The sequence below is a fragment of the Staphylococcus sp. GDY8P119P genome (assembly GCF_017892075.1).
Classification (GTDB): domain Bacteria; phylum Bacillota; class Bacilli; order Staphylococcales; family Staphylococcaceae; genus Staphylococcus; species Staphylococcus ureilyticus.
The window spans coordinates 980,418-1,095,760 of the sequence record NZ_JAESKJ010000006.1 but is presented as its reverse complement, the minus strand read 5'-3'; the positions used below and the strand labels follow the sequence as shown (position 1 = coordinate 1,095,760).

At 31.5% G+C, this 115,343-nt stretch carries 122 protein-coding genes and 2 riboswitches (2 of these 124 cut by a window edge); of the genes, 109 read left to right on the top strand and 13 right to left on the bottom strand.

The features are described from left to right. From KA830_RS09395 to holA, 23 genes are all read left to right on the top strand, one after another. On the top strand, window positions 1-766 hold the 3' portion of the coding sequence (locus tag KA830_RS09395) for a peptidase U32 family protein (protein WP_210134198.1). Its footprint begins 158 nt before the window's first position; the window shows 766 of its 924 coding nt (coding positions 159-924); its start codon lies off the left edge, out of view; it ends in the stop codon at window positions 764-766. A gap of 14 nt (window positions 767-780) precedes the next feature. After that, window positions 781-2,049: a peptidase U32 family protein gene (locus KA830_RS09390; RefSeq protein WP_064208881.1), complete on the top strand. Its 1,269-nt coding sequence runs from the start codon at window positions 781-783 to the stop codon at window positions 2,047-2,049. Further along, entirely contained in the window at window positions 2,049-2,672 is a 624-nt protein-coding gene (gene udk / locus KA830_RS09385; protein ID WP_046208114.1) for a uridine kinase, read from the top strand. Before KA830_RS09390 ends, udk begins: the two co-directional genes overlap by 1 nt. 25 nt (window positions 2,673-2,697) lie before the next feature. Continuing rightward, on the top strand, window positions 2,698-3,174 hold the full coding sequence (greA, locus tag KA830_RS09380; RefSeq protein ID WP_019469406.1) for a transcription elongation factor GreA: 477 nt from the start codon (window positions 2,698-2,700) through the stop codon (window positions 3,172-3,174). A gap of 284 nt (window positions 3,175-3,458) precedes the next feature. Next, a complete protein-coding gene (pxpB, locus tag KA830_RS09375; RefSeq protein WP_204180114.1) occupies window positions 3,459-4,190 on the top strand; it encodes a 5-oxoprolinase subunit PxpB in 732 nt (243 codons plus the stop codon). Beyond that, entirely contained in the window at window positions 4,180-5,187 is a 1,008-nt protein-coding gene (locus KA830_RS09370; protein WP_204180115.1) for a 5-oxoprolinase subunit C family protein, read from the top strand. The genes pxpB and KA830_RS09370 overlap by 11 nt, the downstream gene beginning before the upstream one ends. Next, on the top strand, window positions 5,187-5,621 hold the full coding sequence (locus KA830_RS09365; protein ID WP_046208117.1) for an acetyl-CoA carboxylase biotin carboxyl carrier protein: 435 nt from the start codon (window positions 5,187-5,189) through the stop codon (window positions 5,619-5,621). The genes KA830_RS09370 and KA830_RS09365 overlap by 1 nt, the downstream gene beginning before the upstream one ends. A 20-nt stretch (window positions 5,622-5,641) precedes the next feature. Further along, window positions 5,642-7,000 (top strand): acetyl-CoA carboxylase biotin carboxylase subunit, encoded by a 1,359-nt coding sequence (locus KA830_RS09360; protein WP_204180116.1) that lies wholly within the window; start codon window positions 5,642-5,644, stop codon window positions 6,998-7,000. Continuing rightward, window positions 7,000-7,758: a 5-oxoprolinase subunit PxpA gene (gene pxpA / locus KA830_RS09355; protein WP_046208119.1), complete on the top strand. Its 759-nt coding sequence runs from the start codon at window positions 7,000-7,002 to the stop codon at window positions 7,756-7,758. The genes KA830_RS09360 and pxpA overlap by 1 nt, the downstream gene beginning before the upstream one ends. Window positions 7,759-7,761: 3 nt before the next feature. Beyond that, window positions 7,762-8,994 carry an NRAMP family divalent metal transporter gene (locus KA830_RS09350; RefSeq protein ID WP_046208120.1) on the top strand — a complete coding sequence of 411 codons (1,233 nt, stop codon included), beginning with the start codon at window positions 7,762-7,764 and terminating at the stop codon, window positions 8,992-8,994. Window positions 8,995-9,284: 290 nt separating this feature from the next. Next, complete coding sequence (locus tag KA830_RS09345; protein WP_064208885.1) at window positions 9,285-9,971, top strand: 5'-methylthioadenosine/adenosylhomocysteine nucleosidase; 687 nt, start codon at window positions 9,285-9,287, stop codon at window positions 9,969-9,971. An 18-nt stretch (window positions 9,972-9,989) separates the two neighbouring features. Then, the gene (locus KA830_RS09340) at window positions 9,990-10,517 is read left to right on the top strand and encodes a YqeG family HAD IIIA-type phosphatase (RefSeq protein WP_046208122.1); all 528 of its coding nucleotides are present in this window, start codon (window positions 9,990-9,992) and stop codon (window positions 10,515-10,517) included. A gap of 9 nt (window positions 10,518-10,526) precedes the next feature. Then, window positions 10,527-11,624, top strand: coding sequence for a ribosome biogenesis GTPase YqeH (yqeH, locus tag KA830_RS09335; RefSeq protein WP_406992545.1), 1,098 nt, complete (start codon window positions 10,527-10,529; stop codon window positions 11,622-11,624). A 12-nt stretch (window positions 11,625-11,636) separates the two neighbouring features. Continuing rightward, window positions 11,637-12,434 carry a shikimate dehydrogenase gene (aroE, locus tag KA830_RS09330; RefSeq protein WP_204180117.1) on the top strand — a complete coding sequence of 266 codons (798 nt, stop codon included), beginning with the start codon at window positions 11,637-11,639 and terminating at the stop codon, window positions 12,432-12,434. A 12-nt stretch (window positions 12,435-12,446) separates the two neighbouring features. Beyond that, the gene (gene yhbY / locus KA830_RS09325; protein ID WP_204180118.1) at window positions 12,447-12,737 is read left to right on the top strand and encodes a ribosome assembly RNA-binding protein YhbY; all 291 of its coding nucleotides are present in this window, start codon (window positions 12,447-12,449) and stop codon (window positions 12,735-12,737) included. Continuing rightward, on the top strand, window positions 12,737-13,309 hold the full coding sequence (gene nadD, locus KA830_RS09320) for a nicotinate (nicotinamide) nucleotide adenylyltransferase (RefSeq protein WP_046208126.1): 573 nt from the start codon (window positions 12,737-12,739) through the stop codon (window positions 13,307-13,309). Before yhbY ends, nadD begins: the two co-directional genes overlap by 1 nt. After that, window positions 13,299-13,883 (top strand): bis(5'-nucleosyl)-tetraphosphatase (symmetrical) YqeK, encoded by a 585-nt coding sequence (gene yqeK / locus KA830_RS09315; RefSeq protein ID WP_204180119.1) that lies wholly within the window; start codon window positions 13,299-13,301, stop codon window positions 13,881-13,883. Before nadD ends, yqeK begins: the two co-directional genes overlap by 11 nt. Then, window positions 13,884-14,237: a ribosome silencing factor gene (rsfS, locus tag KA830_RS09310; RefSeq protein WP_046208128.1), complete on the top strand. Its 354-nt coding sequence runs from the start codon at window positions 13,884-13,886 to the stop codon at window positions 14,235-14,237. Between the two features lie 2 nt (window positions 14,238-14,239). Next, the gene (locus tag KA830_RS09305; protein ID WP_107365392.1) at window positions 14,240-14,959 is read left to right on the top strand and encodes a class I SAM-dependent DNA methyltransferase; all 720 of its coding nucleotides are present in this window, start codon (window positions 14,240-14,242) and stop codon (window positions 14,957-14,959) included. A 48-nt stretch (window positions 14,960-15,007) separates the two neighbouring features. Continuing rightward, window positions 15,008-15,712 carry a helix-hairpin-helix domain-containing protein gene (locus KA830_RS09300; protein WP_245337234.1) on the top strand — a complete coding sequence of 235 codons (705 nt, stop codon included), beginning with the start codon at window positions 15,008-15,010 and terminating at the stop codon, window positions 15,710-15,712. A 79-nt stretch (window positions 15,713-15,791) separates the two neighbouring features. Continuing rightward, window positions 15,792-16,253 carry a ComE operon protein 2 gene (locus KA830_RS09295; RefSeq protein WP_046208130.1) on the top strand — a complete coding sequence of 154 codons (462 nt, stop codon included), beginning with the start codon at window positions 15,792-15,794 and terminating at the stop codon, window positions 16,251-16,253. Between the two features lie 131 nt (window positions 16,254-16,384). Then, window positions 16,385-18,292 carry a ComEC/Rec2 family competence protein gene (locus KA830_RS09290; protein WP_245337233.1) on the top strand — a complete coding sequence of 636 codons (1,908 nt, stop codon included), beginning with the start codon at window positions 16,385-16,387 and terminating at the stop codon, window positions 18,290-18,292. A gap of 256 nt (window positions 18,293-18,548) precedes the next feature. Continuing rightward, on the top strand, window positions 18,549-19,523 hold the full coding sequence (gene holA, locus KA830_RS09285) for a DNA polymerase III subunit delta (RefSeq protein ID WP_046208131.1): 975 nt from the start codon (window positions 18,549-18,551) through the stop codon (window positions 19,521-19,523). A gap of 225 nt (window positions 19,524-19,748) precedes the next feature. On the opposite strand, the gene rpsT is transcribed toward holA, so the two are convergent. Then, window positions 19,749-20,000: a 30S ribosomal protein S20 gene (gene rpsT, locus KA830_RS09280; RefSeq protein ID WP_046208132.1), complete on the bottom strand. Its 252-nt coding sequence runs from the start codon at window positions 19,998-20,000 to the stop codon at window positions 19,749-19,751. 319 nt (window positions 20,001-20,319) lie between these two features. Between rpsT and lepA the strand changes: the two genes are divergently transcribed. The 19 genes from lepA (at window position 20,320) to recO (ending at window position 38,673) form a co-directional block, all read left to right on the top strand. Continuing rightward, window positions 20,320-22,143, top strand: coding sequence for a translation elongation factor 4 (lepA, locus tag KA830_RS09275; RefSeq protein WP_204180120.1), 1,824 nt, complete (start codon window positions 20,320-20,322; stop codon window positions 22,141-22,143). A gap of 100 nt (window positions 22,144-22,243) precedes the next feature. Beyond that, window positions 22,244-23,368: a radical SAM family heme chaperone HemW gene (gene hemW / locus KA830_RS09270; protein ID WP_107526301.1), complete on the top strand. Its 1,125-nt coding sequence runs from the start codon at window positions 22,244-22,246 to the stop codon at window positions 23,366-23,368. Window positions 23,369-23,467: 99 nt separating this feature from the next. Next, on the top strand, window positions 23,468-24,448 hold the full coding sequence (gene hrcA, locus KA830_RS09265) for a heat-inducible transcriptional repressor HrcA (protein WP_046208135.1): 981 nt from the start codon (window positions 23,468-23,470) through the stop codon (window positions 24,446-24,448). Window positions 24,449-24,474: 26 nt separating this feature from the next. Next, window positions 24,475-25,101, top strand: a complete 627-nt coding sequence (grpE, locus tag KA830_RS09260) for a nucleotide exchange factor GrpE (protein WP_064208889.1) — start codon at window positions 24,475-24,477, stop codon at window positions 25,099-25,101. Window positions 25,102-25,152: 51 nt separating this feature from the next. Further along, window positions 25,153-26,997, top strand: coding sequence for a molecular chaperone DnaK (gene dnaK / locus KA830_RS09255; protein ID WP_046208137.1), 1,845 nt, complete (start codon window positions 25,153-25,155; stop codon window positions 26,995-26,997). A 137-nt stretch (window positions 26,998-27,134) separates the two neighbouring features. Beyond that, the gene (gene dnaJ / locus KA830_RS09250; protein WP_046208138.1) at window positions 27,135-28,265 is read left to right on the top strand and encodes a molecular chaperone DnaJ; all 1,131 of its coding nucleotides are present in this window, start codon (window positions 27,135-27,137) and stop codon (window positions 28,263-28,265) included. Between the two features lie 5 nt (window positions 28,266-28,270). After that, window positions 28,271-29,209: a 50S ribosomal protein L11 methyltransferase gene (gene prmA / locus KA830_RS09245; protein ID WP_046208139.1), complete on the top strand. Its 939-nt coding sequence runs from the start codon at window positions 28,271-28,273 to the stop codon at window positions 29,207-29,209. 3 nt (window positions 29,210-29,212) lie between these two features. Next, window positions 29,213-29,965 carry a 16S rRNA (uracil(1498)-N(3))-methyltransferase gene (locus KA830_RS09240; protein WP_192945958.1) on the top strand — a complete coding sequence of 251 codons (753 nt, stop codon included), beginning with the start codon at window positions 29,213-29,215 and terminating at the stop codon, window positions 29,963-29,965. Window positions 29,966-29,970: 5 nt separating this feature from the next. Next, entirely contained in the window at window positions 29,971-31,317 is a 1,347-nt protein-coding gene (gene mtaB, locus KA830_RS09235; RefSeq protein WP_204180122.1) for a tRNA (N(6)-L-threonylcarbamoyladenosine(37)-C(2))-methylthiotransferase MtaB, read from the top strand. Window positions 31,318-31,492: 175 nt separating this feature from the next. Further along, entirely contained in the window at window positions 31,493-31,669 is a 177-nt protein-coding gene (gene rpsU, locus KA830_RS09230) for a 30S ribosomal protein S21 (protein ID WP_002483157.1), read from the top strand. A gap of 377 nt (window positions 31,670-32,046) precedes the next feature. Beyond that, entirely contained in the window at window positions 32,047-32,739 is a 693-nt protein-coding gene (locus KA830_RS09225) for an NfeD family protein (RefSeq protein WP_371090943.1), read from the top strand. A 6-nt stretch (window positions 32,740-32,745) separates the two neighbouring features. After that, window positions 32,746-33,732 carry a flotillin-like protein FloA gene (gene floA / locus KA830_RS09220; RefSeq protein ID WP_026034799.1) on the top strand — a complete coding sequence of 329 codons (987 nt, stop codon included), beginning with the start codon at window positions 32,746-32,748 and terminating at the stop codon, window positions 33,730-33,732. A gap of 17 nt (window positions 33,733-33,749) precedes the next feature. Continuing rightward, complete coding sequence (locus KA830_RS09215) at window positions 33,750-34,406, top strand: hypothetical protein (protein WP_064208894.1); 657 nt, start codon at window positions 33,750-33,752, stop codon at window positions 34,404-34,406. A gap of 335 nt (window positions 34,407-34,741) precedes the next feature. After that, window positions 34,742-35,689 (top strand): PhoH family protein, encoded by a 948-nt coding sequence (locus KA830_RS09210; protein WP_046208145.1) that lies wholly within the window; start codon window positions 34,742-34,744, stop codon window positions 35,687-35,689. Beyond that, window positions 35,690-36,151 (top strand): rRNA maturation RNase YbeY, encoded by a 462-nt coding sequence (gene ybeY / locus KA830_RS09205; protein WP_070039383.1) that lies wholly within the window; start codon window positions 35,690-35,692, stop codon window positions 36,149-36,151. It abuts the gene before it with no gap. An 8-nt stretch (window positions 36,152-36,159) separates the two neighbouring features. Continuing rightward, a complete protein-coding gene (locus KA830_RS09200) occupies window positions 36,160-36,498 on the top strand; it encodes a diacylglycerol kinase family protein (protein WP_070039382.1) in 339 nt (112 codons plus the stop codon). Between the two features lie 91 nt (window positions 36,499-36,589). Beyond that, complete coding sequence (gene cdd / locus KA830_RS09195; protein WP_046208148.1) at window positions 36,590-36,994, top strand: cytidine deaminase; 405 nt, start codon at window positions 36,590-36,592, stop codon at window positions 36,992-36,994. Further along, complete coding sequence (era, locus tag KA830_RS09190) at window positions 36,994-37,893, top strand: GTPase Era (RefSeq protein WP_046208149.1); 900 nt, start codon at window positions 36,994-36,996, stop codon at window positions 37,891-37,893. The genes cdd and era overlap by 1 nt, the downstream gene beginning before the upstream one ends. A gap of 21 nt (window positions 37,894-37,914) precedes the next feature. Further along, the gene (gene recO, locus KA830_RS09185; protein ID WP_046208150.1) at window positions 37,915-38,673 is read left to right on the top strand and encodes a DNA repair protein RecO; all 759 of its coding nucleotides are present in this window, start codon (window positions 37,915-37,917) and stop codon (window positions 38,671-38,673) included. 124 nt (window positions 38,674-38,797) lie between these two features. Here the strand turns inward: recO and KA830_RS09180 are convergent, their stop codons facing one another. Then, entirely contained in the window at window positions 38,798-40,189 is a 1,392-nt protein-coding gene (locus KA830_RS09180; RefSeq protein ID WP_210134196.1) for a glycine--tRNA ligase, read from the bottom strand. 341 nt (window positions 40,190-40,530) lie between these two features. Between KA830_RS09180 and ccpN the strand changes: the two genes are divergently transcribed. The 30 genes from ccpN to gcvPB all read left to right on the top strand — a co-directional run bounded on the left by ccpN (window position 40,531) and on the right by gcvPB (window position 67,780). Further along, window positions 40,531-41,154, top strand: coding sequence for a transcriptional regulator CcpN (gene ccpN, locus KA830_RS09175; protein ID WP_075100076.1), 624 nt, complete (start codon window positions 40,531-40,533; stop codon window positions 41,152-41,154). Window positions 41,155-41,168: 14 nt separating this feature from the next. Then, window positions 41,169-41,990 (top strand): pyruvate, water dikinase regulatory protein, encoded by an 822-nt coding sequence (locus KA830_RS09170; RefSeq protein ID WP_046208151.1) that lies wholly within the window; start codon window positions 41,169-41,171, stop codon window positions 41,988-41,990. 46 nt (window positions 41,991-42,036) lie between these two features. Further along, window positions 42,037-43,821, top strand: a complete 1,785-nt coding sequence (dnaG, locus tag KA830_RS09165; protein WP_046208152.1) for a DNA primase — start codon at window positions 42,037-42,039, stop codon at window positions 43,819-43,821. Window positions 43,822-43,959: 138 nt separating this feature from the next. Further along, complete coding sequence (gene rpoD / locus KA830_RS09160; RefSeq protein ID WP_046208153.1) at window positions 43,960-45,066, top strand: RNA polymerase sigma factor RpoD; 1,107 nt, start codon at window positions 43,960-43,962, stop codon at window positions 45,064-45,066. A gap of 66 nt (window positions 45,067-45,132) precedes the next feature. Continuing rightward, entirely contained in the window at window positions 45,133-45,813 is a 681-nt protein-coding gene (locus KA830_RS09155; RefSeq protein ID WP_204180123.1) for a tRNA (adenine(22)-N(1))-methyltransferase, read from the top strand. Continuing rightward, on the top strand, window positions 45,814-46,917 hold the full coding sequence (locus KA830_RS09150; protein ID WP_204180124.1) for a Nif3-like dinuclear metal center hexameric protein: 1,104 nt from the start codon (window positions 45,814-45,816) through the stop codon (window positions 46,915-46,917). It abuts the gene before it with no gap. A gap of 205 nt (window positions 46,918-47,122) precedes the next feature. Next, window positions 47,123-48,457: a DEAD/DEAH box helicase gene (locus KA830_RS09145; RefSeq protein ID WP_210134194.1), complete on the top strand. Its 1,335-nt coding sequence runs from the start codon at window positions 47,123-47,125 to the stop codon at window positions 48,455-48,457. A 16-nt stretch (window positions 48,458-48,473) separates the two neighbouring features. Continuing rightward, window positions 48,474-49,364 carry a deoxyribonuclease IV gene (locus tag KA830_RS09140; protein WP_070039373.1) on the top strand — a complete coding sequence of 297 codons (891 nt, stop codon included), beginning with the start codon at window positions 48,474-48,476 and terminating at the stop codon, window positions 49,362-49,364. Window positions 49,365-49,540: 176 nt separating this feature from the next. After that, window positions 49,541-50,314: a metal ABC transporter ATP-binding protein gene (locus KA830_RS09135; protein WP_210134192.1), complete on the top strand. Its 774-nt coding sequence runs from the start codon at window positions 49,541-49,543 to the stop codon at window positions 50,312-50,314. Next, window positions 50,311-51,174, top strand: a complete 864-nt coding sequence (locus KA830_RS09130; protein ID WP_204180125.1) for a metal ABC transporter permease — start codon at window positions 50,311-50,313, stop codon at window positions 51,172-51,174. Before KA830_RS09135 ends, KA830_RS09130 begins: the two co-directional genes overlap by 4 nt. Continuing rightward, window positions 51,161-51,574: a Fur family transcriptional regulator gene (locus KA830_RS09125; protein ID WP_046208160.1), complete on the top strand. Its 414-nt coding sequence runs from the start codon at window positions 51,161-51,163 to the stop codon at window positions 51,572-51,574. The genes KA830_RS09130 and KA830_RS09125 overlap by 14 nt, the downstream gene beginning before the upstream one ends. A 278-nt stretch (window positions 51,575-51,852) precedes the next feature. Next, window positions 51,853-52,452 carry a superoxide dismutase gene (locus KA830_RS09120; protein ID WP_046208161.1) on the top strand — a complete coding sequence of 200 codons (600 nt, stop codon included), beginning with the start codon at window positions 51,853-51,855 and terminating at the stop codon, window positions 52,450-52,452. A gap of 120 nt (window positions 52,453-52,572) precedes the next feature. Continuing rightward, window positions 52,573-54,624 (top strand): peptidoglycan D,D-transpeptidase FtsI family protein, encoded by a 2,052-nt coding sequence (locus tag KA830_RS09115; RefSeq protein ID WP_210134190.1) that lies wholly within the window; start codon window positions 52,573-52,575, stop codon window positions 54,622-54,624. Window positions 54,625-54,753: 129 nt separating this feature from the next. After that, a complete protein-coding gene (rpmG, locus tag KA830_RS09110; protein WP_019469354.1) occupies window positions 54,754-54,903 on the top strand; it encodes a 50S ribosomal protein L33 in 150 nt (49 codons plus the stop codon). A 134-nt stretch (window positions 54,904-55,037) separates the two neighbouring features. Further along, a complete protein-coding gene (locus tag KA830_RS09105; protein WP_204180126.1) occupies window positions 55,038-55,580 on the top strand; it encodes a 5-formyltetrahydrofolate cyclo-ligase in 543 nt (180 codons plus the stop codon). Between the two features lie 11 nt (window positions 55,581-55,591). After that, window positions 55,592-57,043: a rhomboid family intramembrane serine protease gene (locus KA830_RS09100; RefSeq protein WP_210134188.1), complete on the top strand. Its 1,452-nt coding sequence runs from the start codon at window positions 55,592-55,594 to the stop codon at window positions 57,041-57,043. Next, entirely contained in the window at window positions 57,027-57,233 is a 207-nt protein-coding gene (locus KA830_RS09095) for a YqgQ family protein (RefSeq protein ID WP_239436892.1), read from the top strand. Before KA830_RS09100 ends, KA830_RS09095 begins: the two co-directional genes overlap by 17 nt. A gap of 306 nt (window positions 57,234-57,539) precedes the next feature. Next, the gene (locus KA830_RS09090; protein ID WP_073341930.1) at window positions 57,540-58,526 is read left to right on the top strand and encodes a glucokinase; all 987 of its coding nucleotides are present in this window, start codon (window positions 57,540-57,542) and stop codon (window positions 58,524-58,526) included. Further along, window positions 58,526-58,849, top strand: a complete 324-nt coding sequence (locus KA830_RS09085) for an MTH1187 family thiamine-binding protein (protein ID WP_064208909.1) — start codon at window positions 58,526-58,528, stop codon at window positions 58,847-58,849. The genes KA830_RS09090 and KA830_RS09085 overlap by 1 nt, the downstream gene beginning before the upstream one ends. A gap of 2 nt (window positions 58,850-58,851) precedes the next feature. After that, a complete protein-coding gene (locus KA830_RS09080; protein WP_046208168.1) occupies window positions 58,852-59,475 on the top strand; it encodes an MBL fold metallo-hydrolase in 624 nt (207 codons plus the stop codon). 59 nt (window positions 59,476-59,534) lie between these two features. Further along, complete coding sequence (gene comGA / locus KA830_RS09075; RefSeq protein ID WP_064208910.1) at window positions 59,535-60,509, top strand: competence type IV pilus ATPase ComGA; 975 nt, start codon at window positions 59,535-59,537, stop codon at window positions 60,507-60,509. Next, window positions 60,481-61,548, top strand: a complete 1,068-nt coding sequence (gene comGB, locus KA830_RS09070; protein WP_343283707.1) for a competence type IV pilus assembly protein ComGB — start codon at window positions 60,481-60,483, stop codon at window positions 61,546-61,548. Before comGA ends, comGB begins: the two co-directional genes overlap by 29 nt. Before the next feature lie 19 nt (window positions 61,549-61,567). Beyond that, on the top strand, window positions 61,568-61,885 hold the full coding sequence (gene comGC / locus KA830_RS09065; RefSeq protein WP_204180130.1) for a competence type IV pilus major pilin ComGC: 318 nt from the start codon (window positions 61,568-61,570) through the stop codon (window positions 61,883-61,885). Then, on the top strand, window positions 61,875-62,315 hold the full coding sequence (gene comGD, locus KA830_RS09060) for a competence type IV pilus minor pilin ComGD (protein ID WP_204180131.1): 441 nt from the start codon (window positions 61,875-61,877) through the stop codon (window positions 62,313-62,315). Before comGC ends, comGD begins: the two co-directional genes overlap by 11 nt. Then, the gene (locus tag KA830_RS09055; protein ID WP_204180132.1) at window positions 62,296-62,589 is read left to right on the top strand and encodes a hypothetical protein; all 294 of its coding nucleotides are present in this window, start codon (window positions 62,296-62,298) and stop codon (window positions 62,587-62,589) included. The genes comGD and KA830_RS09055 overlap by 20 nt, the downstream gene beginning before the upstream one ends. Further along, window positions 62,567-63,010, top strand: coding sequence for a ComGF family competence protein (locus KA830_RS09050; RefSeq protein WP_064208913.1), 444 nt, complete (start codon window positions 62,567-62,569; stop codon window positions 63,008-63,010). Before KA830_RS09055 ends, KA830_RS09050 begins: the two co-directional genes overlap by 23 nt. Window positions 63,011-63,174: 164 nt before the next feature. Then, window positions 63,175-63,699 (top strand): shikimate kinase, encoded by a 525-nt coding sequence (locus tag KA830_RS09045; RefSeq protein ID WP_046208175.1) that lies wholly within the window; start codon window positions 63,175-63,177, stop codon window positions 63,697-63,699. After that, window positions 63,686-63,782, top strand: a riboswitch (glycine riboswitch). (Overlaps the previous gene by 14 nt.) Window positions 63,783-63,856: 74 nt before the next feature. Continuing rightward, entirely contained in the window at window positions 63,857-64,948 is a 1,092-nt protein-coding gene (gcvT, locus tag KA830_RS09040) for a glycine cleavage system aminomethyltransferase GcvT (RefSeq protein WP_064208915.1), read from the top strand. Between the two features lie 17 nt (window positions 64,949-64,965). Beyond that, window positions 64,966-66,318: an aminomethyl-transferring glycine dehydrogenase subunit GcvPA gene (gene gcvPA, locus KA830_RS09035; RefSeq protein WP_046208177.1), complete on the top strand. Its 1,353-nt coding sequence runs from the start codon at window positions 64,966-64,968 to the stop codon at window positions 66,316-66,318. Next, entirely contained in the window at window positions 66,305-67,780 is a 1,476-nt protein-coding gene (gene gcvPB / locus KA830_RS09030; protein WP_046208178.1) for an aminomethyl-transferring glycine dehydrogenase subunit GcvPB, read from the top strand. Before gcvPA ends, gcvPB begins: the two co-directional genes overlap by 14 nt. Window positions 67,781-68,132: 352 nt before the next feature. Here the strand turns inward: gcvPB and KA830_RS09025 are convergent, their stop codons facing one another. Beyond that, window positions 68,133-68,519, bottom strand: a complete 387-nt coding sequence (locus tag KA830_RS09025) for a rhodanese-like domain-containing protein (protein ID WP_046208179.1) — start codon at window positions 68,517-68,519, stop codon at window positions 68,133-68,135. A 172-nt stretch (window positions 68,520-68,691) separates the two neighbouring features. On the opposite strand from KA830_RS09025, the gene KA830_RS09020 reads away from it, so the two are divergent. Beyond that, on the top strand, window positions 68,692-69,522 hold the full coding sequence (locus KA830_RS09020; protein ID WP_046208180.1) for a lipoate--protein ligase family protein: 831 nt from the start codon (window positions 68,692-68,694) through the stop codon (window positions 69,520-69,522). A gap of 107 nt (window positions 69,523-69,629) precedes the next feature. On the opposite strand, the gene KA830_RS09015 is transcribed toward KA830_RS09020, so the two are convergent. Both KA830_RS09015 and KA830_RS09010 read right to left on the bottom strand, forming a co-directional pair. Further along, window positions 69,630-69,845 carry an SA1362 family protein gene (locus KA830_RS09015; protein ID WP_046208181.1) on the bottom strand — a complete coding sequence of 72 codons (216 nt, stop codon included), beginning with the start codon at window positions 69,843-69,845 and terminating at the stop codon, window positions 69,630-69,632. 27 nt (window positions 69,846-69,872) lie between these two features. Then, window positions 69,873-70,454, bottom strand: a complete 582-nt coding sequence (locus KA830_RS09010; RefSeq protein ID WP_046208182.1) for a hypothetical protein — start codon at window positions 70,452-70,454, stop codon at window positions 69,873-69,875. Window positions 70,455-70,557: 103 nt separating this feature from the next. Here KA830_RS09010 and KA830_RS09005 point away from each other — a divergent pair, with 103 nt between their 5' ends. The 18 genes from KA830_RS09005 (at window position 70,558) to KA830_RS08920 (ending at window position 87,940) form a co-directional block, all read left to right on the top strand. Further along, entirely contained in the window at window positions 70,558-71,616 is a 1,059-nt protein-coding gene (locus KA830_RS09005) for a M24 family metallopeptidase (RefSeq protein ID WP_046208183.1), read from the top strand. 27 nt (window positions 71,617-71,643) lie between these two features. Further along, complete coding sequence (gene efp, locus KA830_RS09000; RefSeq protein ID WP_046208184.1) at window positions 71,644-72,201, top strand: elongation factor P; 558 nt, start codon at window positions 71,644-71,646, stop codon at window positions 72,199-72,201. Window positions 72,202-72,456: 255 nt separating this feature from the next. Beyond that, complete coding sequence (accB, locus tag KA830_RS08995; RefSeq protein WP_073341962.1) at window positions 72,457-72,930, top strand: acetyl-CoA carboxylase biotin carboxyl carrier protein; 474 nt, start codon at window positions 72,457-72,459, stop codon at window positions 72,928-72,930. After that, the gene (gene accC, locus KA830_RS08990; RefSeq protein WP_046208186.1) at window positions 72,930-74,279 is read left to right on the top strand and encodes an acetyl-CoA carboxylase biotin carboxylase subunit; all 1,350 of its coding nucleotides are present in this window, start codon (window positions 72,930-72,932) and stop codon (window positions 74,277-74,279) included. Before accB ends, accC begins: the two co-directional genes overlap by 1 nt. Window positions 74,280-74,300: 21 nt before the next feature. Next, entirely contained in the window at window positions 74,301-74,663 is a 363-nt protein-coding gene (locus tag KA830_RS08985) for an Asp23/Gls24 family envelope stress response protein (RefSeq protein ID WP_070658616.1), read from the top strand. A gap of 112 nt (window positions 74,664-74,775) precedes the next feature. Beyond that, on the top strand, window positions 74,776-75,162 hold the full coding sequence (gene nusB / locus KA830_RS08980) for a transcription antitermination factor NusB (protein WP_046208188.1): 387 nt from the start codon (window positions 74,776-74,778) through the stop codon (window positions 75,160-75,162). Window positions 75,163-75,176: 14 nt separating this feature from the next. Then, window positions 75,177-76,517 carry an exodeoxyribonuclease VII large subunit gene (gene xseA / locus KA830_RS08975; RefSeq protein ID WP_070038263.1) on the top strand — a complete coding sequence of 447 codons (1,341 nt, stop codon included), beginning with the start codon at window positions 75,177-75,179 and terminating at the stop codon, window positions 76,515-76,517. After that, window positions 76,507-76,752 carry an exodeoxyribonuclease VII small subunit gene (locus tag KA830_RS08970; RefSeq protein WP_103161483.1) on the top strand — a complete coding sequence of 82 codons (246 nt, stop codon included), beginning with the start codon at window positions 76,507-76,509 and terminating at the stop codon, window positions 76,750-76,752. Before xseA ends, KA830_RS08970 begins: the two co-directional genes overlap by 11 nt. Continuing rightward, a complete protein-coding gene (locus KA830_RS08965; RefSeq protein ID WP_204180134.1) occupies window positions 76,739-77,626 on the top strand; it encodes a polyprenyl synthetase family protein in 888 nt (295 codons plus the stop codon). Before KA830_RS08970 ends, KA830_RS08965 begins: the two co-directional genes overlap by 14 nt. Window positions 77,627-77,945: 319 nt before the next feature. Next, window positions 77,946-78,398: a transcriptional regulator AhrC/ArgR gene (ahrC, locus tag KA830_RS08960; RefSeq protein ID WP_210134186.1), complete on the top strand. Its 453-nt coding sequence runs from the start codon at window positions 77,946-77,948 to the stop codon at window positions 78,396-78,398. Between the two features lie 20 nt (window positions 78,399-78,418). Beyond that, on the top strand, window positions 78,419-80,098 hold the full coding sequence (gene recN / locus KA830_RS08955) for a DNA repair protein RecN (protein WP_073341972.1): 1,680 nt from the start codon (window positions 78,419-78,421) through the stop codon (window positions 80,096-80,098). 73 nt (window positions 80,099-80,171) lie between these two features. After that, window positions 80,172-81,080, top strand: a complete 909-nt coding sequence (locus tag KA830_RS08950) for a phosphate acyltransferase (protein WP_064208922.1) — start codon at window positions 80,172-80,174, stop codon at window positions 81,078-81,080. 493 nt (window positions 81,081-81,573) lie between these two features. Further along, window positions 81,574-82,995, top strand: coding sequence for a dihydrolipoyl dehydrogenase (gene lpdA, locus KA830_RS08945; protein WP_064208923.1), 1,422 nt, complete (start codon window positions 81,574-81,576; stop codon window positions 82,993-82,995). Between the two features lie 16 nt (window positions 82,996-83,011). After that, window positions 83,012-84,010 (top strand): thiamine pyrophosphate-dependent dehydrogenase E1 component subunit alpha, encoded by a 999-nt coding sequence (locus KA830_RS08940; RefSeq protein ID WP_046208195.1) that lies wholly within the window; start codon window positions 83,012-83,014, stop codon window positions 84,008-84,010. Further along, window positions 84,003-84,986 carry an alpha-ketoacid dehydrogenase subunit beta gene (locus KA830_RS08935; protein ID WP_046208196.1) on the top strand — a complete coding sequence of 328 codons (984 nt, stop codon included), beginning with the start codon at window positions 84,003-84,005 and terminating at the stop codon, window positions 84,984-84,986. The genes KA830_RS08940 and KA830_RS08935 overlap by 8 nt, the downstream gene beginning before the upstream one ends. Window positions 84,987-84,998: 12 nt before the next feature. Next, window positions 84,999-86,279: a dihydrolipoamide acetyltransferase family protein gene (locus KA830_RS08930; protein WP_046208197.1), complete on the top strand. Its 1,281-nt coding sequence runs from the start codon at window positions 84,999-85,001 to the stop codon at window positions 86,277-86,279. Window positions 86,280-86,494: 215 nt separating this feature from the next. Further along, a complete protein-coding gene (gene brxB, locus KA830_RS08925) occupies window positions 86,495-86,932 on the top strand; it encodes a bacilliredoxin BrxB (protein ID WP_046208198.1) in 438 nt (145 codons plus the stop codon). Between the two features lie 12 nt (window positions 86,933-86,944). Then, on the top strand, window positions 86,945-87,940 hold the full coding sequence (locus KA830_RS08920; RefSeq protein ID WP_046208199.1) for an aromatic acid exporter family protein: 996 nt from the start codon (window positions 86,945-86,947) through the stop codon (window positions 87,938-87,940). A 170-nt stretch (window positions 87,941-88,110) separates the two neighbouring features. Here KA830_RS08920 and prli42 read toward each other — a convergent pair whose 3' ends face one another. Continuing rightward, window positions 88,111-88,209: a stressosome-associated protein Prli42 gene (gene prli42 / locus KA830_RS08915; RefSeq protein WP_150822912.1), complete on the bottom strand. Its 99-nt coding sequence runs from the start codon at window positions 88,207-88,209 to the stop codon at window positions 88,111-88,113. A 201-nt stretch (window positions 88,210-88,410) separates the two neighbouring features. On the opposite strand from prli42, the gene KA830_RS08910 reads away from it, so the two are divergent. The 3 genes from KA830_RS08910 to KA830_RS08900 all read left to right on the top strand — a co-directional run bounded on the left by KA830_RS08910 (window position 88,411) and on the right by KA830_RS08900 (window position 93,233). Continuing rightward, complete coding sequence (locus KA830_RS08910; RefSeq protein WP_204180135.1) at window positions 88,411-89,550, top strand: M20/M25/M40 family metallo-hydrolase; 1,140 nt, start codon at window positions 88,411-88,413, stop codon at window positions 89,548-89,550. Between the two features lie 68 nt (window positions 89,551-89,618). Continuing rightward, window positions 89,619-91,028: an NADP-dependent phosphogluconate dehydrogenase gene (gene gndA / locus KA830_RS08905; protein WP_046208201.1), complete on the top strand. Its 1,410-nt coding sequence runs from the start codon at window positions 89,619-89,621 to the stop codon at window positions 91,026-91,028. Between the two features lie 555 nt (window positions 91,029-91,583). Next, complete coding sequence (locus KA830_RS08900) at window positions 91,584-93,233, top strand: glycoside hydrolase family 13 protein (RefSeq protein WP_204180136.1); 1,650 nt, start codon at window positions 91,584-91,586, stop codon at window positions 93,231-93,233. Window positions 93,234-93,351: 118 nt separating this feature from the next. Here the strand turns inward: KA830_RS08900 and KA830_RS08895 are convergent, their stop codons facing one another. Then, on the bottom strand, window positions 93,352-94,221 hold the full coding sequence (locus tag KA830_RS08895) for an AraC family transcriptional regulator (protein WP_204180137.1): 870 nt from the start codon (window positions 94,219-94,221) through the stop codon (window positions 93,352-93,354). A gap of 288 nt (window positions 94,222-94,509) precedes the next feature. Continuing rightward, a complete protein-coding gene (gene zwf, locus KA830_RS08890) occupies window positions 94,510-95,994 on the bottom strand; it encodes a glucose-6-phosphate dehydrogenase (RefSeq protein ID WP_046208204.1) in 1,485 nt (494 codons plus the stop codon). 148 nt (window positions 95,995-96,142) lie between these two features. Between zwf and rnz the strand changes: the two genes are divergently transcribed. After that, window positions 96,143-97,063: a ribonuclease Z gene (gene rnz / locus KA830_RS08885; protein ID WP_064208927.1), complete on the top strand. Its 921-nt coding sequence runs from the start codon at window positions 96,143-96,145 to the stop codon at window positions 97,061-97,063. Window positions 97,064-97,195: 132 nt separating this feature from the next. On the opposite strand, the gene proC is transcribed toward rnz, so the two are convergent. Then, window positions 97,196-98,011: a pyrroline-5-carboxylate reductase gene (proC, locus tag KA830_RS08880; RefSeq protein ID WP_064208928.1), complete on the bottom strand. Its 816-nt coding sequence runs from the start codon at window positions 98,009-98,011 to the stop codon at window positions 97,196-97,198. Window positions 98,012-98,156: 145 nt separating this feature from the next. On the opposite strand from proC, the gene KA830_RS08875 reads away from it, so the two are divergent. Then, window positions 98,157-98,915 (top strand): SDR family NAD(P)-dependent oxidoreductase, encoded by a 759-nt coding sequence (locus tag KA830_RS08875; RefSeq protein WP_204180139.1) that lies wholly within the window; start codon window positions 98,157-98,159, stop codon window positions 98,913-98,915. A 260-nt stretch (window positions 98,916-99,175) separates the two neighbouring features. On the opposite strand, the gene KA830_RS08870 is transcribed toward KA830_RS08875, so the two are convergent. Further along, a complete protein-coding gene (locus KA830_RS08870; RefSeq protein ID WP_046208208.1) occupies window positions 99,176-100,090 on the bottom strand; it encodes an aldo/keto reductase in 915 nt (304 codons plus the stop codon). Between the two features lie 198 nt (window positions 100,091-100,288). On the opposite strand from KA830_RS08870, the gene KA830_RS08865 reads away from it, so the two are divergent. From KA830_RS08865 to xerD, 3 genes are all read left to right on the top strand, one after another. Continuing rightward, window positions 100,289-100,831: an NUDIX hydrolase gene (locus KA830_RS08865; RefSeq protein ID WP_046208209.1), complete on the top strand. Its 543-nt coding sequence runs from the start codon at window positions 100,289-100,291 to the stop codon at window positions 100,829-100,831. A gap of 104 nt (window positions 100,832-100,935) precedes the next feature. Further along, entirely contained in the window at window positions 100,936-101,382 is a 447-nt protein-coding gene (fur, locus tag KA830_RS08860) for a ferric iron uptake transcriptional regulator (protein WP_019468360.1), read from the top strand. A gap of 36 nt (window positions 101,383-101,418) precedes the next feature. After that, entirely contained in the window at window positions 101,419-102,306 is an 888-nt protein-coding gene (xerD, locus tag KA830_RS08855) for a site-specific tyrosine recombinase XerD (protein ID WP_064208929.1), read from the top strand. A 97-nt stretch (window positions 102,307-102,403) separates the two neighbouring features. Here the strand turns inward: xerD and KA830_RS08850 are convergent, their stop codons facing one another. After that, window positions 102,404-102,904 carry a DUF309 domain-containing protein gene (locus tag KA830_RS08850; protein ID WP_204180140.1) on the bottom strand — a complete coding sequence of 167 codons (501 nt, stop codon included), beginning with the start codon at window positions 102,902-102,904 and terminating at the stop codon, window positions 102,404-102,406. A 91-nt stretch (window positions 102,905-102,995) separates the two neighbouring features. On the opposite strand from KA830_RS08850, the gene KA830_RS08845 reads away from it, so the two are divergent. The 6 genes from KA830_RS08845 to KA830_RS08820 all read left to right on the top strand — a co-directional run bounded on the left by KA830_RS08845 (window position 102,996) and on the right by KA830_RS08820 (window position 108,572). After that, entirely contained in the window at window positions 102,996-103,730 is a 735-nt protein-coding gene (locus tag KA830_RS08845; protein WP_046208212.1) for a segregation and condensation protein A, read from the top strand. After that, window positions 103,714-104,262 (top strand): SMC-Scp complex subunit ScpB, encoded by a 549-nt coding sequence (gene scpB / locus KA830_RS08840; RefSeq protein ID WP_080937836.1) that lies wholly within the window; start codon window positions 103,714-103,716, stop codon window positions 104,260-104,262. The genes KA830_RS08845 and scpB overlap by 17 nt, the downstream gene beginning before the upstream one ends. Next, entirely contained in the window at window positions 104,255-104,992 is a 738-nt protein-coding gene (locus tag KA830_RS08835; protein WP_046208213.1) for a pseudouridine synthase, read from the top strand. Before scpB ends, KA830_RS08835 begins: the two co-directional genes overlap by 8 nt. A gap of 135 nt (window positions 104,993-105,127) precedes the next feature. Then, a complete protein-coding gene (locus KA830_RS08830; RefSeq protein WP_046208214.1) occupies window positions 105,128-105,853 on the top strand; it encodes a response regulator transcription factor in 726 nt (241 codons plus the stop codon). Further along, window positions 105,837-107,609, top strand: coding sequence for an ATP-binding protein (locus tag KA830_RS08825; RefSeq protein ID WP_064208930.1), 1,773 nt, complete (start codon window positions 105,837-105,839; stop codon window positions 107,607-107,609). The genes KA830_RS08830 and KA830_RS08825 overlap by 17 nt, the downstream gene beginning before the upstream one ends. Window positions 107,610-107,825: 216 nt before the next feature. Next, window positions 107,826-107,962: riboswitch (FMN riboswitch) on the top strand. Between the two features lie 64 nt (window positions 107,963-108,026). Next, window positions 108,027-108,572, top strand: a complete 546-nt coding sequence (locus KA830_RS08820) for an ECF transporter S component (protein WP_046208216.1) — start codon at window positions 108,027-108,029, stop codon at window positions 108,570-108,572. A gap of 484 nt (window positions 108,573-109,056) precedes the next feature. On the opposite strand, the gene KA830_RS08815 is transcribed toward KA830_RS08820, so the two are convergent. Beyond that, window positions 109,057-109,305, bottom strand: a complete 249-nt coding sequence (locus KA830_RS08815) for a ferredoxin (protein ID WP_019468351.1) — start codon at window positions 109,303-109,305, stop codon at window positions 109,057-109,059. Between the two features lie 109 nt (window positions 109,306-109,414). Between KA830_RS08815 and KA830_RS08810 the strand changes: the two genes are divergently transcribed. From KA830_RS08810 to ypdA, 4 genes are all read left to right on the top strand, one after another. Continuing rightward, window positions 109,415-110,380: a helix-turn-helix domain-containing protein gene (locus tag KA830_RS08810; RefSeq protein ID WP_204180009.1), complete on the top strand. Its 966-nt coding sequence runs from the start codon at window positions 109,415-109,417 to the stop codon at window positions 110,378-110,380. Next, entirely contained in the window at window positions 110,367-111,746 is a 1,380-nt protein-coding gene (locus KA830_RS08805) for a RecQ family ATP-dependent DNA helicase (RefSeq protein ID WP_204180010.1), read from the top strand. Before KA830_RS08810 ends, KA830_RS08805 begins: the two co-directional genes overlap by 14 nt. A 147-nt stretch (window positions 111,747-111,893) precedes the next feature. After that, complete coding sequence (locus KA830_RS08800) at window positions 111,894-113,357, top strand: LysM peptidoglycan-binding domain-containing protein (RefSeq protein ID WP_204180011.1); 1,464 nt, start codon at window positions 111,894-111,896, stop codon at window positions 113,355-113,357. Between the two features lie 231 nt (window positions 113,358-113,588). Further along, window positions 113,589-114,575, top strand: a complete 987-nt coding sequence (gene ypdA / locus KA830_RS08795) for a bacillithiol disulfide reductase YpdA (RefSeq protein WP_070658583.1) — start codon at window positions 113,589-113,591, stop codon at window positions 114,573-114,575. An 85-nt stretch (window positions 114,576-114,660) separates the two neighbouring features. Here the strand turns inward: ypdA and KA830_RS08790 are convergent, their stop codons facing one another. Beyond that, on the bottom strand, window positions 114,661-115,343 hold the 3' portion of the coding sequence (locus KA830_RS08790; RefSeq protein WP_210134184.1) for an asparaginase. Its footprint extends 292 nt past the window's final position; only the last 683 of its 975 coding nucleotides appear in the window; its start codon lies off the right edge, out of view; the stop codon is at window positions 114,661-114,663.

The window sequence follows — 115,343 nt, the reverse complement described above, 5'->3', positions numbered from 1 at the left end:
TAATCATGGTAAAAAAGTCTACGTAGCAGTAAATGGTATTTTTCACAATTATCATTTAAATGCACTAAAATCATATATAGATTTTTTACACGAAGTAAGCGTTGACCGCATCATATTTGGCGATCCAGCAGTAGTTATGTATGTGAATGAACAACCAAATCCGATTCCATTAAATTGGGATGCAGAAGCACTAGTCACAAATTATTTCCAGTGTAACTTTTGGGGGAAAAAAGGTGCACAACGTGCGCAATTAGCTAGAGAATTAAGTTTAGATGAAATATTAAATATAAAACAAAATGCAGATGTAGAGATTGAAGTACAAGTACATGGTATGACTTGCATGTTTCAATCAAAACGTATGTTATTAGGTAACTATTTTACTTTCCAAGAAAGACAAATGAAAATTCAACGAAATAAAGAAGCGAATGAGTTGCTTTTATATGATGAAGAACGGGATAACAAATATCCTGTTTTTGAAGATTATAATGGAACGCATATAATGTCACCTAATGATATTTGTTTGATCGAAGAGTTAGATCAGCTTTTAGCAGCCAATATTGATGCATTCAAAATCGATGGTGTATTACAAACTGAAGAATATATCAATGTATGTACAGAGCAATATAGAGAAGCGATTGATTTGTTCAAAGAAGATCCTGAAACCTATGATGATGAAAAATTTATGCTTGTAGATCCGATTGAGGCCATTCAGCCTGAGCACCGTCCGTTTGATGAAGGATTCTTGTATAAACAAACAGTCTATTAAAGGAGGTTTAAGTAATGGAATTATTAGAAAAAGTTGAAAATCGTACTAATAATAAGATTAAAAAACCTGAACTACTTGCACCAGCAGGTAATTTAGAAAAACTCAAAATAGCAGTACATTATGGTGCTGATGCTGTATTTTTAGGTGGACAAGCATACGGTTTAAGATCAAATGCAGATAATTTTACGTTGGAAGAAATAAACGAAGGTGTGACATTCGCTCAGCAATATGGGGCGAAAATTTACGTTACGACTAATATTATTGCTCATGATGAAAATATTGAAGGATTGGACGAGTATTTAAAAAATATTGAGTCAGCAGGCGCCACCGGTATTATTGTTGCAGATCCACTTATTATTGAAACCTGCAAGCGTGTAGCGCCGAACTTAGAAATTCATTTATCAACACAACAATCTCTTTCGAATTATAAAGCTGTAGAATTTTGGAAAAATGAAGGTCTAGATCGTGTAGTATTAGCACGTGAAACTGGTGCTATGGAAATGAAGGAAATGAAAGACAAAGTAGATATTGAAATTGAATCATTTATACATGGTGCGATGTGTATTGCGTATTCTGGTAGATGTACATTAAGTAATCACATGACTGCTCGAGACTCTAACAGAGGCGGTTGTTGTCAAAGTTGTAGATGGGATTATGATCTGTTGGAAGTTGATGAAGATGGTGAATTAGATTTATATTATGACGAAAATGCAGTGACTCCATTTGCAATGAGTCCAAAAGATTTGAAACTTATTGAATCAATCCCTAAAATGATGGATATTGGTGTGGATTCACTTAAAGTTGAAGGACGCATGAAATCAATACACTATATTGCAACTGTAGTGTCTGTATATCGCAAAGTCATCGATGCTTATGCAGAAGATCCTGATAACTTTAAAATTAAGCCAGAATGGTTAACTGAGCTGGAAAAATGTGCTAATAGAGATACTGCTTCTGCATTTATTGAAGGCACACCTGGATATGAGGAACAAATGTTTGGGCAACAAAATAAAAAGAACTCAGCTTATGATTTTTGTGGATTGGTTCTGGCTTATGATGAAACAACTAAGCTTGCTACGATTCAACAGCGGAACAAATTTGAACCTGGAGACGAAATAGAGTTTTTTGGTCCTGAAATCGATACATTTAGACAAGTTGTTGACACTATCTATGATGAAGAAGGTAACCAACTTGATGCTGCACGACATCCATTGCAAATCGTGCAAATTAAAGTTGATCATCCAATTTATACCAACAACATGATGAGAAAGGAAATTGGATAATGAAACGTACGACTATTATTGGAATCGCTGGTGGTTCGGGTTCGGGTAAAACCTCAGTGACAAATGAAATAATGAAAAATTTAGAAGGCCATAGTGTTGCATTATTGGCACAAGACTATTATTATAAGGACCAATCGCATTTAAGTTTCGAAGAACGTTTAGAGACCAATTATGATCATCCTTTTGCTTTTGATAATGACTTATTAATAGAAAATTTAAACGATTTGAGAAATGGCAAACAAATCGAAGTACCAACATATGATTATACAAATCACACTAGAAGTGAAGAAACGATTGCATTTAAACCAAAAGATGTTATTATCGTAGAAGGCATATTTGCGCTTGAAAATAAAACGTTAAGAGATTTAATGGATGTCAAGATTTATGTTGATACAGATGCAGATTTACGAATTTTACGTCGCTTACTTCGTGATACAGAAGAAAGAGGACGAACAATGGATTCTGTAATAAGTCAATATCTAAATGTAGTTCGACCAATGCATAATCAATTTATAGAACCCACAAAAAGATATGCAGATATTATCATTCCAGAAGGTGGAAGTAATAAAGTTGCGATCGATATAATGACGACGAAAATTCAGACTTTAGTAAGTAAACAATAGTATTATAGTAAAGGAAGATGACAATATGGAAAACCAAAAACAATATCCTATGACGCAAGAAGGTTTCGAAAAACTAGAAAATGAACTTGAAGAGTTAAAAACGGTTAAGAGACCAGAAGTCGTAGAAAAAATAAAAGTAGCACGTTCATTCGGAGACTTATCTGAGAACTCTGAGTATGATGCTGCTAAAGATGAACAAGGATTTATCGAACAAGATATACAAAGAATTGAGCATATGCTACGTAATGCCCTAATAATCGAAGATACTGGTGATAACAACCAAGTACAAATTGGTAAAACTGTAACTTTTGTAGAATTACCTGGTGAAGACGAAGAGGAATACCAAATTGTTGGATCAGCTGAATCTGATGCATTTAATGGTAAAATTTCAAATGAATCACCAATGGCAAAAAGTTTAATCGGCAAAAAATTAAACGAAGAAGTTCGTGTTCCACTGCCAAATGGTGCAGAAATTAATGTCAAAATTGTAAATATCAAATAATATCAAAATCCCCTTAACACTTAATGTTAGGGGGATTTTACACTTTATAAATAAAAACATATACTTATCTTCAACTATTTGATAAATTTATATCATTGATACAATAATTGAAATATTGAGATAATTTTGGATTAATTTGTATTTATCAATAGTAGTTTATTATCGACAATTATAACTATTTTTAATTAAACATAGTCTGACAGTTAATGATACAATTATAATGTTGCACACATATTAATGTTTGAATCATAGTTTAATGTATAAAATACAAAGGGGGAAATGTGTTGGAATATAAATTGATCAATGAAGAGACAATTATGATTTACTTTGAACAACAAATCAATCCTTCGACATTTAAGGAAGTTCAAAAAGTTGAAAATTATATTAAAGATCAACAACATAAAGCAATTATTGAAGTGATACCTTCTTATCGGGCAATTATGCTACATATAGATATTACAAAACAAAGTTTAGTGGAAGTAGTTAAAGCGTTGAATCTAGAACGATTAAATCAACTGGATTTTGATGAAAATAAAAATGAAGTAAAAATAATTAGTTTACCAGTTCTTTATGGTGGTGATTATGGTCCAGATATTCAAGAAGTAGCCACACATCATCAATTATCAATAGAGGACGTCATTAATTTACATACAGAAAATCGATATTTAATTTATATGCTTGGATTTATGCCAGGCTTTCCGTTTTTAGGTGGTTTAAATCCAGAGCTGGCTACACCTAGACGCGAAGAACCAAGAACGAGCATTCTTGCGGGTTCTGTAGGTATTGCGAATAATCAAACAGGTTTATATCCAAAACAATCTCCAGGTGGTTGGCAAATCATCGGACGTACACCAATTACTGTATTTGATATTTCAAAAACACCTATGTGTTTATATGAATCTGGTGACTATATAAAATTCTATCCTATCGATGAATCAACGTTCGAACAGATTATAGAAGAACAGCAAGGTGAATTTGATATTAAGAAATGGGTGAAAATTCAATATGAGTATTAAAATTATTTATCCAGGGTTATTTAGTACGATTCAAGATTTAGGAAGAATCGGCTATCAAGACCAAGGATTTTCTACTGCAGGTGTTTTAGATCGGTACGCTTATCGAACTGGACAAGCACTCATTGGCAATGAAGGGCCAGCAATTGAATGTACAATAATTGGCCCAACAATTGAATTCTTAGAAGACAATGCTTTTGTATTAATAGGTGCTGAGTTCAAAGCAACTGTTAACGAAGCAATTATTGATGAATCTACTGTAATAGCAGTAAAAAAAGGTGACGTTTTGAAAGTTGGACAGGTCACTAAAGGGGCTAGAGGGTACTTATTATTTGGTAAACCTTTGACAATTCATAAAGTAGCAAATAGTTATTCTACACACACACGAAGTCAAATTGGTGGTTTTAAAGGGCGCGCATTAAAATCTGGTGATGTAATTGAGTGCGAAAACGATTATCCATATGCACAAAATCTTGGATTGAGTGTACCAAAAGATGTTGGTGAAGTTGAAGAAAAACCTATTCAAATCATCAAAGGGCCTCAATTTGATAGCTTTAGCGAAGAGGCACAACAAAAACTAGTAGCTAATGAATTTAAAATATCAGAAAAGTCAGACCGTATGGGATATCGGTTACAAGGTGAAGCGATTTCACCAAACACATCGGCTGACATAATATCAGAGCCTGTTGCCTTAGGCAGTATACAAGTGCCAAATGATGGCAATCCGATCATTTTATTAAATGATAAACAAACAGTAGGCGGTTATACAAAAATAGCAACTGTTTGCGCATCTGATTTACATAAATTAGCTCAAATGCAACCTAATGATACGATTCGTTTTGAATGGACGACAATCGAAGAAGCAGTTAAAAAATTAGAGCAACAAGAAGAAGCGTTTAAAAATACAATCAATAATATTAAAGAGCAACCAATTTTTGATATTTCACAATTGAGAAATACATCTACTCGTATTAATCATTTATTGAAAGGGGAATTATAATGAATTTTGAAAAAGTAGAACAATTAATAAAGATGGTAAAAGATAACGGGGTTAAAAAATTTAATTATAAAGATTATGAAAATGAAATCACTATAGATTTTACCGATAATACATCTGCGTCAACTGCACAACAACAATTAGTTTCAAATAATGAATCAAGTTTAAATGAACAAAGTGCATCAAATGAAGAACAATCCGATCAAGTTGTCAAATCACCAATGGTTGGTACGTTTTATTTACAAGACGAGAAGGAATTAACAAATCCACTTATTCATGAAGGTGATGAAATTAAAAAAGGAGATACCATTGGTTATATAGAAGCGATGAAAGTCATGAATGAAGTAAAAAGTGATGTGAGTGGAGTAGTCGACACAATACATGTCAATCACGGCGCAAATGTTGAGTATGATCAAACGATTATAACTGTGAAATAAGTATAAAGGGGGTATTTGAGTTGTATCGTTGTTTAATTGCAAATAGAGGAGAAATTGCTGTAAGAATCATCCGCGCTTGTAGAGAAATGGATATTGAAACTGTAGCTATCTATGCTTTAGGGGATGAGTCTAGCCTACATGTCAGCTTAGCTGATCAAGCGATATGTATTGGTGAAGCCAATGCATTAGATAGCTATTTAAACCAAGATAGAATTATTAGTGCAGCAAAAATTAGTGGTGCAAATGCAATTCACCCAGGATATGGTTTTTTATCAGAAAGTACTTCATTCGCTAAAAATGTTGAAGAAAACGGTATTTATTTTATAGGGCCAACTGATCAAACTATGGAGATGATGGGTGATAAAATAACAGCACGACAAACAGTAGACCAAGCTAATGTGCCTATCATACCAGGTTCTACTTCTGCTGTAGAGTCAATCGAAGAAGTTAAGGAAATTGCGCAAGATATTGGTTATCCACTTGTATTAAAAGCTGCCAGTGGTGGTGGCGGCAAAGGGATAAGGATTGTCAAAAAAGAAGAATCTTTAGAAAAGTCATTTAAAGAAGCCAAAAGTGAGGGGCAAAAATATTTTAATGATGATCGCGTATATGTGGAAGCGTTTATCCCAGTAGCTAAACATGTGGAAGTTCAGGTGTTAGGAGACGGTAAAGAAAATTACATACACTTAGGTGAACGTGATTGCTCAGTTCAGAGAAAAAATCAAAAATTAATTGAAGAATCGCCTTGTGCTGCATTATCTGAACATATGAGAACATCTATGTGTAATGATGCTGTGAAAGTAGCAAGAGCATCTGGTTATAGAAGTGCAGGTACTATCGAATATTTAGTGACAGAAGATGCTTATTACTTCATAGAGATGAATGCGCGTATCCAAGTAGAACATACAGTAACTGAAATGAGATCAAATCGTGATTTACTACACGCACAGCTCTATTTAATGAAACACGGTACATTACCGTTCAATCAAGACGAAGTGATATTTGATGGTCATGTCATTGAAGCAAGAATCAACGCAGAAAATCCTCAGAAAGGATTTCAGCCTTCACCAGGTAAAGTAAAAGCATTACATTTGCCTCAAGGCTTTAACGTCCGTATCGACAGTTTACTTTATCATGACTATACGGTATCGCCAAATTACGATTCACTTGTAGCTAAAGTGATTGTAAAAGCACCAAATAGAGATTCAGCAATAAAAAAATTAAAAGTAACATTGGATGAAATGGTAATCGATGGCTTTACTACGACAGCTGATTTCTTATATGCTGTTTTATCGTATCCGCAATATGCTAATGGTGATGCAAAAGATGTAGATATTAAATTTTTAGATAGACATCAAATAATTAAGGAGGAATCATGATGAAAGTTGATTTAAACTGTGATTTAGGCGAAGCTTTTGGAAATTATTCATTCGGTGGAGACAATCAAATTATTCCGCTAATTACTTCAGCTAATATTGCATGTGGTTTTCATGCTGGTGACCAACATGTCATGAATCAAACGGTGGAATTAGCTAAAGCAAATGGTGTTGGTATAGGTGCTCATCCTGGCCTCCCAGATTTACAAGGATTTGGACGTAGAAATATGGACTTGTCACCCAAAGAAATTTATGATATCGTCATTTACCAGCTCGGTGCATTAAGCGGATTCTGTAATGTTCACCAAGTTAAAATAAATCACGTGAAACCACATGGAGCACTTTATCAAATGGGGGCGCGTGATAAAGCAATTGCTCATGCGATTGCACAAGCTGTATATGATTTTGATAAATCATTAATTTATGTTGGATTATCAAATACACTACTTGTTACAGAGGCGCAAGCTGTTGGTTTAACTACTGCTGCCGAAGTGTTTGCAGATAGACGCTATGAAGATGATGGTCAATTAGTTAGTCGTAAAGAAAGTGATGCATTGATCACTGACACTGAAGAAGCTATTGAACAAGTTGTCAAAATGGTTAAGTCACAAAAAGTCGTTACGAAAAATAACAAGGAAATTGATATTCAAGCAGATACAATTTGTGTTCATGGAGATGGTGAACACGCACTAGAATTTGTTACAAAAATAAGAGACAGATTATCGAAAGAAGGCGTTTCTATATCTAAGCTGGGAGGCTAACACATGGGAGAAAAATTAAAAACAGAATCAAAGGATTTTGAATTTACAAAAAATCATAAAAGATTATTATTAGGTTCTGTATTCTTAATGGCTACATCTGCAATTGGACCCGCGTTTCTAACTCAGACAGCAGTATTTACTGCTCAGTTTACTTCAAGTTTTGCTTTTGCAATTTTATTATCAATATTGATTGATATAGGGGCGCAAATTAATATTTGGAGAGTGTTGGTAGTTACAGGTAAACGTGGACAAGAAGTAGCTAATGAAATCTTTAAAGGGTTGGGTACTTTTATATCGATATTAATTGCAATAGGAGGACTTGCATTTAATATCGGTAATATTGCAGGTGCTGGATTAGGATTAAATGCAATTTTTGGCTTAGATGTAAAGATTGGTGCAGCTATTACAGCTGTATTATCAATACTTATTTTTGTAAGTAAAAGTGGTCAAAAAATTATGGATGTTGTCACGATGTTTTTAGGCGTTTTAATGATTGTAGTTGTTGCATTTGTAATGTTTAAGGCAAACCCACCATATGCAGATGCAGCTAAACATCTCGTGATGCCAGAGCAACCATTAGCGCTTGTCTTACCGATTATCACATTAGTAGGAGGAACAGTTGGTGGTTATATCACTTTTGCTGGTGCACATAGAATATTAGATTCAGGTATCAAAGGTAAACACTATTTGCCATTTGTCAATAAGGCGGCAATTTCAGGAATATTAACAACGGGTGTACTTAGAACCTTATTATTCTTAGCGGTACTCGGTGTGGTCGTTACAGGTGTAACTTTAAATGATACTAACCCACCAGCTTCTGTATTTGAACATGTATTAGGACCAGTCGGTCGAAATATTTTTGGTGTCGTTTTATTTGCTGCAGCAATGTCTTCAGTTATTGGTTCAGCATACACAAGTGCAACTTTCTTAAAAACATTGCATAAATCTATCTATAATAAAACAAACATTATTGTAATTTCATTTATAGTCATTTCAACTTTTGTTTTTCTATTTTTAGGAAAACCAGTTACATTATTAATCGTTGCAGGTGCTTTAAATGGACTTATCTTACCAATTATATTAACGACAATACTAATTGCTAGTAAACGAAAATCAATCGTCGGAGATTATCATCATCCAACATGGATGTTAGTCTTTGGAGCAATTGCTGTGATCGTTACAGTTGTTACAGGTGTTTATTCACTACAAGGATTGACAGAATTAATGGGTAGTTAATAAAACAATAATAGTGACAAATAAACCATTCTCTAGTTCTTAATGCAAAACAAGGACTTAGGGAATGGTATTTTTTATGATTATTTTTTCACTAAATAGCCTCGAATAGTTTGATATATTAAGCAAGAAATTTACAGATTAATTCAATTGAAAGCAGAGAAATTATTCTTATGTTTCTTATGGAAAAGAATGAAATAATAAATTGATATAAATATCGTTCAATCGTCGAGCTATTGGTTTAAATGTGGTAGAATAACTAAGGTTAGGATTTTAAATTGAGGTGAAAAACGATGATCGGTATTATAGGAGCTATGGAAGAAGAAGTAGCAATCTTAAAAGATAAACTTGTTGACTTTGAAGAGATTAATATTGCACATGTATATTTTTATAAAGGGTATATAAATGATAAAGCAGTCGTATTAACTCAAAGTGGTATTGGTAAAGTGAATGTTGCAATTTCAACAGCATTATTAATTGAAAAGTTCAAACCTGATTTAATTATAAATACTGGTTCTGCAGGAGCATTGGATAAATCATTAAACGTAGGAGATATCGTGATAAGTGATATGGTTGCTTATCATGATGCTGATGCTAGAGCATTTGGTTATCAATTAGGACAAATTCCACAAATGCCAGCGCAATTCGTAGCAGATAAATCATTGATTGATAAAGCGACACAAGTAATTACTAATCAACAGTTAACTGCAAAGACAGGCTTGATTGTAAGCGGTGATAGTTTTATTGGAACAAAAGACCAACGAATGAAAATTAAAACAAATTTCCCTCAAGCGATGGCTGCAGAAATGGAAGCAACTGCAATTGCTCAGACTTGCTATCAATTTAATTTACCATTTATTATCACGCGCGCAATTTCAGATTTAGCTGATGGCGACGCAGGTATCACATTTGATGAATTTTTAACAAAAGCAGCAAAGTCTTCTAGTACAATGGTAGAAAATTTAATAAAAAAAATATAAAAAAGGTGAATAGAAATAATGGGTATAATAAAGAAATACTTTATGCCAAATGAATATGTACAGTCAATTTTTCAAATTGATATAGATAAGCTTGCAGAATCTGGCGTAAAAGGTATCGTTACTGATTTAGACAATACACTAGTAGGATGGGATGTAGCCGATCCTACTGAAGCGGTTAAAACATGGTTTGAAGAAGCAAGACAAAAAGGGATTACAATTACAATTGTGTCTAACAATAATGAAAAAAGAGTCGGTAGTTTTTCAAAATCATTAAAAGTAGATTATATTTTTAAAGCTAAAAAACCTAGAGGACGTGCGTTTGATCGTGCAATGCATTCTATGAATTTAAATCCATCAGAGATTGTAGTGATTGGTGATCAAATGTTAACGGATGTATTTGGTGGGAATAGACGCGGTTTATTTACTATTATGGTAGTACCTGTTAAACAAACGGATGGTTTTATTACTAAATTTAATCGCCTTATTGAACGCAGATTATTACAACATTTTAGAAAAAAAGGATATATAAAATGGGAGGAAAATTGATTGAGTGAAGTGGATGTATTGAAATGTATAGGGTGTGGTGCACCATTACAATCTGAAGATTCTGATGCACCTGGTTATGTTCCGGAACATAATTTATTTCGTGAAGATGTTGTATGTAAAAGATGTTTTAGATTAAAGAATTACAACGAGGTACAAGATGTAGGTTTAGATAGTGATGACTTTTTAAATTTACTTAACGGTCTAGCAGATAAAAAAGGAATAATAGTAAATGTTGTAGATGTTTTTGATTTTGAAGGATCATTTATTAATGCAATCAAACGTATTGTTGGCAACAAAAAAATTATTCTCGTAGCTAATAAAATAGATCTACTGCCAAAACAAATAAATAAACGTCGTGTAAAAGAGTGGTTGAAGAAATCAGCCAAAAAATATGGACTTGATGCCGAAGACGTAGTACTTATTTCTGCTGACAAAAATGAAGGTATTGAAAATCTATTAACTTCTATTAACAATATTAGAAATGATGAGGATGTATATATAGTAGGAACTACAAATGTAGGTAAATCAACCCTAATTAACAAATTAATAGAACGCAGTGTAGGAGAAAAAGATGTTGTTACTACTTCAAGATTTCCTGGCACAACATTGGACATGATTGATATTCCACTTGATGAAACAACATTTATGTATGATACACCAGGAATTATTCAAGCGCACCAAATGACACATTTAGTATCTGAACATGAACTTAAAACAATTATGCCAAAAAAAGAAATTAAACAACGTGTGTACCAACTTAACGAAGGACAAACATTATTTTTCGGTGGACTCGCACGTATAGACTATATAAGTGGTGGTAAAAGACCGTTAGTCTGTTACTTTTCTAATGATTTAAATATTCATCGAACAAAAACAGAAAAGGCTAATGAATTATGGCGAAATCAATTAGGATCTGTATTAGCACCACCGCATAACCCTGAAAATTTTGATTTGAGTAATGTTAAAGCCGTAAGATTAGAAACAGGTAAAGAAAAACGTGACGTGATGATTTCGGGATTAGGTTTTATCACAATTGATGTAGGTGCAAAAGTAATTGTACGCGTGCCAAAAAATGTTGATGTTATTTTAAGAAATTCAATTATGTAAGGTGTGAAGAGTATGAAATATGCAGTAATAGGCCACCCTATCGATCATTCTTTATCTCCAGTGATGCATAATGCCAATTTTGAAACTTTAAATTGCAATGCAACATATGAAGCGATTAATATTCCTGAAGATAAATTCAACCAAATAAGAGAAATTATTTCAGATAAAGCACTCTCAGGTTTCAATGTAACAATTCCTCATAAGGAACGCATTATACCTTTTTTAGATGAAATTGACGAACAATCTGAAACTGTAGGTGCTGTGAATACAGTTAAAATAGAAGACGGCAAATGGACTGGTTATAATACAGACGGCATCGGCTACGTTAAAGGATTACAACGCGTGTACCCAGATTTAAAACAGGCTTATATTTTAATATTAGGTGCAGGCGGTGCTAGTAAAGGTATTGCGAATGAATTAACCAAATATGTACAACCGAAACTTACTATAGCCAACAGATCTTTAGACAGGTTTGATCAATGGAGTTTGAATGTAAATAAAATCCGCTTATCAGATGCTGAATTAGCTTTATCTGAATTCGACATTATTATAAATACGACACCAGCAGGGATGAATACAAATCAAGAAATACCAATTAGTTTGAAAAATTTGGACCCGGAAACTTTAGTAAGTGATATTGTGTATGTACCCTTTAAAACACCCATTTTAGAACAAGCTGAAGCCCAAGGTAACCCAATTTATAATGGTTTGGATATGTTTGTTTATCAAGGTGCAGAAAGTTTTAAGATTTGGACAGGTACAGAACCAGACGTGGAAGTTATGAAACGCACAGTATTAGATTATTTATAAAAGGAGCATTTTATGTTAACAGGTAAACAGAAAAGATTTTTGAGAAGTAAAGCACATAATATTGATCCAACTTTCCAAATCGGAAAAGCAGGTGTTGGTGAAAATATGATAGAACAATTAAAAGATATTTTAGAAAATAGAGAATTAATTAAAATTCATGTATTACAAAACAACTTTGAAGATAAAAATGACTTAGCACGAACTTTAAGCGATGCAACTCATAGTGAAATTGTTCAAGTAATCGGGTCTATGATTGTCTTGTATAAAGAATCACATGATAATAAACAAATTCAATTACCATAATGTCTAAAACGATAGTCTTATATGGTGGGCAGTTTAACCCGATTCATACGGCTCACATGGTTGTTGCTAGTGAAGTGAATCATGTTATTAAACCAGATTTGTTTTACTTTATTCCAAGTTATATGTCGCCGCTCAAAGCGCATGATGATTACTTAGATGCAGCATATAGAATCGATATGATTCGGTGTGCAATTAACGAACTAGGGTTTGGCTTTGTTTATTTAGATGAAGTAGAACGCAAGGGACAAAGTTACACATATCTCACAATTAAACACATTTTAGAAAAGCATCCTAATGCACAACTATATTTTGTTATAGGGACCGACCAATATATACAATTGGAAAAATGGTATGAGATTGATAAATTGAAATCGATGGTAACCTTTGTAATTGTGAATCGTGGAAAAGCAAAGCAAGAAGTTTCAAATAATATGATTGCAATTAATATTCCACGCATAGATATAAGTTCAACGCTGATTAGGGATAGAGTGAAACAACAGGGAAATATTCATACGCTTGTTCCTCAAAGTGTAGAAAAATATATCAGAGAGGAAGGATTATATGAAATTTGATGAAGCAGTCTCGTTAGTAAAAGATAAATTACCGGAGAAAAGATTTAATCATTCACTAAGAGTAGCAGAAACGGCTGTTAAATTAGCTGAATTATATGATGGGGATAAAGATAAAGCAGAACTTGCAGGTATCTTACATGACTATAGTAAATATGATGATTTAGGATCTATGTATCAGATTGTTAGACAAAATGATTTAGATAGTAACTTGTTGAGCTATGGATCAGAAATCTTACACGGCCCAGTCTGTGCAGTTATAATGGAACAAAAATTCGATGTGAACGACGAAGAAGTTTTGCTTGCCATTAAAAATCATACTACTGGTCGTGCTCAAATGACTAAAACAGAAAAATTAGTTTTTATTGCAGATTATATTGAACCTGGTCGTCAAACCCCAGGCGTTGAAGAAATTCGAGATTTAGCATACAATCAAGGTAGCTTAGATAAAACCATTTATGAAATATCTAAGCGAACTGTTTTATATTTAATCACGCAAGATATTACCGTTTATGATGCCACGATTGCCTGCTTGAATTATTACAATTATAGTAACGAAAGAGTAAAGGATGATTAAATGAAATCAGATCAATTATTAAATTTAGCTGTCAATGCAACTGAGAATAAAAAAGCAGAAGATATAATTTCTTTAAATATGCAAGGTATTAGCGATATGACCGATTATTTTATCGTATGCCACGGCAATAATGAAAGACAAGTACAATCCATCGCACGCGCAGTAAAAGATGCTGCTAACGAAGCGGAAATTGAAGTGAAACGAATGGAAGGTTTTAATGAAGCAAGATGGATTTTAATTGACTTGGCCAATGTAGTCGTACACGTATTCCATAAAGATGAACGTGATTATTATAACTTGGAGAAATTATATCGTGATGCACCTTTAGAATCTTATGGACAGGCAGTTTATTAATAATGGTTCAATATGAAGAAATGAGCTATTACTATGATCAATTAACTTTAGATCAGCCTTACGAATCATGGCTTGATATTGTAGAATTTTATGCTAAAAATAAATCAACCATCTTGGATATAGGTTGTGGTACAGGCAGTTTCACCTCGAAATTAAATGATTTTGATTATATAACTGGTATGGATTTAAGTGTTGATATGCTTTCGATAGCGATGCAAAAATCTAGTGAAGTAAATTGGATTGAAGGCGATATGACTGATTTCGACCTAAACCAACAATTTGATGTAATAACTATTTTTTGTGATTCTTTAAATTATTTAACAGAATATGAAGATGTGTTGTCCACTTTTCAGCAAGTATATCATCATTTAGAGCCGAATGAAGGTATATTTATGTTTGATGTGCATACAGAACATAAAATGAATACTTTATTCAATAATCAAAGTTATATTGATGAAACTGAAAATGTATTTTTAGCTTGGGAAGCTGTTCGCGGGGAAGAACCATTAAGCGTATGGCATGATATGACGTTTTTTATAAAACAAGATGATAAGCATTATAAGAGATTTGATGAGTCACATTATCAAAAGACTTATTCAAAAGATGTTTACACTAAAATGTTAGAATCATGTGGCTTTAAAAATATAACAACATTCGTTGATTTTGAAATCAATAACCATAATCAAAAAGGAGAGCGCTTGTTCTTCGTTGTAAAAAAATAAAAAGTAAAATCACTCCTTTATGCGTGTAAAGTATAAAGGAGTGATTTTTTGTTACCATTATGGGAATTATTCAAAGAAAGATTCAGTCGATGTAATTTAAAAATAAAGGCCTGTGTTATGCTAATTATAATAGTGATTGCAGTGCTAACACTATCATTTTTGATGAATCGTGGTGTTGATCAAATCAAGCAAAATGATGAATCTGCACTAATTGAAACATCTGACCATAATCAATCATTACCACATGTGAAAAGTGAACGGTCATCTAAAAAAACTACTGCAAAAAGCAATAATGATAGTAAAGATTCATTTGTTTATGTTGATATTAAAGGTGCAGTAAAACATCCTAATGTTTATAAAATGAGCAGTAATGATAGAATTAAACAGTTGTTGGACAAAGCTATTGCTACAGAACGTGCTGATTTAACGAACATTAACTTATCCGAACGATTAATCGATCAAAAAATGATATATGTTCCAGAAAAAGGGGAACAAACTAATAATCCATTGAATAAAAATAAAACTGTTACAAATTTATCAGAAAATAAGGATGCTGATGTAGTAAAAGTAAATATAAATACTGCAACAGAAAGCGAACTCACAACGATACCAGGGATAGGAAAGGTTAAAGCCAAATCTATCATTGAGTATCGTGAGCAGAATGGAAATTTTAAATCTATTGATGAGTTAAAAGAAATTAATGGTTTCGGTGCTAAAACGATAGAAAAATTAAGTTCACATTTAACAATGTAAAATTTTGTTGTATTTTTCTAAAAGCGATATAATCTATAATAAACATATTAAAGAATACATAAATTGGAGGCTAAGTATCATGGATCGTATTAAATGGGAAGAATACTTTATGGCGCAAAGTCACTTATTAGCATTGCGTTCTACATGTCAAAGACTATCTGTAGGGGCAACGATTGTAAAGGATAATAGAATTATAGCAGGAGGGTATAATGGTTCTGTGTCTGGCGAAGTACATTGTATTGATGAAGGATGTCTATTAGAAGATGGTCATTGTATTCGTACGATTCACGCAGAAATGAATGCTTTATTACAATGCGCAAAACAAGGGGTGTCAACAGAGGACGCAACGATTTATGTTACTCATTTCCCTTGTTTAAATTGCACCAAGTCTATTATTCAAGCAGGTATTAAAACAATTTATTATGCTGAAGATTACCATAATCATCATTATGCTTTAGAATTGTTAAAACAATCAGGTATTGTGTATAAAAAAATTCCATTTAATCAAGAACATGTAGCACAATATTTAATAAATAAATAAAATTGATTTATTATGCTTTAGCTTATTTAGCTGGTAACTTATTACTTTTTAATAAAGTTTTATCTCTTATTTTAATATTGGGCCTATTTATTATAATGAAAAGAAAAAGATTTAATGTAATTCATTTTATAATGGTTGCCATCATATCTTTAAGTAGTTATATGATGTTTCAAAATGATTTAAAATTAGAAAAAAATAACCATGCTTTACTTTTGAACAAAGCATTTCAAGGAGAAGCAAAGTTAATTACAAAACCAATTTTGGAGCATCATAAACTTAAAGGTAAGATTGAAATAAATAAAAAACATTATACTTACGTTTATAATTTACAAACATCAAAAAATATAGATTTAAAAAAAGTTTCTGCTTTTTTATTACAAAAAACCTGTAAAGTCAATGGGAAATTTAATACTTTAAAAAACGAACCAAATTCCAATCTTATTTTTATGATTCAAAATATTCATCTTTCAAGTTGTAAAACTAACAATAATAACTTTACTGATATTTTAAATAAACATAAAGCATTGATTTACGAAAGAATGCAACAATGGAAAATAATTTCACCTGAAAAAACGATTGCATTTATAACAGGTGATACATCACTTATGAATAAAGATGAATTAGATAGAATAAAAGAAATTGGCATAGCGCATCTTCTGGCTATTAGCGGGACACATATTGCTATTATTATTACAATTATATGCTATATACTTAACAGATTAAAATGCCCATTGTTTTTAATTAAAATAATATTAATCATATTATTACCTATCTATTGCATGTATACAAACATGTCGGCAAGTGCCGTCAGAGCAATATTAATGAGTTTGATAATAATCATTTTTCCAAAATACATTATAAAGCATTCAATGAACGTTTTAGCTTTTTTATTTATTTGCTTAACAATTTTAACCCCCTCGTTAATTTATCATATCGGATTTCAACTTTCGTTTTTAATTACTTTTTCAATCCTTTTTGCCAGCCCATTACTAAAGAATTTAGGTATCTTTAAATCTTTATGCGCTATCACATGGATAGCACAATTAAGTTCATTTATTTTAAGTTGTATCCATTTTCACCAAATTCAATGGATTGGCTTGATATCTAATATCTTTTTTGTTCCATTTTATTCTTTCATACTATTTCCTTTTGTTATTTTTCTTACTTTTATAATACATTTACCATTCAAACCTATTATTATAACCAATTTATATAACTTATTAATTATTTTTCATGATAAAATGGTTGAAGTTTTTGATAAACTCAACTTTTTCAAATGGTATATTCCTACATTAAATAATCTTCAAATAGCTATAATAACTATCGTTGCATTTTTGACCTTAGTTCTATTCGTTCATAAATGCTATAAACTAATGTCAATTACTTTAATTACTTTGTATATTGTCTCTACAATGCTACCTCAAGTGCATGCATATCAACTTACTATGTTGGATGTAGGGCAAGGGGACTCACTTTTATTTGAAACTCAATACCACGAATCACTATTAATCGACACGGGTGGTAACTTTAATTCGAAACAAAAAGTTGCGAATCATAATATTTCTAGATATCATATCTTATCAACTTTAAAACGACATAATGTAAAAGAACTTGATTACGTTATAATTACTCATCCTCATCTAGATCATATGGGTGAACTAAGTTATTTAATTAAACAACTCAAAATTAAAAGTATCATTATCAATGCTAATAGTTTTAAAATGAAAGAATTAAATCTTTTAAAAGTGAAATGTATAAAAAAAGGCATAAAGTTAATAGATTTTAAAAATAAATCACAATTTTTTATGAATAAAGCGAAACTTAATCTGTTAGATGCTACTATTCCTAACTCTAATAATTTAAATGAACAATCAATTATAATATTGATACAGTACAATAGTTATAAAATATTACTGATGGGTGATGCTACAAATCATAACGAAGAGAAATTGATACATAAATATCATTTATCCAATGTTAATATTTTAAAAATTGGTCATCATGGTAGTCGTACGAGTACAAGTAACAGTTTATTGTAATCAATTAGACCAAAAATAGCTCTAATTTCGGTAGGAGAAAAAAATAAATATGGTCTTCCTAATCGTCAAATTATTGATAGATTAAGATATAATAATATTAAAGTTTTTCAAACAAATGTAAATGGAGAAGTGAACATTTTATTTAAAGATCAAATAGAAATAAAATCTCAATACCATTGAAATTTTTTAGTTAGTGAGAAACTATTAGGCGTGTTATAATTACAAAATGTGTAATAGAATTGAAAGGGTGCCGAGAATGAGTAGCAATATAATAACGATATATGGTGAAGTACCTGAATTAATTGAAAAAAAAGCTTCTGAAGTTATTGAACAATATTTAGATGCACCAAAAGATGAATTCAACTTCGTTAAATATAACTTATATGAAAATGATTTAGCTCCAATTATTGAAGAAACGCTTACCATGCCATTTTTCTCTAATAAAAAAGCTGTTCTAGTACAAAATGCATATGTTTTTACTGGTGAGAAACCGCCTAAAGAATTAAATCATAACATTGATCAACTGATAGAATTTATAGAAAAATATGATGGTGACACTTTAATATTGTTTGAAGTTAATCATTCTAAATTAGATGAGAGAAAAAAAGTTGTTAAATCATTGAAAAAACATGCGCAAATTAAAAAGATAGAACAAATGTCAGAAGAAGAAATAAAACATTGGATAAAAAGTCAACTGCATGAGAATTATAAAGATATTAAGCAAGATGCGCTTGATTTAGTTATTGAATTAACAGGAGTTAATTTTAATGTTGTTAAGCAAGAGATAGAAAAACTCATTTTATTTTTGGGTGATAGAACGACTATTAATAAAGATGATGTTCATCAAATTGTAAATAGAAGTCTAGAACAAAATGTTTTTTTGCTCACTGAATATATACAAAAAAATAAAAAATCAAAAGCCATTCAACTAGTTAAAGACTTAATAGCAATGAAAGAGGAGCCTATAAAATTATTAGCACTGATTACAAGTAATTATCGACTTTTTTATCAAAGTAAAATATTGGGACAAAAAGGATATAGTGGCCAACAAATTGCTAAAACAATCAACGTTCATCCCTATAGGGTGAAGTTAGCTTTAAACCAAGCAAGGCATTATGAATTAGAAAGTTTATTAAATATTATTGATAATTGCGCAGAAACAGATTATAAATTAAAGTCATCTTATATGGATAAACACCTTATCCTCGAATTGTTTATTTTGTCCTTATAAATGTGAAGCTTTTTGTTTTCGTCTAGTCATTTCACTGGATAGATTTCTGTAGATGAATTATAAAGCATGTTGATAGTTATGATGCTAAAACTAATAAATATTAAAGTTGTAAAAAAGCCCAGAAATGATTTCTCTTATTATAAATCATTTCTGGGCTAATCTTATGTAGCAGGTCGCATGAAATATTGAAATAAAAAAAGTTCAAGCGTAGGCTTGAACTTTAGTTTATTTAGCAGCTGTCATTAAAGAAGATTTAATTCTAGCAGCTTTGTTAGAATGTATTAAGTTGCGTTGCGCAGCTTTATCTACTTTTTTCAATGCAAAGCTAATTAATTCAGCTTTGTTGTCAGCGTTAGTGTCAATTGCTGTATGAGCTCTTTTCACAGCTGTACGCATTGCATTTTTTTGTGAAATATTACGTTCCTCAGTTACACGAGTAGTATTAACACGTTTAATTGCAGATTTAATGTTTGGCATGTCTGTCACCTCCTAAAAGTGTGATCTTCGCTATCAAAAATTAATTTGATTACAACAAGAAATATTTTATCAAAACAACCAAGTTTCTGCAATCATTTATTTATAATAAGGCGCGTAAACTCGCGATAAATGATACAATAATAATTATAACAAGAAAAGATATTAGTAAAAATAGTAACATAAGCGACGAAAGATAAACATAAATTCAAATTTTACTATTAATTTTATCAAGTTTGCAATTAGTAGATAAAAACGTTATTATATCAAAGAATGTCATACATATTACGGGCTAGAATTATGAAAGTGAGACTGATAATACATGGATAAAGAAAATCGTTTAAACAAGCGTGAAAATATAAGAAACTTTTCTATTATTGCACATATTGATCATGGAAAATCTACATTAGCAGATAGAATTTTGGAAAATACTAAATCTGTTGAATCACGTGAAATGCAATCACAGTTATTGGATTCCATGGATTTAGAGAGAGAACGTGGTATAACAATAAAATTAAATGCGGTACGTTTAAAATATGATGCAAAAGATGGTGAGACTTATACGTTTCATTTAATTGATACACCTGGACACGTAGATTTTACATATGAAGTTTCAAGATCATTAGCTGCATGTGAAGGCGCTATATTAGTAGTAGATGCTGCACAAGGCATAGAGGCCCAAACATTAGCCAATGTTTATTTGGCATTAGACAACGATTTAGAGTTATTACCAGTTGTGAATAAAATAGATTTACCAGCAGCGGAACCTGAACGTGTAAAGCAAGAAGTAGAAGATGTCATAGGACTAGATAAAGATGATGTTGTATTAGCTAGTGCAAAATCAAATATTGGTATTGATGATATATTAGAAAAAATTGTAGAAGTCGTGCCACCACCACAAGGAGATCCAGACGAACCATTAAAAGCATTGATTTTCGATTCAGAATATGATCCCTACAGAGGGGTTATTTCATCAATTAGAATTGTTGAAGGTACTTTGAAAACGGGTGATGAAATAAAAATGATGGCTACAGGAAAATCTTTTGAAGTTACAGAAGTAGGCATCAATACACCAAAACAATTACCAGTTAGCGAGCTAACTGTTGGAGATGTTGGTTATGTCATTGCTAGTATCAAAAATGTAGATGATTCACGTGTCGGGGATACAATTACCCATATACACCGTCCAGCAGCTGAGCCGTTAAAAGGATATAAGAAAATGAACCCAATGGTTTTCTGCGGTTTATTCCCTATAGACAATAAAGACTATAACGATTTACGTGAAGCATTAGAGAAGTTACAGTTGAATGATGCTTCATTAGAATTTGAACCTGAGTCTTCTCAAGCATTAGGTTTTGGATACAGAACAGGTTTTTTAGGCATGTTGCACATGGAAATTATCCAAGAACGTATTGAACGTGAATTTGGAATAGAATTAATCGCTACAGCCCCATCTGTAATTTATGAATGTATTCTTAAAAATGGTGATGAAATCTCAGTCGATAATCCAGCGCATATGCCTGAAAGAGATCAAATTGATACGATTTATGAACCTTTTGTAAGAGCGACAATGATGGTACCAAACGATTATGTGGGGGCAGTTATGGAATTGTGTCAACGTAAGCGTGGCCAATTTATTAATATGGAGTATTTAGATGATATACGCGTCAATATTATCTATGAACTGCCTTTATCTGAAGTAGTGTTTGATTTCTTTGATCAGCTAAAATCAAATACAAAAGGTTATGCTTCTTTTGACTATGAATTTATTGATAATAAAGAAAGCGACTTAGTTAAAATGGATATATTACTAAATGGAGAGAAAGTAGATGCACTTAGCTTTATTGTTCATAAAGACTTCGCATATGAAAGAGGGAAAGCGTTAGTTGAAAAGCTTAAAACGCTAATACCTAGACAACAGTTTGAAGTACCGGTACAAGCAGCAGTTGGACAAAAAATAGTTGCTCGTACAAATATAAAATCAATGGGTAAAAACGTTTTATCTAAGTGTTATGGTGGCGATATTAGTCGTAAAAGAAAATTATTAGAAAAGCAAAAAGCTGGTAAGGCAAAAATGAAAGCAGTGGGTAATGTTGAAATACCACAAGATGCTTTCCTTGCAGTGCTTAAGATGGACGAAGATTAATATGATTTTTTAAACATTGGGGCCTTAAATCCATTCGATTTATGGCCCAGTTTTTGTTATATGAATCTATTTTATTTAACGAAAGAAGGTCATTTCAAAAATGGAAGTGAAAAGTGCTTATATCCATATCCCTTTCTGTGTCAAAATTTGTACTTATTGCGATTTCAATAAATACTTTATACAAAATCAACCAGTGGATCAATATTTAGATTGCTTAATTAACGAAATGAAACAGAGCGAAGTTAGATCTTTAGAAACCGTTTTTGTGGGTGGTGGGACACCTACCGCTTTATCATATGAGCAACTGAAAAAACTATTAACTGCAATTACAGATATTTTTGAAATTAAAGGTGAATTTAGTTTTGAAGCCAATCCGGACGAACTAACTTTAGCCAAAGTACAACTTTTAAGAGATTATGGTGTAAATAGATTATCGATGGGCGTTCAAACATTCAAACCCGAATTACTAGCGATATTAGGACGTTCTCATAAGACAGAGGACATTTATAGAGCAGTGAACAATGCAAGGAAAGTTGGTATACCTTCTATAAGTTTAGATTTAATGTATCATCTACCCCAGCAAAGCCTAGAAGATTTTCAAGAAAGTTTAGAAAAAGCGTTAGCGATGGATATTGATCATATTTCAAGTTATGGATTGATTTTAGAGCCAAAAACTCAATTCTATAATATGTACCGTAAAGGTCAATTGAAAATTCCAAACGAAGATGTTGGTGAAGAAATGTACGAATATTTATTAAAGCGAATGCACGAGACTGAATTACACCAATATGAGATTTCAAATTTTGGTAAAAAAGGACATGAATCAGAGCATAATAAAGTATATTGGAAAAACGAAGGCTATTATGGATTTGGCGCAGGGGCAAGTGGTTATGTAAATGGCGAGCGATATAATAATGTAAACCCTGTGAATCATTATATAAATAAGATACAAAATAAGGAAAGGCCCGTTCTTGACTCAGTTTATCCAACAGAAAGTGAACAAATGGAAGAGGAAATGTTTCTAGGTTTAAGAATGAATCAAGGCGTTAGTAGAAAACGGTTCGAACAAAAATTTAATAAAACAATTGATGATGTTTATAACGACACAATCAAAGATTTAAAGCAACGAGAATTAATTAATGATACTGGCGGATATATTTCTTTAACAGAGAGAGGTAAAGTAATTGGAAATCTAGTATTTGAGTCGTTTTTACTAAATGTTTAATTTTTTTCAAAAACTAGGGCTTTAACATTGACTTACTTTGACCAATTTGATAAATTATAATTAGCACTTGAAACAAAAGAGTGCTAATGAGGTGAAAACATGATTAGTGATAGACAATTGAGCATTTTAAATGCAATTGTTGAAGATTATGTTGATTTAGGTCAACCGATTGGTTCCAAAACACTGATTGAAAGACATAATTTAAATGTTAGTCCTGCTACTATTAGAAATGAAATGAAACAACTAGAAGAACTACAGTTAATAGAGAAGACACATACTTCATCAGGACGTTCGCCGTCAGAGTCAGGCATCAGATATTATGTGAATCAATTATTGCAACAAACATCTCATCAACAACACAAAAAAATACAACGTTTAAGAGACTTACTGGTTGAAAATCATTATGATATCTCCTCAGCTTTGAGTGAGTTCGCAAATGAACTTTCAATCGCTTCTCAGTATACAACGTTGGTAATGCGTCCAAATCACAAAAAAGATATTATTAATAACATTCACTTGATTCGAGCGAATGCATATTTAGTAATCATGGTTGTTGTTTTTACTTCTGGCCATGTTGAGCATTTACATTTAGTATCCAAAGCACGTTTATCGAGTGATGAATTGACTAAAATAGCTAACTTTGTGACTGCAAGATACAATGCATTAAATCAACAACGCTTAGAAAATGAACTTAATGCTTTTGCGAAGTCGGATTTTGAAAAAGACTTTATAAAAGAAATGTTAGATACGATAGATGTTCATTTTGATAATCAAAGTAATGGCATTTACATGGGTGGAAAGGTTAAACTAATTGATGCACTTAATGAATCAAATGTTTCTTCTATTCAACCTATCTTGCAGTATATTGAATCAAACAAAATTACTCAGCTACTTGATGAAATGTCAAATTCATCAATTAATGTTAAAATTGGACAGGAAATCGAATCAAGCTTGAGCGATATTTCTATCGTCACTACAGAATATCATATTGATGATAGACTTAAAGGTCAAATTGCGGTTATCGGACCAACGGCAATGAACTATCAGAATGTAATACAATTACTAAATACGATTTGGTAATTAAGAATTGTATTGGAGGGCAGAAAATGACAGAAAAAAATGAATCAGTATTCGATGAAAACGAAAAAACTGAAGATATTAATCAAGAATCACAGAACGACCAAACTACTTCAGTTGAAGATGCTGATGAAATGAATAATGAATCACAAGATAATCTGCAAGAAGAAAATTCTGAAGATACTGAGGCAGATATCGATCCTAAAGATGAAGAAATTCAACAATTAAAAAATAATGTTCAAGAAGAAGAAGAAAAATATTTAAGATTATACGCAGAATTTGAAAATTATAAGCGTAGAATCCAAAAAGAAAATCAAACGATGAAAGCATATAAAGCTCAGGATGTTTTAAATGACATTTTACCGACTATAGACAATATAGAACGAGCTTTACAAATCGAAGGCGAAGATGAGCAATTTAAATCATTACAAAAAGGTGTGGAAATGGTTTATGAAAGCTTACTGAACGCATTGAAAAATAACGGTTTAGAAAAAATTGAGGCTGAAGGTCAACAGTTTGATCCAAATATACATCAAGCTGTAGTACAAGACGACAATCCTGATTATGAATCAGGTCAGGTCACTCAAGAACTACAAACTGGTTATAAATTGAAGGAACGTGTTTTAAGACCTTCAATGGTTAAAGTAAATCAATAGTTATATTGATGAAAATACCAAATTTTCAAAACAAACAGGAGGAATTTAGTTATGAGTAAAGTAATAGGTATTGACTTAGGTACAACAAATTCATGTGTAGCAATTTTAGAAGGTGACGAACCAAAAGTTGTTCAAAATCCAGAAGGTGCTAGAACAACACCATCTGTTGTTGCATTTAAAAATGGTGAAACTCAAGTAGGTGAAGTTGCTAAGCGTCAAGCAATTACTAACCCTAATACGATTCAATCTATCAAACGTCATATGGGTACTGAACATAAAGTAGATGTAGAAGGTAAATCATATACACCACAAGAAATATCTGCGATGGTATTACAAAACCTTAAAAGTACAGCAGAAGATTATTTAGGTGAAAAAGTAGAAAAAGCAGTTATCACTGTTCCTGCATACTTTAATGACAGTGAACGTCAAGCTACAAAAGATGCTGGTAAAATAGCTGGCTTAGAAGTTGAACGTATCATTAACGAACCAACAGCAGCAGCATTAGCTTATGGTTTAGATAAAACTGAACAAGACCAAAAAGTCCTAGTATTTGACTTAGGTGGCGGTACATTCGACGTATCTATTCTTGAATTAGGTGACGGTGTATTTGAAGTACTTTCTACTGCAGGTGATAATAAACTAGGTGGAGATGACTTTGACCAAGTTATTATCGATTATTTAGTAGCAGAATTTAAAAAAGAAAATGGCGTAGATTTATCACAAGATAAAATGGCATTACAACGCCTAAAAGATGCAGCTGAAAAAGCTAAAAAAGATTTATCAGGTGTTTCTCAAACACAAATCTCATTACCATTTATTTCTGCAGGTGAAAATGGTCCATTGCACTTAGAATTAAGTTTAACACGTTCAAAATTTGAAGAATTAGCTGATTCATTAATCAGAAGAACAATGGAACCAACGCGTCAAGCTATGAAAGATGCTGGTATTAGTAGTTCTGATATCGATGAAGTTATTTTAGTTGGTGGTTCAACAAGAATCCCTGCTGTTCAAGAAGCTGTGAAAAAAGAAGTGGGTAAAGATCCTCACAAAGGTGTTAACCCAGACGAAGTAGTAGCAATGGGTGCTGCTATCCAAGGTGGCGTTATCACTGGTGACGTTAAGGATGTAGTATTATTAGACGTAACACCTCTATCATTAGGTATTGAGATTATGGGTGGACGTATGAATACATTGATTGAAAGAAATACTACTATTCCGACATCTAAATCACAAGTGTATTCAACAGCAGCAGATAATCAACCAGCAGTTGATATTCACGTATTACAAGGTGAACGCCCAATGGCTTCTGACAACAAAACACTTGGCAGATTCCAATTGACTGATATTCCACCAGCTCCACGTGGCGTACCACAAATCGAAGTAACTTTTGATATCGATAAAAATGGTATCGTTAATGTTACTGCAAAAGATTTAGGTACTAATAAAGAGCAAAATATCACTATTCAATCAAGCTCTTCACTTTCTGACGAAGAAATCGATCGTATGGTTAAAGATGCTGAGGAAAATGCTGAAGCAGATAAACAACGTCGTGAAGAAAGTGATTTAAGAAACGAAGCAGATAGCTTAGTATTCCAAGTTGAAAAAACAATTACTGATTTAGGTGAAAACATCAGTGAAGATGATAAAAATAATGCAGAAGAGAAAAAAGAAGCTTTAAAATCTGCGCTTGAAGGCGAAGATATTGATGATATTAAAGCTAAAAAAGAAGAATTAGAAAAAGTAGTTCAAGACTTATCTGCTAAAGTTTACGAACAAGCTGCTCAAGCACAACAACAAGCACAAGGTGAACAAGCAAATGGTTCAGATGATAGCAATGTTGAAGATGCTGATTTCACAGAAGTGAACGAAGACGATAACAAAGACGATAAAAAATAAGTTTAGTTATTAATTGCTATTAAAAGCAAAATATGACACAATTGCTTAGCCAAATTAAGTCAAAGTCAATTGAACATTGGCTTTGACTTTTTCCTTTTTAATAAGTAATTTAATCCATCGTAAAAGGAGAGATAAAAGTGGCCAAAAGAGATTATTATGATATCTTAGGTGTCAGTAAAGACGCTTCTAAAGATGAAATAAAAAAGGCTTACCGTAAATTATCAAAAAAATATCATCCTGACATCAATAAAGAAGAAGGCGCAGACGAAAAATTTAAAGAAATCTCAGAAGCATATGAAACATTGAGTGATGAAAACAAACGTGCAAATTATGATCAATTTGGTCATGATGGACCACAAGGTGGTTTTGGCGGCCAAGGATTTGGTGGTCAAGACTTTAGCGGTTTCGGTGGTGGTTTCGAAGATATATTCAGTTCATTCTTTGGTGGTGGACGTCAAAGAGACCCAAATGCACCTAGAAAAGGTGATGACCTACAATATACAATGACTGTTACCTTTGAAGAAGCCGTATTCGGTACAAACAAAGAAATTTCAATTCGCAAAGATGTAACTTGTCATACCTGTGATGGCGAAGGTGCTAAACCGGGTACTAAGAAAAAAACGTGTCATTACTGTAATGGTTCAGGACATGTTGCAGTAGAACAAAATACGATTTTAGGTAGAGTTAGAACTGAAAAAGTTTGTCCAGTATGTAGTGGTTCTGGTCAAGAATTTGAAGAACCTTGTCCAACATGTCATGGTAAAGGTACTGAAAATAAAACAGTTAAAATTAATGTGACAGTACCTGAAGGTGTAGATAATGAACAACAAATAAGATTAGCAGGTGAAGGTGCACCAGGAGAAAACGGTGGACCACAAGGTGATTTATACGTTGTATTTAGAGTTAAACCATCTGAAACTTTTGAAAGAGACGGCGACGATATTTACTTTTCACAAGATATTAGTATTGCGCAAGCAACGCTTGGTGATGAAGTCAAGGTTCCAACCTTAAAAGGTCATGTAATGTTAACAATTCCTGGCGGAACACAATCAGGTAAACAATTCCGTCTTAAAGAAAAAGGCGTCAAAAATGTTCATGGATATGGTTATGGTGACTTGTTTATCAATGTAAAAGTTGTTACACCTACTAAGATAAATGAACGTCAAAAAGAATTGTTAAGAGAATTTGCTGATATTGATGGTGAATCATTAACTGAACAACCATCAAATTTTAAGGACAAAGCAAAAAGATTCTTTAAAGGAGAATAAAAAAAATGAACTGGACTGAAATATCAATCACTGCAAATCATGATACGATACCTATTATTTCTAATATTTTAGAAGAATTCGGGTCAAACGGGGTTGTTATCGAAGATTCATTAGATCTTCAAAATGGTTTTGCTGATAAGTTTGGTGAAATTTATGAGTTAAACCCTGATGATTACCCAGTTAACGGCGTAAGGGTTAAAGCTTATTTTAATGAAATGAAATATACTCAAGACTTTAAAAAAGATCTGATTCATGAAATTAAAAGCATTGAATCTTTGGATACAAACATATTTGAATATCAACAACAAACGATTCAAGAACATGACTGGGAAAATGAATGGAAAAATTATTTTCATCCTTTTAGAGCTTCTGAAAAATTTACGATTGTTCCAAGTTGGGAAACCTATCAAAAAGAAGACGAAGCAGAAATGTGTATTGAATTGGATCCGGGAATGGCTTTTGGTACAGGAGACCACCCAACCACTAGCATGTGTTTGAAAGCGATTGAACACTTTGTAAAGCCAGATGATTCAGTGATTGATGTTGGTACAGGTTCAGGTATACTTAGCATTGCATCATATTTATTAGGAGTAGAACGCATAAAAGCGATTGATGTAGATGAAATGGCTATTAAAGTTGCGAAGGAAAACTTCGAAAAAAATAATTGTGTTAAAGCAATTGAAGCTGTGCCAGGTAATTTACTAACAGAAGAAACTGAAAAATTTGATGTCGTTATTGCGAATATTTTAGCTCATATTATTGAAGAAATGATTGAAGATGCTTATAATACTTTAAATAAAGATGGTTATTTTATAACTTCTGGTATTATAACAGAAAAGCATGAAACAATTTTAGCACAGATGAAGCGTGTTGGGTTTAAAATCATTTCTATTAATCATGAAAACGGTTGGGTATGTATCGTTGGACAGAAAGTGAGCGATTAAGCAATGCAGAGATATTTTATTGACCAAAACGCTGATGTAAATCAGCGTTTTTTTATTACTGATCAAAGTGATATACATCACATTACAAATGTAATGCGATATCAAAATGACGATCAAATTATTATTACTTTTTCAGATCAAAAAGTTTATAAATGTAAAATTGAAAATATAACTATGGATCAAATCGAAATTGTATTATTAGAAAAAATGGATATCAATACAGAGTTACCACAACATGTAACAATTTGCAGTGGTTTAATTAAAGCAGATAAGTATGAATGGATGATACAAAAATCAACAGAGTTAGGCGCAAGCCAATTTATTGCTGTTGGTATGCAAAGGTCAGTTGTAAAACTTAATGAAAATAAAGTAACTAAAAAATTAGAACGTTGGCAAAAGATTATAAAAGAAGCTGCTGAACAAAGTTATAGGCTAATTATTCCAGAGATAGAGTATAAGTCGAATTTAAAGGAAATCTATGATATTATTGATGAATATGATTATGTATTGATTGCTTATGAAGAATCTGCTAAGTGTGGGGAAAAAAGTACTTTTAAAGCAGTTGTTCAAAAATTTGAACCTGGTGATCGTGTGTTAATCATTTTTGGACCAGAAGGTGGTTTGTCTGAATCAGAAATTAAGTTATTTGGAAGTTCAGCATATCAAGTCGGTCTAGGTCCTAGGATATTAAGAGCTGAAACTGCACCTTTATACACATTAAGTGCTGTAAGCTTTCAAAAAGATTTATTGGGGTGATATTTATGTCAACGGTTGCATTTCATACATTAGGATGTAAAGTGAATCATTATGAAACCGAAGCAATTTGGCAATTATTTAAAGAAGCAGAATACGAGCGTGTTGACTTTGAAACAAATGCTGATGTATTTGTTATCAATACATGTACGGTTACGAATACAGGTGATAAAAAAAGTAGACAAGTTATCAGACGTGCTATAAGACAAAATCCAGACGCAGTTGTATGTGTTACAGGTTGTTATGCACAAACATCTCCTGCTGAAATTATGGAAATACCTGGTGTAGATATAGTGGTCGGCACACAAGGTCGAACGAAGTTAATCGGTTATATCAATGAGTTTAAAAAAGAAAGACAACCAATCAATGGTGTAGGAAACATCATGAAAAATCGTACATATGAAGAATTAGAGGTTCCATACTTTACAGACAGAACAAGAGCTTCATTGAAGATACAAGAAGGATGTAATAATTTTTGTACTTTCTGTATTATTCCTTGGGCACGTGGATTAATGCGTTCCAGAGATCCTGAAAAAGTGATAGAACAAGCAACAACACTTGTAAATTCAGGATATAAAGAAATTGTTTTAACTGGTATCCATACAGGTGGATATGGCCAGGATTTAAAGAATTATAATTTAGCACAATTACTACGTGATTTAGAAACGATAGATGGATTAGAACGTATCAGAATTTCATCAATTGAAGCCAGTCAATTAACGGATGAAGTCATTAGTGTAATTGAACAGTCAAACAAAGTTGTGCGTCATCTGCATATTCCTTTACAATCTGGATCTGATTCAGTATTGAAGAGAATGAGAAGAAAATATACTATGGCTCATTTTTCAGAGCGATTGACGCGTTTACATGAAGCGCTACCTGGATTGGCAGTTACAAGTGATGTCATTGTTGGCTTCCCAGGTGAAACAGAAGAAGAATTCCAAGAAACATATGATTTTATTGTTGAACATCAATTTTCAGAACTACATGTATTTCCGTATTCTTCTAGAATTGGTACACCAGCTGCAAGAATGGATGACCAAGTGGACGAAAATATTAAAAATGAACGTGTACATCGTTTAATTCATTTAAGTGATCAACTGGCTAAATCATATGCATCTAAATTTGACCAAGAGGTACTTGAAGTCATTCCAGAAGAAGTTGGCAGTGAGCAAGGGACTTTAATAGGTTTTGCGGATAATTATATGAAAGTTCAATTTGAAGGTGATGAATCACTGATTGGCGAGCTTGTAAAAATTAAAATTACTCAACCTGATTACCCAATCAATCATGGGGAGTTACTAAGAGTAGTGGATCATGCTACCAATACAACAGAACATTCAATTACTGTTTAAATTTTAATGAACAATGATTTAACTGCAAACATCTTTTGATGGTGTAAAATGAATCATGAAATTAAAATTTTACTAATTGACCACATTAATCAGATATATTATACTAATTAATACATGGTAATTACCGTGTAATGATTATAAAGTTTCGTTGATATTTGGAGGGAGGGAAATACACATGTCTAAAACAGTAGTCAAAAAGAACGAATCACTTGAAGATGCGTTACGTCGTTTCAAACGTACAGTTTCTAAAAGCGGTACAATTCAAGAAGTACGTAAACGTGAATTTTACGAAAAACCTAGCGTTAAACGTAAAAAGAAATCAGAAGCTGCACGTAAACGTAAATTCAAATAATTAATTGTTTCGTTGACTCCCTCAACACCAACATTAATTATAAACCATAATAGCCTTAGTTGTTTATTCAGCTAAGGCTATTATTTTTATATGTTAAGAAAGTGACTATCTATAATCCTTCTCCCTATACAATGATGTCATAAACATTGAAATAACATGATACATATTTAAGAAAACAACCACATTTACATTATGAACAAATATTAATGTTTACTTCTTTTACAGTAGATTGAAAAAGACTATATTTGTATTTCTAGCATTTAATTAAAAATGAATAACATTATGAATTTTATTGTGTAAACGGTATAATCATATATTTATTTCATGTATAATTAAATTGAGAGTGAGGTGATATAGTGATTCCTTCGATAAGCAATATACATACAATCTTTTCAACTAGACTTGTTGAAAACGGAAACTGGATAGACAACGTTTCTAACTTTATTGTTAGTCCAATAGGTGCTTTGATATTAACTTGTATTATCTTCTTAGGCTTTTTGTATCAGTTATATTCAAATAGGATAAATATTATCGGAATTATATCAACATTAGCGTTATTCATCTTCTTTTTAGGATTTTTTATAAAAGGCGATGTTAACTTTTATTCAGTTGTCTTATTTGCTATTGGTGTGATATTCGTCATTATTGAATTATTTGTAGTAGGTGCAATTATAGGTATTATAGGTATGGCATTAATCGTTTTTAGTATTGTTACTTTAGGTGACAATTTAGTGTACATGATTGCTAATGTTGTCGTTGCCTTAATATTATCAATCATAGAGTGGGTGATACTTGTGAAATTTTTCAAACGTAAAATACCGTTTTTAGATAAAGTTGTATTGAAGGATTCTACAAATGCAGAAGCAGGTTATACATCACATGAAGATCGCTCTCATTTAGTTGGAGAAGTTGCAGTTACATCTACAGATTTAAGACCAGCAGGAATTATTATTTATAACGATGAACGTATCGATGCAGTTTCAGACGGTTCTTTTATATTACGCAATAAAAAAGTAACTATTCTTGAAGTTGAAGGTACCCGAGTTGTTGTGAGAGAAATAGAAACATAAAGGAGAATGAGTATGATTGGAATTTTAATTATAGCAGTTATAGTCGTAATTGCATTATTGTTATTATTTTCATTTGTACCTGTTGGATTGTGGATTTCAGCAATCGCAGCGGGTGTAAAAGTAGGCATTGGTACCCTAGTAGGAATGAGATTACGTAGAGTTTCTCCACGTAAAGTAATATCACCTTTAATTAAAGCTCATAAAGCAGGATTAAACTTGACAACAAATCAACTTGAATCACATTATTTAGCAGGTGGTAATGTTGATCGTGTTGTTGATGCAAATATCGCTGCACAAAGAGCAGATATTAATTTACCATTTGAGCGTGGTGCAGCTATAGACTTAGCTGGCCGTGATGTGTTAGAAGCTGTTCAAATGTCTGTAAACCCTAAAGTAATTGAGACACCATTTATCGCTGGTGTAGCTATGAATGGTATCGAAGTTAAAGCAAAAGCAAGAATTACAGTACGCGCAAATATTGCAAGATTGGTCGGTGGTGCTGGAGAAGAAACAATTATTGCACGTGTTGGTGAAGGTATTGTATCTACAATTGGTTCTAGTGAACATCACACACAAGTGCTTGAAAACCCTGATAATATTTCTAAAACAGTTTTAAGTAAAGGTTTAGATTCAGGCACAGCTTTCGAAATCCTATCGATTGATATTGCAGACGTAGACATTAGCAAAAACATCGGTGCAGACTTACAAACTGAGCAAGCGCTTGCTGATAAAAATATCGCACAAGCAAAAGCCGAAGAACGTCGTGCAATGGCAGTAGCACAAGAACAAGAAATGAAAGCAAAAGTACAAGAAATGCGCTCTAAAGTTGTTGAAGCGGAAGCAGAAGTTCCACTAGCTATGGCCGAAGCATTGCGTTCAGGAAATCTTGGTGTGAAAGATTATTATAATCTGAAAAATGTTGAAGCAGATACTGGTATGAGAAATTCTATTAACCAACGTACAAAAAAAGAAGATGATGAATCACCGGAATAATAAATAGGGGTGATTAAATGAATATAGGTATTATTATCTTTGTAGTATCTGTCATTTTTACAATAATTGGAGCTATTAACGATGATAGTCATAAAAAACGAAAAAAACAACAACCGCCATCTAACAAACAGCCAAATCAATCTGAAGCACCACCACAAAAACGTGGTTTCCTTGAAGAAATCGGTAAAACATTTTCTGAGTTAGAAAAACAATTTAATGATGGTCCTTTTTCTCAAGAAGAACATACACCAAAGCAGAATAAACCTGCTGAGACACGAGCTGAAAAGATGGAAACTGAGACACCTCAACAAGAATCATCATCAGCTCCTAAACATAATGAAACAGAAGCTGAAAAAGTAAAACGTGAGCAAAAGCAACAAGATGATAAACTTCAAAAAGAGCTTGAAGCTGATTTAATGGGTCAAATAGAAGACGTGCGTAATGAGATTGATCGTGAAACTGAGAAAAAAATACAAAGAACTGAGAAAAAAGCACGAGATATAATTTCTGATAAATATTTATCAGAGAGAACTAAGCGTTATCGTTTAAAACAGTTAATGAATGCGCATTCTGTTCAAAGCTCTGGCACAAATGCTCAATATAGATTTGCAGATGATGAAGTTGTTAATGGCATTATTTGGTCTGAAGTTTTAGAACGACCAAAACAATTATAAATTTATTTAAACTCAACTTATAAAGTTAGAATCTTGACTTTGTGAGTTGAGTTATTTTTAATTTCAAAGTATTTAATGCTTGATAAATTTCACGCAGTCTATCACAATGCTTTGCTTTACATAAAAATAACAATTAATGTCAATTTTTAATTCACTTTGAAATAATATGAGATTATTTCATGATATAATAATATTGAAGTTGCAGTATGATTTATTCAAATTATTATTTTTATAATAATGCTTATTTCATATCATGCATCATAATTATTTTTTGTAACTTAAAATCTAATAGGATAAAATAATAGAAACGAATATATTTGTAAAGGAGCAACTATATGCCTGGAATTATTCAAATAGATGACATCAATGAAGCACAAGCACTCATTGGTAACAATGATGAAAATCTAAAATCAATAGAAGAGGGATTTGATGTCATAATACATGCTCGAGGACAAGAAATAGCCGTTAAAGGTGAAAAAGTTGAGCATGTAGAACAAGCAGAATCAGTACTAATTAATTTATTGAAAGTCATACAGCAAGGCGTTACAATATCGCTCAAAGATGTAGAAGCTGCTGTTAAAATGGCAAAAAATGGTACGATTCATTACTTATTAGATTTATATGAGGACGAAATTACTAAAGATGCGTTTGGTAAAACAATAAGGGCTAAAACTATGGGGCAAAGACTTTACGTCAATGCTATGTATCATAATGACTTGGTATTTGGTGTTGGACCAGCAGGTACTGGGAAAACATTTTTAGCTGTTGTTTATGCTGCCAAGCAATTACGAAAGGGTAATGTTAAACGTATCGTCTTGACTAGACCTGCAGTAGAAGCTGGGGAATCATTAGGATTCTTACCTGGTGATTTGAAGGAGAAAGTTGATCCTTATTTACGTCCATTATATGATGGTTTAAATACCGTTTTAGGAAGAGAACAAACTGCTAGATTTATCGAGCGTGGTGTTATAGAAATAGCACCGTTAGCATATATGCGAGGGAGAACGCTTGATGATGCATTTGTTATTTTAGATGAAGCACAAAACACTACACATGCTCAAATGAAAATGTTCTTAACAAGGTTAGGTTTTGGATCGAAAATGGTTGTTACCGGTGATAAGACACAGATTGATTTACCTAAAGGTGTTAAAAGTGGTCTTAAAGAAGCAATAGCAAAGTTACACAATGTAAAAGGTCTAAGTATCCATCATTTAGACCAAAACGATGTTGTGCGTCATCCACTTGTAAGTAAAATAATTGATCGCTATGAGGGAGAAGAATAAATGTTCACAATAGATTTTAATGATCATACTGAATTAGTCGATAAAAAATGGTTTAAGCAAATAGACGACCTTCTTTCTTTTGCAAAAGAACAAGAAGGCATAGAAAATGATGCCGAATTATCTGTGACATTTGTAGATAAAGTGGAAATTCAACAAATTAATAAAATGTATCGAGATAAAGATAAGGCGACTGATGTAATATCCTTTGCATTAGAGGAAGATGAACCTGAAATCAGTGGGTTAGATATACCAAGAGTACTCGGAGATATTATCATATGCACTGAAGTTGCTCAATCACAAGCAGATGCATATGGGCACTCTTTTGAAAGAGAACTTGGTTTTCTCGCGCTTCATGGCTTTTTACATTTATTGGGTTATGATCATATAAATGAAGCTGATGAAAAGGTAATGTTTGGTCGACAAGATGAAATTTTAAATGCTTATGGATTGCCAAGAGATTAGAGATAGTTATGAAACGTTTTAAGTACGCTTTTCAAGGTTTACTGGTCCTCTTTAACAAAGATAAAAAGTTTTTAATCCACATTATTTTTGCATGTTTTGCAATTTTACTGAGTTTTTATTTAAAAATAAATATAGTTGAATGGTTTTTAATCATCATCGCTATAGGATTTGTGTTAACTTTTGAAGCCATGAATACAGCACTAGAATATGTAGTGGATTTGATTACAGATGAATATCATGAACTTGCAAAGAAAGCTAAAGACACTGCAGCTGCTAGTGTTATGCTTGCTTCGATAATTGCGTTGGTAATAGGACTTATTGTTTTTTTACCATATTTTATAAAATAGAAAATACGATTTTTAATCTATCTATATATTAAGCAACATTTAGTTTGGAAAAATACTATAATAATTAAAAATTGAATAGGAGTGTTAAATTATGGCTTACCAACCCGATTATTTCAAGGAAGTAAGAACAGCACAAAGCAAAGCTTATGCGCCATACAGTAATTTTAAAGTAGGTGCGTACTTAATTACGAAAGATGGTAAAACTTATCACGGCGCAAATGTAGAAAATGCCGCTTATCCATTAGGTATATGTGCAGAAAGATCAAGTCTGGTTGCAGCTATTGCTGATGGATATCGACCTGGCGATTTTGAATCAATCACTGTAACCGTTGATGCAGAAACACCTTCTTCGCCATGTGGTTCTTGTAGACAGGTTTTAAAAGAACTTTGTGATGACGAAATGCCTGTATATATGACTAATCACAAAGGTGACATGATTCAATCTACAGTTAGTGATTTATTACCTCTAGGATTTTCTGGAAAGGATTTAAAATAATGACAGCACATAAATCAGGATTTGTAACAATAATTGGTAGACCTAATGTAGGTAAATCTACCTTTGTTAATCGCGTCATCGGACATAAAATTGCTATTATGTCTGATAAAGCACAAACGACAAGAAATAAAATTCAAGGTGTCATGACTCAAGAAGATGCACAAATTATTTTTTTAGATACACCGGGTATACACAAACCTAAACATAAATTAGGCGACTATATGATGCGTGTTGCAACAAACACACTATCTGAAATTGATGCCATTATGTTTATGGTTAATGTTAATGAAGATATTGGTCGAGGCGATGAATACATAATGGAAATGTTGAAATCAGTCAAGACACCAGTGTTTTTAGTGTTAAATAAGATTGACCTCGTCCATCCGGATGAGCTCATGCCAAGAATAGAAAAATATAAAAAATATATGAATTTCACCGAAATTGTCCCTATATCTGCTTTAGAAGGATTAAATGTTGAGCATTTTATCAATGTTATTAAATCATATTTACCTGAAGGGCCAAAATACTATCCGGATAATCAAATTTCTGATCACCCAGAACAGTTTGTAGTGAGCGAACTCATTCGTGAAAAAATATTACACCTAACGAATGAAGAAATTCCACATGCGATAGGCGTCAATGTTGATCGTATGATTAAAGAAGATGAAGAACGTGTGAGGATTGAAGCAACGATTTTTGTAGAACGTGATTCACAAAAAGGAATAGTGATTGGTAAAGGTGGTAAAAAACTTAAAGAAGTAGGGAAAAGAGCACGTCAAGATATTGAAGGCTTGTTGGGGTCTAAAGTGTACTTAGAACTATGGGTAAAAGTTCAAAAAGATTGGCGAAATAAAGTAAACTTTATTCGTCAAATGGGCTATTTAGAAGATCAAGATTAAGTTGAGAGTCGGTGAGCTAAAATGTTAATCAAACAAAAAGGTATCATTATTAAAACGGTTGATTATGGCGAATCCGATAAAATTATTACAATTTTAAATGAATACGGTGCAAAAATTCCACTTATGGTTCGCCGTGCCAAAAAGAGCAAGAGTGGTTTGCAAGCTAATACGCAATTATTTGTTTATGGCTTGTTTATTTATTCTAAATGGAAAGGCATGGGAACTTTAAGTTCAGTAGATGTCATCGATCAAAATTATCATCTTCGATTAGATATTTATGAGAGTAGTTATGCTAGTTTATGTACTGAAACGATAGATCGATCTATTGATAATGATGAACTGTCACAGTTTAGCTACGAATTATTACATTTTGTATTAGATAAAATTAAAAGTGGTGTATCCGCACAGTTGATGTCGGTAATTGTATTAATTAAATCAATGTCAAAGTTTGGGTTTAGCGCAATTTTCAATCATTGTGTAGTCACTGGTGATGATGACCAAGCTAAACTCATTGGCTATAGTTTTAAATTTGATGGTGCAATTTCAAATCATGCAAAATCTCAAGATCCAAATGCTTTACTACTATCCAATAAAACGCTTTACTTATTAGATGTGCTACAAAATTTACCTATAAGTAAAATGAACGCCTTGAGTATACATCAAGATATTATTAATGAAATGTCGCAATTAATGATAATGTTATATAGTGAATATGCAGGTATGTATTTCAAAAGTCAAAAGCTTATTAATCAATTACAAAGATTAGATCATTCAAATTAATATAGTCAAAATTAATGAGAAATAAAATTTTATAAGTAAAAAACGTCAATTTCTATAAATTATATAGAAATTGACGTTTTCATTTTGTACTATTATTTTCAAAGTATAACTTGAAAAAGTAAAATTAAAATTTCACTTTTTCAGTTAAGAAACTTTCTAATTCAGCAATCGGCATACGTACTTGTTCCATCGTATCTCTGTCACGTACAGTTACTTGTTGATCTTCTAGTGAATCAAAGTCAAATGTTATACAGTATGGTGTACCGATTTCATCTTGACGGCGGTAACGTTTACCAATTGATTGTGATTCATCAAAATCAATTGCAAAGTTAGCACTTAATTGTTCAAATATTTTAATTGCATCACCAGATAATTTTTTACTTAATGGTAAAACAGCAGCTTTATAAGGTGCTAATGCAGGGTGGAAGTGTAATACAGTTCTTGAATCCTTACTACCTTCAACACCTTCTTCAGCATACGCATCACAAAGGAATGCTAATGTAACACGGTCTGCACCAAGTGATGGTTCAATACAATATGGAAGGTATTTTTCACCAGTTTCTTGATCATGATATTGGAAATCTTCACCAGAATGTTCGCTGTGTTGTTTTAAATCATAATCTGTTCTACTTGCAATACCCCATAATTCTCCCCAACCGAATGGGAAACGATATTCTATATCAGTTGTTGCATTTGAGTAGTGGGATAATTCATCTGCATCATGGTCACGTAAACGTGTTGCCGATTCACTTAAATTTAAGTCTTTTAACCATTGGCTAGCAAAAGTTTTCCAATAATTTTGCCATTCTATTTCTTCACCAGGTTTACAGAAGAATTCTAATTCCATCTGTTCAAATTCACGTGTTCTAAAGATGAAGTTACCAGGTGTAATTTCATTACGGAATGATTTACCGATTTGACCAATCCCGAATGGCAATTTTTTACGCATTGTACGTTGAACATTTTTGTAATTGACAAAAATACCTTGCGCAGTTTCAGGACGTAGGAAAATTTCATTTGTAGAATCTTCCGTCACACCTTGGAAAGTTTTGAACATTAAGTTAAATTGACGAATATCTGTCCAATTAGCAGTTCCACTTATAGGACAAACAATACCTTCTTCATCAATAATACGTTTCATTTCATCGAAACTTAAACCATCGGCTACGAAATTTTCGTCTCCTTTTTCATTCGCCATGTAGTCTTCTATTATTTTATCTGCACGATAACGAATTTTACTATCTTTATTGTCTATCATTGGATCGTTAAAGTTTCCTAAATGACCAGATGCTTCCCAAGTTTTTGGATTCATTAAAATTGCTGCATCAATCCCTACATTATATGGAGATTGCGTGATAAATTTTTGCCACCATGCTTTTTTAATATTATTTTTTAATTCTACACCTAATGGGCCATAGTCCCACGTATTTGATAAACCACCATAAATATCACTGCCAGGGAATACAAATCCTCTGTGTTTTGCTAACTGAACAATTGTTTCCATATCTTTTGCCAAAAAAAACACTCCTTTTAACATAAAAACGCCCCAAGACAAAGAAAAAGAAAAAAACTTAATCATTGCCTTGGGACGAGTTAATTATTTTTAATCACATATAATTATGTGTTTTTAATAAAATATTATTAACCCGCGGTTCCACCCAATTTAGTGAGTACACTCGCCTTTGAAACTTCTTTTTAAATTTTTAGCCAATTGTTATGTTAAGCTTTCACCACCCTTAACTCGCTTTAAATATAATTTTAATGTATTGGTTGATTATTAGCAAGTAAATATATGTATTTGTAGCAATTTATAATTCAATGTATAATTAAATGTAATGAGTAAAGGGGTGAAGTCTTATAGAACTGAATAAAAGACAACAACAAATTGTTGATATTGTCAAAAATAATGGACCTATTACTGGTGAACATATAGCAGAACATCTTAGTCTTACAAGAGCGACCTTGAGACCAGATTTAGCAATACTTACAATGTCTGGTATTTTAGAAGCACGCCCACGCGTAGGCTACTACTATTCTGGAAAACCCAAAAATAAATTAATTGCTGATCAATTAAAACAATATATTGTTAAAGATTATGCGTCACACCCTGTAGTAGTGAAAAGTGAAATGTCAGTTTACGATGCGATTTGTACTATATTTCTAGAGGATGTTAGTACGTTATTTGTTATAAATAATGAAGGAGATTTTATAGGCGTTTGTTCTCGGAAGGATTTATTACGTGCTTCGATGATAGGTAAGGATATACATACTATGCCTGTTAATATTATAATGACTCGTATGCCTAATTTAAGCTTTGTATTGGAAGACGAACGTGTCATATTTGCTGCAAACCTAATGATTGAAAAGGAAATTGATTCTTTACCAATTGTGAATAAAAAAGAAAATGGAAAATATGAAGTGAAGGGCCGTATTTCTAAAACAACAATTACTAAAATTTTTGTCTCTTTACTAAATGAATAGGTGGTATGTATTAAATGGAAAATATTAAAATTATTGTTGCTTCTGACTCAGTAGGTGAAACTGCTGAACTTGTAGCAAGAGCATGTATTTCACAATTTAACCCAAATCAATGTGAAAGTGAAATTAGTAGGTATCCGTATATAGAAGCTTTAGAAAACGTAGATGAGGTAATCTCAGTTGCTAAAGATACTGAAGCGATAGTTGTTTATACATTAGTTAAACCAGAAATAAGAAAGTATATGGAAGCAAAAATTAAAGAATTTCAAATTAAATCTGTAGATATTATGGGCCCATTGATGAATATATTATTAGATAAAATAGATGAGCAACCATATTTTGAACCCGGACTCGTGCACCAATTAGATGAAGCATATTTTAAAAAAATTGACGCTATAGAATTTGCAGTAAAATACGATGACGGTAAAGACCCAAAAGGTTTAGATAAAGCTGATATCGTTCTATTGGGCATATCTAGAACTTCAAAAACGCCTCTTTCACAGTATCTTGCACATAAAAGTTATAAGGTGATGAATATTCCTATTGTGCCAGAAGTCACACCCCCAGATAATTTATTTAATGTTGATACTTCAAAATGCATTGCCTTAAAGATAAGTGAGGATAAATTAAATCGCATCAGAAAAGAAAGATTAAAGCAATTAGGCTTAGGTGATAGTGCAAGATATGCTACCGAGCAACGTATTGAAGAAGAATTAAATTATTTCAATGAATTAGTTGAAAAAATTGGATGTCCTGTTATAGACGTAACTGATAAAGCGATTGAAGAAACTGCAAATGACATCATTAGTATTATTGAGCAAAACAGTTTCTTAAAATAAGAATTTCTATTATAATATTATAACTACTGTCTAATAGGTGATAATTTTGCGAATTGAACAAGCAACCATTAATGAAATAAAAGAGAAAACAGATATTCTCGATTTAGTAAGTGAATACGTTAAATTAGAAAAAAGAGGGCGCAATTACATTGGGTTGTGTCCTTTTCATGATGAAAAAACACCGTCATTTACTGTTTCTGAAGATAAACAAATTTGCCATTGCTTTGGTTGTAAAAAAGGAGGAAACGTCTTTCAATTCACTCAAGAAATTAAAGACGTTTCTTTTACTGAAGCTGTAAAGTTATTAGGTGAACGTGTAAATATTGAAGTGGAAACACCTCAAGCAACGTCAGAACAGCATACTAATCATCAAATTGCTTCTGAAGATTTGCAAATGATTGAGATGCATGAATTAATGCAAGATTACTATCATTATGCATTAAAAAAAACCGTTGAAGGAGAAGCAGCGTTAAACTATTTAAAAGAACGTGGGTTTACAGATGAACTCATAGATCGTCGGAAAATAGGTTATTCACCTAAAAATGCACATTTTTGCCATGACTTTTTACAGAAAAAAGGTTATGATATTCAATTAGCATATGAAGCGGGTTTATTGTCTAGGAATGAAGAGAATTTCAGCTATTATGATCGTTTCAGGGATCGAATTATGTTTCCATTATCAAATGCACAAGGTCGAACAGTTGGTTATTCAGGAAGAACATATACAAATCAAGAGCCTAAATATCTCAATAGTCCTGAAACACCGATATTTCAAAAAAGAAGATTGTTATACAACGTTGATCAAGCTAGAAAAGCAATTCGTAAAAATGATGAAATTATACTACTTGAAGGTTTTATGGATGTGATAAAAGCTGATTACGCAGGTTTGCATCAAGTTGTGGCAAGTATGGGAACTCAGATTTCACAAGAACATATCGCATTTATGAAAAAACTCACTTCAAATGTGACATTAATGTTTGATGGTGATTTTGCGGGTAGTGAGGCCACTTTAAAATCTGGGCAAATATTATTGCAACAAGGATTTAATGTTTTTGTAGTTCAACTACCAAAAAACATGGACCCGGATGAGTATATTGGAAAACACGGTGCAGATGCGTTTAATTATTTTGTGGAACATGAAAAAAAAGCATTTATTCTTTATAAAGTCCATATGCATCAAGAAGAAATAGAAAATAATGATTTAGCATATGAAAGGTATTTAAAAGAAATCACAAATGATATTTCATTAATGAAGTCATCGATTTTACGCAAAAAGATATTGCAAGACGTGTCAGAATTGTTTAAAGTAAGTATGGATAGTTTAAATAATGAAGTAGGACTACGTGAAGATTATTATCAACCACAGTCATATCAAATGCCTAGTGTGCCACAATTCACTCATTTAAATAAGCAAGAAAAAGCAGAACGTGCTTTATTAAAACATTTTATGAATGATAAGGATATTTTTTTAAATTATCATAAATTACTTCAAACAGAAGACTTTACAAATCAGTATTTTAAGCGTATATTTAATGTTTTACATGAGTTTTATTCTGAGAATGATACGTTTAATATTAGTGATGTTTTACAATATATCGATACAAATGACATTAAAGAAGCATTTATATCATTGGATAACTATTTGATAAATGAAGAACCATATGAACATGAAATCGATGATTATTTAGACACACTTTTAACAAATAGAAATGAAGAAACGATTGAATCGCTTAATCAAAAGTTACGGGAGGCTTCTAGATTAGGTGATTTAGAGTTGCAGAAATATTACCTAGAAAAAATTGTAAACTTCAATAAAAATAGAATGAATTAAATTAAAAATGAATATATCTGTAGATTATTGGGTTTAACAACTTGAATAAACCGTATGATTTATGGGTAGATAGTATTAAGATTATCTATCAAATGATATCATGGTTTCAAGTTGATATTATATTCGGGAGGCCTTTTCATGTCTGGAAATAAAGTTACACTTAAAAAGCAAACAATAGACCCATCTCTAACTTTAGAAGATGTAAAAAAACACTTAATTGAAAAAGGTAAAAAAGAAGGGCATCTTAGCCATGAAGAAATTGCAGAGAAATTGCAAAACTTCGAGATGGATTCTGATCAAATGGATGAACTATTTGATCAATTAACAGATAACGATATCAGTTTGGTAAACGAAAAAGATAGTTCTGACAAAGATGCAAAATTAAATCCTAATGATTTAAGTGCTCCTCCAGGTGTTAAAATTAATGACCCTGTTCGTATGTATCTTAAAGAAATCGGACGTGTCGATTTATTAAATGCGCAAGAAGAAATAGAATTGGCGAAAAGAATTGAACAAGGTGACGAAGTTGCTAAGTCAAGATTAGCTGAAGCAAACTTGCGTTTAGTAGTCAGTATAGCCAAAAGATATGTTGGCCGTGGCATGCTTTTCTTAGATTTAATTCAAGAAGGTAATATGGGCTTAATAAAAGCAGTTGAAAAGTTCGATTTTAATAAAGGATTTAAATTTTCAACATATGCGACATGGTGGATACGTCAAGCAATAACACGTGCTATTGCAGACCAAGCTCGTACAATACGTATTCCAGTGCATATGGTAGAAACAATTAATAAATTAATCCGTGTACAAAGACAATTATTACAAGATTTAGGTCGTGATCCAGCACCAGAAGAAATTGGTGAGGAAATGGATTTACCACCAGAAAAAGTAAGAGAAATATTAAAAATAGCTCAAGAGCCAGTTTCATTAGAAACACCAATTGGTGAAGAAGATGACAGTCACTTAGGTGATTTTATTGAAGACCAAGAAGCCCAAAGTCCATCTGATCATGCAGCTTATGAATTATTAAAAGAACAACTGGAAGATGTATTAGATACATTAACAGATAGAGAAGAAAATGTACTGCGCTTACGTTTTGGACTTGATGATGGAAGAACACGTACACTAGAAGAAGTAGGCAAAGTCTTCGGCGTTACGAGAGAACGTATTCGTCAAATTGAAGCTAAAGCATTGAGAAAATTAAGACATCCGAGTAGAAGTAAACGTCTTAAAGACTTTATGGACTAATTTTTCAGCTCTTTTGTACCTAGTCGTACAAAAGAGCTTTTTACATTTACATAGAGGAGCGCTTTTATGGTTATATTAAATCAAAGATTAAAAAAAGTAAGTACATATATAATAGGGGATTGTTTAGCGGATATTGGTTCAGACCATGCATACCTTCCGATTTATGCGATTGAAAACAATTTAGTCAAAAATGCAATTGCTGGAGAAGTTATCCAAGGACCGTTTGAAGCTTCGAAAAAAAATGTTGTGGAACATGAGTTAAGTAATCATGTCGATGTTAGACTAGGTGATGGATTGTCGATATTACAGTCAAATGATCAAGTTAATTCCATCACTATATGTGGTATGGGTGGACCGTTAATAGCTAAAATCCTTGAAGAAGGTAAAGAGAAATTAACTGCCCATCCGAGGCTTATTTTACAAAGTAATATACAATCTAGTGCGATTAGAAATTTGTTAGATTCCATGCATTACAAGATTATTGAAGAAGTTATTTTAGAAGAAAAAGGGCATATATATGAAATAATAGTGGCAGATTATTTTGAACAACAATCACAAAAACTTACTAAATCAGAAATAAAGTTTGGACCGATTTTATTAAAAAAGAAACATGAATTATTTTTAAAAAAATGGGAAAGAGAACGACAGGCATTGCAAAAAATCAAAGATCAATTGAACACTGAAAAACATCGTGAACGGCTAAATGAAATTAACAACGAAATCAATTTAATTAATGAGGTGTTGTAAATGAAAATTAAAATGTTACTCCAAGTAATAAATCAGCATGTACCATTTGAAACTGCAGAGTCATGGGATAATGTTGGCTTGTTAATCGGAGACGAATCTGCTGAAATTTCAGGTGTTTTAACCGCGCTAGATTGTACCAATGAAATTGTTGATGAAGCAATAAACCAAGGTTTCAATACAATTATTTGTCATCATCCACTCATATTTAAAGGTGTTAATAATATCATTCAACAAGAAGGCTATGGTGCTATCTTACGAAAATTAATTAAAAATGATATTAATTTAATTGCTTTACATACAAATTTGGATGTTTATCCAAAAGGTGTTAATGCAATGTTAGCAGAAAAGCTTCAATTGAAGAACCAACATATTTTAAATCCAGAAACTTTAAAATACTATAAGGTACAAGTGTTTATACCTGAAGAGAATCTTAAAACATTTAAAGATGCATTGAGTGATGCAGGTTTAGCTGAAGAAGGAAATTATAAATATTGTTTCTTTGAAAGTTCAGGGAATGGACAATTCAAGCCTACTGGTAGTGCCAACCCACATATTGGCTCAATAGATAAAATTGAAGAAGTAAAAGAATTTAAATTAGAATTTATGATTGAAGCATATCAAAAAGATTTAGCAGAACAATTAATTAAAAATAATCATCCATACGAAACACCAGTTTTTGATTTTATAAAAATGGAAAAAGAAGCGAATTATGGTTTAGGTATGATTGGTGATTTAGAATCCGAGATGGATATATCTACATTTGTGAAGCATGTCAAAGCGAATTTGGCAATGCCAAGTGTAAGATATGTTGGTAATTTAGATCAAATTATTAAGAAGGTTGCGATTATTGGTGGTTCCGGTATTGGATTTGAGACTCAAGCCGCTCAACAAGGTGCAGATATCTTTATCACTGGTGATATTAAACATCATGATGCATTAGATGCAAAAACTGCTGGTATTAACTTATTAGATATTAACCATTATAGTGAATATGTAATGAAAGATGGTTTGTGTAATTTATTAATAGATTGGTTTAACCCAGATGATATTACTTTTGAAATTAAGTCATCTAACCTCAACACAGATCCATTTAATTATTTATAATTGCCATGCATGTTTACTATCAAGAAATAAAATTTATTTTAGTCAATGACTAGTAATCTTTTTCTAGGCTGTGCATCCTTATGTTCCAGCTACACTTACATTTAAATTATATTTGATGACTGCCAATTTAGTATAAAATAATTAGTTCAAAATCGTTTGCGAATGCTTTATAATAGAAAAGATGAAGATTTAAGGAGGCCAAATCATGGCAAATCACCCATTCGATAAGTTTAATTTAGACCCAAGTTTAATTGACGCGGTACGAAATTTGAACTTTAATCAACCTACAGAAGTACAAAATAGAGTTATTCCAAAAATATTAAAACAAGTAAACTTAATTGGACAATCTCAGACAGGCACTGGAAAATCCCATGCCTTTTTATTACCACTGATACATTTAATAAATGTCGATATTAAAGAACCACAGGCAATCATCGTTGCTCCAACAAGGGAATTAGCGCAACAGCTATTTGATGTCGCTAGTCATTTAGCTGATTACAAAGGTGATTTATCTGTTAAACTTTTTATTGGTGGCACAGATATAGAAAAAGATAGACAACGCGCTAAGAATCAACCGCAACTTATTATAGGAACACCAACTCGGATAAACGATTTAGCTAAACATGGAGATTTGCATGTGCATTTGGCTTCTTATTTAGTTGTGGACGAAGCGGATTTAATGATTGATTTAGGATTAATAGAAGAGGTAGACCACATTGCTACACGTTTAGATGAATACTCCCATATAGCTGTGTTTAGCGCTACTATTCCTAAATCATTACATCCATTTTTAAATAAATATTTAGAAAATCCTGAATACGTCGAAATTGAAAATGTTCAAAAAAATAAAAAAAATATTGAATTCTATTTAATTCCGACAAAGGGTGAAGCAAAGATAGAAAAAACAATAAAACTCATTGATATTTTAAATCCATATCTATGTATTATATTTTGTAATAGTCGTGATAATGCAAACGAACTTACAGACCAGTTAAATACTGCCGGTTTAAAATTAGGTATGATACATGGTGGTTTAACGCCAAGAGAGCGTAAACAACAAATGAAGCGTATTCGTAACTTAGAATTTCAATATGTTATTGCAAGTGACTTAGCATCGCGTGGAATAGATATTGAAGGCGTAAGCCATGTGATTAACTTTGATGTACCAAATGATATCGATTTCTTCACGCATCGTGTTGGCCGTACAGGTAGAGGGCAATACAAGGGCGTGGCGATTACCTTATATAGCCCTGAAGAAGAAGAAAACATAGCGTTAATAGAACAACGAGGTTATCAATTTGAAAATGTTGATATAAAAAATGATGAGTTATCGCCAATTAAAGCACACAATACACGTCAATCACGTAAGAATAAAGATGATCATTTAACAAATGAATTAAAAAATAAAGTGAAGAGAAATAAGAAAAAAGTAAAACCTGGCTATAAGAAAAAATTCCAACGTGATCTTGAACATTTAAAACGTCAAGAGCGTAAAAAATACAGTAAGAAACAAAATCGTCAAGCCAGAAAAAATAAATAAAGGATTGGTGACTACTATGTTATTAGGATCTCATGTATCTATGAATGGTAAAAAAATGTTGGCAGGTTCAGCTGAAGAAGCACATAAATTCGGTGAATCTACTTTTATGATTTATACAGGTGCACCACAAAATACAAGAAGAAAGCCAATAGAAGAGCTAAATATTGATCAAGGACAAGAATTAATGCAAACGTACGGTCTTTCAAATATTGTAGTACATGCACCTTATATAATAAATATTGCAAACACTGTCAAACCACATGTGTTTAATCTAGGCGTAGAATTTCTACAAAGTGAAATTGAAAGAACGCAAGCCATTGGTGCTAAAGACATAGTATTGCACCCTGGCTCACATGTGGGAGAAGGTGCGGACGCTGGTATTAATAAAATCATAGAAGGTCTAAATGAAGTGCTGACGAATGACAATAATGTACGCATTGCACTTGAAACAATGGCTGGCAAAGGTTCAGAAATTGGAAGAAATTTTGAAGAAATCGCTCGGATTATAGATGGTGTCAAACATAATGAACGTTTATCTGTGTGTTTCGATACATGTCATACTCATGATGCAGGCTATAATGTAAAAGAAGATTTTGATGGTGTGTTGAATGAATTTGATAAGATAATAGGCATAGATAGAATACAAGTTGTTCATGTAAATGATAGTAAAAATGATATTGGTGCTCATAAAGATAGACACGAAAATATAGGTTTTGGTTATATCGGATTTGATGCCTTAAATTATATCGTTCATCATGATACGTTTAAAAACATTCCCAAAATACTTGAAACACCCTATGTTGGTGAAGATAAAAAGAATAAAAAACCACCTTATAAATTTGAAATTGAAATGCTTAAACAACAACAATTTGATCCAAGTTTAAAGGATAAAATTTTAATGCAATAATACTAAAAAAATGAATTATAATCAAAAATGTGAAAAAATAGATAAATGTATTTAAAGGATGACATAGTGAACTCAATTCAAAATGAGTTTCTAGATCATCCTTTTTTTGTTAATTCGTAAACATTACTATTTACATAATTGTTTGCAAGTTGTATAGTATAGAACGAGGTGAAAAGATGACTACTCCAGTGTTCGAATTAAAAAACATCGATTATTATTTTGAAAACAAAAAAGTATTAGAAAATTTTAATATTAAAATTAATAAAGGACAATTTTTGGCTATAGTTGGACCTAATGGTGCCGGTAAATCAACTTTGCTAAAAATTATTTTAGGATTGTTACCGTTGCAAAAAGGTGAAATACTTGTAGATGGTAATGTATATAATGGAAAACAATCTTTATACAAGATTAGTTATGTTTCACAAAAAGCTCAAGCTTTTAAAGCAGGTTTTCCTGCAAGTGTTAAAGAAGTCGTGATGAGTGGGCTGACGAAACGTAAAAAGTTATTTCAGTGGTTTAATAAAAAGGATGAAAATAAAGTGGAAGCCGTATTAAATCGATTGAATATAGGCCATTTAATTAATAAAAATATTGCCGAATTATCTGGTGGACAACAACAACGTGTATTAATTGCACGAGCGTTGATCAGTAACCCTTCAGTCCTTATATTAGATGAACCAACTAACGGTATAGATGCAAAACACGTTAGTGAATTCTATGAAACACTAGAAACTTTAAAAAATGAAGGCGTAACTATCATTTTGGTTACGCATGATATAGGTGTCGTGGCTGATACTGCTACAGAAGTAGCATGTTTAAACAAGCATCTGCATTTTCATGGCACGACAGAGGATTTTAAATCGTTAGATGAGGTAGAAATATCTAAAATATACGGTCATCCTATACAATTTGTAGATCACCAACATAATAGGGAGTGTTGTTCATCATGATTGAGGCATTATTAAATTTTGATTTTATGAGATACTCTCTATTAAGTGGTATTTTGATTGGTTTTATTGCCCCATTAATTGGTGCATTTATTGTTGTACGAAGGCTATCATTAATTGCAGATGCTTTAAGTCACGTTACACTTGGTGGTATCTCATTCGGGATGTTTTTCGTGACTATTGCACCCGCACTAACTTTTATTAATCCAATGTGGTTTGGGATATTGTTCGCAGTCATTGGTGCGTTATTGATTGAAAAACTTAGAACATCGTATAGTAATTATCAAGAAATTGCGATCCCTATTATAATGAGTGCAGGCATAGCATTAAGTGCCATTTTTATTTCACTTGCAGATGGTTTTAATCAAGAAATTGTTGGATTATTATTTGGATCAATCAGTGCTGTAACTATCAGTGATTTATCAACTATTATCGTAATCGTTATTATTGTATTAGCATTTATATTGTTATTTTATAAGGAATTATTCATTCTTTCATTCGATGAAGAATATAGTAAAGTGATAGGTATTCCGAAATGGATACAATTTTTATTTATTATTATCGTCGCGATGGTCATATCTGCTTCTATGAGAGTCGTAGGTATTTTATTGGTAAGTGCATTAATTACATTACCGATAGCTATAGCAATGCGTATGACAAAAGGATTCAAACAACTTATTATATTAAGCGTGTTAATTGGTGAATTTTCAGTTATAGCAGGGCTAGTATTAGCATTTTATATGAATATTTCCCCTGGAGGCGTAATTGTCGTATTACTTGTACTTTTATTAGCAATGATGATGTCATATCAAAAGTTTAAATTTAAAACTGTGAAAGGGGCTATTAATAATGAAAACAGATGAAGCAATTAATATTCTAAAAGCAGAAGGACACAAGTATACAAATAAAAGAAGAGATATGATAAATGTTTTTATAGAAGAAGATAAATACATTAACGCAAAACATATACAGCAAAAGTTAGACAAAGATTATCCAGGTATCTCATTTGATACAATATATCGAAATTTACATTTATTTAAAGATTTAGGCATCGTTGAGGGTACCGAACTCGACGGTGAAATGAAGTTTAGAATAGCATGTACAGATCACCACCATCATCACTTTATTTGTGAATCATGTGGTGATACAAAAATTATTGATTTCTGTCCAATTGAACAGATAAAGGCTTTTTTACCAAAAGTCGATATTCACACACACAAATTAGAAGTATATGGCATATGTGAAGCTTGTCAGCATGCTTAAAATTTTTAGCGTGTATCTAATGTAAAATAGCACCTATCGACGCTTATTACTAAAAAGTTCCCTTCTAAATATAGGTCATTAGTCTGAATTTTATTGAATTTTTAAAATACTTTGTCCTTTATGTTTAAAATCCACTATTTTGAGATATAATAGTAAAGGAACTAAAGATAACAAATATAATTTTATGACTTTTGAATAAGTTTGTAAGCATATTCATTGTTGTAATCATTTTTAGTTGTTATGCTTTATTTACAGATTAATTAGGAGGATGATTATTTATGGCTTTTGAATTACCAAATTTACCTTATGGTTCTGACGCATTAGAACCACATATTGATCAACAAACAATGGAAATCCACCATGACAAACATCATAACACTTATGTTACTAAATTAAATGCAGCAATTGAAGGTACTGATTTAGAATCTAAATCAATTGAAGAAATTGTAGCAAATTTAGACAGTGTACCAGAAAATATTCAAACAGCTGTTAGAAATAATGGTGGTGGACACTTAAACCATTCATTATTCTGGGAATTATTAACTCCAAACTCTGAAGAAAAAGGAACTGTAGTTGATAAAATTAAGGAACAATGGGGTTCTTTAGATGCATTTAAAGAAGAATTTGCAGATAAAGCTGCAGCTCGTTTTGGTTCAGGTTGGGCTTGGCTAGTTGTTAATAATGGCAATTTAGAAATTGTTACAACTCCAAACCAAGATAACCCATTAACTGAAGGTAAAACACCTATCTTAGGCTTAGACGTTTGGGAACATGCTTATTATCTTAAATACCAAAACAAACGTCCAGAATATATTAGTGCTTTCTGGAACGTTGTAAATTGGGAAAAAGTTGATGAATTATATAACGCTGCTAAATAATTAAGCTTCTATTTTTGACGGCCTTACACAGGTCGTCATTTTTTTATTTAAAATAATAGAAATCTGTATCAATTTCATATATCATTTAAAGTGATCACTTTTGAATAGAGGTATGTTGTTTTGCTAAAAAGATTAAAGGAAAAATCAAACGATGAGAAAATAAGAAATACGATGAATAAAAGAATAAGCTTTGTGTTTGGTCTAATTGTATTTATTTTTGCAATAATTGTCTTACGATTAGGCTATTTGCAAATTGCACAAGGCTCTTATTATAAACAATTAATTAAAAATAGTGAGAATTTAACTGTTAATGAAGCTGTTCCGAGAGGAAGAATTCTCGATAGAAATGGTAAAGTTCTAGTAGATAATGCATCAAAAAAAGCCATCACTTTTTCTCGGGGAAGAAAAACTTCTCAATCAGAAGTTTTAAAAATAGCTACTGATTTATCGAAACTTATAAAAATGGATACCGATAAAATCACAGATCGAGATAAACAAGATTTTTGGATTTTGAAACACCCTAATCAAGCTGACAAATTAATGAAAAAAGAACAAGCATTGTTAGATGATGGGAGTATTTCTCAAGAACAATATGATGAAACGTTACATAAAAAAATTGGAAAGCAACAATTTGATTCATTTTCAGACAAAGATTTACAAGTATTAGCGATATTTAGAGAGATGATGTCAGGTTCTGCATTAGATCCTCAAATGATTAAAAATGAAGATGTTACTGATGAAGAATATGCTGCAGTGTCACAAAAACTTTCTGATTTACCAGGGGTTAATACAACAATGGACTGGGATCGAAAGTATCCATATGATGATACATTACGTGGTATTTTTGGTGATGTCTCTACGACACAAGAAGGTATTCCAAAAGAATTAACAGAACAATATTTGTCAAAAGGTTATTCAAGAAATGATCGTGTAGGAAAATCTTATTTGGAATATCAGTATGATGATATTCTCAAAGGTAAAAAGAAAGAAATGAAATATACAACAGATAAATCGGGAGAAGTTATTGACTCACAAGTGATTCATAAGGGGTCACGCGGAGATGATCTTGTTTTAAGTATTGATATTGATTTGCAAAAGAAAACTGAAGAATATTTAGAAAAACAAATAAGCAAATTACGTAGTGAAGGTGCTAAAGATATGGACAATGCTTTAGTGGTTGTTCAAAATCCGAATAATGGCGATATTTTAGCAATGGCTGGTAAACAAATTGATAAAAATGGTGATTTAACCGATTATGATATCGGAACTTTCACATCACAATACGCTGTTGGATCGTCTGTTAAAGGCGGAACATTACTTGCTGGTTATCAAAATAATGCTATTAATGTGGGCGAAAAAATGGTTGATGAACCATTGAAATTTTCTGGTGGTCTTTCTAAACGTTCATACTTTAACCAAGATGGTAAAGTAACTATAGATGATAAAGAAGCTTTAATGCATTCATCAAACGTATATATGTTTAAAACAGCATTAAAAATAGCAGGTTCACCATACGCGCCAAACATGTCACTACCTACTGATATCTCAGAAGCAGGTCAAAAATTACGAAAAGGACTAAATCAAGTTGGTTTAGGTGTTAAAACAGGTATCGATTTACCAAATGAAACTGGCGGACAAATAGAACCGCTAACAGATAATCCAGGTAATTATTTAGATTTGGCAATTGGACAATATGACACTTATTCACCGTTACAATTATCACAATATGCTTCTACGATTGCGAACAGTGGTTATAGAATTCAACCACATATTGGTTTAGAAATCAGAAAAGCAACAAATAAAGATTCATTAGGCCCTGTGAAACAAAAAGTAAAAGGCGACGTATTAAATAAAGTTAACAATACATCAGATCAAGTTAAGCAAGTGCAAGAAGGTTTCAAAATGGCATATAATGAAAAAGAAGGTACAGGTTATCAAAGTTTCAATGATACTGTTGTGCCTTCAGCTGGTAAAACTGGTACAGCAGAAGTATTCCAGGACGGCAAACCAAAAGTAAATTCAACTTACGTAGGTTATGCACCAAGTGATAATCCGAAATTAGCATTTTCAATTGTATATACAAATCAACCTGTACCAGAACCTTGGCTTAATGGTGGTGACTTAGGTAGAGATATCATTAACTATTATTTTAAGGAAAAAGATAAAAAATAAAATTCATATAACTCATTTTTAAGTTAAAAACCTATGGGTATGGTATATATGAAAAATAATACTTTTCAATTTTATAACTAAATGGTATGATAAATAAGTCGTATTTTGAAAAGGTAAGGAGGAATTAGCATGCGCGTAAACGTAACACTAGCTTGCACAGAATGTGGGGAAAGAAACTACATCACAACAAAAAATAAACGTACTAATCCTGAACGTATCGAAATGAAAAAACACTGTGCTCGTGATAACAAACATACATTGCACCGTGAAACAAAATAATTAAATTTTTAACCAGATTCTAATTTTAGAATCTGGTTATTTTTTTTATTAAAAATATTGAAATGACAGTTTGATGACATAATATATTATTATCGTTATAATAAAAGAGGATATAAAATGGGAAGGTGTCATATATGAGTAAACATAAGTTAAGAAAAGAAACCATAAATAAAATGAAACAATTTTCAGATCAAGATCAAAAATTATCTGCTGATCAATACTTAACACAACAATTAATGAATACACCTGAATATAAATCGGCATATCGTATTGGAGTTGTCCTCTCAATGCACCATGAAGTAGATACATATCCCATCATTTCGAAAATATTAAATGATGATAAAAAAGTATTTGTACCAGAAACTAATTATAAAAATAAAACAATGTCATTTAAGGAGTTAGATAATTTATCAAATATTGCACCTGATGATAAAGGAATTAATTATGTTACAAGTGACACAGAAATAACAAATGATTTAGACCTATTGATCGTGCCTGGTGTAGTATTTAATAATAAAGGTTATAGAATCGGCTATGGTGGCGGCTATTTTGATAAATTTTTATCACAACATCAGCAGCCAACAATAAGTTTAATTTATGACTTTCAAATAAATGATTTTGAAATAGAAGCACATGATCAACCAGTGCAAAAACTAATTATAGCGACTACAAATTAATGGAGGGAAAAATGATTACAGAAAAGCATTTTTGGAAGTCAATTTATACTTGGATAAAATATTTAAATTATCAAGTTGTGCATCGTAATCAAGATGATACTGAAGTTTGGCTTGCAAATAAAAGAAAGCAATCCGTTGCAATATTTAAATTTGGTGCTAATTCTACACAAGAAGTAAGATTTGATAAAAGTAGAATCCAAGACCATGAAGAAGATATAATTACATTTTTAGGTTTTAAACCCCATAATTATAATTTATATATATATACCGATAAAACATTTACAAATGAAAATTTAGATGAGCTAAAATCAGTTAAATTCAAAGTAAAAATTTTACGTCAAAAAGAGCATATAGATCAAATAATGCCCAACTTTTTTGTGAAGTTTGTGTTTAATCGCGATGCGAACCATACAAAAGGTTTTTATAAACAAAGAGCATTAAATAATAATGCTATTGAAAAACATATGCTAAAATTTGCACCAGTTACATATTTATTAATAATAATTAATATTATTATCTGGCTTTCGATGGTATTATTGTTAAATCGATTTTCTGATTTAAAACTTTTAGATGTTGGGGGTCTTGTACATTTTAATGTTGTCCACGGAGAATGGTACAGACTCATTACATCCATATTTTTACATTATAACTTTGAACATATATTAATGAATATGCTAAGTTTATTTATTTTTGGAAAAATAGTAGAATCTATCGTTGGGCATTGGAGATTTTTAATTATTTATTTTGTTTCTGGTTTGTTTGGTAATTTTGCTTCATTATCTTTTAATACAGACACCGTCTCCGTTGGTGCAAGCGGTGCTATATTTGGTCTGATAGGTGCCATTTTCGCTTTTATGTATATTGGTAAACAATTTAACCAAAAGTTGATTGGTCAATTGCTAATTGTTCTTTTCGTTCTAATTGGCGTTTCATTACTAATGCAAAATGTAAATATTGTAGCACATGTTGGTGGATTTATTGGTGGTTTATTGATAACACTTATAGGATATTATTTTAGAATTAATCAAAATAAATTCTGGTTTTTTCTAATTGTAATGATTATTTTATTTATTGCAGCACAAATTAGGATTTTTACGATTCAAGAAGATAATATTTATAATACAATCATTGAAAAAGAAATGAAAAATGGCAATTATAAAAGTGCTGAAGATATGGTACAACATACGGTGAATAAAAGTTATGCTGATGATGAAACATACTACCTAAAAGGACTAATTAATGCGACAACTGATTCAAAATCAGAAGGTATGGCAACATGGGAAAGAGGTTTAAGAAACTTCCCAGATTCTGCATTATTAAATTACCAACTAGCGGTTGCAAATAGGTCCATCGATAACAAAGATAAAGCAAAAAAATACATTAAGTCCGCTTTGAAATTAGATCCAACAAATAATGATTATATAAATTTAAATAAAGAATTGAGCGATGACAGTGATTCATGAGATTAATACTTTTTATGATGTTCAACAACTTTTAAAAAAATTTGGTTTTATTATATATTTTAAGGATAAAAATGATGTTTATGAAATGATGGAACAAGAGCTTCATTCATTATATTCCTATAATTTAATTTCTAAAGATGATTATATTAAGTCCAAATTAGTGATTAGTCAAAGAAAAAGTGAACACTAATTTTACGAAAGTTCTATGAAAATGTAGTTACTGACATTATAGATATCTACCAAAATAAAGTGATAAAATATTGAAACTAAATAACAGCAATCATGCAAGTGCTGATATAATGTATCTTTATATTCATTATCATTGCATTTATGAAATGAAAAATATTAATATAGATATATATGTTTTATACAGAGAAAAATATATTTTAAGGAAAAAGACTACTATGTTGACACGTTAATCGTTAAAATCGTCTATTGACGAAACAAGGATTCAATTTAGCATTCCTTAAAAATAAGAGAAGGATGAATAAAATACATGGAAAAAATTATCTTAGCAGCAGATATTGGTGGTACAACTTGTAAGCTAGGTATATTCGACGAACAATTAGAACGAATTGAAAAATGGTCTATAAAAACTGATACGTCAGATGTTACAGGTTATGCACTTTTGGAAAATGTTTATGAATCTTTCGTTGAACATGTTGATAATTCAGAATTTGCTTTTTCAGATGTTTTAGGTGTAGGTATAGGTATACCAGGACCAGTGAATTTTGAAACAGGTGAAGTGAATGGTGCCGTTAACTTATATTGGAAAGAAACAGTTAATGTCAGAGAAATTTTCCAACAATTTGTAGACTGTCCAGTTTATGTTGATAATGATGCCAATGTTGCAGCATTAGGTGAAAAGCATAAAGGGGCAGGACATGGCGCAGACGATGTGGTTGCAATTACATTAGGCACTGGCCTTGGAGGCGGTATTATTTCTAATGGAGAAATTGTACATGGTCATAATGGCTCTGGTGCTGAAATTGGTCATTTTAGAGTTGACCATGACCAACGCTTTAAATGTAATTGCGGAAAATCAGGTTGTATTGAAACCGTTGCTTCTGCGACTGGCGTCGTCAATTTAGTGAATTTTTATTACCCTAAATTAACGTTTAAATCTTCGATACTTCAATTAATAAAAGATAATGAAGTTACCGCGAAAGCAGTATTTGATGCGGCAAAAGCTGGAGATCAATTCTGTATCTTTATTACCGAACGCGTGGCTAATTATATTGCATATTTGTGCAGTATTATCAGCGTAACAAGTAATCCTAAATATATTGTTTTAGGCGGAGGAATGTCAACTGCTGGTTTAATATTAATAGAAAATATAAAAACAGAGTACCATAATCTAACTTTTACACCAGCACAACAAGGTACAGAAATCGTTCAAGCTAAACTAGGCAATGATGCGGGCATTACTGGTGCTGCTGGTTTAATTTATACTTATATAATTGAAAAGGAAGGTGTGAAATAATGGCTATAGTAGATGTAGTAGTTATACCTGTGGGTACGGAAGGACCAAGTGTTAGTAAGTATATTGCTGAGATACAAACAAAATTAAAAGAATTTAAAGCACAAGGTAAAATTGATTATCAATTGACACCAATGAATACTTTGATTGAGGGAGATTTAAAAGATTTATTTGAAGTCGTTCAAGCAATCCATGAATTACCATTTGATAAAGGTATTGATAGAGTTTGTACTAATATAAGAATTGACGATCGAAGAGACAAATCTCGAAAAATGAATGACAAACTAAAATCTGTTGAAAATCATTTAGATAGTGGAGGTCACTAACAATGCAAATATCTAGTTTAGCATTGGGCTTAGTTAAAACGAATACTTATTTTATTGAAAATGATAAGAATGTGATTTTAGTAGATCCAGCGGCTGATTATGAATTAATTATAAAAAAATTAAATCAAATTAATAAACCTGTCATTGCAGTATTATTAACACATGCACATTTTGACCATATCGGGGCTTTAGATCAAATCGTTGATAAATTTAATGTGCCTGTTTATATGCATCCTAGTGAGTTCGATTTTTTAACTAATACAGAAAAAAATGGTTCACAAAAGTTTAAACAATATGGATTAACACCTGTCATTAGTCATGTATCACCACAAAAAATTGATGAAGGCTCTATGGAAATTGAGGGCTTTAAATTTAAAGTACTTCATACACCTGGACATTCACCTGGTAGTTTATCTTTTATATTTGATGATTTTGCTGTAGTTGGAGATACTTTGTTTTATCAAGGTATAGGAAGAACTGACTTATATAAAGGCGATTATGAAACTTTGGTTGACTCTATATTAGATAAATTGTTCAAATTAGAGGATGACTTACCATTATTCCCAGGACATGGGCCATATACAACGATAGAAGACGAACAACTTAATCCATATTTGCATGGTTAGTTTTATTTCATAAAGTAATATTAACACCTCCTACGTGTATTATTGTAGGAGGTGTTTTTTTGAAGTTACTCTTTAAAAATATCATTGATAAAGCGATTAAGGAAAATGTATCAGATGTACACTTTATTCCAAACCACAAAAAGGTATACATTAAATTTAGAAAAAAAGAATATTTAAACACTATAGAAACGATAGAAGTCAATATTTATAGGAAGTTGCTCACATATATGAAATATCAAGCAGGTTTAGATGTATCAACACACAGCACCGCACAAAGTGGAAGATACGCTTACAAACTTAAACAATTATACTATTTAAGAGTTTCAACTTTACCTTTATCTCTTGGATTTGAAAGTTGCGTAGTGAGAATTATACCTCAATATTTTCAAAGTTCAGCAAAAGCACTTAGTATAAATCAATTATTTAAACTAGTCCATAAAAAACAAGGTTTAATACTGTTTAGTGGACCTACTGGGTCTGGCAAAAGTACGTTAATGTATCAACTGATAGTGCACGCAAAGGAAAAATTAAATGTTAATATAATTACTGTAGAAGACCCTGTAGAACGTTTGGTTGAAGGTATAACACAAGTTTCTATTAATGAAAAAGCAGGGATTAATTATGCTAATTCATTCAAGGCGATTTTAAGATGTGATCCAGATATTATACTTATTGGTGAAATCAGGGATGCTATGATTGCTAAACAAGTTATTCATGCAAGTTTAAGTGGTCACTTAGTACTTTCAACGATACATTCAAATAATTGTAAGGGCGCATTGAGTAGATTATTAGAAATGGGTATAAGTATTCAAGAACTACGACAGACGGTATTAAGTATTATCAATCAGAGATTAGTAAACACCTCAAAAGATGAACGTTCTTTAATTTATGAACAATTAACTCGAGAAGATATAGCATTTTATTTTGAAAATCAACTTACACTTCCAAACACATTCAAAAATTTGTCGTATAAATTGCATGAAATGGCAAAAGAAGGGGAAATTTGTGAAGAAACACTTAATAGATATCTTTAGTTCACCACGATTTATGATTATCAGTGAAAAAAACCAAATTGAATTACTTCAAAGATTACATGATTTACTTCAGCATGGATTCACATTATCAGCATCATTTAAATTTTTACTACAACACTTAACAATAAAATCACCAAAAATAGTGACTCAGATTAATACTCGCCTAGATCAAGGCGCACAATGTTACGAAATATTATTGTTACTAAAATATCCCAAAATTATTATCATGCTAATATATTTTTCAGAGTTATTCAGTGAACTCACATCAACATTACCACATGCCCAAGACTATTTAATTCGAAATAACAAAGCAAAGCTACAACTACTAAAAACACTTCAATACCCTTTGCTCTTAATTACAATTTTTATAGGTATGTTAATCATTTTAAATCATACTATTATACCTGAATTTCAATCTCTCTATAATAGCTTTGATGTTGAAATTTCAAAAACACAATTAATTTTATCATCTTTATTAATATATTTACCTAGAACACTTTTTATTATTTTATTTATCTGCTTAATTTTTTCTTACTTATTTTATATATCTACAAAAAAACTACCCATTAACTTAAAGTACAAAATTATATTAAAAATCCCAATTTTACGTACTTTTTTCAAATTTTATAAAACTTATAGACTTTCTACTGAATTTGCATTGTTTTATAAGAATGGTGTGAACTTACAATCAATCGTTGATATTTATTCTAAACAAAAAAATGACTCATATTTAATTTATCTTGCTAGAAAATTGGCAACAGGTACACAAAATGGCTATAAGTTAAGTGAAATATTAAAAAAGATTTCCTGTTTTGAAGAAGGCTTGATTAACTTTATTGAGGAAGGCGAAAAGATAGGAAAGCTAGACACAGAATTAAAATTATATAGTGAAATTATATTTACAAAAATTGAACGTTATCTGCAACGATTAATTAATTTTATACAACCAGCTATATTTTTAATGCTAGGCATCTTAATCATTGCGCTATATTTAGTGATTATGTTACCTATGTTTGATCTAATGCAAACGATTAAATAATAAGATTTGGAGGCTTTTAATGAATAAAATAAAACAATTTTTTAATAAACGTGCTTTTACTTTAATTGAGATGCTCCTCGTACTTTTAATTATCAGTTTATTACTGATATTGATTATACCCAATATTGCAAAACAATCTTCACATATTCAAACTACAGGTTGTGATGCCCAAATAAAAATGATTGAAAGTCAAGTTGAAGCATATACTTTAAAACATAATAAAAAACCACAATCTATAGATGAATTGATTGCGGATGGCTATATTAAAGAAAACCAAAAAAATTGTAAATCAGGTGCTACTATCACAATTAACAATGGTGAAGTAATTGCAAACTAGTAAAGCATTTACATATATCGAGATGTTAATGGTTATGGCTATTATTAGTATCTTATTAATTGTTCAAGTCAATCATATACCTATTAATGATAAAAAAAATAATGCGAACAATAATTTTATGAATGATTTAATCACTCAACTCAATTATTTAAAATCTAAAGCAATAAAAGATGATAAGTCTATAACACTTATATTTAACGACTATTCAAATAAAATTATAGTTAGAGAACAGTCAATTGAAAACAAAGATATACTATTTCCACCAAATACTTTTGTACATCCTAAAAGTAATATTAGGTATTTAACATTTAACAATAAAGGTAATATAAATAAATTTGGTAGTGTCTTACTTTCAGTTGATAATGAAATTTTCAAACTAATATTTCATATTGAAAAAGGAAGATTAAGATATGAAAAAATTAAACATTAACGGTAGTATACTTATGGATGCATATATCGCTTTTACTTGCATGCTTATAATGTGTAGTGTATTTTTGCCTATGCTTTTACAATTAAATCATACTTTTAATGATAAAATTGAAAACATAAGTATGAAAAGAATCATATTATTAGCTTTGAAATATAATGATAGTGAGCGTTTAATAAAAGGCGTAAATATTGACGGTTATAAAATAAAATTAACTAATTCTAATTTATGCATAAAAACAAAGGATAATAATAATGAAAAATGTTTTCACAAGTAAATATTCCAGCTTTACTTACATCGAAGTATTATTTACATTATTTATAACTATATTAATATTTACTATGCTACCTCTATTATATAAATCAATCGTTCCAACAAAGAATCAATCTAATTTAGAATCATCAATTGATATAGAATTTTTTTCAAGAGACATAACTGAAGCAATGTTACAAAACAATTCAAAAGCACTTGAAATTGATAAAAGCGGCCGTATTTTAAAAATTAACATAAGGAAAAATATTATAAGGTACGAGTTTAAAAATAATAAGATTATTAAAACTGTAAATAACACAGGAAACATTACCTTATTAAACAATGTAAAAAATGCGCAATTTATATTACTAAAAAATAAGCATTTAAAATTAAAATTGAAAATGTATTATACAGGGGGTTCCTTTGAAAAGGCAGTTCAATTCTAATATGAAAGGGTATATATACCCTTTTGTGATGGTTATTTATATGCTATATTTATCACTAATAGCAAAATATACTTCTCAATTTAATCTTCAACTAAAAACGCTTGATAACATTGAATCATATTATGATAAACAAATTAAATTACAATTACAAAAGGAAGATATTTTTGAAAAATAAAATTAACACACCACTTATTTTAATAGGTTTTATGGGGACAGGAAAAACAACATTAGGAAAATATATTGCACAAAACAATCAATTAAGTTTTGTAGATTTAGATGAATTTATAGTGCAACAAGAAGGAAAAACAATACCAGAAATTTTTGAACAATTAGGTGAAAAAGGATTTCGCAATTTAGAGTTTAAGTATTTAAAAAAATGTGCGAACCAATTTGACGTCATTGCTACAGGCGGGGGTATCATCGAAGGCAATGATGCATTTAACTTATTAAAAGAACAAAAACATGTTATATGGTTAGATTGCGACATAGAAATTCTATACGATAGAATTAAAAATGATAGTAATAGACCCAATGCGAATAATAAACCGTTTTTTAAATTAAAAAGCTTGTATTCAACTAGAGTTTCAAGATATAATGAAATCGCATTCATCAAAGTGAATAGTAATAAGTCGCTTCCAGTTACATATAAAAAAATATTGGAAACGATGAAAGCGAATGACCAGTATTAGAGAGAATGGTTAATCATTTATATAACCATCGCCGAAGGTGCAAGTTTAACGAAACTCTCAGGCAAAAGGATAATACTGAGACGCATTCCTGGATTTATTGACAGGGTAGGCTTAGTCTACTCTGTCTTTTTTTAATATATTAATAGGGGGTTTAGCAATGGTAAATGAATTAAAACGCACACCACTTTATCAAAACTTTGTGGATCTCGGTGCAAAAATTGTTGAATTTGGTGGTTGGGCTATGCCAGTTCAATTTTCAAGTATTAAAGAAGAACATAATGCTGTAAGAACTAATATGGGCTTATTTGATGTAAGTCACATGGGTGAAATTTTAATAAAAGGTTCTGAAGCAGATCAATTAGTACAATACTTGCTTTCAAATGACACTGACAATTTAGACACAACAAAGGCGCAATATACAGCATTGTGTAACGAGCAAGGCGGTATCATCGATGATTTAATCACCTATAAACTCAGTGAAAAAGCATATTTATTAGTCGTAAATGCTGGAAACACAGATAAAGACTTTGAATGGATGAAAAAACAATCTGAAAATTTTGATGCTGAAGTCTTAAATGTATCAACAGATTATGGTCAATTAGCTATACAAGGTCCAAATGCACGTGATTTTGTTCAAAAGCATGTGAAACAGAATATATCAGAAATGTCTCCTTTTGAATTCTTACAAGATGTTGAATTCTTTGGTAAAAACGTAATATTATCCCAATCTGGTTACACAGGTGAAGATGGATTTGAAATTTATTGTAAATCAGATGATACACCATTTTTATGGGATTCAATATTAGAATTTGACGTAGAACCTTGTGGTCTTGGTGCAAGAGATACATTAAGATTAGAAGCTGGTTTACCACTTCATGGACAAGACTTAAGTGAATCAATTACACCATATGAAGGTGGAATTGCATTTGCTGCTAAACCATTAATTGATGCCGATTTTATAGGTAAAAAAGTGTTGAAAGATCAAAAAGAAAACGGTTCTAAAAGAAGAACAGTTGGCATAGAAATGATTGATAAAGGAATTCCAAGAACAGGTTACACTGTTTATGATATCGATGGAAATGAAATTGGAGAAGTTACTTCAGGCACACAATCTCCATTAACTGGTAAATCAATTGGTTTAGCTATAATTGATAGAGATGCATTTGAAATGGGCAAAGAGATTATTATTCAAATTAGAAAAAGACAAGCAAAAGCAAAAATTGTGAAGAAAAATCAAATCAGTAAATAATTTAAAGGGGTGTTACCGTGAGTCATCGTTATATTCCATTAACAGATCAAGATAAAAATGAAATGCTAGAGACAATTGGTGCTGAATCGATCAGCGAATTATTTGGAGATGTTCCAAAAGATATTTTATTAAACAGAGAGTTAGCTATTCCCGATGCTGAATCTGAAACCACATTAACAAAAAGACTTAATAAAATTGCTAGTAAAAACATTACTAAAGAAACACATACTTCGTTTTTAGGTGCAGGCGTTTATGATCATTATGCCCCAGCAGTAGTAGATGCAATGATTTCGCGTTCTGAATTTTATACTGCATATACACCTTATCAACCTGAAATTTCACAAGGTGAATTACAAGCTATCTTTGAATTTCAAACTTTAATTTGCGAATTAACAGATATGGATATTGCAAACTCATCTATGTACGATGGTATGACAAGTTTTGCAGAGGCTTGCATTTTAGCATTTAATCAAACGCGTAAAAATAAAATTGTCGTTTCAAAAGGCATGCATTATCAAGCATTACAAGTCTTACACACATATGTAAAAACACGTGAAGAATTTGAAGTTGTTGAAGTTGATTTAGATGGCACAATTACAGATTTAGAAAAACTTGAAAATGCTATTGATGATGATACTGCTGCAGTTGCAGTCCAATATCCAAACTTTTATGGTTCAATTGAAGATTTAGAGAAAATACAGTCATATATCGAAGATAAAAAAGCATTATTTATTGTTTATACAAACCCAATCGCACTAGGGTTATTGACACCACCAGGTAGTTTTGGTGCAGATATTGTAGTTGGAGATACACAACCATTTGGTATTCCAACACAGTTTGGCGGTCCACATTGTGGCTTCTTTGCTACTACTAAAAAACTCATGAGAAAAACACCTGGTAGACTTGTTGGACAAACCGAAGACCAAGATGGAAACCGTGGTTTTGTGTTGACACTTCAAGCACGTGAACAACATATTAGACGTGATAAAGCAACATCAAATATATGTTCAAACCAAGCATTAAATGCATTGGCTTCATCAATTTGTATGTCTGCTTTAGGAAAACAAGGTATTTACGACATTGCAGTTCAAAATTTTGAGAATGCAAATTATGCTAAAGAACAATTTAAGCAACAAGGATTTGAAGTTAGCAATGGCACATCATTTAATGAATTTGTAGTAAAGTTCGATAAACCAGTTAAAGATGTAAACGATGCTTTAATTCAAGAAGACATAATAGGCGGATTTGATTTAAGTGAAATAGGAGAAAACTTCGACAATCATATGTTAATTGCAGTTACAGAATTACGAACTAAAGATGAAATTGATACATTTGTTAAGAAAGCAGGTGAAATAAATGGCAGTAAGTAAATCTAGTCCATTAATTTTTGAACGTTCTAAAGAAGGTCGTTACGCGTATTCTTTACCTAAAAAAGAAATTGATAATGGAGCAGTTAACAAGCTATTAGATGACAAATTTATTAGAAAAAACAAAGCTGAATTTCCCGAAGTGGCAGAACTAGATTTAGTGCGTCATTATACAGAATTATCAAATAAAAACTTTGGTGTTGATTCAGGATTTTATCCATTAGGTTCATGTACCATGAAATATAATCCAAAAGTAAATGAAAAAATAGCTAGAATACCTGGTTTTGCTGAATCACATCCACTACAAGATGAATCTCAAGTACAAGGTTCGCTAGAAATTATTCATAGCTTACAAGAAGAACTCAAAGAGATAACTGGTATGGATGAAGTCACTTTACAACCAGCAGCTGGTGCACATGGAGAATGGACAGCACTGATGATTTTTAAAGCTTATCATGAAAAAAATGGTGAAGGACATCGTAACGAAGTCATCGTTCCTGATTCTGCACATGGTACAAACCCTGCTTCAGCGGCATTTGCTGGATTTAAAGCTGTTACAGTGAAGTCAAATGAACGTGGAGAAGTTGATATAGAAGATTTAAAACGCCTTGTCAACGAAAACACAGCTGCAATTATGCTCACGAATCCAAATACACTAGGTATTTTTGAACAAAACATCATGGATATTCGCAATATTGTACACGAAGCTGGTGGATTATTGTATTATGATGGTGCCAACTTAAATGCAATCATGGACAAAGTTAGACCTGGAGACATGGGCTTTGATGCTGTTCATTTAAATTTACACAAGACATTTACTGGACCGCATGGTGGTGGCGGACCTGGTTCAGGACCAGTTGGTGTTAAAAAAGAACTTGCAAGTTTCTTACCAAAACCAATGGTAATTAAAGAAAATGATGTGTATAAATACGATAATAATATCGAGCATTCAATCGGACGTGTCAAACCATTTTATGGTAACTTCGGTATTTATTTAAGAGCATACACATATATTAGAACTATGGGTAATAAAGGACTTGAAGAAGTTTCAGAAGCAGCAGTACTAAATGCAAACTATATTAAAGCAAGATTAAAAGAACATTTTGAAATTCCTTATGAACAATATTGTAAACATGAATTTGTTTTAAGTGGCTCAAAACAAAAAGAATATGGTGTACGAACACTAGATATGGCTAAACGTTTACTTGACTTTGGTGTACACCCACCTACTATCTATTTCCCATTAAATGTAGAAGAGGGCATGATGATTGAACCTACTGAAACAGAATCTAAAGAAACTTTAGATTATTTCTGTGACACAATGATCGAAATTGCGAATGAAGCAAAAGAAAATCCCGATAAAGTTTTAGAAGCACCTCATACAACGATTATTGATCGATTAGACGAAACAAAAGCTGCTCGTCAACCAGTATTAAAATTTGAGCATTTAAGATCAGAAAAATAATTTTTAAAATGACATGTTAAAGGATTTTTTGAATTGATAATCAAATTATGTATGAAGCATTCAATTCAATTAAAAATTAATAACTTGATATAAACCTCATATAGAGAACAAAGGGCTAATCCGTATTAAAATGGATTGGCCCTTTATTCTCTATAAATCTTATGAAGTTAATTGTGTGAATTTACTTGGAAATATTATAAAATCACTGCCTTTCACCATGTATTTAAATTCATTCAAAACAGGTTATTTATAATATTTAGCAAATTATAAATTTAAATTTTTTAATTATATAAAAAATTGAGCTACTAGTTATTTAACTAACAGCCCAATTTTAAAATGTTAACTTATTCATTTATTTTTTTGATTTGATTTTACCAGTCCATTTTTTATATCCGCCTTTAAGCATGAATATATCTTTATAACCATTCTTTTTTAAGATTCTAGCGGCACGATAACTGGCAATACCATTCGCATCACAAAGATAGATAGGTTGATCTGTTCTCAAGCCTTGATATCTTTGCTTAAACATTGTGATTGGGATGTTACGGGCACCATTAATATGACCATAATCATAATCTACTTTTTCTCTTACATCAATCACTTGAGCTTTTCGCAAACCATTATGGAATTCATTTTGGTTTAATTCTGTTACCGCTTTTTTGTTCAAATATCTATTGAACAACATATATGCGATGATTATTATTAAAATTGCTAAAGCTATAAACCAAAAATTACTCATCTTGCATCCTCCCTAATTAACCGATATTATATATTATAAGACTGTTAGCACAAATTATCAAAATATTTTTATCATGATAATTACGTAAACTGACATTTTTGTACAATTATTGAAAACGATAACACAAATTAGATGTTATCACAATTTAATTTTAATGAATGGAGTTTTGATTGTGACTGAAACATGGCATTTTATCAATACAGGTAGTAATGATCCATTTTATAATATGGCAATGGATGAAGCGTTATTAAATTTTGTATCTAGAGGTGAAATTGATCCAGTAATTAGATTTTATACATGGGATCCAGCTACACTTTCAGTTGGTTACTTTCAAAGATTAACGAAAGAAATTGATATAGACAAGGTGAAAGATAAAGGTTATGGCCTTGTTAGAAGACAAACAGGTGGCAGAGGTGTCTTGCATGACAAAGAATTAACTTATAGTGTTATTGTACCGGAATCACATCCAAACATGCCCAAAACAGTTACAGAAGCATATAGGGTCATTTCTGAAGGGCTACTTGAAGGATTCAAAACATTAGGTTTTAATGCTTCATTTGCTATCCCACGAACTAAAGAAGAACGGTCTAAATTAAAACAACCAAGAAGTGCGGTTTGTTTTGATGCTTCCAGTTGGTATGAATTAGTCGTAGAAGGACGCAAAATTGCAGGTAGTGCCCAAATGAGACAAAAGGGTGTGATTCTGCAGCATGGTTCATTGTTACAAGATATAGATATTGATGATTTATTTGATATGTTTATATTTAAAAATGACCGTTTGAAAGAGAAAATGAAGCAAGCGTTTGTCGATAAAGCAGTAGCAATTAATGATATATCTGATCGCTACATCACTTTAGATGAAATGGAACAAGCATTCGAAAGTGGATTCAAAAAAGGATTAAATATCAATTTAAAACCTTTAGAATTGACTGCTCAGCAAAACGCAGAAGTTGACGCATTAATTAATAAGTACCAATCATCAGAATGGACTTATAGAAAATAATTAAATTCGCTATAAAAAAAGCATTTACCCAACAATTTTTGAATTTAATTGTTGGGTAAATGTTTTAATTTATTCAATAATGTTAAATATTCAGAACCTAATTTTTATTATTTTTTATGCCTTTTTCTATATTTTCTTTGGGCACGTTTATACTTTCTTTGATCTTCTGTTAAAAAGAAAAAATAATAAATTAAATAAATGATACCTGCAAAAATTGCTAAACTGATAGCCATTCTTACAAAACTAAATAAGAACGCATCTAAGTTAAGTATTAAACCAACTAATGCAATTGCGATTACGATATAAAATATTGCTTGTTTCAAAATACACACTCCTATTTATATGTCACATTACTCATTGCTTATGCTCACTTTTGATAAAGTAGTTTGCCCTTTATTAAGTTTTTTCTTATCTTTCTCGTTATAACCATCCCTTATATCACTCATGGCAGAATCTAATGACTTGTTTAATTTAGTAATATTTTTATGTTTCTTCTTATCTTCGTCATTCATTTTATCTTTATCAATTTTACTTTTATATGTAGTAAATGCACTATCAATTTTATTAGTAATATCGGTTAATTTATTTTGAACTTTTTCGCTCTGCTTATTTTTTGAGACTTCGTCTTCAATATCATTATAATCACCAATTGCTTTTGCGACATCTTGATAATATTCAGAAGACGCCTTAATATGATTTAATTTCTTTTTATTACTTTTCGCATTCTTGATATTATTTTTATCTTTTTCTAATGCAGTAATATTTGTTTTTTCTTCTTTTATTTCAAGTTTTAAGTCTTGTATATCACTTTTTAATTTATGATTTTCGTCACGTAATTTTGTTGTTTTCTCTTCTAATGGGCCTAAATTTTGGCTTCCACATCCGGCGAGTAAACACGAAGCGCATAAAATAGCGAATAATTTTTTCTTCATAACTCTCTCCTAATTCAAAAACTATAAATTTGTACACTAATTATGCTATCATTTTAATGTATATATTGGAAATGTACAAATTTATTGAATAGGGTGATTACTGTTGAATAGAATTGAAAAGTTAAAATCTGCTCTAAAGACAAAACATTTGGAAGCAATTATCGTTTTATCTGATTATAATAGAAGATACTTATCTGGATTTACTGGAACCAGTGGTGCATTGATTATTACAAATAGCGAAAAACTATTGCTTACTGATTTTAGATACATAGAGCAAGCAACTGATCAAGCTGCTGGTTTTAAAGTGATTAAGCAACAGGGGCAACTGATAGAATCTATTAAGTCCACACTAGAAGACTTAAATGTGCAAAATGTTGGCTTTGAAGGTAACTTAGTAAGCTATGATACTTATTTACAATTAAGTAAATCTTATATCAGTTTAATAAGTATTTCTGGTTTAATTGAGAGAATAAGAGAAGTCAAGGATGAACAAGAAATAGCAAATATTCAAAAAGCTGCTCAAATTGTTGATGATGCTTATGAGTATATTTTAACAGTTGCTAAAGCTGGAATGACAGAACTCGAGTTAAAAGCAAAATTAGAAAGCAAAATGCTCGAATTAGGTTCAGAAGGACCATCTTTTAATACTATTGTTGCTTCTGGAGTGAGAGGAGCACTTCCACATGGTGTAGCAAGTGATAAAGTCATCAATCAAGGAGAATTAATTACCTTGGATTATGGAGCTTATTACAATGGATATGCCTCAGATATTACCCGTACTTTTGCTATTGGCGAACCAGATGCTCAATTAAAAGAAATATATAACATTGTATTACAAGCAAATTTAAAAGGTATTGAAGCAGCTAAACAAGGAATGACTGGTAGAGAACTTGATGCAGTAGCAAGAGATTATATTACCGAAAAAGGATACGGTGAGGCTTTTGGCCATTCATTAGGGCATGGTATAGGATTAGACGTACATGAAGGTCCAAATTTATCTAAAAAATCTGAATCTCCATTAGAATTAAATAATTGTGTTACAATTGAACCCGGTATATATTTAGATGGAATTGGTGGCGTACGTATTGAAGATGATATATTAATTACCGAAAATGGTTGCGAACGCTTTACTAAATCGTCTAAAGACCTTATTATTTTATAGAAGACCTTATATTAAGGAGGAAACTGAATGATTTCGGTTAATGATTTTAAAACAGGTTTAACAATTTCTGTAGATAATGGTATTTGGAAAGTTTTAGATTTCCAACACGTAAAACCAGGAAAAGGTGCTGCATTTGTACGTTCAAAATTACGTAACTTAAGAACAGGTGCGATCCAAGAGAAGACATTTAGAGGCGGAGAAAAAGTTGAAACTGCTATGATTGAAAATCGTCGCATGCAATATTTATACGCCGATGGTGATACACACGTTTTCATGGATAACCAAACATTTGATCAAATTGAATTACCTGCTGATTACTTAGAACATGAATTAAATTTCTTAAAAGCAAATATGGAAGTTCAAATTCAAAGTTATGAAAATGAAACTTTAGGTATTGAATTACCAAAAAACGTTGAGCTTACAGTAACAGAAACAGAACCAGGTATTAAAGGTGATACTGCTACTGGTGCAACAAAATCTGCGACTGTTGAAACAGGTTATACACTAAATGTACCATTATTTGTTAATGAAGGAGATACTTTAGTAATTAACACAAGCGATGGAAGTTACGTGTCAAGAGCTTAATTCATCAGTGACACTCACCACTTGATGACAGCATTTGCAAATTATTTTAGAAGCCTTTCCACTTACTTTAAATGGAAGGGCTTTTATTATTTGCGTAAGGACGGAAAATTATTTTGACACAAAACTATAGTTAATTATTGATTAACTATAAAAGTTAATGAGTTATAATAGAAAATATGTATATGCTTGAATTGAACATTTCACTAAAGTAAAATAAACTAGGTAAATGAAAACAATCTGAAGGAGTCAGTATTTATGAATTTTAAAGAAATTAAAGAATTAATTGAAATTCTTGATCAATCTAGCTTGACTGAAATAAATATAGAAGATAAAGGGAATATAGTTAATTTAAAAAAGGAAAAAGAAACTGAGATTATCACACCTCAAGTTTCACAACAACCGATGCAACAGATTGCACCACAACAACCAGCTGTTTCAAATCAACTTGATACACAAAGTTCTGATGATACAAGTTCTTCCCAAGAAAATGACAATTTAAAAACAATCAATGCACCAATGGTTGGCACATTTTATAAATCACCTTCACCAGAGGAAAGTCCATATGTTCAAATAGGAGATTCTGTTTCAAACGAATCAACAGTATGTATTTTGGAAGCTATGAAATTATTTAATGAAATACAAGCAGAAGTCACAGGGGAAATTACTGAAATACTAGTAGAAGACGGTCAAATGGTAGAGTATGGCCAACCGTTATTTAAGGTGAAATAATGAATAAAATTTTAATTGCAAATAGAGGGGAAATTGCTGTAAGAATTATTCGAGCCTGTCACGATTTAGGTTTACAAACTGTGGCAATATATTCTGAAGGAGACAAAGACGCATTACATACTCAAATTGCTGATGAAGCATATTGTGTCGGTCCCACTCAATCTAAAGATTCTTACCTAAATATCCCTAATATTTTATCTATCGCGACTTCAACAGGATGTGATGGGGTTCACCCTGGATATGGTTTTCTAGCAGAAAATGGTGATTTTGCTGAACTTTGTGAAGCATGTCAACTTAAATTTATTGGCCCAAGTTATGAGTCCATACAAAAAATGGGTATCAAAGATGTCGCTAAAGAAGAAATGAAACGCGCTGAGGTTCCTGTAGTTCCTGGAAGTGAAGGGTTAGTTAAAGATATTAAAGAAGCGAAGAAAATTGCAAAAGATATAGGATATCCAGTCATTATCAAAGCTACTGCAGGCGGTGGTGGCAAAGGTATACGTGTTGCACGTGATGAAAAAGAATTGGAAACTGGCTTTAAAATGACTCAACAAGAAGCAGAAACTGCTTTTGGTAACAATGGATTATATCTTGAAAAATTTATTGAAAACTTTAGACATATCGAAATACAAGTAATTGGAGACAGTTATGGTAATGTCATCCATCTAGGTGAGCGTGATTGTACCATACAAAGACGTATGCAAAAACTTGTAGAAGAAGCACCGTCACCAATCTTAAACGATGCTAAACGGCAAGAAATGGGTAATGCAGCAGTAAGAGCAGCAAAAGCTGTAAATTATGAAAACGCTGGAACAATTGAATTTATTTATGATTTGAACACGCATGAATTTTATTTTATGGAAATGAATACACGTATTCAGGTAGAACATCCAGTTACAGAAATGGTAACTGGTATTGATTTAGTAAAACTACAACTTAAAGTAGCGATGGGTGAAAAGTTACCATTCACACAAAAAGATATTGAAATCAAAGGACATGCAATTGAATTTAGAATTAACGCTGAAAATCCTTATAAAAACTTTATGCCTTCACCAGGTAAAATCACACAATATCTAGCACCGGGTGGTTTTGGCGTAAGAATTGAATCAGCATGTTATACTAATTATACAATCCCTCCATACTATGATTCTATGGTAGCAAAATTAATTGTTCATGAACCATCAAGAGATGAAGCGATTATGACAGGATTGAGAGCGTTAGGTGAATATTTAGTATTAGGCATTGACACTACAATTCCATTTCATATTCGCCTACTAAATAACGATATATTTAGAAGTGGTGAATTTAATACTAATTTCTTAGAAACTTATAACATAATGGATGAATAAACTAAATAGGAGGTTTGTGAAATGGTCAAAGTAACAGAATCATCACATTCCAATTTAGGAAAAATAGAAATTGCACCTGAGGTTTTGACTGTTATTGCAAGTATAGCAACCTCAGAAGTAAAAGGCTTAGAAGGTCACTTTAAAGAAATAAAGGACTTAAGTGTTGAGAAAGTTACAAAAAAACAATTGGCACGTGGTATTAAAGTAGATACTAAAGATGATGGTATTCATATTGATGTATATTGCTCATTTTCATATGATATTAATATCTCAGAAACAGCAAGAAAAATACAAAATGCCATATACAATTCAATATCTACGATGACAACGATCATACCAAGTCAAATTAATGTTCACATTACACATATCGTATCTACAAATTAAATATAGCACTTTGACTTTAATGCGGTCATAAAACTGAGTTCTATAATCAAGAGATTAACAAAATTCTATTTTATATTAGTCATAAAGCGTACAATGCTAAAAGGAGTTTATAATGAGTCGAAAAGAATCAAGAACACAAGCCTTTCAAACACTATTTCAATTAGAAATGAAAAATAGTGATTTAACGATTGATGAAGCAATTAGTTTTATTAAAGATGATAATCCTGATTTAGAGTTTGATTTTATTAATTGGCTAGTTACAGGCGTAAAAGATCATGAATCTGTATTAGATAATAAAATTGCACCACATTTAAAAGATTGGACAATAGATAGATTATTGAAATCTGACCGAATTATTTTAAGAATGTCAACTTATGAATTACTAAATAGCGAAACGCCACAAAAAGTAATTATCAATGAAGCGGTTGAATTAGCAAAACAATTCAGTGATGATGAACATTATAAGTTTATCAATGGTGTGTTGAGTAATATTGAGTAAAAGAGTGATATAATATGTCAGATTATTTAAGCGTTTCAGCTTTAACTAAATATATTAAATATAAATTTGATCAAGATCCGCACTTACAGACTGTATTGCTTAAAGGTGAACTTTCTAACTTTAAAAAACATAGTAGCGGTCATCTCTATTTTAATGTTAAAGATAAAAATAGTGTCATCAGTGCAATGATGTTTAAAGGAAATGCTTCGAAAATTGACTTCGACCCTAAAGAGGGAGATGAAGTGTTGTTAGAAGCACGTGTTTCTGTATATGAAAGACGTGGTAATTATCAAATTTATGTTAATAAAATGCATATAGATGGTATTGGTAATTTATATCAAAAATTAGAACAGTTAAAAAAGAAATTAACTAAAGATGGTTATTTTGATCAAAACCATAAAAAGATTATTCCTAAGTTTCCTAAAAAAATCGCTGTGCTGACTGCAGGCACGGGTGCAGCGATTAGAGATATCCATACTACTATTAATAGTCGATATCCTTTAGTTGAACAAATACAAATCAACACTTTAGTACAAGGTGAGCAGGCTAAGTATGATATCATTGAAAAAATAAAACAAGCTGATGATTTAAATGTAGATACTATAATCATTGGTCGTGGTGGTGGTTCTATAGAAGATTTATGGAACTTCAACGAAGAAGATGTTGTCAAAGCGATTTATGCGTGTGAAACGCCAATCATATCAGCAGTAGGCCACGAAACAGACTTTACGCTTAGTGATTTTGTAGCAGATGCACGTGCTGCTACACCTACACAAGCAGCAGTGATGGCAACACCTGATCAATATGAATTGAGGCAATATATTCAACAACAAAAACTTTCTTTAACCAGGTTTATGAAACAACAGATTCAACATCAAAAGCAGTATTTAGAACACGTTGCTTCATATTACAAATTTAAAACACCAACCTTGTTATATGATCAACAGATTCAAAAACGGGATGACTTAGAGAAACAGCTTAATTTAGCTATTACTTTTAAAGTTAATCAACATAAGCAAAAGCTAGAGTTAATAAAACAAAGTTTCAACTTAAAACATTTCAAACAAAATATTCAAAGAGAACAAACAACTATCAATCAAAAACAAACGAATCTTGTAAAATTAATGAATCATCTTATTGTAAAACAAAGAAATAATTTAACTAATAAAATAGAGAATTTGAATAATCTTAGTCCAACCAATACAATGTTACGTGGTTATACAATTGTGAACAAGCAAGATAAAATAGTTACTAGTACTAGCGATTTAGCTGAAAATGATAATATTGTATTAACGATGAAAGACGGTTCTGTTGATGCACAAGTTATGAAAGTAAGGTGTAATGATGACGAATAAATCACAAAGTTTTGAAGAAATGATGAAAGAATTAGAAAGTATAGTTCAAAAACTAGATAATGAAAATGTTTCTTTAGAAGAATCTTTAAACTTATACCAAAGAGGTATGACATTATCAGCAAATTGTGATGAAACATTGAAAAATGCTGAAAAAAAAGTGAACGAATTGATGTCTGAAGAAAATGTTGAAGGCGATGAAGAAACTGAAAAGGAAGAAAATCATGATGAATCATAAAATAGACAATTTAACTGACGAAATTAATGAATTATTACAAAATTCAATTCCGAATTCATCACTGAATACAGATTTAGAACATAGCATGAGATATTCGTTAGAAGCAGGCGGCAAACGAATTAGACCTGTTTTACTTTTATTAACATTGGAAATGCTAGCATCAGATTATAAACTTGGTTACGCTTCAGCACTTGGATTAGAAATGGTACATACGTATTCTCTTATTCATGATGATTTGCCTGCAATGGATGATGATGATTATCGAAGAGGTAAATTGACAAATCATAAAGTCTACGGTGAATGGAAAGCAATACTAGCAGGTGATGCATTACTCACTAAAGCATTTGATATCATTGTTAACGACGACAAACTGAAAGATAATGTCAAAATAAAACTGATTAAACGCTTATCATCTGCAAGTGGACATTTAGGTATGGTAGGTGGTCAAACACTCGATATGCAAAGTGAAGGTGAAGGATCTTCGGTAGACCTAAATACTTTAGAACATATCCATCAAGCTAAGACAGGTGCGCTATTAAAATTTGCAGTAATGGCAGCTGTTGATATTGCCGAGGCTGAACCAAGTGTAGCTAATTTATTAGAAAAATTTAGTGAACATTTAGGATTAATGTTCCAAATAAAAGATGATTTATTAGACATTTATGGAGACGAAGCGAAACTAGGTAAATCTACAGGTAGTGATCTTGAAAATGATAAAAGCACTTACGTCTCATTATTAGGTCAAAACGGGGCAGAAGATAAGCTAAAATCACATACTGAATCTGCATATGCGTGTTTAGCTCGTTTACCTGAACAATATGACACAAGTAATCTAAAATATATCGTAGAATTATTCAATTATAGAGAATCATAATCAGACGTAGATTCTGTTTTTACAGATTTTATAAAATTTCTACCATTAAATTATGCTAAATCATGCTACTTTTCGTAGCGTGATTTTTTATTTATAAAAATTTATAATTTTATAAATAAATATTCATTTGTTACTAAAATAGTATCGGTATAAGTGATTAAAAATTTAATTATGGCTTATTTTTAATTCACTTCGAAAATAGACAGGCAGTATACACAACAGTCAATAAAAGTATTTCTGTTAAATTAACTTTAGTAGTAGTATCATTGTCCATGTGTTAAAATCATTGTATAAATATTCGTTTACAGAGGTGCTATACATGGCAAAAAAATCAGTAAGACATATTAAAATAAGAGAAATTATATCTAATGAAAAAATTAAAACCCAAGATGAACTGGTAAAGCGTTTAAATGAATATGAGTTAAATGTTACCCAAGCAACTGTTTCTCGCGACATTAAAGAATTACAGTTAATAAAGGTCCCTACACCTTCTGGTCAATATGTTTATAGTTTACCTAATGACAGAAAATATCATCCTTTAGAAAAACTTGGTCGTTATTTAATGGATTCATTTGTAAATATTGATGGTACTGGAAACCTTTTAGTACTTAAGACCTTACCTGGTAACGCTCAATCAATTGGGGCAATTTTAGATCAAATAGACTGGGATGAAGTGTTGGGCACAATTTGTGGTGATGATACATGTTTAATTATATGCAGAGATGAATCAGCCAGCGAAAAAATCAAAACACGTATCTTTAATCTATTATAAGTATAAGGAAGTGATTATAAATGCTACAAACCTTATCAATTAAACAATTCGCAATTATAGATGAATTAGAAGTAAACTTTGGTGATGGCTTAACTGTTTTGAGTGGCGAAACTGGTGCTGGTAAATCAATTATTATAGACGCGATTGGTCAATTAATTGGTATGCGTGCTTCATCAAACTATGTTAGACATGGTGAAAAAAAAGCTGTTATTGAAGGAATTTTTGATATAGATAATAGTAAAGAAGCCATTTCGATACTTCATGATTTATCTATCGATATCGATGAAGACTTTTTATTAGTAAAAAGAGAAATATTTAGCTCAGGTAAGAGTATTTGTAGAGTTAATAATCAAACAGTTACTTTACAAGATTTGAGAAAAATAATGCAAGAATTATTAGATATACATGGGCAACATGAAACACAAACATTATTAAAGCAAAAATATCATTTACATTTATTAGATAATTATGCCGAAAATACATATAAATCACTGCTTGAATCGTATGTTGATACTTTTGATAAATATAGCGCTAAGAAAAAAGAATTAGCAGATTTAGAGTCAGCCGATCAAGCGTTATTACAACGGTTAGACTTGTTAAAATTTCAATATGAAGAATTACAAGAAGCGAATCTTATTGAAAACGAAGTCCCTCAACTTGAGAGCGATATCAAACGTATTCAAAATTCAGAAAGTCTCAGTTTAGCGTTAAACAATGCACACGTCACGTTGACAGATGAGCATGCTATTACAGATCGTTTATACGAATTGAGTAATCAGTTACAATCAATTAGTGAAATTTTACCTGATAAATATGATGAACTAAAAGAAGATGTCGACCAATTTTATTACACGCTTGAGGATGCTAAACATCAATTGTACGATGATTTAACGAATACAGAATTTGATGAACAATATTTAAATGAATTAGAATCTAGAATGAATTTATTAAATAGTTTGAAACGTAAATATGGTAAAGATATTAATGAACTAATTATGTATCAAGATAAAATGGCTGACGAAATTAATAAGATTGAAAATTATGAAGAAAGTACTGCTCAATTACGTCAAGAAATCGATGATTTATATAAAAATGTTATGGAACTAGGAGAAAAGTTATCGCAAGAAAGAAGAAATGTTGCACAATCTTTGCGTAATCATATTGTAGATGAAATTCAAAATCTTCAGATGAACGATGCTAATTTAGAAATTTCATTTAAACCTTTAGATAAACCGAACCGAGAAGGAATAGAATTTGTGGAATTTTTAATCAGTCCAAATAAAGGCGAACCTTTAAAGAGCTTAAATAAGATTGCTTCTGGAGGAGAATTATCAAGAATTATGTTGGCGCTAAAAACTATCTTTGTAAAAACAAGAGGCCAGACAGCAATTTTATTTGATGAAGTAGATTCTGGTGTATCTGGTAAAGCTGCTCAAAAGATGGCAGAGAAAATGAAAGGATTGGCTGAACACATACAAGTGATATGTATATCACATCTACCACAAGTTGCGTCCATGAGTGACCACCATTTATTTATTAGTAAAAATTCTAATGATGAACGAACAACAACACAAGTTAAAGAATTGACTGGAGAAGAACGTATTGATGAAGTAGCAAGAATGATTTCTGGTGCTACTGTGACAGAATTAACCAGACAAAATGCGAAAGAAATGATAGAGCAGAACCACAATTTAAAATAAAAATCTATATTCACTATTGTTAATACAAGTGCTAGCTGGGTTAGATAAATAATCAGTGAAGGATGTTGATTTTATGCGATTCCAACATTTAGTTGAACCATGTGAAACAATGAATGGAAATGTAGCCGTTTTATATGCAAATGATGAAAAAATGATATCAGTACTAGTTAAGGCTTTAAAATTAACTAACATAGATATTTTTATTTATGATACCCAAGACACTACGGAAATCATTCGTTCTTTTGATTTAGAACCTCAAATCTTAAACAGGATTCATGTGCTAACATTTTCAAGTGATTATCAATTACTTAAGCAATGTGCAGACGATTTATCACAGGGTAAAGTAACTGTTTTAATGAAAGGAAAAATGAAAGCCACATCAATGATTTCTTTTATTTTAAGCAATAAAAATTTTATAGACCAATATGGATTTTTAAACCATGTCGCGTGTTTTAGTATACCTAATTACCATAAAACTTTAATGATTAGTGATGTAGCATATAATGTGGCACCATCAATAGAAGAAAAAAAGCAAATCATTAAAAATTTAACTACCCTTAGTAATACATTAGGTTACGATAAATTTAATATTGGATTATTATCTTCAGTCGAATATGCGTCTAAAAAGATACCATCATCTATTGATGCTGAAAAATTGAAAAATATTTTCAATCGAACTTCGGATGTATATGTAAAAGTAGATGGACCAATTCTATTTGATTATGCAATCAGTAAAAAAAGAGCGATTGAAAAAAATTACACATCAAATATTGCTGGTGATGTAGATGCACTTATCGTTTCAAATATAGATGTTGGGAGCGCTTTATTAAAATCTTTAACTCATTTTGGAAATGCTTCTGTTTCCAGTTTGTTACTCGGCGCAAAATTCCCAATTGTCTTCACGTCAAGGGCAGAAAGTAAGCAAAATAAGTTAAACTCCTTATTACTTGCTTTGAAAACACAAAATAAATTTAACCACTAAATAAATTTGAATTTTTACACTATTATTTAGGTTATTAATTTTATAATACTGAATTTTGATGTAAGATAGTAAAGGATATCAATTAATAGAAAATTTAATTGCTGTTGCACTTGTTTATGTAAAGTAAGTAACGATTTTCTATATAAGACTTATTGTAATAATAGTATCTATTCATATTTCATTATTTAAACATTTTACTGAAAGTATTCGTTTTTAAAAATTGGTGAAATGGAGTTATTTTAGTAAATTTCAAAAATTTGTATTGAAATCACTTTTAAAATTCAAAGGTGATTTTATTCGTATGTTTAAATTAATTAACATTAAACAATTCAGTTTGTTAAATACTTTAAACTTGCTATACAATTCTTTTATCAATGTTCTTTCAAATAAATATTAAACTGTAAACTATAGATTGAATTTTAAATACTATACGAATTTAATGTTTAAATATGATTTTTGACATAATACTAAGATTGCAGTTAGGAGCAAAAATATGGCAGATGAAAAATATGATCTAGTAATTTTAGGTGGAGGAACAGCTGGGTATGTATCAGCAATAAGAGCATCTCAATTAGGTAAAAAAGTTGCGCTTGTAGAAAAGTCACTTTTAGGAGGTACTTGCCTACATAAAGGATGTATACCAACAAAAGCGCTCTTAAAATCCGCTGAAGTATTAAGAACAGTTACAAATTCAAGTGAATTTGGTGTAGATATTGATGCATTTAAGTTAAATTTTTCAAGAATGCAAACGCGTAAAAATGAAGTAGTCCAACAAATGTTTAACGGTGTTGAACAACTTATGAAACATAATAAAATAGATGTGTTTAATGGTGTCGGACGAATATTAGGTCCATCTATTTTCTCACCTCAAAGTGGCACTATTTCAGTAGAATATGATGATGGTGAATCAGAATTAATTCCAAATAATAATGTATTAATTTGTACAGGATCATCTCCAATGCCCTTGCCTTTTTTATCTTTTGATGGCAACACTGTGTTATCTAGTGATGATATTTTGAAGTTAGATAAATTACCGCAAACACTTGCTATCATAGGAGGCGGAGTAATTGGTTTAGAATTTGCATCTTTAATGGTGGACTTAGGTGTAGAAGTTTCTGTTATCGAAGCAGGACCACGTATTTTGCCTACTGAAAGTAAATCAATAGCAAAAGCGTTGCAAAATGATTTAGAACAACGTGGCGTTAATTTTTATGTAGATGTCCAACTATCTGAAGAACATGTTTCTACTAAAGATAACAGTATTGAAATTCAAATCGAGGAAGAATTATTCGTTTTTGATAAATTATTAGTAGCCATAGGTCGTAAACCAAATACAACAGATATTGGATTAAACAACACAAAAATAAAACTGACGGATAAAGACCATATAGTCGTAAATGAATATCAACAAACAGAAGACAAACATATCTATGCTGCTGGAGATTGTATAGGTAAATTACAACTCGCACATGTTGGATCTAAAGAAGGCATAACAGCCATTGAGCATATGTTTGATGCTACACCAATCTCAGTAGACTATAATAAAATGCCAAAATGTGTCTATACACAACCAGAAGTTGCAAGTATTGGTCAAAATAAAGAATTAGCGAATGAGGAAGGATTCAAAACAAAAACATTTAAAGTTCCATTTAAGGCAATTGGAAAAGCAGTCATTGAAAATACAAAAAATTTGAATGGTTTTTGTGAAATTGTAATTGATCAAGAAAACGATAACGTCCTAGGTATAAATATGATTGGCCCCCACGTAACTGAGCTCATTAATGAATTATCATTATTTCAATTTATGAATGGTTCAACATTGGAATTAGGGTTAACTACACATGCACATCCGTCACTTTCAGAAGTGCTGATGGAATTAGGATTAAAAGTCGAAAATAGATCGATTCACGTTTAATTAAGGAGGATACAAAATGTTTGATTATAAATCAGTAGGTCTTGATACTTCTGAATTAAAATCTATGTATAAATGGATGGATTTAGGCCGAAAAATTGATGAGCGCATGTGGCTACTTAATCGTGCAGGTAAAATACCTTTTGTAATAAGCTGTCAGGGACAAGAAGCTACACAAATAGGTATGGCATTCGCAATGCAAGAAGGGGATATTTCATCACCTTATTATAGAGATCTTGCACTTGTTACATATTTAGGTATGACGCCACTTGATTCAATGTTAGCTGCTTTTGGTAAACGTGATGATATCAGTTCTGGCGGCAAACAAATGCCATCTCATTTTAGTAAAAAAGAAAAAGGAATTCTATCTCAAGGTTCACCAGTTGCTACACAAATATTACATGCAGTTGGTGCTGCACTAGCTTTAAAAATGGACAGTAAACAAAATATTGCAATAACTACTGTAGGTGAAGGAAGTTCTAACCAAGGAGATTTCCATGAAGGTTTAAACTTCGCTGGTGTACACAAATTACCTTTTATTTGCGTTATAGAAAATAATAAATATGCTATCTCTGTACCTGACTCATTGCAATATGGTGCTGAAAAATTATCTGATCGTGCTATTGGATATGGTATACATGGTGAACAAGTAGATGGCAATGATCCTATTGCAGTATATAAAGTTATGAAAGAGGCTCGTGAGCGTGCATTGAGTGGCGAAGGTTCAACTTTAATTGAAGCGATGTGTACACGTTTGACTGCGCATTCTTCTGATGATGATGATAAATATCGTTCACAAGAAGAACGTGAAGGATTAAAATCATTGGATTGTAATCAAAAATTCAAATCTTTCTTATTAGAAGAAGGAATTATTGATGAACAGTGGTTGGATGAAATAGAAAAAGAACATAAAGAAATTGTTAATCAAGCTACAAAAGAAGCTGAAAAAGCACCTTATCCATCACCAGAAGAAACTTACACACATGTCTACGAAGAAGGGAGCTTAAATAATGGCTAAATTATCTTATTTAGAAGCGATTCATCAAGGTCTAGACCAAGCAATGGAAAAAGACAATGATGTTTTTGTATTGGGTGAAGATGTAGGTAAAAAAGGTGGCGTCTTTGGTGTTACTCTAGGATTACAACAAAAATATGGGGAAGCACGTGTGTTAGACACGCCATTAGCTGAATCTAACATTGTGGGAACTGGTATAGGAGCAGCAATGATGGGTAAAAGACCAGTGGCAGAAATACAATTTGCAGAATACATTTTACCTGCTACCAACCAAATTATGAGTGAAGCTGCTAAGATGAGATATCGCTCAAATAATGATTGGCACTGTCCATTAACCATTCGTTCTCCATTTGGCGGTGGAATTCATGGCGCTTTATACCATTCTCAAAGTGTAGAATCTATTTTTGCATCAACACCTGGTCTAACAATAGTCATACCTTCTTCACCTTATGATGCAAAGGGGCTATTACTTGCTTCAATCGAATCTAATGACCCAGTCCTATACTTTGAACATAAAAAAGCATATCGTTTATTAAAAGAAGAAGTACCTGAGTCATATTATACGGTGCCAATTGGTAAAGCTGATGTAAAACGTGAAGGAGATGACATTACAGTATTTACCTATGGCTTATGTGTCAATTATTGTATACAAGCAGCTGATATGTTAATGGAAGAAGGCATCAATGTTGAAGTTGTAGATTTACGTACCGTGTATCCATTAGATAAAGATACAATTATTGAACGCGCGAAACAAACAGGTAAAATATTATTAGTTACTGAGGATAATTTAGAAGGAAGTATTATTTCTGAAGTAGCCGCTATTATTTCAGAAAACTGTTTATTTGACCTTGATGCACCGATTATGAGACTTGCCGGGCCAGATGTTCCATCAATGCCATTTGCACCGACGCTTGAAGATGAGTTTATGATAAATCCAGAAAAAATAAAAAACAAAATGCGTGAACTCGCAGAATTTTAAGGAGGCACAACCATGGAAATTAAAATGCCTAAACTCGGTGAAAGTGTACATGAAGGAACAATTGAACAATGGCTTGTTTCAGTAGGCGATAAAATAGAAGAATATGACCCACTTTGTGAAGTCATAACTGATAAAGTTACAGCAGAAGTGCCATCATCATTTGCAGGTACAATCCGTGAAATTATTGTGGAGGAAGGTACAACAGTTGAAGTAGGTGAAGTAATTTGTTACTTAGATACTGAAGAAGATGTATCAGATGAAAATACCGATAACGGTGCTACAAATGACCAACCTGAAGATGTAAAAGAAACATCACAAACTCAAGGGAGTAACTCAAATGTAAACAATAGCGAAAACGCTGCAGCTGATCAGCGCCCTCAAAATAATGGACGTTTTTCACCTGTAGTATTTAAACTAGCGTCTGAACATCAAATTGACCTTTCACAAGTTAAAGGAACTGGCTTTGAAGGAAGAGTAACTAAAAAGGACATAGAGAAAGCAATCAAAGAAGGTACCCATAAATTAGGTTCAGAAATCATCGCGCCTAAAGACTCACCTAAAGTCAATAAGCAAGTGCAATATAATGAACCCTCTCCGGGTTCAGCAATACCAGTAAATGGCGTTCGTAAGCAAATTGCTGAAAATATGGTCAACAGTGTTAATGAAATCCCACATGCTTGGATGATGGTAGAGGCAGATGCTACAAATCTAGTTAAAACAAGAAATTATCATAAAAATAGTTTTAAAGAAAATGAAGGTTATAACCTTACTTATTTTGCATTCTTTGTAAAAGCAGTAGCAGAAGGCTTAAAAGCATATCCTTTACTAAATAGCAGCTGGCAAAATTCTGAAATAGTAATGCATAAAGATGTTAATATTTCAATTGCAGTAGCTGATGAAGAGAAATTATATGTTCCAGTAATCAAAAATGCTGATGAAAAATCTTTAAAAGGCATTGCTAGAGAAATTAATGATTTAGCTCAAAAAGCACGTAATAAAAAATTAAGATCTGAAGATATGCAAGGTGGTACTTTTACAGTCAATAATACTGGTACATTTGGTTCAGTATCATCTATGGGAATTATCAATCACCCTGAAGCAGCAATACTTCAAATTGAATCTATTATCAAAAAACCTGTCGTTATTGATGATATGATTGCAATTAGACATATGGTTAATTTATGTATTTCTATCGACCATCGTATATTAGATGGCTTGCAAGCAGGTAGATTTATGAATTTCGTCAAAACGAGAATCGAGCAATATTCTATAGAAAACACAAGTATTTATTAGTTTTGTAATATCGGTAAATACTATTAAATGTGATAAATAGTAAGTTAGAAATCAAATTTCATTATTTTGATTTCTAACTTTTTTATTTTAAAAACTTTATTATTGAAGGTTCCATGATGAACGAACTTGTTGTCAGATTAAACACACATGTTGAACTATTGTCTATATATTAGTAAAATGAAATTAATAAATTGATAACGAAAGGTGATTTGAATATGGATTTAAATTTTGATTTATATATGAATGATGTAGTAAGCCAAGCAAGAAATGAAATCGAAGAAGCAGGTTATGAACAATTAACGACAGCTGATGAAGTTGATAAAGTCTTAAATCAAGAAGGCACATCACTAGTAATGGTTAACTCAGTTTGTGGTTGTGCCGGTGGTATTGCTAGACCAGCAGCTACGCATGCATTACATTATGATAAATTACCAGACAGACTTGTAACAGTGTTTGCTGGACAAGATAAAGAAGCAACTCAACAAGCAAGAGATTATTTTAAAGGATATGCACCATCAAGCCCATCATTTGCATTAATAAAAAATGGTGAAATCACACAAATGATAGAACGCCATCAAATCGAAGGCCACGATGTGATGGATGTTATTAATCAATTACAAAATTTATTTGATACTTATTGTGATGAAAGATAGAGGTTAACATCGATGATGCGATTAAATCCATATCGAATCGGATTTAGAACAATTAAAACTGCTGTAGGTATGGCACTAGGAATTATCATTGCTAAATTAATGGGGTTAGATAATTTTGCTTCTAGTGCCATTTTAGTGGTGCTTTGTATTAAACATACAAAAGTGCATTCACTACAAGCGATAATATCTAGATTTGTTTCTTGTATATTAATCCTTGTGATTGGCTCAATAGCTTTCAGTTATTTTGGTCAAAGCGCGATTATTTTAGGTGTGATCGTACTTTTATTTATACCGCTCACTGTTGTTTTTAAAGTACAAGAGGGAGTAGTTACAAGTTGTGTTATTTTGCTGCATGTATTTAATGCTAAAGTCATTGACATACACTTGTTTATCAATGAAATTTTATTGTTAATCGTTGGTCTTGGTATTGCATTTTTAATGAATTTAATCATGCCTAGTTTAGACTTTAAACTAAAACAATATAAAGAGGAAATAGAAAATCAATTCACAAAAATCTTTGAAACATTCAGTACTACTTGCAAAGCACCTAACCCTTCTTTAGATATGTCATTCAATCAATTACAACTTACGATACAAAAAGCAAAATCAATTGCATTTAGAGATGTTAAAAATCATTTTGTACGTAATGAAAATTCTTACTATCATTATTTTGATATGAGAGAAGCTCAGTTAGAATTATTAGAAAGAATGTCTAAAATGATACAAAACATTGAAACAAAAGACACGTTATTAGATAAAATCAGCAGTTTGTTTTTAGAGGTAGCTCAAAACGTAAATAGCAATGATTATACTGCCTTACGCTTGCATTCTCTTTATGAAATCAAATTAGAGTTAGATCAATTAGAGTTACCAAACTCACATGCTTCTTTCAGAACTAGAGCAAGCATTAAACAATTACTCAATGAATTAGAAGAATATTTAGAAGTTAAATCACAATTCGGATCCTTAAAATTACATAAAGATACAAAATCAACAATTTTTTCATAATATGCATAAATAATAATCACCTTGACCTAGGTAAAAGAAATGGCGCACTCACTTTCTTTTACCTAGGTCATTTTAATGTAAAAAAGCACAAAAAATGTACCATAAAGCAATATAATTTACATCGCTAAATGATACATGACACAATTTTAATTAATATTTATTTTCATTTTTTAATTTGTTAAAGGAACTATACTCGTCAAGATTAATGCAAGTACGACTGCTATCAACATAACTACAATTATAAATCTAAGCACTTTATTGTTATTCAAACTTAATTCCTCCAAAATATATCAAATGCGTTTTAAAAAGCAATATTGTACTGTGACTCATCCACAATATTTCAAGTCACTACTATTTTATCAATGTATATTATAACATAACTAAACGAATACGTATAAACATATTTGTTTTGCTAAGCTTTAAACTTATGTAAACTAAAATAAATTGCGATTATAGAAAAGGGGATTTATATGATAAATAAACAACGTCTATTAGAGACATTTTTAGAACTCGTTCAAATTGATTCTGAAAGTGGCAATGAACAGGATATCCAATACCATCTTAAAAAAATAATGGAACAGCAAAATATAGATATCTATGAAGATAAAGCCAGTATTGAAAATGATACTTTAGGTGCGAATAATTTAATTTGCACCTTAAAGGCAACGCCCAATTATGAACATCTTGAAAAAATATATTTCACAAGTCATATGGATACAGTTGTACCAGGTCAAAAAATCACACCAACTGTAAAAGATGATGGGTACATATACTCAGATGGAACTACGATTTTAGGTGCAGATGATAAGGCTGGCTTAGCAGCTATTATAGAATTTATCCATGTTATTAATGAACAACATTTGCCTCATGGTCAAATTCAATTTATTTTGACTGTTGGTGAAGAAATTGGCTTAGAGGGGGCGAAAGCAATAGATAAAACTTTACTAGATGCGAGTTATGGTTTTGCAATTGATGCAAGTGTTCCAGTTGGCACAACAGTAGTTGGTGCGCCAACTCAAATGAAACTGAATGCGACTATATTTGGAAAAACAGCGCACGCCAGCACACCTAACTATGGTATAAGCGCAATCAATGTAGCTGCAAAGGCAATTAGTGAAATGAACTTAGGTCGAATAGATGACTATACCACTGCAAATATTGGTCGTTTTGAAGGTGGTTCTGCTACCAATATTGTGGCAGAAAAAGTAACATTAAATGCAGAAGCACGTTCACATTCAGAAGAAAGTATCGTCAGACAAGTCAATCATATGAAATCTATTTTTGAAGCAACAGCAAAAAGGTATCATTGTCATGCCGAAGTAGAAATCATCAAAAGTTATCCAGGATTTAAAATTTCTGATGATGCAGCGGTAACTTCTATAGCAAAATCTAGCGCTTTAGCTTTAGGTTTAGAAGCAAATACTGTCATTGCTGGTGGTGGATCAGATGGTAATATAATAAATCAACTTGGAATACCTACAGTCATTTTAGGTGTAGGTTATGAAAACATTCACACTACAGAAGAAAGAATTTCAATTGAATCTTTAAATCAGTTAGCTAGTCAACTTTTAAGTATTAACGACGTGCTTATTAAACAATCTATAAACTGATTAAGTGAATATAAAGATACCTTTGTGATACAATATACTAGAAAACTTTAATAAGAGAGGTTAGTTAAATGACACAACAAATAGGTGTAGTAGGTTTAGCCGTAATGGGTAAAAACCTTGCTTGGAATATTGAATCACGTGGATACAGCGTATCAGTTTTTAACCGTTCTTCAGAAAAAACAGATGAAATGGTAAAAGAATCTGAAGGAAAAAACATACATCCAACATATTCAATGGAAGAATTTGTAAATTCCTTAGAAAAACCCCGTAAAATACTACTAATGGTAAAAGCAGGAACAGCTACAGATGCAACAATTGATACGCTTTTACCATTATTAGACGATGATGACATTTTAATTGATGGTGGAAATACTAATTATCAAGATACAATTAGACGAAACAAAGCACTCGCTGAAAGTGGTGTTAACTTCATTGGTATGGGTGTATCTGGTGGTGAAGTTGGTGCATTAACAGGACCTTCACTTATGCCTGGTGGACAAGAAGCAGCTTTTAATAAAGTGAGTCATATATTAGAAGCTATATCAGCAAAAGCAAAAGACGGCGCACCATGTGTAGCCTATATCGGACCAAATGGTGCCGGACATTACGTTAAAATGGTCCATAATGGTATAGAATATGCTGACATGCAGTTAATTGCAGAAAGTTATGCAATGATGAAAGACTTACTAGGTATGTCACATGAAGATATCGCTCAAACATTTAAGGATTGGAATGCTGGGGAATTATCAAGTTATTTAATAGAAATAACTGGTGATATTTTCAATAAATTAGATGATGAAACAAATGGACCATTAGTTGAACAAATACTAGATACAGCCGGCCAAAAAGGTACTGGTAAATGGACATCTATCAATGCTTTAGAACTAGGAATACCTTTAACAATAATCACTGAATCTGTATTTGCTCGTTTTATTTCTTCAATTAAAGAAGAACGTGTAAATGCTTCTAAACAATTAAATGGACCTAGTGCTAAATTTGAGGGTGATAAAGAAGCATTCCTTGAAAAAATCCGCAAAGCACTTTATATGAGTAAAATCTGTTCTTACGCGCAAGGTTTTGCTCAAATGAGAAAAGCTAGTGAAGACCATGCATGGAATCTTCAATTAGGTGAGCTTGCTATGATCTGGCGTGAAGGTTGTATAATCCGTGCGCAATTCTTACAAAAAATTAAAGAAGCGTATGATAATGATAGTGAATTACAAAACTTACTATTAGATCCTTATTTCAAAGACATCGTTACAAATTATCAAGATGCTTTACGTGACGTTGTAGCAACAGGCGTACAAAATGGCGTACCAACACCTGGTTTTTCTGCAAGTATTAACTATTATGACAGTTATCGTTCAGAAAATTTACCAGCTAACTTAATCCAAGCACAACGCGATTATTTTGGTGCACACACATATGAGCGTAAAGACCGTTCTGGTATTTTCCATACACAGTGGATTGATGAATAATTTAGATGTTTTATAACATTCATGTTCTGATATAATTATCTCAGATGGAACTGAAAAATTACCAAAAACATAAGTAATTCTAGCTAAAGAGTGTTAATTGTCATTAAAATTAACGATGGATTGGCCTCAAATAGTGAAGTTCATAATTATAATATAAACACTTTCGCTAAATTCATAATATAAAATGAATTTATACGGAAGTGTTTTTTTCTATAAATAAAATTACTTATTCAATCGAATTTAAAAATAAAGTTATTGTTTAGCTGATTTTTAAAAATGAAATCTATATGTATAAACTAAATATCTTTTTTATATCATACCTGTTTCATTTGGAAGCGATTACGCTAAACTTTTGACTTTTATACATACATTAATTAACCTATTAATATATGTAATTAATTCTTTTATATTTAATATTGTATTAACCTATAACAATGAAATATTCGCTACTGCTTGTCATGCAAATATTTTATGACAATACAACTCATAGGTAACACTTCAAATATTAATAATGAACGGATTTAACAAATTCAATACCTTTGAAGGGGGATTTATATGAACAGGGAATGGTGGAAAGAAGCAATCGCTTACCAGGTTTATCCAAGAAGCTTTAATGATACAAATAACGATGGTATCGGAGATTTAAAAGGTGTGATAGAAAAATTAGATTACTTAGATGATTTAGGCATCGATGTTATTTGGCTTAGCCCAATGTATAAATCTCCAAATGATGATAATGGTTATGACATTAGCGACTATAAAGATATTATGGATGAGTTTGGTACTATGGAAGATTTTGATCAATTACTATATGAAGTACATCAAAGAGATATGAAATTAATATTAGATTTAGTCGTAAACCATACGTCAGATGAACATCAGTGGTTTATAGAATCAAAATCAAGTAAAGATAATCCTAAACGTGACTGGTATATCTGGAGAGATCCGAAACCAGATGGTTCAGAGCCAAATAATTGGGAAAGTATATTTAATGGATCTACATGGGAATTTGATGAACATACAGGTCAATATTATTTTCATTTATTCAGTAAAAAACAACCAGATTTAAACTGGGAAAATAAAGAAGTAAGAAATGCTATTTTTGAAATGATGAATTGGTGGTTTAATAAAGGTATAGATGGTTTTAGAGTAGATGCAATAACACATATTAAAAAAACATTTGAAGCTGGTGACTTAAAACTACCAGAAGGAAAAGATTATGCGCCAGCATTTGAAGTGGATATGAATCAACCTGGCATACAAACTTGGTTACAAGAAATGAAAGATAAATCTTTAAATCATTATGATATTATGACTGTAGGGGAAGCAAACGGCGTCAGTCCAGATAATGCTGAACCATGGGTAGGTGAGTCAACTGGTAAGTTCAATATGATTTTTCAATTCGAACATTTAAGTTTATGGAATTCAGGTGATGTTAAATTTGATGTCAACGCCTATAAAAATGTGTTAAATGAATGGCAAAAAAAACTTGAAAATGTTGGTTGGAATGCATTATTTATTGAAAATCATGATCAGCCAAGACGTGTATCAACTTGGGGAGATGATTCGCATTATTGGTTTGAATCTGCTACAAGTCATGCAGTCGTTTATTTTTTACAAAAAGGTACACCCTTTATCTATCAAGGGCAAGAAATTGGTATGACCAATTATCCATTTGATGATATTAAAACTTTTAATGATGTTGCAGTAGTCAATGAATACCAAATTGTCAAACAGCAGGGTGGCGACGTATCCAAACTTTTAGATAAACATAAAAAAGAAAATAGAGATAATTCACGAACGCCTATGCAATGGAATAGTTCTAACTTTGCAGGATTTTCAGACGTAACGCCTTGGTTCCCTGTAAATCCAAACTATAAAACGATTAATGTTGCACAACAACAACAAGACCCAAATTCAATATTAAATTTCTATAAAGCTTTAATAAAATTAAAAAAATCTCAAGATATTTTTACATATGGAACGTTTAATCTGGTTGATTCAGAAAATAGTCAAGTATTTGCATATACACGAGAATTAGATGGTCAAAGTGTACTAATTGTTGGTAATTTAACAAATCAAGAAGCTAAATTATACTTTGATATGAACGTGATAGAAGAAAATATCTTACTACACAACTATAAAAACAATACTATTGATTTTGAAAATATCCAACCATACGAAGCATTTGTAATTAAATTATAAAACATCTTCGATTTACCACATTAAATAGTATTACAAACGCAAAAATAGCGAGTAAGCAACTCAATTAATAATAAGTTTGCTTACTCGCTTTTTGTTATTTAAGCATTTTTGTGTATTGTTATTCAAGTATGTCATATTGCTCTTGATCAACAGGCATCCATAATTGAACTTTAGTGAATGGATCATCGAATGAAATATCAAATGGATAAACTTCAACGTACAAACTATTATGTTCATAGGGTAATGTCATTTGCAGGCTAGTCTCAATATAATACCAAGCTTCATTGACGACATAATCCATCTCACCTTGCAAATTAAATTTAGCATATTGTCTTTCAGGTAAGTAACGACTTTCAAGATGAGCAGGGTATCTTTCACTTGGCACGCCAACAAAAATTTCCATACCATAATCAAGTGGACAATTAACCACAAATAACTCATGTGGACTCGTATCATTATATCGTTGTAATTCCTTAACTTTATTGTCAATTAATAAATCTTCTAAAAAATCAGGCACTTTAAATGGGTTGTCAATCTCGTCTGAATTCAAAAATTTAGCATAACCCACTAAAGATAAGCCTTGTGTATCTTCTAAACGATACGTATAAGGCGCACGTTCTGTAGTAGTAAGTTTAATATAAAGTCGTGGTTGCATTTTTAAATCGTCTCGTTTTGTATTGACTTGAATAGGAGAAACACCATGAAAATCACTAAAATCATTAGCAAAATCATTAGCATCTTTATAGCTATACTTTTTTGCAACATCTACCAAGCGAGCTGAACCACTTAAAATGTCTTGAGCAGCTAAAGTCAATCTTCTTGACCTTGCATATTCTGTTGGCGATTGACCTACAATCATTTTAAATGATTGATCAATATGAAATGGTGAAAGACCAACGTAATCACTAAGTGCTTGCAAATGTAAAGGTTCTAGCAAATGATCTTCAATATATACAATTGCCTGTTGGATTTGCTTGATAACGTCCAAAACTTTCACTCCTAAATTATAACTAAATACAATTAAATATGTACCTCGCTACTTTTCTATACACTATGTTATGAATCATTGTTGATTAGTTCTATTTTACATCATTTTTATATGACTTACATCTCAAAAATATTAAATAGGGTAAAATGTAAACAATCTAAAATTGTATATTCATAGTTTAATCAATAGTCTAAATCATAACACAAATAGGGTATAATAAAAAAGCAACAACACAAGCATAAATAGAAACTTGTATCATTGCCTTATTTTTAATTAGTTACATGTTAACTAATGAATATCGTCCCACCAGTGGAAACCATCTCTACTTAATAGTAAATCACTTGCTAATGGACCATTTGTTCCAGCTGTATAATTAGGGAATTCAGGTTCATTTTGGTTCCATTCTTCTTGAATTGCATCAACGAATTTCCAAGTTGATTTTAATTCTTCCCAATGTGTAAAGTTAGTTGCATCTCCATTTAAACAGTCAAATAATAAATTTTCATAAGCATCAACCGTATTCATTTTATCTTGCGCGCTCATTGCGTACGATAGTTGTACTGGCTCAGTTTCAATGCCTTGTACATTCTTTTTAGCATTTAAGTGTAAGGAGACACCCTCATTTGGTTGTATGTTAATAACTAGGAGGTTGGAATCTAATTTTTTATCTGTTTTATAGTATAGGTTCATTGGAACTTCTTTGAATTCGACAACTACTTGGATCGTTTTACTTTTCATTCGTTTACCAGTTCTTATATAGAACGGTACACCAGCCCATCTAAAATTATCAATCGTTAGTTTACCTGAAACAAAAGTTGGTGTGGTAGAATTTTCTGCTACACGATCTTCATCTCTATAACGTTTTACTTGCTGACCTTCAATGACACCTTCATCATATTGACCACGAACAAAATTTTGCCGAACTTCTTCTGGTTCTAATTTACGTAAAGATTTTAAAGCTTTAACTTTTTCTGCTCTGATATCTTCACTATTTAAACTAATAGGTGCTTCCATTGCGAGTAAGGCAACCATTTGTAACATATGGTTTTGAACCATATCTTTTAATGCGCCGCTAGATTCGTAGTAGCCACCTCTGTCTTCAACACCAAGCACTTCCGATGAAGTAACTTGAATGTTAGAAATGTATTTGTTATTCCACAATGGTTCGAACATTGCGTTGGCAAAACGTAATACCTCAATATTTTGAACCATATCTTTGCCTAGATAATGATCGATACGGTATATTTCTTCTTCTTTAAATGAACGACGTAATTGTTCATTTAATTTTTCAGCAGATTCTAAATCTGAGCCGAATGGTTTTTCAATTACTAGGCGTTTAAAACCTGTTGTATCTGTTAATCCAGAAGATTTTAAATAGTCAGATATAACACCAAAGAAATTTGGAGCCATAGCTAAATAAAAGAGTCTATTACCTTGCAATTGGAAATCATGATCTAATTTATTACTGAATTCTAATAGTGATTGATAACTCGCTTCATCACTTACATCGTGTTTATGATAAAATACGTGTTCCATAAATTTATCTAAGTGTTTAGTATCTTTAACGTGTTCTTGAATTGACGACTTCACTTGACTACGGAAATCATCGTTTGTTAAATCTCTTCTACCAATTCCAACGATTGCAATGTGCTCATTCAAATTTTCTTGTTGGTATAAATGGAATAATGATGGAAATAATTTTCTGTGACTAAGATCACCAGTTGCTCCAAAAATAGTAATTAAGCATGGGATATCTTTATTTCTAGTATTCAAGATCAAAACCTCAATTCTTTATTAAATCTGTATTTATTATAGACCAATATACCAGTATCTTCCCACAATTTTGCTTGTAATATCATATTTTATTATATTTTTAATACTTTTATATGATAAAATATGAACAAGAAGAGGAGGCATATGCATGGAAATTACGTTTTTTGGGACAAGTGCTGGTCTGCCAACTAAAGAAAGAAATACGCAAGCGATTGCATTAAATTTGGAACCATACTCTAACAGCATATGGCTTTTTGATGTTGGTGAGGGCACACAGCATCAAATTTTACATCATTCAATTAAATTAGGTAAAGTTGATCACATTTTTATCACGCATATGCACGGAGATCATATATTTGGCTTACCTGGCTTGCTAACAAGCCGATCTTTCCAAGGAGGTGAGGGTAAACCGCTTACGATTATTGGTCCCAAAGGTATTAAATCATATATAGAAACAACTTTAACTTTATCAGAATCAAAATTAAATTATCCTATTACCTATATTGAGATTGAGGAACAATTGTCCTATCAACACAATGGATTTAATGTTGAAGCACATATGTTAAATCATGGTATTCCTTCATTTGGATATAGAGTGGAAGCACCATATAAATCTGGTAAAATAAATGTTGAAGCACTTAGAAGCATCGGATTAGAACCCGGCCCTAAATATCAAGATGTAAAAAACAATGAAACATTTGAATATAAAGGTGAAATATACAACTCCAAGGACTTTAAAGACGACGCAGTTAAAGGTCCAGTAGTAGCAATATTTGGAGACACTATGCCTTGTAAAAACGAATTATTAATTGCACGTGATGCAAATATCATGGTACATGAAAGTACATATATAGAAGGAGATAAATCATTGGCTAATAGTTATCACCATAGTCATATTGATGATGTTTTTGAATTGATAAGAGAAGCCAATGTCGACTACAGTTTAATCACACATATCAGTAATCGTTATACTAAAGAAGAAGTATGTGAAATTAGTAAATCACTTAAACTTTTAAGTGATACACCACCATTTAATTTTGTTAATGACTTTGATGCTTGGCAATTTTAAAAATGAAAAGTGGGGCAGTTATCTAAAAATTGATGTATTCCAAAACGAGTCTTAATAATAAACTTTGGAAGTATTTTACAATTTAGATTACTGTCCCACTTATCTATAATAATTTAATTTTTTTAAAAGATATTAATCATTGTCTTGGTTGGATAATTCAATACTTCTATTAACTGCAGAACGTAAACAATCTTCGAATATAGCCTCTATATCATGATCTGCAAGTGCATTAAGTCCTGCTTGTGTTGTACCACCTTTAGAAGTGATATTTTTTCTTAACTGCTCCATACTCAATTCTGAACGTTCTATCATTTTACTCGTTCCTATAATTAAATTCCGAATCGATTCTTCTACTTGTGATTTTTCTAAACCTAAACGTGTACCTGCTGTAACATATTGCTCAAAGACATGGTATAAAAATGCTGGACCGCTTCCAGTAATCGCTGTTACTTGATGTAAATTATCTTCTGAAACTTCTATTGCAGAACCAAATGCATTTATTAAACTATCAACTTCTTCTTTTGATTTAGCGCCAAAATTATTGGAAAAGCTAATGCCAGTAACTGAATGTCCGACATGTGCATTTGTGTTTGGCATGATACGCGCAATTGGATTATTAGAAGCCAATTTTTCACGAATATAGCTAATCGGTAAACCAGCCATAATAGAAATGAATTTATTCTTTTCTGCAATATATGGTTTGATACGGTCTGCTAGCTCATCAAAATCATATGGTTTCGTTCCTAAGAATACATAATCTGCATCTTCTAACAATGCCGCATCATCATAGCTATAGTTCACACCTAACTCGTCAGCATATTCTTTTAATGCAACTTCATTCGAACGATTCGTTAAATAAATATTTTTAGAATCAATCACTTTTGAACTAACGATACCTGTAAAAATTGCATGCGCCATATTTCCGGCACCATAAAATACTAGTTTCATGTGAAGACTTCACTTCCTCTTTGCTTTTTATGTTTCCATACTAACATAGTTTTAAATTATGGCTAAGAATTTTTAAAGATCTATAGTAAAATATCATTTACACTCATATACTTAAACTATGAATTTAAAGCTAGGAGAATTTACTATGATAGGTAAACATTTTATATTAACAGGTGGTACAAGTGGATTAGGAAAAGCCATATTAAAAACATTATTAACTAAAAAAGTACATGTTACGGTAATTGCACGAAATCCAGAGAAATTAAAACAATTTAAAACACAATATAACACAGAACATCTTAATATCATTAAATGTGATTTACAATCACAACAGGAAATCATGGATTTAAAAAATTACTTTCAACATCAAACGATTGATGGACTCATCTATTGTTCTGGTCTTGGGTATTTTAAATCCATTGAAGACCATACATCTGTTGAAATGTTTGAAACATATAAGTTGAATGTATTGCATTTTAATCTATTAATGAAAGTTGTACAACCGGCTTTCTCTAAAAATCCAATTATCGTTGGTATAGGTAGTCAAGCTGCCTTTATAAGCCAAGGTTATGCTGCACATTATGGTGCAAGTAAAGCGGCTTTCAATCAATTATTAAATGCACTACGCATTGAAAAACCAAATTATCATATTATGACAGTTAATACAGGGCCAATAGCGACGCCATTCCATGAAAAAGCAGATCCATCAATGAAATTTGCTAAAAAATACAGAGATATAATGCTTGATCCCGAAAAACTAGCAAACCAAATTATCGAAGGTATAATTAGGCAAAAATTAGAAATTAATCAACCTAGATGGATGCATAATTTACTAAAAATTTATCAATTAATGCCACGCTTTATAGAAAAAAACCTCACTTCATTATTTAAAAACAAAAGGTAACGCTACTTCAAAAATGAGAAATTGTCATTTTGACAATAGCATTAAAATAGAAGATAGCAATAATGTTGTTACGGATAATTAAGCTTTTAATATAAAAACGTCAATTTCTATAAAATCACAATAGAAATTGACGTTTTGGCTTTGATTGAAGTTATTTATTTTTTAGCTTTCGGTCTTAGAAACAATCTCGTTTATACAATTAAAACTTTATGATTTTCAATTTTTCGCATACATACATATTGGAAACAAGTAAAAGAGATTTATTTTAAATGTTGGGTATACTCTAAATTTTTCACGCGCTCTTGTGCTGCTTTTAAAGCTTCTAAACTTATGTCTTTTGAACGTTGATAATTTTTTACATTTTCATCAAGTTGATCTGTACTACTTGCACCAACAATGATGGAACCTAAAGCATCATGAGACGTTAAATAATTAAACGTAAGTGCAGTTAAATTACTTTCTATTTCTTTTATGGATGCAATTGTTTCGCCGAGTTCTTGATAAGTATAGTCAAAAATACCTTCACTGAATTTTGAATCTAACACATTATTACTTTTAGCAGTTAATAATCCTTTAAACACTGGACCGCGAGCTAATACTTTAACTTTTTTAGCATGTACATCATCTAAAAGTTGTTCCGGTCTGTTATCAATTAAATTAAATTGAGACATTAGCGTTTCGATATCGCTATGTTTTAAATAGTAATCGATTACGTTAGGTCTTATTGAGGAGATACCGTAAGCACGGATAATACCTTCTTTCTTTAATTCATCGAAAGCGCTAATCGTTTCATCTATAGGATCATCAATTGTACCACCATGTAGCTGATATAAATCTAAATGATCTAAACCAAGTCTTTTCAATGAGCCTTTCACTGCTTCTTTAATATAAGATTTAGAAGGATCCCATGTTGTAGACCCATCTTCCGTTAAACGATTTCCTACTTTTGTGCCAATGATTATATCATCTCTATTTTGGTATTTCTTTAAAGTCTCACCAACGATTGTCTCATTTACACCTTTGTCATACATATCAGCTGTATCAAAATAAGTGATACCATGTTCAATTGCACGTTCTATGATAGGCTCTGCTTGCTTTTTATTTGTCCCAAGACTCATACAGCCTAAACCTAACTCTGAAATTTCTATACCGCTTTTCAAAACATTTTTTTGCATGTTTTATCTCCTTTCGATACACTTGGATAATAGGGCGTAGACGTAATAAAGTAAGTTGGATTTTTTCAATATTAACTATTCTATACAAAACAAAAATCAAACTCAATATGTGTTCATTCGCTATTCCCATAATAACTAACTAACTAATGAGTACATCTTAACAATATCTTAAACCAATTAAAAGGACAGTGATTATTTATGAACCTATTTGAAAAGACATTGCATAGCGCTTCTATTTATAAAGGAGCAATCATAGATTTAGAAGTCCACGATGTTGAACTACCCGATGGACAAACTTCTAAACGTGAATTAATATACCACAACGGTGCTGTCGCTGTTTGTCCAATTACACCTGATAATAAAGTGATATTAGTGAAACAATTTCGTAAAGCTTGCGAAAAACCACTATTAGAAATACCAGCAGGTAAATTAGAAAAAGACGAAGAACGTATATCCGCAGCTAAGCGTGAACTTGAGGAAGAAACTGGTTATATTGCAGATGAATTAGAACATATTACTGAAATGTATGGTTCACCTGGTTTCTCAAACGAAAAAATATCAATTTATATGGCAAAAAATTTAACAAAAGGTGAAATGCATTTAGATGAAGATGAATTTTTAGAAATAGCATATTTTGATATAAATGAAATTAAAACATTATTAGATAATAAAGAATTGGAAGATGCAAAAACCATTATTGCTTTACAACATTTACTACTTAATTATAATCATTATAAATAAGAGGCGAGAATACTTGCGAATTTTATCAATTATTGGTATTTTAAATATATATATCATAACTAAATTAAAATGATTATAATTATTAGTAGGGGAGTGAGGCTTCCGTGGAAGAACGATTAAATCGCGTGAAGCAACAATTACAGCAATCATCTTATAAATTGACGCCACAACGTGAGGCAACATTGAGAGTTTTAATTGAAAATGAAAAAGATCATTTAAGTGCTGAAGATGTTTATTTAAAAGTTAAAGACAAAGCACCTGAAATAGGACTTGCAACTGTCTATCGTACTTTAGAATTGCTAGCAGAATTAAAGGTAGTGGATAAAATAAACTTTGGTGATGGTGTTGCACGATTCGATTTAAGAAAAGAAGGAGCAAAACATTTTCACCACCATCTTGTGTGTATGGAATGTGGTAAAGTAGAAGAAATCGAAGAAGACTTATTACCTCGCGTAGAGGAAAGAGTAGAAAATGAATTTGAATTTAAAATATTAGACCATCGTTTAACATTCCATGGTATTTGTGCATCGTGCCAAGCAAAAGGAAAATAATTTAAAAAATACTATTTCAGAAACAGAGGTAGTACAGTGAAAAATATTATAGATGAATATTTGAAATTTATACAATTAGAAAAAGGATTAAGTGTAAATACAATTGGTGCATATCGAAGAGATTTAAAAAAATATGATGAATTTTTAACATTACACAAAATTAGTCATATTGATTTTGTAGATAGACAACTTATTCAAGAATGTTTGGGTCACTTACATGATGAAGGTGCATCTTCAAAATCGTTAGCACGCTTCATTTCCACTATCCGCAGTTTTCATCAGTTTGCATTAAGAGAAAAATATGCAGCAAAAGATCCAACAGTATTAATAGAAACGCCGAAATATGATCGTAAATTACCAGATGTTTTAGAAATAGATGAAGTACTTAGACTATTAGAAACCCCTGATTTATCCAAAAATAACGGATATAGAGATCGCACGATGTTAGAATTACTTTATGCCACTGGCATGCGTGTGTCAGAACTGATTCAAATAGAGTTAGAAGATGTTAATTTAATTATGGGCTTTATACGTGTTTTTGGTAAGGGAAATAAAGAAAGAATTGTGCCATTAGGAGATACAGTGATTGAATACTTAAATACTTATTTGGAAACAGTAAGACCACAATTATTAAAAAACACGGTAACTGACACACTCTTTTTAAATATGCACGGTAAACCTTTATCAAGACAAGCCATATGGAAGATGATTAAACAAAATGGTATCAAAGCAAATATACTAAAAACTTTAACACCACATACATTAAGACATTCATTTGCCACACATTTACTCGAAAATGGAGCAGATTTACGTGCAGTACAAGAAATGCTCGGCCATTCTGACATATCTACAACACAATTGTATACACATGTTTCAAAATCACAAATTCGTAAAATGTATAATGAATTTCATCCAAGAGCATAAACACAGCCTGGTTTATTCTATTGAATAACTAGACTGTGTTTTTTATTGTAGTTACATTATTTAAATAAATATATTCATATAAGATTAATGCTTATATTCATTTGTTTCGAGCTTGTAGAGCGCGTTTTCTTGCTGCTTCGACTTCAGTTCTATCTCTTTTTAAATGGTGGTCAATGATATAATCATCTTCAATTTTATAATATGTCATCGCATAATGCGGGTATTGTTGTAATATAACTTGCTCCATTGTCGCAGTTAATGGGAGATGAATAGGCTCGAAAGATTTCTCCTTCTTTGTAGCATTAATTAATTCGACTAATAGCGCTTTATACGCTTCTATATCGAGTCCAATATTAATTGCTGAGTCGTACTTTTCTATTACTTTTAATGCCTTACCAAACGATTTATAGGCACCTACATAATTATGTCTACGGTAATGATAAGCGCCAGTTGCAGTCAATATAAGACTTACAACAGCATCTCCTTTATTGTAATTTGGGTTTGTTTTCCAAGCGTCTTCTAAAATATCGTGACAAAGAAAGTAATGTTGCTTTGTATGGAATTGGAAATAAAAATCTTGAAGTGCAATTTTTAACATGTTTATCGCTCCGATTTTAAATGTTTGTATTAAACATGCTATAATATTTTAGTGAATTACGCACTTAACTTGCTAATATGAGGTAGATAAAATGTATGAAGTAAAACTCGATGCCTTTAATGGTCCTTTAGATTTATTATTGCATCTTATTCAAAAATTTGAAATTGATATTTATGATATACCAATGAAATCTTTAACAGAACAGTATATGCAATATATTCATGCGATGAGTCAATTAGAAATTAATGTGGCAAGTGAATATTTAGTTATGGCATCAGAATTACTAATGATAAAAAGCAAAATGCTTTTGCCTCATTCAGATGAAGTTGACGATTTAGAAGATGACCCACGTGAAAATTTGGTTGAGCGATTAATTGAATATCAAAACTATAAAGAATATACAGTGCTATTAAACGAAAAAAGAGCAGAAAGAGAGAAGTATTATTCTAAACACCCAACGGATTTAACACATTTAGAGTCAAATGAAACTTGGGACCCTAATAATACGATTGATTTAACAGAACTCATCATTGCTTATCAAAAAGTGAAAAATCGTGTGGAATACCAAACACCCAAAACCGTTGATATTCGAAAAGAAACGTTCACAATACAAGAAGCTACTACACAAGTAACTCAACGTTTGCAAAAACATGAATCATTCAACTTTTTTAGTTTATTTAATTTTACTGAACCACTGGAAATGGTAGTCACTCATTTCCTCGCCATACTAGAAATGTCGAAATCTGGAATAGTAAATATTGAACAACAAAAAAGTTTTGACGATATTAATATTTTAAGAGGAGTTAATTATGGCATTGAACGATAAAGGAATCCTAGAAGCATTACTTTATACTGCAGGTGATGAAGGACTTGAAGAAAAGCAAATACTAGAAATTTTAGACATTGACCAACATCGTTTTCATACATTAATCAATGAATATGACGCTTGTGGCTTAGAGATCCAACATTATGGTAAAAATTATGTCTTAACCACCAAAAAAGATGCGTCAGAATTTATTGAGAAGTTAATTGAACAAAAATCAAAAATGAAATTATCACAAGCAGCTATGGAAGCTTTATCGATAATCGCATACAATCAGCCATTATCTCGTAGTGATATTGAATTGATTAGAGGTATAAATTCGGACGGAGCCGTCAAAACCTTGATAGCACGAGGTTTAATTGAAGCCAAAGATGAGGAAGATTCTAGAAGCCAACAATTATATACAACAGAACTATTCTTAAATGTATTTGGTATTGAACAATTAGATGATTTACCAACTACGGATGAAGAAGATGAGGAAATAGAAGCCTTCTTCAGTAATTTAGTAAATCAAAAAGGAGAAAAAAATGAATAAAGAAACAGAAAGATTACAAAAACGTATCGCAAATAGTGGCTATACTTCAAGACGTAAAGCGGAAACATTAATTACAGAAGGTAAAGTGAAAGTAAACGGTGAAATCAAAACAGAATTAGGTACTAAAGTAAAACCAACGGATACAGTAGAAGTTGAAGGCATTAAATTAGAACAAGAAGACAAACTATATATTCTTTTCTATAAACCTTCACAAGTTATCACTAGCGTTTCTGATGACAAAGGTAGAAAGGTCGTTACTGATTATTTCAAACAAATTAAGACAAGAATATACCCTGTAGGACGCTTAGATTATGATACATCAGGGCTACTTTTACTTACCAATGATGGTGAATTCACTAACTTAATGACACATCCACGTTATAAAATCAAAAAGAAATATGTTGTTAAATTAAAAGGGTATCTCATGCGTGAAGAAGTTAAAGCATTAGAACAAGGCATTAATTTAGAAGATGGGCAAACGCAACCTGCGACAGTTAAAGTTAAAAACCAAGATAAAGATAAAAATACGACACTTGTAGAAATTACAATAACTGAAGGTCGCAATAGACAAGTTAGACGCATGTTTGAATATTTTGGGCATCAAGTATCAAAATTACAACGCATAGAATTTGGACCGTTAAATTTGAAAGGACTCAATGCTGGCGAAGGCCGAGTACTTACACCGCATGAAGTAAAAATATTACGTCAAATTGCAGAACACGGACAATAATTATGACATTCCTTTAACAAAATCCTGATATTGATAATTTTTTCACAAACTTTTCATTCATAAACACTTTTATAGCTCAACCTATGATATAATATGGTTGAAATTGAAGTTAGCAGTGTGGGAGGGTACGAACCTATGTCAAACGAAATACTTATCGTTGATGATGAAGATAGAATCAGACGATTATTAAAATTGTACTTAGAAAGAGAATCTTTTGAAACTCATGAAGCTAGAGATGGACAAGAAGCATACAAAATGGCAATGGAACATGATTATGCATGTATCTTGTTAGATTTAATGTTGCCAGAAATGGATGGCATTACTGTAGCAGCTAGACTCAGAGAACAGAAAGAAACACCAATTATTATGTTAACTGCTAAAGGAGAAGAGACAAACCGCGTAGAAGGTTTCGAATCCGGTGCAGATGATTATATTGTAAAACCATTTTCACCACGTGAAGTGGTCTTACGTGTCAAAGCGCTATTAAGACGAACTCAAGTTGCACATACAGAACAAAGTGAACCACATGCACGAGATTTAATAGAATTTGAACATCTTGTGATTGATAATGATGCTCATCGCGTGCTAGCTGATGGCAACCAAGTAAACTTAACGCCAAAAGAATATGAACTTTTAATCTTTTTAGCAAAAACGCCAAATAAAGTCTTTGATCGTGAGCAACTATTAAAAGAAGTATGGCATTATGAATTTTATGGAGATTTGCGTACTGTTGATACACATGTAAAACGTTTAAGAGAGAAATTAAATCGCGTTTCTGATGAAGCTGCCCAAATGATTCAAACAGTTTGGGGCGTTGGCTATAAATTCGAGGTTAAATCTGAAAATGAACCGCCTCAATAATGTAGTAGTAAAACTGTGGTTAACTATAATTTTTATAGTAACGACAGTTTTAATTTTATTAAGTGCAGCACTTATAACGTTTATACAATCTTACTTTACGCAAGAAACAGAAGATTCATTACTTGAAGATGCTAAAAGAATCAGTCATTTAGTTGAGCATTCAGAAGATAAAACGACTGCCATAAAGCATAGTAAGTCTCTTATCGAGGGTCCAGTGGGGCTTATTATCATGAATCATAAACACATGGATAGCGTCAATAATGATGAGACAAAAGAAAAGATGTTCAAAGAAATAAAAAGTAATAAAAACTACGAAAAAGTGTTCGATAAAGGAAAGCAGATATCTGAGCACGTGACAATAGATATAAATAAACAGCAAAAAACTTATGTTTTAATAGGTTATCCATCAAAAAATTTAGAATCGAGTGCACATAATAGTAAATATAGTGGTGTTTTTATCTATCAAGATTTGAAAACGATAGAAGATACCAATAATGTGATTACAGTCATTATTTTAATTATTGCTATAATCTTTTTATCTATTACTACTGTGTTTGCCTTTTTCTTATCATCTCGAATTACAAAACCACTAAGAAATTTAAGGACTCAAGCATTAAAAGTTTCTAAAGGAGACTATACACAAGTAGTTCCTGTTAATTCTCGAGATGAAATTGGTGAGTTATCACGTGCTTTTAACACGATGAGTTCGGAAATACAACAACACATCGACGCATTATCCTCATCAAAAAATATCAGAGATAGTTTAATAAACTCTATGGTTGAAGGTGTTCTAGGTTTTAATGATAAACAAGAAATAATTATATCAAACAAGATGGCACAAAATATTTTGAAAATATTGGATGCACACGATTTAGACAAGCTTGATCGTCAAAATGAATTAACATTTAAATCCAAAAAAACACAATTCGAAGAATATGAAATTAGCACACGCTATTTTGTCATTATTACAAGTTATATTGAACAAATTCAGCCTGATGGCAGAAGTGGTATTGTAGCTATTATTCGTGACATGACCAATGAACATAATATTGATCAAATGAAAAAAGATTTTATTGCTAATGTATCACATGAATTGCGTACACCTATTTCTTTGCTACAAGGATATACAGAGTCGATAGTGGATGGTATTGTAACAGAGCCAGACGAAATACATGAATCATTGTCTATTGTCCTTGATGAAACAAAACGTTTAAATCGATTAGTAAATGAGTTGCTCAATGTTGCACGTATGGATGCTGAAGGGCTAACTGTAGAGAAAGTGAAACAGCCAATTGATCCATTGCTTAATAGAATGCAACAAAAATACCAGAAACAAGCAAATGACTTAAAGTTAACGATGAATTTAAATCCAAATACACACAATCAATTATGGTATTTCGACACCGATAGAATTGAACAGGTTTTAACTAATCTTATAGATAATGCTACTAGATATACAGAACCTGGTGATTTAATATCGATTAGTTATGGAGAGTCAGAAAATGAAAATATTTTATACATTTCAGACACAGGATCTGGTATTGCTCCAGAACATTTACAACAAGTATTTGATCGTTTCTATAAAGTCGACACTGCTCGTAAACGAGGTAAACAAGGTACTGGGTTAGGTCTGTTTATCTGTCGTATGATTATTGATGAACATGGAGGTACGATAGACGTCAAAAGTGAGCTTGGCAAAGGCACAACATTTATAATTAAATTACCAAAACCAACAGAAGAATATGAAGATACATGACTATTAAAGTAATCATAGAGAGTGAAATGTAATTTAATTTATAATCTTAATGTAAATCAAGCATGTGTGTTCTATAAATGACGAGATTGAGAGTCAATACATTACTATTGATTTTCAATCTCGTCTTTTTCATAAATTATGTAATTTACTTAGCATAAGCAGGTCTATTGTTTTTATCTGAGTAATAGGCTATGATATATTTATAAAATTTAAGAAATTCATCTTCGGGGTAGGGTGTAATTCCCAACCGGCAGTAATTGAAGCCTGCGACCCATTTATCTATTAAAAAGATAAATGGCTGATCTAGTGTAATTCTAGAGCCGACAGTATAGTCTGGATGGGAGAAGATGGAGGGTTTTTGTTGTGCAATTAAATCCTCCTTTTCTAAGTAAGATGAATGGAAGGAGATAATTGAATATGCAACAACAAACCAAGCGACTTATTACGATAAGTATGTTAAGTGCGGTGTCATTTATTTTGATGTTTATCAAATTTCCAATCCCATTTTTACCACCGTATTTAACATTAGACTTTAGTGATATTCCAGCTCTATTAGCAACTTTTAGTTTAGGACCAGTAGCTGGTATTATTATATTATTTATAAAAAATTTACTTAATTTCTTATTTAATATAGGGGATCCAGTTGGACCAATTGCTAATTTCTTAGCTGGCGCTAGTTTTATTTTAAGTGCCTTTTATATAATTAAAAATAATCATACAGTCAAAACACAAATCATTGGATTTACGATAGCGACGATTGTTATGACGATTGTTCTAAGTATTTTAAATTATTTTGTTTTATTACCACTTTATGGGATGATTATGAATTTATCAAATGTAGTTGAAAATATAAAAATTGTGATAGTTTCAGGTGTTATACCTTTTAATATAGTAAAAGGTATAATAATTTCTTTAATATTTATGTTATTATTCAAACGTTTAAAAAAGATTTTACTTAGATAATTTTTAATTAATTAGCTTATACAACGAATATGAAAAAATGGACACGCAATAATAAAAGAAGCTGAGACAATTTATTTTCTTTTATTATTGAAAACTTTTGCTAAAGTTGAAAGTGAAGTTGCTTATCATTATTTTTGTACTTAAACGCATCTTTTAAAATAGTTTTTTAACTTGTTAACACTTAATGGAATGATATAAGCACAAGATTATAGAATCGAGTCATATCTCCAGACGAGTGAACAACCTGGTCGAATTTGTCGAATTTTAAAATTTAAAATGACCAAGCTATTTCATATGGATTAGTCATTTATTTTGATTGTGAGATTTACATGCTATATCTCAACTTGCTTTATTTTCATACTACAATTAATAAATGATTATTTTTCATAAAATAAGAGCTCAGATTTTTCATTAAAACAATGAATATACTGAGCTTTTATAAATTCATTTCATGCAAAAATGAATATCTATTTGATTAATTTTATTATTCAAATTTTAGAGGGTCTCCGTCAAAAGATTCCTCTTCAATTTTAATAGAATCTGTAGGACAACCTTCTAAAGCATCTTCCATGTCTTCATATAATTCTTCTGGTACTTCCGCAGTACCTTGGTTATCATCTAGTATAACGTATGCGATACCTTCATCGTCGTAATCATATATATCAGGAGCAGCAGCACCGCAAGCACCACATGCAATGCATGTATCCATATCAACAATTGTATATTTAGCCAAACTCTTCGCCTCCTTTAACAAACATGCTACACTAATAACACAATTAGTATTGTAGTTACTGTTTAAAATTTTATCAAATGTTTTTGTTTTATAAAATGAGGGAGCACACATGTATAATTTAATTCGCTTTACACGAATGCAAGCACATAAATACAAAACAGAAAAAAGCATATATAATATTATCACAGGCAAAAAATCCCATCAAACCTTTTTTGACGCCTGTAGTCAACAACTATTATCATTGTATCATAGCTTACCAAACTTAAAATATCCATCATTTGTTGGATATATTCAAAATGGACAACAGGATGTTGATGGTACGCGATTAATTCGTACACATCCAAGGTATACATATGATAGTTTATTAAACACCTTTAAGGCACTTCAATTATTAACCCAAACAATTTCGAATATTTCACATGATTCATTACATTTTGTGCCTATTACACACAACAATACAATTCAACATAGAGTTAAAAAAGTATATAACAGTGCTAAAAATAAGAATATATCTTGCAAATTAAATAAAGAATTAAATCTTCTTTTCTCTTCAATTTCTGAAAAAAATAGTAAAACGTATTTGCACTATTATTTACAAGGTTATAAAGAAAGTATGTATACAAGACAACAAGTCAGCTTAATAGAAAATATTTCGCAACAACAATTGTTCGAACTAGAAATGAATGAATTAGTAATCATGATGTTTGAATTGGAAAATGCGATTAAATATCCTATTTTAAATCAATTAATTATTTTACCAACGTTGCTTTTTAAAACAGAGGAAACTTACATAGGTATTAAAAAAGGTCTCAGCTTTAACGAATTAGCTAAGACACAAAATGTAAAATCAAACACAATTGAAGATCATATTCTAGAATTATTTATAAAAGGGTATCTTTCACAATACGATGTATTTATAAATGATAATTCATATTCGCAGTTTCTAAGTTACTATGTAGAAAATCGCAGCGAAAGATTAAGAAATTACAAAGAGAAATTTCCAAAATTAAATTACTTTGAAATTAAACTATTAATCATCGGTGTTGAAAGAGGTGATTTAAATGTTACATCATGAATTAAAAAAATGGTTTGGTTTTGATTCATTTAAGCCTGGACAACAGGAAATTATAGAGCATGTATTAAATGATGAAAATACTTTGGGTATATTGCCGACTGGTAGTGGAAAAAGTTTATGTTATCAATTACCAACCTATATCAAACAAAAGCCCACCCTTATCATCTCACCGTTAATATCCTTAATGGATGATCAAGTTATGCAATTAAAACTACAAGGCGAGCATTACGTTTCATGCATCCATTCCGGATTAGATGAAAATGAAAAAAAACAAAATTTACAATACTTAAAGCATAGTCGTTTTATATTTTTAAGTCCCGAATTTTTGTTGCAACCACATAATTTTAAACTTATACAACATCTAGATTTAGGTTTAATCGTTTTAGATGAAGCCCACTGCTTATCTGAATGGGGTTATGATTTCAGACCACACTATGCACTTGTAGGGAAAATCATCAATTATTTTCCTAAAGCCAATATACTTGCTTTGACTGCCACAGCACCACCTTATTTAACATATGATTTAAATCACATGCTAAATAAAACATTTACTGTTGTGAAAACAACGACGAATAGAGAAAATATTACATTGTCACACATAAATTTCGAAAATGATCATGAAAAGTTAAAATGGTTACTTCCAACGTTAGAACAATCAGGTCCAACTATTATCTATGTTTCATCAAAAAAAATGTGCCTAACTTTAGCAAAGGCAATTTATCAATATGGTTTTTTAACTGGGATATACCATGGTGACTTAACCTATCAGGAAAGACATACTGTACAGCATCAATTTATAAATAATGAAATACCAATTATTGTTGCAACAAGTGCTTTTGGAATGGGGATAAATAAAAAAGATATACGAACCATCATACATTTTCATCTAGCCACAAGTCCATCAAGTTATATGCAAGAAATTGGTCGTGCAGGACGTGATGGCTACTCTAGCCAAGCCATCAGTCTTTACCAACCAGATGATAGTTATCTATTAGAAACGTTATTGTTTGCAGATATAATTACTGAAGAAGATGTGAACACATTTGAATTAGGTATGTTTTTACCACCTGAAAAAAATGAAATATTAGAGGTTCTAAGTAGTAATTTTAAAATTGAACAATTGCGTACTATTTTCAAAACAGCATTTGAAAGAAAACAACGCGGTTATTATCGAATGTTAGGTTATAAAAATTTAGACCAATGTCGTAGGTCATATATGGTAGAGTTTTTCGGTGAAAATCTATCAACAAAACCAACACAGTGCTGTGATAATGACACAGAATTAAAACCAATTAATATTATTAATAGAAAAAAAGAAAAAAGAAAAATGGATTTTAAAGAAAAATTACGAAATATATTCAAATAAAAGATAAATACTTTACTTCACTTTTTCAATCAAGCTATAATACTAGATATACGCTAAATTTTTATTTGTTTTTCATATAAAATTAATACATATATACTGGCTTTTAGGGTAAAACAGTATATACTAAAATTAAATGATGGAAGGATGATGAATTTGTCTAATAATAATTTCAAAGATGATTTTGAGAAAAATCGTCAATCTATTGATCCAAAAGAACATCGAGATGATGTAAAGGATTCTGTTAACGATTCCGTTGACAATGTAAAAGAGGAAGTTTCTGATAAACAAGACGAACAATTCCCTCCAAGAAATGCCCAAAGAAGACAACGTAGAAGAGATACTGCAACACATCAAAATGAAGGAAATGAATCAACTGTTGATGAGAAAAATGATACATCAAGTCAACAAGACAGTAAGCAACAACAGGAAACACATTCATCATCCAAGACGGTTGGGGATGAAACCAATAAAAATCAAGACCCTTCAGAAAATAACAATATTAATCAAAATAGAAGTGAAAAAGATCACGACATTTCTGAAGATAACCAATCTGAAGATAAAAATGATAAGAAAAAAGGCGCTGCCGTAGCTGGCGGAGCAGCCGCAACTGGTGCAGGTGCATATGCCGCAAAAAAACACCATGACAAGAAAGATGATTCTGATCATGCTAAAGATAACAATGCATCCTCAGACGATAACGAAAAAAGTGATGCTGCTACAGGCGTAGGTGCTAATAATAAAAATCAACATACTGAAGAAGCTAATTCTGAAAAAAGTAATGATTCAAAAGACAACAAGAAAAAAGGCGCTGCCGTAGCTGGCGGAGCAGCCGCAGCTGGTGCAGGTGCCGCTGGAGCAAGTGCTGCGCATTCGAATGGAAATGGCTCCGGTGGAAATAATGGTAACGGCGATCACAACAACGACCCTAATGATGATAACAACAATAACAAGAAAAAAGGCGGCTTATTTGGAAAAATATTACCAATCGTAGCAGCAATTTTAATTTTAGCAGCAATCGGAATTTTTGCTGGTATGGCATTAACTGGCAACAATGATGATAGTAGTAATAACGACGATAAAAAGGTAGCGGACAACAAAGATAAAAAATCTGACTCAGATTCAGACAAGGACAGCAAGAAAGATTCAGACAAAAACAAAGACGATGATAGTGATAAAGCAAATACAAATAATGACGATAACGCTGAATCAGATAGTAATGATAATTCAAATCAAAGCGATTCTAATTCTGACGATGCAGCTACTAGCGATCAAAATCAAGCTACTGAATCTGATCAAAATAACCAAAGTGATCAAAATGCACAGAACAGTCAAAATGATCAATCACAACAAAATAATCAAGCTACGAATCAAGGTAATGATTCAGCAAACCAAGGTCAAGCAACTAACAGCCAAAACAATCAACAAAACAACCAAGCTTCAAACAACAATTCAGGACAACAAACACATACTGTAAATGGTCAAAATCTTTACAGAATAGCCATCCAATACTATGGAAGCGGATCTCCTGAAAATGTAGAAAAAATCAGAAAAGCAAATGGATTACAAGGTAATGATATTCATAACGGACAACAATTAGTTATTCCTCAATAAAACATTCATCTTTAACAAATAAAATGAAGCTTGATTATCGAGCCTGTTCCTAAAAAAGGACTAATCCATAACATGATATGCTCCCTACAAAGTAGACATTTAAAAAAGTAAACTTTGTAGGGAGCTTTTATATGAATTAGTCATTTTTGTAAACAAATTTTCAAAATCTATCACTTGGTTTTTTTAAAACTACTGGTATAATAAATGGGTGGTTAAAGGAGGACAAATACTATGCAAACAGTAGAAAGTATAATCATCGGCGGTGGACCATGTGGGTTAAGTGCCGCTATTGAACAAAAGAAAAAAGGGATTGATACTTTAGTAATTGAAAAAGGAAATGTTGTGGACGCTATTTATAACTATCCAACACATCAAACATTCTTTTCTTCAAGTGATAAATTAAGTATTGGCGACATTCCATTTATTGTCGAAGAAAGCAAACCACGTCGTAATCAAGCATTAGTGTATTATAGAGAAGTTGTTAAACATCATCAACTGCGTATCAATGCTTTCGAAGAAGTCCTTACTGTTAAAAAAATTAATAATCGTTTTACACTCACTACTACGAAAGATGTTTATCAGTGTCGATTTCTAACCGTAGCTACTGGTTATTATGGTCAACATAATACTTTAGAAGTAGAAGGTGCAGAATTACCAAAAGTAAAACATTATTTTAAAGAAGCACACCCTTATTTCGATCAAAATGTTGTCATCATTGGTGGAAAAAACTCAGCAGTTGATGCAGCATTGGAATTAGAAAAGGCAGGTGCACATGTCACAGTTATCTATCGTGGTTCTGACTATCCAAAAGCAGTTAAACCATGGATTTTACCTAACTTTGAGTCATTAGTGAAACACGAAAAAATAAACATGGCCTTTAACGCTGAAGTCACAAAAATTACTGAAGATAGTGTTATTTATGAGCAAGATGGAGAAGTAATTGAGATTCCTAACGATTACATTTTTGCAATGATTGGTTATCATCCGGACTATAATTTCTTAGAATCAATTGGAATTGAAATCAATGAAAATGAATATGGGACAGCACCAGTTCATAACAAAGAAACTTACGAAACAAATGTAGAAAATTGTTATATCGCCGGCGTGATTGCTGCAGGTAATGATGCAAATACGATTTTTATTGAAAATGGTAAGTATCATGGTGGCATTATCACTCAAAATATTTTATCTAAAAAGCAAACGCCTTTAGAGTCATAATATAAAAAAGAGCTGGATAAGTGATTATTATTTGAGAATACTTTCAATATTCTTAAATAAAACGTTACTTATCACAACTCTTTTTTTATAATTGAGCTTCAAAATACTTTTTTAATTGTGCTTTAGTTAAATGATTACTTAAGCCGATTAATAATTTCAGTCTCGCTTTTTGTCCATTTAATCCATTAGAGAAAATAACTCCTTTTTGTTCTAATGTTGCACCGCCACCTTCATAAGTATAAATAGGACCGACAATACCATTAAACGATCTAGATACAAGTATAACTGGAATATTGTTATTTAAACATTGATTCAACCCTTCTAAACATGTAGGTGGCAAATTGCCTTGACCTAGCGCTTCTATTATAATCCCATCAACTTGCTTTTTACTGTAAAAAGCCAAAACATCGCTATTCATTCCCATATACGCTTTCACGAGTGGGATATTTAAAGATTGATTGATATCAGTCAATACTAAATGCCCAAATGGTTTATGATGAAACTGTACACTTTGTTTTGTTATCACACCTAAGGGACCATGATTCGGACTTTGAAATGTATTCGTATTAGAAGTGTGCGTTTTCGTTACATTTCTAGCTGTATGAATCTCATCGTTAAAAACGACCATAACACCCATATTTAATGATTCATCACTAATTGCAACTCTAATTGCTGATAAAAAATTATATAAACCATCTGCACCAATTTCATTGGAAGAACGCATCGCACCAGTGATTACAATTGGTTTCGAGGTGTCTATTGTTAAAT

What these genes read in the sequence shown, in the direction of transcription:
- nusB (WP_046208188.1), top strand. Translation starts at nt 74,776, where the DNA reads ATGAGTCGAAAAGAATCAAGAACACAAGCCTTTCAAACACTATTTCAA.
- aroE (WP_204180117.1), top strand. Translation starts at nt 11,637, where the DNA reads ATGAAATATGCAGTAATAGGCCACCCTATCGATCATTCTTTATCTCCA.
- KA830_RS09145 (WP_210134194.1), top strand. Translation starts at nt 47,123, where the DNA reads ATGGCAAATCACCCATTCGATAAGTTTAATTTAGACCCAAGTTTAATT.
- ybeY (WP_070039383.1), top strand. Translation starts at nt 35,690, where the DNA reads ATGTTCACAATAGATTTTAATGATCATACTGAATTAGTCGATAAAAAA.
- KA830_RS08930 (WP_046208197.1), top strand. Translation starts at nt 84,999, where the DNA reads ATGGAAATTAAAATGCCTAAACTCGGTGAAAGTGTACATGAAGGAACA.
- KA830_RS08830 (WP_046208214.1), top strand. Translation starts at nt 105,128, where the DNA reads ATGTCAAACGAAATACTTATCGTTGATGATGAAGATAGAATCAGACGA.
- KA830_RS08805 (WP_204180010.1), top strand. Translation starts at nt 110,367, where the DNA reads ATGTTACATCATGAATTAAAAAAATGGTTTGGTTTTGATTCATTTAAG.
- KA830_RS08810 (WP_204180009.1), top strand. Translation starts at nt 109,415, where the DNA reads ATGTATAATTTAATTCGCTTTACACGAATGCAAGCACATAAATACAAA.
- KA830_RS09135 (WP_210134192.1), top strand. Translation starts at nt 49,541, where the DNA reads ATGACTACTCCAGTGTTCGAATTAAAAAACATCGATTATTATTTTGAA.
- KA830_RS09365 (WP_046208117.1), top strand. Translation starts at nt 5,187, where the DNA reads ATGAATTTTGAAAAAGTAGAACAATTAATAAAGATGGTAAAAGATAAC.
- grpE (WP_064208889.1), top strand. Translation starts at nt 24,475, where the DNA reads ATGACAGAAAAAAATGAATCAGTATTCGATGAAAACGAAAAAACTGAA.
- nadD (WP_046208126.1), top strand. Translation starts at nt 12,737, where the DNA reads ATGTCTAAAACGATAGTCTTATATGGTGGGCAGTTTAACCCGATTCAT.
- KA830_RS09080 (WP_046208168.1), top strand. Translation starts at nt 58,852, where the DNA reads ATGCAAATATCTAGTTTAGCATTGGGCTTAGTTAAAACGAATACTTAT.
- KA830_RS09305 (WP_107365392.1), top strand. Translation starts at nt 14,240, where the DNA reads ATGGTTCAATATGAAGAAATGAGCTATTACTATGATCAATTAACTTTA.
- KA830_RS09215 (WP_064208894.1), top strand. Translation starts at nt 33,750, where the DNA reads ATGAATATAGGTATTATTATCTTTGTAGTATCTGTCATTTTTACAATA.
- KA830_RS09345 (WP_064208885.1), top strand. Translation starts at nt 9,285, where the DNA reads ATGATCGGTATTATAGGAGCTATGGAAGAAGAAGTAGCAATCTTAAAA.
- KA830_RS09025 (WP_046208179.1), bottom strand. Translation starts at nt 68,519, where the DNA reads ATGAGTAATTTTTGGTTTATAGCTTTAGCAATTTTAATAATAATCATC.
- KA830_RS08910 (WP_204180135.1), top strand. Translation starts at nt 88,411, where the DNA reads ATGATAAATAAACAACGTCTATTAGAGACATTTTTAGAACTCGTTCAA.
- KA830_RS08820 (WP_046208216.1), top strand. Translation starts at nt 108,027, where the DNA reads ATGCAACAACAAACCAAGCGACTTATTACGATAAGTATGTTAAGTGCG.
- udk (WP_046208114.1), top strand. Translation starts at nt 2,049, where the DNA reads ATGAAACGTACGACTATTATTGGAATCGCTGGTGGTTCGGGTTCGGGT.
- KA830_RS09090 (WP_073341930.1), top strand. Translation starts at nt 57,540, where the DNA reads ATGGAAAAAATTATCTTAGCAGCAGATATTGGTGGTACAACTTGTAAG.
- holA (WP_046208131.1), top strand. Translation starts at nt 18,549, where the DNA reads ATGAGTAGCAATATAATAACGATATATGGTGAAGTACCTGAATTAATT.
- KA830_RS09095 (WP_239436892.1), top strand. Translation starts at nt 57,027, where the DNA reads ATGACAGTGATTCATGAGATTAATACTTTTTATGATGTTCAACAACTT.
- xseA (WP_070038263.1), top strand. Translation starts at nt 75,177, where the DNA reads ATGTCAGATTATTTAAGCGTTTCAGCTTTAACTAAATATATTAAATAT.
- accC (WP_046208186.1), top strand. Translation starts at nt 72,930, where the DNA reads ATGAATAAAATTTTAATTGCAAATAGAGGGGAAATTGCTGTAAGAATT.
- rpmG (WP_019469354.1), top strand. Translation starts at nt 54,754, where the DNA reads ATGCGCGTAAACGTAACACTAGCTTGCACAGAATGTGGGGAAAGAAAC.
- KA830_RS09290 (WP_245337233.1), top strand. Translation starts at nt 16,385, where the DNA reads ATGGTTGCCATCATATCTTTAAGTAGTTATATGATGTTTCAAAATGAT.
- KA830_RS09170 (WP_046208151.1), top strand. Translation starts at nt 41,169, where the DNA reads ATGGAAAATATTAAAATTATTGTTGCTTCTGACTCAGTAGGTGAAACT.
- efp (WP_046208184.1), top strand. Translation starts at nt 71,644, where the DNA reads ATGATTTCGGTTAATGATTTTAAAACAGGTTTAACAATTTCTGTAGAT.
- KA830_RS09370 (WP_204180115.1), top strand. Translation starts at nt 4,180, where the DNA reads ATGAGTATTAAAATTATTTATCCAGGGTTATTTAGTACGATTCAAGAT.
- yhbY (WP_204180118.1), top strand. Translation starts at nt 12,447, where the DNA reads ATGTTAACAGGTAAACAGAAAAGATTTTTGAGAAGTAAAGCACATAAT.
- cdd (WP_046208148.1), top strand. Translation starts at nt 36,590, where the DNA reads ATGGCTTACCAACCCGATTATTTCAAGGAAGTAAGAACAGCACAAAGC.
- recN (WP_073341972.1), top strand. Translation starts at nt 78,419, where the DNA reads ATGCTACAAACCTTATCAATTAAACAATTCGCAATTATAGATGAATTA.
- yqeK (WP_204180119.1), top strand. Translation starts at nt 13,299, where the DNA reads ATGAAATTTGATGAAGCAGTCTCGTTAGTAAAAGATAAATTACCGGAG.
- KA830_RS09105 (WP_204180126.1), top strand. Translation starts at nt 55,038, where the DNA reads ATGAGTAAACATAAGTTAAGAAAAGAAACCATAAATAAAATGAAACAA.
- KA830_RS09050 (WP_064208913.1), top strand. Translation starts at nt 62,567, where the DNA reads ATGAAAAATGTTTTCACAAGTAAATATTCCAGCTTTACTTACATCGAA.
- lpdA (WP_064208923.1), top strand. Translation starts at nt 81,574, where the DNA reads ATGGCAGATGAAAAATATGATCTAGTAATTTTAGGTGGAGGAACAGCT.
- hrcA (WP_046208135.1), top strand. Translation starts at nt 23,468, where the DNA reads ATGATTAGTGATAGACAATTGAGCATTTTAAATGCAATTGTTGAAGAT.
- era (WP_046208149.1), top strand. Translation starts at nt 36,994, where the DNA reads ATGACAGCACATAAATCAGGATTTGTAACAATAATTGGTAGACCTAAT.
- greA (WP_019469406.1), top strand. Translation starts at nt 2,698, where the DNA reads ATGGAAAACCAAAAACAATATCCTATGACGCAAGAAGGTTTCGAAAAA.
- accB (WP_073341962.1), top strand. Translation starts at nt 72,457, where the DNA reads ATGAATTTTAAAGAAATTAAAGAATTAATTGAAATTCTTGATCAATCT.
- KA830_RS08970 (WP_103161483.1), top strand. Translation starts at nt 76,507, where the DNA reads ATGACGAATAAATCACAAAGTTTTGAAGAAATGATGAAAGAATTAGAA.
- KA830_RS08800 (WP_204180011.1), top strand. Translation starts at nt 111,894, where the DNA reads ATGAATTTGTCTAATAATAATTTCAAAGATGATTTTGAGAAAAATCGT.
- KA830_RS09100 (WP_210134188.1), top strand. Translation starts at nt 55,592, where the DNA reads ATGATTACAGAAAAGCATTTTTGGAAGTCAATTTATACTTGGATAAAA.
- KA830_RS08920 (WP_046208199.1), top strand. Translation starts at nt 86,945, where the DNA reads ATGATGCGATTAAATCCATATCGAATCGGATTTAGAACAATTAAAACT.
- KA830_RS09125 (WP_046208160.1), top strand. Translation starts at nt 51,161, where the DNA reads ATGAAAACAGATGAAGCAATTAATATTCTAAAAGCAGAAGGACACAAG.
- KA830_RS08850 (WP_204180140.1), bottom strand. Translation starts at nt 102,904, where the DNA reads ATGTTAAAAATTGCACTTCAAGATTTTTATTTCCAATTCCATACAAAG.
- brxB (WP_046208198.1), top strand. Translation starts at nt 86,495, where the DNA reads ATGGATTTAAATTTTGATTTATATATGAATGATGTAGTAAGCCAAGCA.
- gcvPB (WP_046208178.1), top strand. Translation starts at nt 66,305, where the DNA reads ATGGCAGTAAGTAAATCTAGTCCATTAATTTTTGAACGTTCTAAAGAA.
- prmA (WP_046208139.1), top strand. Translation starts at nt 28,271, where the DNA reads ATGAACTGGACTGAAATATCAATCACTGCAAATCATGATACGATACCT.
- rnz (WP_064208927.1), top strand. Translation starts at nt 96,143, where the DNA reads ATGGAAATTACGTTTTTTGGGACAAGTGCTGGTCTGCCAACTAAAGAA.
- KA830_RS09350 (WP_046208120.1), top strand. Translation starts at nt 7,762, where the DNA reads ATGGGAGAAAAATTAAAAACAGAATCAAAGGATTTTGAATTTACAAAA.
- KA830_RS08935 (WP_046208196.1), top strand. Translation starts at nt 84,003, where the DNA reads ATGGCTAAATTATCTTATTTAGAAGCGATTCATCAAGGTCTAGACCAA.
- KA830_RS08940 (WP_046208195.1), top strand. Translation starts at nt 83,012, where the DNA reads ATGTTTGATTATAAATCAGTAGGTCTTGATACTTCTGAATTAAAATCT.
- KA830_RS09010 (WP_046208182.1), bottom strand. Translation starts at nt 70,454, where the DNA reads ATGAAGAAAAAATTATTCGCTATTTTATGCGCTTCGTGTTTACTCGCC.
- KA830_RS08965 (WP_204180134.1), top strand. Translation starts at nt 76,739, where the DNA reads ATGATGAATCATAAAATAGACAATTTAACTGACGAAATTAATGAATTA.
- lepA (WP_204180120.1), top strand. Translation starts at nt 20,320, where the DNA reads ATGGATAAAGAAAATCGTTTAAACAAGCGTGAAAATATAAGAAACTTT.
- KA830_RS09200 (WP_070039382.1), top strand. Translation starts at nt 36,160, where the DNA reads ATGAAACGTTTTAAGTACGCTTTTCAAGGTTTACTGGTCCTCTTTAAC.
- KA830_RS09130 (WP_204180125.1), top strand. Translation starts at nt 50,311, where the DNA reads ATGATTGAGGCATTATTAAATTTTGATTTTATGAGATACTCTCTATTA.
- gndA (WP_046208201.1), top strand. Translation starts at nt 89,619, where the DNA reads ATGACACAACAAATAGGTGTAGTAGGTTTAGCCGTAATGGGTAAAAAC.
- KA830_RS08985 (WP_070658616.1), top strand. Translation starts at nt 74,301, where the DNA reads ATGGTCAAAGTAACAGAATCATCACATTCCAATTTAGGAAAAATAGAA.
- pxpA (WP_046208119.1), top strand. Translation starts at nt 7,000, where the DNA reads ATGAAAGTTGATTTAAACTGTGATTTAGGCGAAGCTTTTGGAAATTAT.
- KA830_RS09140 (WP_070039373.1), top strand. Translation starts at nt 48,474, where the DNA reads ATGTTATTAGGATCTCATGTATCTATGAATGGTAAAAAAATGTTGGCA.
- KA830_RS09085 (WP_064208909.1), top strand. Translation starts at nt 58,526, where the DNA reads ATGGCTATAGTAGATGTAGTAGTTATACCTGTGGGTACGGAAGGACCA.
- KA830_RS09210 (WP_046208145.1), top strand. Translation starts at nt 34,742, where the DNA reads ATGCCTGGAATTATTCAAATAGATGACATCAATGAAGCACAAGCACTC.
- KA830_RS08900 (WP_204180136.1), top strand. Translation starts at nt 91,584, where the DNA reads ATGAACAGGGAATGGTGGAAAGAAGCAATCGCTTACCAGGTTTATCCA.
- ypdA (WP_070658583.1), top strand. Translation starts at nt 113,589, where the DNA reads ATGCAAACAGTAGAAAGTATAATCATCGGCGGTGGACCATGTGGGTTA.
- ahrC (WP_210134186.1), top strand. Translation starts at nt 77,946, where the DNA reads ATGGCAAAAAAATCAGTAAGACATATTAAAATAAGAGAAATTATATCT.
- proC (WP_064208928.1), bottom strand. Translation starts at nt 98,011, where the DNA reads ATGAAACTAGTATTTTATGGTGCCGGAAATATGGCGCATGCAATTTTT.
- mtaB (WP_204180122.1), top strand. Translation starts at nt 29,971, where the DNA reads ATGTCAACGGTTGCATTTCATACATTAGGATGTAAAGTGAATCATTAT.
- KA830_RS09295 (WP_046208130.1), top strand. Translation starts at nt 15,792, where the DNA reads ATGGATCGTATTAAATGGGAAGAATACTTTATGGCGCAAAGTCACTTA.
- KA830_RS08865 (WP_046208209.1), top strand. Translation starts at nt 100,289, where the DNA reads ATGAACCTATTTGAAAAGACATTGCATAGCGCTTCTATTTATAAAGGA.
- KA830_RS08870 (WP_046208208.1), bottom strand. Translation starts at nt 100,090, where the DNA reads ATGCAAAAAAATGTTTTGAAAAGCGGTATAGAAATTTCAGAGTTAGGT.
- rpsT (WP_046208132.1), bottom strand. Translation starts at nt 20,000, where the DNA reads ATGCCAAACATTAAATCTGCAATTAAACGTGTTAATACTACTCGTGTA.
- KA830_RS09150 (WP_204180124.1), top strand. Translation starts at nt 45,814, where the DNA reads ATGAAAATTAAAATGTTACTCCAAGTAATAAATCAGCATGTACCATTT.
- KA830_RS09240 (WP_192945958.1), top strand. Translation starts at nt 29,213, where the DNA reads ATGCAGAGATATTTTATTGACCAAAACGCTGATGTAAATCAGCGTTTT.
- KA830_RS09120 (WP_046208161.1), top strand. Translation starts at nt 51,853, where the DNA reads ATGGCTTTTGAATTACCAAATTTACCTTATGGTTCTGACGCATTAGAA.
- KA830_RS08845 (WP_046208212.1), top strand. Translation starts at nt 102,996, where the DNA reads ATGTATGAAGTAAAACTCGATGCCTTTAATGGTCCTTTAGATTTATTA.
- KA830_RS09340 (WP_046208122.1), top strand. Translation starts at nt 9,990, where the DNA reads ATGGGTATAATAAAGAAATACTTTATGCCAAATGAATATGTACAGTCA.
- KA830_RS09390 (WP_064208881.1), top strand. Translation starts at nt 781, where the DNA reads ATGGAATTATTAGAAAAAGTTGAAAATCGTACTAATAATAAGATTAAA.
- KA830_RS08835 (WP_046208213.1), top strand. Translation starts at nt 104,255, where the DNA reads ATGAATAAAGAAACAGAAAGATTACAAAAACGTATCGCAAATAGTGGC.
- KA830_RS08950 (WP_064208922.1), top strand. Translation starts at nt 80,172, where the DNA reads ATGCGATTCCAACATTTAGTTGAACCATGTGAAACAATGAATGGAAAT.
- rsfS (WP_046208128.1), top strand. Translation starts at nt 13,884, where the DNA reads ATGAAATCAGATCAATTATTAAATTTAGCTGTCAATGCAACTGAGAAT.
- hemW (WP_107526301.1), top strand. Translation starts at nt 22,244, where the DNA reads ATGGAAGTGAAAAGTGCTTATATCCATATCCCTTTCTGTGTCAAAATT.
- KA830_RS09055 (WP_204180132.1), top strand. Translation starts at nt 62,296, where the DNA reads ATGAAAAAATTAAACATTAACGGTAGTATACTTATGGATGCATATATC.
- dnaK (WP_046208137.1), top strand. Translation starts at nt 25,153, where the DNA reads ATGAGTAAAGTAATAGGTATTGACTTAGGTACAACAAATTCATGTGTA.
- comGC (WP_204180130.1), top strand. Translation starts at nt 61,568, where the DNA reads ATGAATAAAATAAAACAATTTTTTAATAAACGTGCTTTTACTTTAATT.
- recO (WP_046208150.1), top strand. Translation starts at nt 37,915, where the DNA reads ATGTTAATCAAACAAAAAGGTATCATTATTAAAACGGTTGATTATGGC.
- floA (WP_026034799.1), top strand. Translation starts at nt 32,746, where the DNA reads ATGAGTATGATTGGAATTTTAATTATAGCAGTTATAGTCGTAATTGCA.
- rpsU (WP_002483157.1), top strand. Translation starts at nt 31,493, where the DNA reads ATGTCTAAAACAGTAGTCAAAAAGAACGAATCACTTGAAGATGCGTTA.
- KA830_RS08825 (WP_064208930.1), top strand. Translation starts at nt 105,837, where the DNA reads ATGAACCGCCTCAATAATGTAGTAGTAAAACTGTGGTTAACTATAATT.
- gcvT (WP_064208915.1), top strand. Translation starts at nt 63,857, where the DNA reads ATGGTAAATGAATTAAAACGCACACCACTTTATCAAAACTTTGTGGAT.
- KA830_RS09155 (WP_204180123.1), top strand. Translation starts at nt 45,133, where the DNA reads ATGGTTATATTAAATCAAAGATTAAAAAAAGTAAGTACATATATAATA.
- rpoD (WP_046208153.1), top strand. Translation starts at nt 43,960, where the DNA reads ATGTCTGGAAATAAAGTTACACTTAAAAAGCAAACAATAGACCCATCT.
- KA830_RS08875 (WP_204180139.1), top strand. Translation starts at nt 98,157, where the DNA reads ATGATAGGTAAACATTTTATATTAACAGGTGGTACAAGTGGATTAGGA.
- scpB (WP_080937836.1), top strand. Translation starts at nt 103,714, where the DNA reads ATGGCATTGAACGATAAAGGAATCCTAGAAGCATTACTTTATACTGCA.